An 88,231-nucleotide genomic window follows, 5' to 3' on the forward strand; every position below is an offset into this window, starting at 1 on the left:
TCGATGCCGAGCACCTCCACGTCCGAGCGCACCCGCGCGAGCCGCGCCCGCAGCTCGTTGCTCGTGGTGGCGGACGCCCCGTAGCCCAGGTCGACGACGAGCGGATCCTCCGCCGCCCTGAGCGCCGGCAGCGCGGCGATCCACCGGTCCACCCGGCGCAGCCGGTTGACCCCGGTGGTGCCGCGCGTGATCCGTCCCTCCGGCCTGCCCGCTCTCGCCATCGCGCCCCACGTTATCGCCGCCTGGGTAGGCTTTCCGCATGACCTCCACGCTCATCCTGCTGCGCCACGGCAACTCCGAATGGAACCAGAAGAACCTCTTCACCGGATGGGTCGACGTGCGGCTCTCGGAGCAGGGCGTCGCCGAGGCGAAGCGCGCCGGCGAGCTGCTCGCCGAGTCCGGGCTGGCGCCCGAGATCCTCTACACGAGCGTGCTCACCCGCGCCATCCAGACCGCGAACCTCGCACTCGAGGTGGCCGACCGGCTGTGGATCCCGGTCAAGCGCAGCTGGCGCCTCAACGAGCGCCACTACGGTGCGCTGCAGGGACTCGACAAGGCCGAGACCCTCGAGAAGTACGGCCCCGAGCAGTTCCAGACCTGGCGCCGCAGCTTCGACACCCCGCCGCCGCCGCTCGACGACGACGCCCCGTACAGCCAGGTGGGCGACGAGCGCTACGCCGACCTCCCCGACGCGGAGCTGCCGCGCACCGAGAGCCTGAAGCTCGTGATCGACCGCATGCTGCCCTATTGGTTCTCGGACATCACGACCGACCTCGCCGCCGGCAGGACGGTGCTCGTCACGGCCCACGGCAACTCGCTGCGCGCGCTCGTGAAGCACCTCGACGGCATCAGCGACGCCGACATCGCCGAGCTCAACATCCCGACCGGCATCCCGCTCGTCTACGAGCTCGACGACGACTTCCGCCCCACCGCCCCCGGCCGCTACCTCGACCCCGAGGCCGCCGAGGCCGGGGCCGCCGCGGTCGCCGCCCAGGGCAAGAAGTAGGGTCCGCGGGGCGCCGGCAGGTCGGTGGCACGATGCTCCCCGAGCCGGACAACGCCGCGTCGATGTGGGTGCTGCTCTTCTGGGGCTTCATCCAGTTCGTCGTCGGCGCAGGGCTCGTCGTGCTGGCGTACGTTGCCATCTCCCGGGCGCTCGGGTACGGCGTGGAAGCCGGGAGGAAGGCTCTCCGGCGGAGCAGACCCGACAGGTCCCCTGCCGAATCCGAGCCCCACAACTGAGTCGAAAGGTCGCCCCATGCTCGTCGCGTTCTCCGTCGCCCCGTCCGGAACGGGGGATGCCGACGGCTCGGTGCACGACGCCGTCGCCGCCGCCGTGCAGATCGTGCGCGAGTCGGGGCTGCCGAACCGCACCACCTCGATGTTCACCGAGCTCGAGGGGGAGTGGGACGAGGTCATGGACGTCGTCAAGCGCGCCACGGATGCGGTGGCCGCCTACGGCTCGCGGGTGTCGCTCGTGCTGAAGGCCGACATCCGCCCCGGGTACTCGGGCGAGCTGGACGGCAAGGTCGAGCGCCTCGAGCGCGCGATCGACGAGCTCGGCTCCTAGCCGTCACTCGGCCGAGCGGCGCGAGACCCAGGCGGCCACCTCGGCGCGTCGCGACATGCCGAGCTTGGCCAGGATGTGCTCGATGTGCGCCGACGCGGTCTTCGGCGAGATCACCAGCCGCTCCGCGATCTCGCGATTCGTCGCGCCCGCCGAGACGAGCGCCGCGACCTCGAACTCGCGGGCCGTGAGCGGTCCGGTCGAGCCGGGCGCGTCGGCGTCCAGCCGCACGGATGCCGCCATCCGCGCCAGCAGGGGAGCGTCGGCCTCCTCGGCGCGGCGCCGCGCCTCCGCGACGAGTCTCGCGGCCTCTCCGAGCCGCCGGGCGCGGGCCGCACAGCGGGCGAGGTCGAGCTGCGCCTGCACGCCCTCCCACATCCGGCCCCGGGCGAGCCACGCCGCGGCCGCGGACTCGAGCAGCGGCCGGGCGGTGTTGGTGCGCCCCTCGGCGAGCTGGAGCACCCCCTCGGCGTGGTCGAGCGCGGGCAGGGTGCCGGGGATGCCGCGGTGCCGCACGAGCGACCCCGCGCGGTCGAGCCACTCGCGGGCCCCCTCGTGGTCGCGGGCGGCGAGACGGGCGCGCACCCCGGTCAGCACGAACGGGAACAGGTAGGCGGCGTCGTCGACGGCCGCGGACTCGCGGTACCCGTCCTCCACGAAACCGATCGCGGCATCCGGATCGCCGCCGTGCAGCGCCGCCTCGGCGAGCCCCCAGAGGGCGGGGCTCACCCGCTGCAGCTCCTCCATCCGCCGTCCGAGTTCGAGGGAACGTCGCAGGTGCTCGCGGGCCAGGTCGAGGCGCCCGCGGGCGAGCTCCACGTAGCCGAGCACCTTGAGGGCCTCGATCTCGGTGGTGATGCCGTGACCATCCGCCAGCGCGCGCTGCGCGTCGCGCTCCGCGCCGGGGGCACCGGTCGCCCAGCGCACGTGACCCCGATGGGCGCGCAGATAGTGGTGGTCGTTCCAGCGCTCGGCCGCCGCGGTGAACTCGAGGCCCTCGTCGAGCCAGCGCGTCGCGATCCCGTACTCGACGAGCACGGATGCGGAGGTCGCGATCATCCGCCGGGCACGCACGGCGGCCGCCTCGTGCTCGGTGCCCGCCTCGCGGATGACGCCCTCGAGTAGCTCCCAGCCCTCGGTCCGACCCGCGAACACCTGGACCGCTCCGAGGGTCGCCTGCACGTCGAGCCTGGCCGCGGGGTCGGCGTCGCGCTCCAGGCGGGTGAGCGCCTGCTGGCCGATGTCGATCGAGGCGTCGAGTCGCCGGGCGAGCATGTAGGCGGCCGCCTCGGCGCCGAGCAGGCGGCCCCACGCCGCGTCGCCGCCACCGCCGGGTGTCGCCTCGAGCCATCCGCGCGCCTCGGCGGCGAGGCCGATCCGCTGGGCGAGGTCGTCGCCGAGCAGGTGCCGCATCGCCATCAGCGGGGCCACGAGGGCCGCCGCACGGTCGACGTCGCCGACCTCCCGCAGCCGACGGATCGCATCCTCGAAGCGTGTCGCGGCGGCGGAGCTGTCGTCGATCGCCGCGAGCTCCGCGGCGCTGCAGGCGGTCAGCCGCGCGAGCTCCGCGGGGTCGACGTCGGCGGGCGCGGTGCGCAGCGCGCGGGAGTAGAGATCGGCGGCCTCGCGGTGCGCGGAGATGCCGGCGGCCGCGTCGGCCGCGCGGACGGCATGGGGGAAGGCCCGCTCGGGGAGTCCCGCGAGCTCGTACTGCTCGGAGAGGTAGGAGGCGCGAAGCCCCGCCCGCTCGGATGCCGCGGCGACCGCTTCGTGCAGGCGCCGTCGCCGCGTCACCGGGATCTCCTCGTAGAGGGCGTCCCGCAGCAGGGCGTGCCGGTAGTCGTACTTCGTCGCCGACAGCCGCTCGAGAAGGTGCTCGTCGCAGAGGTTGCGCAGCCGCTCCTCCAGCTCGTCGTCGCCGCGACCGCCCAGGATGTCGAGCAGCAGCGGGAACTCGAACGAGCATCCGATCACCGCGGCGGCCTCGGCCACGGTCTGCACCTCGGCGGGCAGCCCGGATGCGCGCTGCCGCACCGCCTCGGCGATGGTGTCGGGCACGAGGTGGGCGTCGCCGGCGGCGATGAGCTCCTCCACGTACAACGGGATGCCGTTGCTGCGCGTGAGCAGATCCTCGAGCAGCGCCGCGCTCGGCACCTCGCCGAGCAGCGACTCCGCCAGCCGGGCGGTGCCGTCCGCGTCGAGTGGGGCGAGCGGCGCCTCCTCGGCGAAGCGCTGGGCAAGCAGGTGGCTGCGCCAGACGGCGAGCGACGACCCCGGGCGCACCTCGTCGCTGCGGTAGGTCGCGACGACGAGTGCCGGGGCCCGGCGCACGAGGGGCGCGACGCGCTCCAGCACGTCGAGGCTCAACTCGTCCGCCCAGTGGAGGTCCTCGATGCGCAGCAGCGTCGCCTCCCCGGTCAGCACCTCCAGCACGAGGTCGGCGAGGTCGGCGACCAGGATGCGGTAGCGCCGGGCGGCGTCGCCCGAGGTGTCGTCGGCGCGCACCCGCGTCGCCAGGGCATCCGCCGGCTCGCCGCGCCCCGACTGGCGCAGGGCACGGGCGAGGTCGAACAGCACGGCGCCTGGGAATTCGGTGTCCTTCGGCCAGGCACGTGTCGTCAGGGTGGCGACGTCGGGGAGGCGACTGGCGATCTCGTCGAGCATCCGCGACTTGCCGATCCCCGCCTCGCCCGCGACCAGCAGGAACTGGCCGTCGCCGGCCGCCGCCTCGGCCCAGCGCCGCTCGGCGAGCGCGAGCACGTCGTCGCGGCCGACGAGCTCGGCGCGCACCCGGGCAGGTCGCCGGTCTGCGGTGGGGGATTCCGCGGTCACGACGTGAGCATAGGAGCGCTGACGCGCGGGCGACATAGGTCGATCGACCGATGTTGCGGGGAGGTGCGCACGCGGAGCGTGGGGACACCGAACGGAAGGAGCGTCCCCATGGCGCGATTCATGGATGTCCACGACGGATTCGTGGGCGTGACCAAGCAGCAGCTTGAGGCGGCCCACGAGGCCGACCTGGCGATCGAGGGCGAGGAGGGCGTGCACTTCGAGCGCGCCTGGCTCGACCCCGACTCGGGCAAGGTGTTCTGCCTGTCGACCGGGCCGTCGCGTGAGGCGGTGATGCGCATCCACGAGCGCGCCGGCCACCCCACCGCCCAGGTCTACGAGCTGCCGATCGAGGTATGACCACCTCGGCAGACTGTCGTGCGGAGCGCCGTCGTCGTCGGCGTGCGCTCCGCACGGAGCGGAGGCTGCGGAGGAATGCGCTGCGCGCCCGTCAGGAACGGCAACAGCTCACGACGCTGCGCTGGTTCGCGCGCGGCGGGTGAGTGCGTCTGGCTTGTCGGGCATCGCCGGGGACGTATTGACCCTCAATTCCTTGTCGGGAAAGCTACCCCTGATTGATCTTGACCATCGGCTGGGGGTAATTGGTGACCGAATCGAACTCTGAGACCGGGCCGCAGTTCGAGAAGCGTGTACTGGCACTAGCGCGAGCAATCCATGACCCCCTTGGCACCCAGGGTGCCGAGATCTACGAGGGCCGAGAGCGCGACTCGGTCTTTACCAATGAAAGCCAGGTTCACGTCTACGAAGTGACGACGCTGCGCACCAAGGAGAAGGCCGAATACGACGGCCAGAAACTCGTCGACATGATGAAATCTCTCGCGGCGAAGCCGGAGAATCTCTATCGGTCCGTCAATGGCTGGTTTGTTACTCGCGAGGAACCGACACCTGAGCAGCGGACCGTGATCCAGGCGTTGGCGAAGAAGAATGCCCTACCTCTGAAGGCAATCAGTGCAAGCACGCTATTGCAGAGAATCTGCAACTCCGAGCTCTACCTTCAGCAGCGTGACAGTGCGCCCTTTGGGAGTCTCGCGTACGCGCCGGCGGCCAGCGGCGCGGGATTTCGCGTCGACGTTGACTTCGAGACGATCGGGAATGGTCCGCGAAGCGTGGGCAACGTGTCGGACGCGTTGCTAGGCGGCCGACACATCGTACTAACGGGCGATTTTGGTGTCGGCAAGAGTCACGGACTCCGCGAGATATACCGATCGCTGCGCCGTGATCACTTCCGCGGGAATAAGCTCACGCGCTTCCCCGTCCATATCAACCTTCGCGATTGCGTCGGGCTTCGAACCCCGGCGGAAATATTTCGCCGTCATGCGGAGGACATCGGCTTTGTTGAGGAGCGAAGCCTAATTTCCGCTTGGCGTTCAGGTGGGGTTGTGTTGCTTCTCGACGGATTCGACGAGATCGTCCCGGTTCGTTGGATGGGGAATGCCGCCGATCTCCGGGAGGTCCGCTGGGAGGCGATGGCACCGATACGTCGACTCGTTGAAGAGACCCCAGAAGGTACTGGCATCATCATCTGCGGACGACCCAACTATTTCTCGACGAACGACGAGATGAAAGTTGCTTTGGGGTTCGACTCCCGCGCCGACTCGATCTTCCTCGCGGACTTTGACCACGGCCAGATAGCTGAGTACCTACAGAAGGCAAGCGTGGATTGGCAGGTACCCGACTGGATACCGGGACGTCCACTCCTCCTCGGGTATCTCGCGAGCATGCATGAGGTGAGTGGCGACTCTGAGGAGATGGATCGTTCGGTCGCCTGGCGGCAATTGCTGCAGGCGATATGCCAGCGGGAGTCGCGCATGTTTGCGGCGGTTCGTGCCGAGACCATCGAGGCGATCGTTGCGAGAGTTGCGACTCTGGCGCGGTCTGCCGGAAATGAGATTGGTCCAATCGGGATGGACCTCATGCGGGCAGCATTCATCGCGGTAAACAACAGGCAGCCAGACGAGGAGGGCCTCCAGCTCTTGCTCCGGCTGCCGGGCCTTTCAGTCGACGGTGGAAGTCCAGACGAATCTCGCGTCTTCGTTGACCTAGACCTCGCTGATACGGCGTACGGGATTGATCTCGCCGGATATCTTTCGGCACCACACGCCGAGCACCCGCTCAAGAGCGTGGCGTCCTGGGTTTCCGCTGCAAGCGACCTGGGGGTGGCGGTTGCAAGCGACGTTGCGACGGAGAACGGTGTCACCGGCGCGGCGGTGCTGGCTGTGGCCAAGACGCGCGACAGTTCCGGACAGTTCGATGCGATTCTTGCTGATGTGCTGCGTGTCGCCGAAAAGCAAGGCGTCGACGAAGACCGCCTGAAGCAGGACTACCTCGTAGAGGGCGTCATCTTTGACGAATTGGAGTTGTCCGGTGAGGAACATGTGCTCGGCTATGTTCGCTTTCAGGACTGCATATTTCACAGCGTCGACCTAAGCGCTGTGGAGCAGGGCGGCAGCTATCCGGTATTCAAGCGTGGCTTGATTGGGCTCCTCAATGGAGTCACCGCCGTGCCTTCGTGGCTAGAAGACTCGTTCGTCGACGTTGAAATCGAGCGCTTCAGTAGTAGCTCGCAGACGACATCAGGCATCATGCAACTCAACCTCAGCCCTCTCGACAAGATCGCTCTATCCATCCTCAAAAAAATCTACGGACAAAGAGGCACTGGGCGGAAGGAGGGAGCGCTTTCGAGAGGGCTTGACTTGAGTCTACGAGAGCAAGTTCCTGGCGTGATATCGGAAATGATTTCAGCGGGCTGGATTCAAAAAAATACAGCTGGCAAGAGCATCATCTATGTCCCGGTGAAGTCCAGACGGAGCGAGGCGCTGCAGGCACTTGAGGCTCCGGGAGATTTTCGACTTCGGCGGTAACCGCGTCAGACCCAGTCGCCGGTGGCGAGGTACTGCACCTTCTTGGCGATCGACACGGCGTGGTCGGCGAAGCGCTCGTGGTAGCGCGAGGCGAGGGTCGCGTCGACGGTGTCGACCGTCTCGCCCTTCCAGGTCTCGCCGAGCACCTTGTCGAACACGGCGAGGTGCAGCGCGTCGACCTTGTCGTCCTCGTTGCGGATGTGCTCGGCGATCGCCGTGTCCTCGGTCTCGAGCAGCTCGGTGAGCTTGCGGGCGATCTCGACGTCGAGCGCCCCCATCTCGCGGAAGGTCGAGCGCAGGCCCTTCGGCACGACCTTCTCCGGGAAGCGGTAGCGGGCGAGTTGGGCGATGTGCTCGGCCATGTCGCCCATCCGCTCGAGCGACGCCGAGATCCGCAGGGCGCTCACCACGATGCGCAGGTCGCGGGCGACCGGCTGCTGGCGGGCGAGGATCGTGATGGCCAGCTCGTCGAGCTCGGTCGCGAGCGCGTCGATCTTCTGGTCGTCCTCGATGACCGTCTCGGCGAGCGCGACGTCCGATTCGTTGAACGCGCGCGTGGCGTTGTCGATCGAGTCGGCCACGAGTGTGGAGATCTCGACGAGGCGCTCCTGCACCTCACGCAGTTCCTGCTGGAACACCTCGCGCATCGGATCTGATCCTTTCCCCGCCGGGTTCTGTGCCCGGCATTCGTCGGCATGCGGCGGCCCGGGTCCCCGGGCGACCGCCGTGCAACCGTCCCGCGGGAAGGTTAACGAGCGGTGTCCGGGCCGTGAACTTCCCTGTAAGGGATGTCGAGACCTCCGGCGTCCGACATTCGGTCCTCTTCGGCCCGCCCTAATCTAGTCCCATGGACGCCGCTTGGCTCGTGCCCGCCGCCCTGGGCTTCGGGCTGCTGGTCGGCGTCGGCGGCGCGGCGGCGGTCGTCGCCGCCCATGCGCGCGGCCAGCGCGCCGCCGCGGTCGTCACCCCCTCCGTGCCCGACGGCGTCGAGGAGGTCATCGACGCGCTCGAGACCGCGGGCATCGTGCTCGACTCCTCCAACAACGTCGTCAGCTGCTCGACCGCCGCCGTGGCGCTCGGGCTGGTCTGGAACCACACCCTCGTGCACCAGGAGCTCGTCTCGCTCGTCGACCGCGTGCGCTCCGAGGGCTCGGCCGCGAACGAGGAGATGCAGCTGCCGCGCGGCCCGTTCGGCGACGCCCAGGTGCACCTGCTCGTGCGCGCCGCCCCGCTCGGCGCCCGCTTCGTGCTGGTGCTCGCCGACGACCGCACCGAGGCGTACCGCCTCGAGGACGTGCGGCGCGACTTCGTCGCGAACATCTCGCACGAGCTGAAGACGCCGATCGGGGCCATCGGGCTGCTGGCCGAGGCGCTCGAGTCGGCCGCCGACGAGCCGGATGAGGTGCGCCGCTTCGCGAAGCGCCTCACGATCGAGGCGGAGCGGCTGCGCACGCTGACGCACGAGATCATCGAGTTGAGCCGCCTGCAGGCCGCCGACGCCCTCGAGCACGCGGAGCGGGTGAACGTGGACTCGGTCGTGGCGCAGGCCGTCGACGCCAATCGGGTCGCGGCCGAGTCGCACCGCATCACGATCGTGGCGCAGGCCGACGCGACGGCGGTCGTCTGGGGCGACGAGTCGATGCTCGTGACCGCCGTGCACAACCTCATCGCCAACGCCATCCAGTACTCGCCGGACGGCACCCGCGTCGGCGTCGGCGTCGCCCGTCGCGACGGCGCGATCGAGATCGCGGTCACCGACCAGGGCGTCGGCATCCCCGAGTCCGAGCGCGACCGCGTCTTCGAGCGCTTCTTCCGCGTCGACTCCGCGCGCAGTCGCCAGACCGGCGGCACCGGCCTCGGCCTCGCCATCGTCAAGCACGTGGTGCAGAACCACGGCGGCGACGTGCGCGTGTGGTCGCAGCAGGGCCGCGGCTCGACGTTCACCATCCGTCTACCGGAGGCCGCCCCGGCCGCCGCCGCACCATCCCGTGGAGCCCCCTCGTGACCCGCATCCTCATCGTCGAAGACGAGCCCTCGCTCGCCGAACCCCTCGCCTTCCTGCTCGGCCGCGAGGGCTACGACACGGTCATCGCCGGCGACGGCCGCGCGGCGCTCGCCGAGTTCGACCGCGGCGGAGCCGACCTCGTGCTGCTCGACCTCATGCTGCCGGGCCTCTCCGGCACCGAGGTGTGCCGCGAGCTGCGCAGCCGCTCGAGCGTGCCGATCATCATGCTGACGGCGAAGGACTCCGAAGTCGACATCGTGGTGGGGCTGGAGCTCGGCGCCGACGACTACGTCACGAAGCCCTACTCGAGCCGCGAGCTGCTCGCCCGGATCCGGGCGGTGCTGCGCCGCCGCGTCGAGATCGAGGAGGACCCGATCGAGGCGGTGCTGGAGGCCGGCCCGGTGCGTATGGACATCGAACGGCACGCGGTGTCGGTCGACGGCACCGAGGTCGCGATGCCGCTCAAGGAGTTCGAGCTGCTCGAATTCCTGCTGCGGAATGCCGGACGGGTGCTCACGCGGGGGCAGCTCATCGACCGCATCTGGGGCTCCGACTACTTCGGCGACACCAAGACCCTCGACGTGCACATCAAGCGCATCCGGGCGAAGATCGAGCCCGACCCGTCGAACCCGAAGCTGCTCGTGACGGTGCGCGGACTGGGCTACCGCTTCGAGCACTGAGCGGCGCGGTACGCGCCGCCCGGCTCAGTTCGCGGGCAGCAGGTCGGCGTATTCCGGCAGCGTCGCGTCGAGCACCGGGATCTGCAGCCCGCTCTGGTCCTTGCTGGTGTGGACGACCGCGTCGAGCAGGCCGCCGGGCTGCTCGCCGAGCGGGTCGAGGATCACCTCGTCGTCGTCGGAGCCGAACTGCGTGCTGCCGTGGGCATGCGCGGTGGCGTCGATCTCGTGGTACTCGCCGTCGACCGACCACTGCAGGGTGAAGTCGATGTCGGCGCCGGTCGTGTTGACGGCGGTGCCGATGAGGCTGCCGGTCTCGCCGTCGTCGCTGAGCACGAGCACGTTGCGCAGCTCGAGCTCGCCCATCGTGAGGCTGACGCCGTCGCTCGCGTCGTAGGGGTGGCTCGTCTCCGGCGTCATCCAGAGCGCGCAGCCGGAGAGAGAAAGGACGAGGGCGCCGCTCAGGGCGGTGGCGGCCACGGCACGTGCTCTCACGGGGATCCTCCAGATGTAGACGTCGAGCCCCTCCAGACTAGCGGCAGCCGCGAGGGCCCGACGCCGCCCGGCCCCGGCCGGGGCACCGCCGCTGTGATAAAATGAGAGGTCTGCGGAAGGAACAACTCCATGCTCTTCGAGGTCGGCGAGACGGTCGTTTACCCCCATCACGGTGCGGCAACCATCATCGAGGTGAAGGACAGGGTCATCAAGGGTGAGACCAAGAAGTACCTGAAGCTCAACGTCACCCAGGGTGATCTCATCATCGAGGTGCCCGCCGAGAACGTCGACCTGGTCGGCGTCCGCGACGTGATCGGCAAGGAGGGGCTCGACCGGGTCTTCGAGGTGCTGCGCGCCCCCTTCACGGAAGAGCCCACGAACTGGAGCCGCCGCTACAAGGCGAACCTCGAGAAGCTCGCCTCCGGCGACGTGATCAAGGTCTCCGAGGTCGTGCGCGACCTGTGGCGCCGCGACCAGGATCGCGGTCTCTCGGCCGGTGAGAAGCGCATGCTCGCGAAGGCGCGCCAGATCCTCATCTCCGAGCTCGCCCTCGCCGAGAAGACCGACGAGGAGAAGGCGTCGACCGTCCTCGACGAGGTCCTCGCGTCCTGATCGCCGCTCCTCCTAGGCTCGTGGCATGAGCGGGCTGCCGGATGAGGTGCGCGTCGCCGTCGTGGTCGTCGCCGCAGGCGGCGGTACCCGCCTCGGCCAGGCGCAGCCCAAGGCGTTCGTCGAGCTGCACGGCGCCACGATCCTCGAGCACGCCCTGCGCGGCGTGTTCGCGGCGACGCACCCGGCGCAGGTGATCGTGGTCGCGCCGCACGCGCTCGTCGCGCGGGCGCGCGCGATCGCCGAGCACGTCGCGGGAGTCGCATCCGGGCACCTCTCCGTGGTCGCCGGGGGCGAGACCCGCCAGCTCTCGGTGAGCGCGGGCCTCGCGGTGCTCGCCGACGGCGTGGAGGCGGTGCTCGTGCACGACGCGGCGCGGGCGCTCACGCCGAGTGCGCTCATCGACCGGGTCGCCTCGGTGGTGCTCGAGGGCGGCGGAGCGGGGGTCATCCCGGCGTCTCCTGTGGTCGACACCGTGAAGCGGGTCGACGGGGATCGGGTGGTCGAGGCGGTCGATCGCAGCGATCTCGTGCACGTGCAGACGCCTCAGGGCTTCCCGCGCGACGCCCTCGTCGCGGCCTACGCCGCGGCAGGCGAGGACTACACCGACGACGCCGCGCTGTTCGCGGCGGCGGGCGGCGCCGTCGTCACCGTGCCCGGCGAGCCGCGGGCGTTCAAGATCACCACCCCCTGGGATCTGAACCGGGCGGAGCACCTGCTCGACGCGGGTGCTCGCATCCGCACGGGCGTGGGCGTCGATGCCCACCGCTACGACGACGCGGTGCCGCTGTGGCTCGGCGGGGTCTACTTCCCCGACGAGCCGGGGCTCGACGGGCACTCGGACGGCGACGCCGTCATCCACGCGATCTGCGACGCGCTGCTCTCCGCGGCCGGGCTCGGCGACATCGGCTCGCGGTTCGGCTCGGCCGCGCCGGAGTTCGCGGGTGCGCCGAGCGAGGTGTTCCTGCGCGAGACGCTCGCCCTCGTCGAGGGCGCCGGCTTCCGGGTCGGGAACGTGGTGGTGCAGATCATCGCCAACCGCCCGCGCGTGTCGGCACGACGGCTCGAGATGGAGGCCCGTCTCGGCGAGCTGGTCGGGGCGCCCGTGAGCGTCGCGGGCACCACCTCGGACGGGCTCGGATTCACGGGGCGGGGCGAGGGGCTCGTCGCGATCGCGAACGCGCTGCTCGCACGCTGAGCACGACGGCCACCGCGATCAGGATCACGGCGCCGCCCACGACGACCGCCGTCGCCCAGGCGGGCCAAGCGGCGAGGGCGCCGCCGGCCACCGCGGAGGCGCATCCACCCGCCACGGTCGCCGTGAGGGTCACGGGGTCGAGGGGCTCGCCCGCCGGGTAGGTGCCGAAGGCGGCGGCCCCGTCGGCGGTGAGCGTCGCCGGCGCATCCGTCCACGTCACCGTGTCGCCGTCGCTCGTCGCGTCCGCGAGGTCGAGCTCGGCGAACGCCACCCCGTGCGCGTCGACGGCGTCGCCCGCCTGGGTGGTGCCCGTCACGTCGAGCAGCAGCGTCGCACCCCCCGCGTCGACGACGATCCGGGGGTCGGCGACCGTCGTGTCGAGCACCCCGCCGTGCCCGGTGAACCGCACCGGCCCGTCGAAGGCGAGTTCGAGGGCCCCGTCGTCGCGCGCCGCCCCCGTGCCGTCCGCCCAGGTGAAGAGCGGCGTCGCATAGCTCGCGCCTCCCGCCGTCGTCCACTCGCCGTTGGCGATGGAGCCGTCGATGTAGGCGCGGAAGCTCTCCTTGAAGCCCCAGACGAGGGTCGCGTCCGAGACGGTGCACCCCGCGTCCTCCTCCGCCGCCGCGGGCACGGCGGGGAGGAGCGCGACGCCCAGGGTCAGCAGCGCGAGCCATGCGGCGCGCCAGCGCGCACGCGAGGGCACGGATGGCACGGGCGGCTCCCTCGAGAGGACGGGCGGGGATGAGGCAACCCTAACCTCCGGAGCCGTGCGCATGCCGCCGCGTCATCCGGACCGTCACGCGGGGGCGCGTCGGTAAACTCGGGCCGTGACGATCCGCCTGTACGACAGCCGCGCCCAGGCGCTGCGCGACTTCGCGCCCCTCGACGAGGGCAAGGTCGGCATGTACGTGTGCGGCCCCACCGTGCAGTCGTCGCCGCACGTCGGGCACCTGCGCTCCGCGCTCGCCTACGACCTGTGGCGGCGCTGGTTCGCGTACCGCGGCTACGACGTCACCTTCGTGCGCAACGTCACCGACATCGACGACAAGGTGCTGGCGAACGCATCCCCGCACGAGCCGTGGTGGGCGGTCGCGTACCGTGTCGAGCTGGAGTTCAGCGAGGGCTACCGCGCCATCGGCATCCTGCCGCCGACGTACGAGCCGCGGGCCACGGCGAGCGTGCCGCAGATGCAGGAGATCATCGCCGCGCTCATCGACCGCGGCCACGCCTACGTCGCCGACGACGGCACGGGCGACGTCTACTTCGACGTGCGCACCTGGCCGGCCTACGGCGAGCTCACCCGGCAGAGGGTGGCCGACATGGCCGACTCGCCGGATGCGGCCACCCGCGGCAAGCGCGACCCGCGCGACTTCGCGCTCTGGAAGGGCACCAAGGAGGGCGAGCCGGCGTCCGCGTCGTGGACCTCGCCGTGGGGCGCCGGGCGCCCCGGCTGGCACATCGAGTGCTCCGCCATGTCGAAGCGCTACCTCGGCGGCGAGTTCGACATCCACGGCGGCGGCCTCGACCTGCGCTTCCCGCACCACGAGAACGAGCTCGCCCAGTCGGCCGCGGCCGGCGACGGCTTCGCGCGCTACTGGGTGCACAACGGCATCGTCATGGTCGAGGGCCAGAAGATGTCGAAGTCGCTCGGCAACTCCATCTACGCGGCCGAGTTCCTGGCCCTCGCCCCGCCCGTGGTCGTGCGCTACTACCTGGCGAGCGCCCACTACCGCTCGAGCATCGACTACCACCCGGGTGCCCTCGAGGAGGCCGAGGCCGCGCTCGACCGCATCGCCGGGTTCCTCGAGCGCGCGGAGCGCGCCCTCGAGCCGAGCGGTCTCGCCGGACCGGGCGACGGTCACGTGCCCGAGGCGTTCGGCGCCGCCATGGACGACGACCTCGGGGTGCCGCAGGCTCTCGCGGTGCTGCACGAGACGGTGCGCGCCGGCAACACGGCGCTCGACGCGGGCGACCTCGAGCAGGTCGCCGTGCTGCGCGAGCGCGTGCGGGCGATGGCCGGAGTGCTCGGGGTCGATCCGACGGCACCCGAGTGGGGCGACGACGGGTCGGGTGCGGTCGCCACCGCGCTCGCGGCGCTCGTCGAGAAGCTCATCGCCGACCGCACCGACGCGCGGGCGGCCAAGGATTTCGCCGCGGCCGATCGCATCCGCGACGAGCTCGCGGCGGCCGGGATCGTGATCGACGACACCCCGGCGGGCGCCCGATGGAGCCTCGCATGATCACGACCTCGATCCAGAACACGCAGGGGAGCTGCTGATGGCCAAGCCGGGACGCCCGGGCGCGCGCAAGAACAAGAAGGGCGCGACCGCGGGCACAGGAGGCCACGGGCGCAAGGCGCTCGAGGGCAAGGGACCGACCCCGAAGGCCGAGGACCGCAGCTGGCACGTCGCCGGCAAGCGCAAGGCCGCGAACGACCGCCTCGAGGCCGCGCGGGCGCGCCACGGCAAGCCGGATGCGTCCGGCAAGCGTCCGCCGCGCCCCAAGAAGGCCGACGACGGCGAGCTCGTCACGGGCCGCAACTCGGTCGTCGAGGCGCTCCGCGCCCGCATCCCCGCGTCGACGCTCTACGTGGCGGCGCGCGTCGAGATGGACGACCGGGTCAAGGAGGCCCTGTCGATCGCGACGAAGCGCGGCATCCCGGTGCTCGAGGTCATGCGCCCCGAGCTCGACCGGATGAGCGGACCGGATGCGGTGCACCAGGGGCTCGCCCTCAAGGTGCCTGCGTACGAGTACGCGCATCCGCTCGACCTGCTGGAGGTCGCCCACGGCACGGACCGCCCGCCGCTCCTCGTCGCGCTCGACGGGGTGACCGACCCGCGCAACCTCGGGGCGATCATCCGCTCGGCGGGCGCGTTCGGCGCGCACGGCGTGATCGTGCCGCAGCGCCGCTCGGTGGGCATGACCGCGTCGGCGTGGAAGACCTCGGCGGGCGCCGCCGTGCGCGTGCCGGTGGCGATGGCGGCGAACCTCACGCAGACCCTGCAGTCGCTCAAGAAGGCGGGCGTCTTCGTGCTCGGTCTCGACGGGGGCGGCGACACCCCGCTGCCCGGCATCTCGTTCGCCGACCGGCCGATCGTGATCGTCGTCGGCTCCGAGGGCAAGGGCCTCTCGCGGCTCGTCACCGAGAACTGCGACGCGATCGTGTCGATCCCGATCCAGGCCGACACCGAGTCGCTCAACGCGGGCATCGCCGTCTCGGTCGCCCTCTACGAGGTCGCGAAGCTGCGGGCCTAGCCGCTCAGCGTGACGCGAGGTAGCGCCGCACCGCCTCCGCCGAGGTGGCGTGGTCGACGACGTCGGGCTCACCCGAGGTCGTGATCGATCCGACGACCTCGCCGGCCACCCGCAGCGGGATCGACCCGCCGTGGGCCTTGAACACCTCGTGGTCGACGTCCGCGCGCTCGGCGAAGGGCGTGCCCGCCTCCTCGTGACGGCGGCGCACCAGCAGCGACGGCTCGCCGAAGCGCATGACGACGGCGTGCTTGCCCGCCAGCCACGGGTCGTTGCCGGGACCCGAGGTGCCGAGCTTCGCCTGGAACACCACGTCGCCCCGCAGCGCGATGCGTACGGCGAGGTTCAGCCCGCGCTCGTCGATCACCTCGACCGCCGTGAGGCCGAGGTCGACGGCGTCGTCGTTGTCGAACGACGGCAGGTCGAGCACCTCCTCGCGCTCGAGATCGGCGACCGTGTACTCGGGAAGTCCGCTCATCAGACCTTGGCCCTCCAGTCCTCTTCTCCGTCGTCGACGACGGCGATGGGCAGCGTGATCGCCGAGGTCTGCGGTCCCACCACCGTCACCTCGTCGCGGCGGTGCCGCAGCACGCTGTCGACGTAGGAGGTGAGCGCCTCCGCGAGCGGCACGTTGCGCTGCTGCTCCTGCGAGAGGTACCAGCGGTGGTCGAGCAGCTGGTGGAACACCTCGGCGGGTTCGAGCTTGCTGCGCAGGTCCCTCGGGATCGAGCGGATGACCGGCTCGAACACCGAGACGAGCCACTCGTGCGCCACCATCTCCTCGTCCTCGTCCGACTTGCCCCGCACCGCACGGTAGGCGTCGAGGTCGTTGAGCAGGCGCCGGGCCTGGTTCTCGCCGGCGTCGAGCCCGGTGAGCCGCAGCAGGCGCCGGGAGTGGTGGCCGGCGTCGACCACCTTCGGCTGGATCCGCACGCTCGTGCCGTCGTCGCCCTTGCGGATCGAGAGCTCCTCGATGTCGAAGCCCAGGTCGTTGAGGCGCTCGACGCGCTCGCGGATGCGCCAGCGCTCCGCCTCGGGGAAGGTCTCGGATGCGGTCAGCTCGCGCCAGAGCGATCGGTAGGCCGCGACGATGCCGTCGGCGATGTCGACCGGGTCGACCGCCTCGTCGAGCCGGCCCCCCGACTGCAGGTCGAGCAGCTCGCCCGCGATGTTGATGCGGGCGACCTCGAGGTCGTTCTCGCGCTGCCCGTTCGAGAGCCCGCCCTCGTAGAGTTTGCCGGTCTCGGCGTCGACCAGGTAGGCCGCGAAGGAGCCCGCGTCCCGGCGGAAGAGGGTGTTCGAGAGCGACACGTCGCCCCAGTAGAAGCCGATGAGGTGCAGCCGGGCCAGCAGCAGGGCGAGCGCGTCGACGAGGCGCGTCGCGGTGTCGGGACGCAGCGCCTGCGAGTAGAGGGCGCGGTAGGGCAGCGAGAACTTGAGGTGGCGCGTGACGAGGGCGGGGGCGAGCTCCTCGCCGTCGGCCGAGATGCGGCCCGTGACGACGGCGACCGGTTCGACGCATGGCACGTCGAGGCGCTGCAGCGTGCGCAGCATCTCGTATTCGCGGCGGGCGAGCTCGGCCGTGGTCTCCTTGATCGCCACCACGAAGCCCTCGAGGTGCACGAAGCGCACGAGGTGCCGCGAGATCCCCTTCGGCAGCGCGGCGATTGTCTCCTCCGGCCACGACTCGAGCGGCAGCTGCCACGGCAGGTCGAGCAGCGCCGGATCCGGAACCGCGGAGGTGATGGACAGGGTGGAGCTCACGCTCCGAGCCTAACGACGAAGGCCGCACCCCGGTGGGGGTGCGGCCTTCGCGGATGCGGTGCGTGCTTACGCGGTGGCGCCCGCGGCGATCGCGGCGGCGTTCAGGCGCTCGCCCGACTCCACGTCGAACGCGTGCACGTGCTGCGGCAGCGGGGTCACGACGACCTTCTCGCCGGCGTCCGGGTGGTTGCGGCCGTCGACGCGCGCGATGATGTCGACGCGGTGGCCGTCCAGCTCGGTGTGGCCGTAGAGGTAGCCGTCGGCGCCGAGCTCCTCGACGACGTCGACCTCGACGGTCAGGCCGTCGCCCGACTTCGCGATGGCCACGTCCTCGGGGCGCACGCCCACGATGACCTTGCCGCTCGTGGCGTGGGCGAGCACGTCGCGCTCGACCGGGGTCACGGCGGTGCCGAACTTGACGCCGCCGTCGGTGACGTCGGCCTGGAACAGGTTCATGGCGGGCGAGCCGATGAAGCCGGCGACGAACACGTTGTTCGGCTTCTCGTACAGGTCGCGCGGCGAACCGACCTGCTGCAGCACGCCGTCCTTGAGCACCGCGATGCGGTCGCCCATGGTGAGCGCCTCGGTCTGGTCGTGGGTCACGTAGACGGTGGTGACGCCGAGGCGGCGCTGCAGCGAGGCGATCTGGGTGCGGGTCTGCACGCGCAGCTTCGCGTCGAGGTTCGACAGCGGCTCGTCCATGAGGAACACCTGGGGCTGACGCACGATGGCGCGGCCCATGGCGACGCGCTGACGCTGACCACCGGAGAGCGCCTTCGGCTTGCGGCCGAGGTAGGGCTCCAGGTCGAGCAGCTTCGCGGCCTCGAGCACGCGGGCGGCGCGCTCGTCCTTGCCGACGCCGGCGATCTTGAGCGCGAAGCCCATGTTCTCGGCGACCGTCATGTGCGGGTAGAGGGCGTAGTTCTGGAAGACCATCGCGATGTCGCGGTCCTTCGGCGGCACGTCGGTGACGTCGCGGTCGCCGATCAGGATGCGGCCGTCGTTGACCTCTTCGAGGCCGGCGAGCATGCGCAGGGTCGTGGACTTGCCGCAGCCGGAGGGGCCGACGAGGACCAGGAACTCGCCGTCGTCGACCTCGAGGTCGATCGCGTCGACCGCGGGGCGGGTCGATCCGGGATAGATGCGGGTGGCCTTGTCGAAAGTGACGGATGCCATGGTGATTCGTTCTCCTTCACCGGCAGGTACGTGCCGGACGATCCGTAGTGAATGGAAAGACCGACGGCGTCGGTGCCGACGATCCCGCCCAGTATGTCACAGCGGTTCGGGGCGCCCGTCTTCAGCATCCGTCCGGACGCTTCCCAGATTGGCTCCCTAGCATCGCAGAGCCGCCGGATTGGCGTCCGGTCGCGCGCGCGTCGTATTCTCTCGAACGCGCTCCGCACACCCGAGAACGAGGATCGATGACGTACGGCGAGGCCGATCGCCCGGAGCCCGGGGGCAACGAAGCCCGGGCCGCCGCGAAGGAGCGCGCCCGCGAACTGCGCACCCAGCACCGCAAGCAGGAGCGCCGTCGCCGGGTCGTCCTGCAGCTCAGCGTGCTGGGCGGGGCGCTCGTCGTCATCGCCGTGGTGGTCGTGACGCTCATCACGATGAACCAGTCGCCCGCGCGCGGTCCGCTCAACATGGCGAGCGACGGCATCAAGATCGGCACCGACCTGAAGGCGATGCGCACCACCGCGCTCGCGCCCTCCGCCACGCCCATCCCGTCCGAGACCAACGCGCCCGACGTCATCGACATCCAGCTCTACGTCGATTACCTCTGCGCCAACTGCGGCGCCTTCGAGACCAACAACGACGACCAGCTGCGCAAGTGGGTCAGCACGGGTGCGGCGACGCTCGAGATCCATCCGATCGCCCTGCTCACCACGAAGTCCGCCGGAACCCAGTACTCGCTGCGTGCCGCCAACGCCGCCGCCTGCGTGGCCGAGTACTCGCCCGACCATTTCTTCGACTTCCACGAGTCGCTGTTCGTCGACCAGCCCGAGGAGGGCTCGGAGGGGCTGTCCGACGATGAGCTGCTCGACCGGGCCACCCGGGCGGGCGTCACCAACACCTCCAAGATCGCGAGCTGCATCGAGAAGAAGCGCTTCGCCGCCTGGGTGCAGGCGGCCACCGTGCGGGCCCTCAACGGCCCGATCCCGAACGCCGACATCCCCGCGATCACCACGGCGCCCACGATCATCGTCGACGGCAAGCAGTTCCAGTACACGAAGGACTTCGACCCGAACGAGCTCGCGCAGTTCGTGACGGGAGCGGCGGGTGCCCAGTACACGGCGACGCCGACCCCGACGCCCACACCCACCCCGGCGCCGTAGGTAGGCTTGCTCACCGTGCGCGAAGCGCACGGTGCCTCCTTAGCTCAGTTGGCCAGAGCGTCGCTCTTGTAAAGCGAGGGTCGTCGGTTCGAATCCGACAGGAGGCTCCACCGGACGGAGGGCCATGTCGCACGAGCACGCGCTGCGTCCGTTCGTGACGGTCGCGGCGCTCGCCGCGGCGGTCGTCTCGGGCGGGCTGGTGGCGCTGCAGGCGCGCATCAACGGCCAGCTCGCCGTCGAGCTCGGCCACAGCGTGCTGACGGCGCTCATCTCCTTCGGCGTCGGCACCCTCGCCTGCGCCCTCGCCCTGCTCGCCTGGCCGCGCGGGCGCACCGGCCTCGTACTCATCCGCGACGCCGTCCGCGACCGGCGGATGACGCCGTGGTTCCTGTTCGGAGGCGTCGCGGGCGCCCTCATGGTGACCACCCAGGGGCTCACCGCCCCGGTGCTCGGCGTGGCGCTCTTCACCGTGGCGCTCGTCGGCGGTCAGACGATCGGCTCGCTCGTGATGGACAGGCGGGGTGTCGGCGCGATGGCGGCGACGCCGCTCACCCCGCCGCGGATGGTGGGCGCGGCCCTCGCGGTCGCCGCCGTGATCTGGGCCGTCTCCGACCGGCTCCACGGCGACGTGGCGTGGCTGCTGCTGGTGCTGCCGTTCCTCGCGGGGATCGCCGTGTCGTGGCAGCAGGCGGTGAACGGCCAGCTGCGCCAGCAGGCGCAGTCGGCGCTCAGCGCCACCTTCGTGAGCTTCCTCGCCGGCACGGCCGTGCTGGCGGTCGCCGCGGCGGTCGAGTGGCTCGTGGCGGGACCCGCGCACGCGCTGCCCGCCGAACCCTGGCTCTACCTCGGCGGGCTCATCGGCGTCGTGTTCGTCGCCGGGGCGGCGGCGATCGTGCCGTTCACCGGGGTGCTGCTGTTCGGGCTCGCGACGATCGCGGGCCAGCTCGCCGTCGCGGTGCTGCTCGACGTGCTGTCGCCCGTCTCGGACACCGGGCTCGACCTCGCGACCGTCGGGGGCGCCGCGCTCGCGATCGTCGCGGTCGCCGTGGCGTCGATCCGCCGACCCGGTCACCGCGGGGGCGGGGTCACAGACTCGACAGGTGCTTCTTCGCCGTGATGGGGGAGCGGCGTCCGCTCTTCTTCGCCGGCCTCGACCCGACGTAGAGCCAGCCGAGCAGGCGCTCGTCCGGACCGAGCCCGTGGGCCCGGTGCACCGCTTCGGCGCGCGTGTAGTGGCCGGTGCGCCACATGACGCCCCAGCCGGCCTCGTCGAGCAGCAGGCTGAGCGCGTGGGCGACACCCGAGGCGACGGCCTCCTGCTCCCAGTCGGCGACCTTGCCGCTCGGCTTCGGCGACACGACCACGGCGAGCAGCAGCGGCGCCCGCAGCGGCTTGCGGGCGAGCTTCTCCGCATCCGACCCGCTCGCGCCGCTCGCCTCGGCGATGGCCCGACCCACACGGTCGCGCGCCTCGCCCCGGATGGCGACGATCCGCCACGGCCGCAGGGCCGCGTGGTCGGCGACCGTGCCCGCCACCTCGAGCAGCTTGCGCAGCTGCTTGTCGGTGGGGGCGTCGTCGCCGACGCTGGAGTGGGACCGCCGCCGCAGCATCGCCTCGGCGGCGGGACCCGTCTTCGCCATGCTCAGTGCTCGGCGGTCTCGCCCTCGGCCTGGAAGCCGAGCGAGAGCGAGTTCATGCAGTAGCGCAGTCCCGTCGGCGTGCCGAAGCCGTCGTCGAAGACGTGGCCCAGGTGCCCGCCGCAGTTCGCGCAGCGCACCTCGGTGCGCACCATGCCGAGCGAGCGGTCCTCGATCAGCTCCACCGCATCCGGGTTCACCGAGTCGTAGAAGCTCGGCCACCCGCAGCCCGAGTCGAACTTGGTGCCGCTCTTGAAGAGCTCGGCACCGCACGCCGCACAGGTGTAGAGGCCCGCGCGGTGCTCGTCGAGCAGCTCACCGGTCCATGCGCGCTCGGTTCCGGCCTCCCGCAGCACGCGGTAGCGGTCGTCGCCGAGCTCCTCGCGCCACTGATCGTCCGTCTTGCTGACCTTGTAGCCCATCGCGTTCCCTTTCCTCGCACATCCTAGGTACCCGCACCGGGCACCCGCTCGATACAACGTCGCGGGACGACGCGGAGTTCCCGGATGATGGCTGCATGGCAGAGGGCACCGCCGACTGGTACCGGCGCGCGGCGGGCGAGCTCGCGGCCACCTCCCCGAGGCAGGTGGAGTGGTGCCTCGGGGTCGCCGACGACCGGCGCATGCTCGAGCTGCTCGACGCCCTGCCCCGGCCCGCCCGGCAGCCGTCTCTGCTGTTCGCGGTCGCCGCGTGGCTCGGGGCCCCGGATGCGCCGTACCCGGCGTGGTCGGCGTGGCTGCTCGGGCGCGCCGACGCGCTCGCCGCCGAGCTTCCCGTGCGCCGGGTGCAGACGAACGAGCCGGGCCGCTGCGTGCCGCTCCTCGCGGGACTCGACCGCATCGCCGGCCCGATCGCGCTGCTGGAGCTCGGCGCCTCCGCGGGGCTCTGCCTCGTCCCCGAGCGCTACGGGTACCTGCTGCGCACCTCCGACGGGCCCGTGGCCCTCGGCGCCGGACAGCCGGTGCTGGAGGCCGATCTCGACGGTGGCGCCCTGGCGCCGCGGGCGCTGCCCGACATCCGGTGGCGCCGCGGCGTCGACCTGGATCCGGTGGACGCGACCCGCGACGACGGGCGGCGCTGGCTCGCGGCATCGCTGCCGCCCGACCGGCCGGAACGCCTCGCCCGGCTGCGCGCGGCGCTCGCGGCGGTCGCCCCGGACCCGCCGCTCGTCGTCGCCGGCGACGCCCTCGAGGCGATGCCGGGCGCCGCGGCGGACGCTCCGGGCGGGACGACCCTCGTCGTGGCCTGTCTCGGGACGGCGGTCTACCTGCCCCCCGCGGACCGGGCCCGGCTGCTCTCCGAGATCGCGGGTATCGGCGCCCGCGCCCTCACCTTCGAGGCGCGCACGGCGATCCCGGAGGTCGCCGAGCGCTGGCGGGAGCTGGCCGCGGAGGGACGCGCGGACGCCGGCGCGGCCTTCGTGCTCGCCCTCGACGGCGAGCCGCTCGCCTCCGGTTCGCCGCACGGCGACCGCCTCGTCGGGGTGCGCCCCGCGGGTCGCGACGGCTGACGCGCGCCGCGCTCCTAGGCTGACGGCGACGATCCGTCGGTCGAGGAGGTGAACCGTGCCCGCAGATGCCGGTGCCGCACGCCTGCCGACCGAGGCGACCCAGCTCGGGCTCGACCCCCTGTCGCTGCGCGTGCTCGCGTTCGAGGACGCCTGGAGCGGCCGCGCCGGTGCCAAGGCCTCGGCGATCCGTGCGGAGTTCGACGTGGCGCCCGCACGTTACTATCAGCTTCTGTCGGCGATACTCGATTCGCCGGCAGCGCTGCGCCACGATCCCCTCCTGGTGCGTCGACTGCAGCGCATGCGGGAGGCCCGGGCGGCTGCCCGCGCGTCCCGAACTTTCCGCATCGACACTCAGGACCCGATCGACTAGATGGCCAGCTTCCCCCGCGACCGCTTCGACGACATCCCGTCCGACGTCGACCGCGTCGGCGCGCACCGATCGCCCCGCAAGCGCGGGCGCGGGTGGATCGCCTTCGCGTGGTCGGTCGTGGCGACCGCGGTGCTGGTCGTCGTGGGGTTGTTCGCGCTCTCGTTCTTCGACTCGCGCTTCCAGCTGCCGTTCGCGCAGGAGAGCGCCACCCCGTCCGAGACGCCGACGGTGATCGAGACCGCCGAGCCGGTCACCGACCCCTCGACGCTCGACCCCGCCTACCTCGCGGCCCTCACCCTGTCGGTGCTCAACGGCACGCCGACCCAGGGGCTCTCGAACACCGCCGGCGACCAGATCGCGGCGGCCGGATGGCCGAACCCGAGTCGGGCGGCGGCGTCGAACACGAGCGAGCCGCTGACGATCGTCTACTACTCGAACCCCGACGACGAGGGTGTCGCCCGCGGGATCGCCCAGCTCGTGGGGGCGACCGACGTGCAGCTGTCGGACGCCTTCCCGACGGCCGCCATCACGGTGGTCCTGGGCGCGGACTACGTGCCGCCCGCCGCCGGCTGAGAGGCGCGATCGGGCCCGGAACGGGGCCCGGTGTTACGCCGATGTTTAATCTGCGTTGAATCTTCCGCACGGCGGGCCTTTTGGGGCTCCCGGCGCGATCCGGCTCCCGATCCGCTCGCTAGCATCGCCCCAAGTGCAGCCGCGAGGCGGCTCGCACAGCGACAGGAACACAGCAGGGAGCACGACGATGGCCAACGGAACCGTGAAGTGGTTCAACGCGGAGAAGGGCTTCGGTTTCATCACCGCGGACGGCGGGCAGGACGTCTTCGTCCACTACTCGGCGATCGACATGTCCGGCTACAAGGTGCTCGAGGAGGGCCAGGCCGTGACCTTCGAGATCGGCGCCGGCCCCAAGGGCCCGCAGGCCGAGTCGGTCCGCCCCTCCTGAGCGACCTCCGGACGCGCCGCGGATGGCGGTCGCGGGCTCCGGACCGCGCCCTAGCATGAGCGCATGCTGCTGAGGGGGCGCCGGGCGACGGCGGCCGTCGCGCTCGCCGCGACGGCGGTGCTGCTCGCCGGCTGCACCCCGGCGGCGTCGATGCCGACGCCCACGCCGACCCCGAGCTACACCTCGGACTACGAGACGCCCGCGCCCGTCGTGCTCGCCCCGCTCACCGGGCTGCCCGTCGACGACGCGGCGAGCCTCGCCCATCCGTCCCTGGCCGCGAAGATCGACAACCACTGGGACGCCCGGCCGCAGGTGGGGCTCGAGCAGACGGACCTCGTGTTCGAGGAGCTCGTCGAGGGCGGCCTCACGCGCTACGTCGCCGTGTGGCATTCGCACGTGCCGGCCGAGATCGGGCCGATCCGCTCGATCCGCCCGATGGACCCCGACATCATCTCGCCGTTCGGGGGCATCGTCGCGTACTCCGGCGGCCAGTACCGCTTCGTGCAGCTCATGCGGTCGACGAACGTCTACAACGCCATCCACGGTCAGGCCGACACGGACGCGGTGATGTACCGCACCTCGAGCAAGGCGGCGCCCCACAACGTCATCGTGAAGGCGCCCGAGCTGATCGCGATGCACCCCGACCTCGCCCCGCCGACTCAGCAGTACTCCTTCGCCGACGAGGCGTCCGGGGCGACCGCCGCCCGGGAGGGCACGCCGATCGCGGGCGTCGACCTGGTCTTCGGCGGCTCGTCGCATCCCTCCTGGCGCTGGGACGCCGCGTCGGCCCGATGGCTGCGCTCGCAGGACGCCGTCGCCGACACGGACTCGAACGGCGCCCAGCTGGCAGCCGTGAACGTCGTGGTGGTGCGGGTGGGTGTCTCGAACGACGGCGGCGTGCCGAAGACCGAGCTCGTCGGCGCCGGCGAGGCCTGGGTGCTGTCCGGAGGTGCGATGGTGCACGCCTCGTGGTCGAAGGCCGACCGCACCTCGCCCATCCGCCTCGTCGACGACACGGGCACCGTCATCCGGCTCGCGCCGGGCAACAGCTGGTTCGAGCTCGTGCCCCACTCGGGGTCGATCACCACCGTCCCCGCGGCCTGAGCGGGGGGCGTGCTCGCCGCGCGCGAACGCGCGTCCGCTCGGCTTGCACTCGCTGGGGGCGAGTGCCAGACTGGTCCCTGGCACTCGTCATCTGCGAGTGCCAGTTCACTGTGGATCACGTCCGGGAGGGACGACACAACCAATGGCTAAGATCATCGCTTTCAACGAGGACGCCCGTCGCGGCCTCGAGCGCGGCCTCAACACCCTTGCCGACGCCGTGAAGGTCACGCTCGGACCCCGCGGCCGCAACGTCGTGCTCGAGAAGAAGTGGGGCGCCCCCACCATCACGAACGACGGCGTCTCCATCGCCAAGGAGATCGAGCTCGACGACCCGTACGAGAAGATCGGCGCGGAGCTCGTCAAGGAGGTCGCCAAGAAGACCGACGACGTCGCGGGTGACGGCACCACCACCTCGGTCGTGCTCGCCCAGGCGCTCGTGCGCGAGGGCCTGCGCAACGTCGCGGCCGGCGCCGACCCCATCAGCCTGAAGCGCGGCATCGAGAAGGCCGTCGCGGCCGTCGAGACCGAGCTGCGCGCCAACGCCAAGGAGGTCGAGACCAAGGAGGAGTACGCGGCCACCGCGTCCATCTCCGCCGCCGACCCCGAGATCGGCGCGCTCATCGCCGAGGCCATCGACAAGGTCGGCAAGGAGGGCGTCGTCACCGTCGAGGAGTCGAACACCTTCGGCACCACGCTCGAGCTCACCGAGGGCATGCGCTTCGACAAGGGCTTCCTGTCGGCCTACTTCGTGACCGACCCGGAGCGCCAGGAGGCGGTCTTCGAAGACCCGTACATCCTGATCGTCAACGGCAAGATCTCGAACATCAAGGATCTGCTCCCCATCGTCGACAAGGTCATCCAGGCGGGCAAGCAGCTGCTCATCATCGCCGAGGACGTCGACGGCGAGGCTCTCGCGACGCTCGTCGTGAACAAGATCCGCGGCATCTTCAAGTCGGTCGCCGTCAAGGCTCCCGGCTTCGGCGACCGCCGCAAGGCGCAGCTGCAGGACATCGCGATCCTCACCGGCGGTTCGGTCATCTCGGAGGAGGTCGGTCTCAAGCTCGAGAACGCCACCCTCGACCTGCTCGGCCAGGCCCGCAAGGTCATCGTCACCAAGGACGAGACCACGATCGTCGAGGGATCCGGCTCGGCCGAGCAGATCGCCGGTCGCGTCAAGCAGATCCGCCAGGAGATCGAGAACACCGACTCGGACTACGACCGCGAGAAGCTCCAGGAGCGCCTCGCGAAGCTCGCCGGCGGCGTCGCCGTCATCAAGGCGGGCGCGGCCACCGAGGTCGAGCTCAAGGAGCGCAAGCACCGCATCGAGGACGCCATCCGCAACGCGAAGGCGGCCGGCGAGGAGGGCATCGTCTCCGGCGGTGGCGTCGCCCTCATCCAGGCGGGCAAGACGGCGTTCGAGAAGCTCGAGCTCTCGGGCGACGAGGCCACCGGTGCCAGCATCGTCAAGGTCGCGATCGACGCGCCGCTCAAGCAGATCGCGCTCAACGCGGGTCTGGAGCCCGGTGTCGTGGTCGACAAGGTGCGCAACCTCCCGGTCGGCCAGGGCCTCAACGCCGCGACCGGCGAGTACGTCGACATGCTCGCCGCGGGCATCAGCGACCCGGTGAAGGTGACCCGTTCGGCGCTGCTCAACGCGGCCTCGATCGCGGGCCTGTTCCTCACCACCGAGGCCGTCGTGGCCGACAAGCCCGAGAAGACCCCGGCTCCGGTCGGCGACCCGACGGGCGGCATGGATTTTTGAACTGAGACCCTGAGGTCTCACGACAAACGATCAGCGGGCGGCTCCCACAAGGGGCCGCCCGCTTCGTGTGTCCTCTGGGCTGGTTTCGACACGCCCGCTGCGCGGGCTACTCAACCAGCGGGACCTCCGTCAGCGCGCGAACAGCCTCGTGTTGTGCTGCTCGATCTCCGCGTACTGCTGACCGGCCTGGGCGAGGGCCGAGCCGATGGCGGTGAGCGAGTCCTCGACGTGCCGCTGGGTGACCCGCCACTCGTCGACGACGCCGCGGAACGCGGCGGCTGCGCTGCCCGTCCACGTCGCCTGCAGCTGCTCGAGCTGCGCGTGGAGGGCGCCCACCTCGCCCTGGATGCGTCCGACGGTCTGCCGGGCGGCCGCCGCGTGCGCGAGGACGGCTTCGCTGTCTACCTGGAATGTGCTCATGCCGCACACGCTAGGAGCGGGGCGCCGCCTTCTCGGCGGGTCCGGGTGCCTCCGGGGAGGCCTCCGCGTCGTCCGCCGTGTGCAGGAGCGGGATGCTGACCCGGAAGGTCGCACCCCCGCCGGGGGTCTCGAGCACCTCGACGTGCCCGTCGTGCGCGCGCACGATGCCCGCGACGATCGCGAGACCGAGCCCGGAGCCGCCCGTCTCGCGGGTGCGCGAGGTGTCGGCCCGCCAGAACCGCTGGAAGATCTTCTCCCGCAGCTGCGGGGGGATCCCCTCGCCGTGGTCGACGATCGACACGACCCCGAAGCCGCCCGCGCGGTCGACGCCGACCTCGAGCTCGATGGGGCTGTCGTCGGGCGTGAAGCGCATGGCGTTGCCCATGAGGTTCGTGATCACCTGGCGCAGCTTGTTCTCGTCACCGCAGACGATCGGCCCGACGCTCGGCATCGTGGAGCTCGTCTCGGTGGCGCCCGCGGTGGTCTCGGCCGTCGCCGGGCGCCGCCGCCGCAGGCGGGCGAGAGCCGACCCGGCGAACGAGATCGGACCCGTCGCGGTCGTCGCGGGCGGTGTCGTCGCGGTCGAGCCGGGCTCGGGCGTCGGGTCGGCGGCCGCGAGGTCCACCGCCTGCCGCGGGTCGATCGACTCGGGCACCACGACGGTGATCCGCCGCAGCGGCGCCGAGGCGGATGCGTCGAGGGCGGCGTCCTGGGCGATCGGCAGCAGGTCGACGGGGGCCTGGGGCACCTCCCGCGGCTCGTCGAGGCGGGCGAGCTCGAGCAGGTCCTCGACGAGTCCGCCCATCCGGATCGCCTCGCGCTCGATGCGGTCCATCGCCTGCGCGACGTCGTCGGGGTTCTGCAGCGCCCCCATCCGGTACAGCTCGGCGTAGCCGCGCAGCGACACGAGCGGGGTGCGCAGCTCGTGGCTCGCGTCGCCGACGAAGCGGCGCATCTGCTCGACGGCGCGCTGCCGGTCGGCGAGGGCGAGGTCGATGCGGGCGAGCATCGCGTTGAGCGAGCGGTTGAGGCGACCCACCTCGGTGTTCGGGGTGGCGCCGCCGAGGCGCTGGCTGTAGTCGCCCGCGGCGAAGCGGGCGGCCGTGCGCTCGACGTCACGCAGGGGGGTGAAGGTGCTCGTGACGAGCAGCTGGGTCACGGCCGCGCCGAGCAGCACCACGGCGATCGCGAACAGGAAGAAGATGAGGCTGTAGCGGGTGATGGTCGCGTCGATGTCGGTGAGGTCGATCCCCGACACGAGGGTGAAGAAGCTCCCGTCGTCGCCGACGTAGAAGGTGGTGGTGACCCGCCACTGCCCGGTGCCCGTGGCGTCGCTGACGGTCGTGAGCTGCCCGTCGTGCTGGTAGCTCCACGAGGAGGTCATGAGCGACAGATCCGGCTGCAGGTACTCCTCGGGCACGTTGTCGCAGATGGTGTCGCCCTTGGCGTCGACCAGTGCCACGAGATACCCGGGCGCGTAGCGCACGTTGCACGCGGCGACCTGCGTCGCATCCATGTTCTGCACCTGCTGCGACCACGCGCGCACGGTGGTGTCGCGCTGGTCGAAGAGGTAGGTGCGCAGCACGGTCATGGTGCCCATGCCCGCCACCGCGAGACCGAAGGTCAGCAGCAGCACCGTGACGCCCGTGATCTTGGTGCGCAGCGAGATGCCGTTCCACCAGCGGTCGAACGAGGCGTGCAGCTTCGGCATCAGGCGCCTCGCATCCGTGCGTCCGCGATGGGACGGCGGCTCACGCCTTGGCGGTCTTGAGCATGTAGCCGAAACCGCGCTTCGTCTGGATCATCGGCTCGACCGAGTGCTGGTCGATCTTGCGGCGCAGGTACGAGATGTAGCTCTCGACGATGCCGGCGTCGCCGTTGAAGTCGTACTCCCACACGTGGTCGAGGATCTGCGCCTTCGACAGCACCCGGTTCGGGTTGAGCATGAGGTAGCGCAGCAGCTTGAACTCGGTGGGGGAGAGCTCGACCGAGATGTCGCCCACGGTGACCTCGTGGGTGTCCTGGTCCATGGTGAGCTCGCCGGCGCGGATGATCGCGTCCTCCTCGTCCTGCATGGTGCGGCGGAGGATCGCCTTGATGCGCGCGACGATCTCGTCGAGCGAGAACGGCTTCGTGACGTAGTCGTCGCCGCCGACCGTGAGGCCGGTGATCTTGTCCTCCGTGTCGTCCTTGGCGGTGAGGAACAGGATGGGCGCGGTGTAGCCCGACGCGCGCAGTCGCTTGGTGACGCCGAAGCCGTTCATGTCGGGCAGCATCACGTCGAGGATGATCAGATCGGGCTCCTCGTCGAGGACCGCGGAGATGGCCTGGGCGCCGTTGCCCACCGCGCGCACGGCGAAACCGGCGAAGCGGAGGCTGGTGGTGAGGAGGTCGCGGATGTTGGGCTCGTCGTCGACGATGAGGATCTTGGGTCCGTCGCTCATGGCATCCATTATCCTGCATGTTCGCTGAATGTCACCTGGAACATTTATCCGCCCCCGTGGGCTCCGATCGTCAGCACTGCGGCTTGCCGTCCTTCAGGCGGCAGAAGTCGAGCGTATAGCTGTAGGTCGTCGAGGACAGGCGGCCGGGGGAGGTGTCCGCGCAGCTGTAGGAGCCCTCCACCTGGAAGTGCGTCACGTCCGGATCCGCGATGTCCTTCATCGACGGCATGTCCCCGCCCTCGAACGTCGGGGCGCTGGAGCAGGTGTCGAACCAGGCCGCCACGACCGGCTCGAAGGGGTAGAGCGGGTCGCCGCAGTTCCGCCACAGCGGCTCCGACGACGGGTACTGGTCCCCCGCCGCATAGAGGGTGTGCGGCTTCGGGATCGTCACCTGAAGCGTCGCGTCGTAGTCGCGCGCGCCGCAATCCGGGGCGGGCGTGCCGCCGTCGCTGTAGCCGCCGCCCCCGCCGCCGGCGCAGCCGCCGCCCACGGTGTAGGGATCGGGCATCTGGCCGGTCCCGGGTGACGCGGTCGACTTCGCGACCGTGTAGTGGGCGGGCATCGGGAACATCGAGACCCCGCTCTCGTCGACCTCGCGCCCGACGAATTCGGTGCCCTGCGGCACGAAGACGAACGCCTGGTCGCTGCGGTTGTCGAGGGTGTCGTCGATGAGCTTCGCGGACACCGTGACCGGGTCGGTCGTGAAGGTGCCCTTCTCCTCGGTGGAGTCGTTGCTCGACGGGATGCTCCCGCACGCGTAGATCTTGTTGTGGGCGACCCGACCGCTGATGGTGCCGATCGCCGTCACCTGGAAGTCGGCGTCGAGCTTCCAGTCGCGCACGGCGAGCTGCGAGGGGAAGCCGAGGGTGTAGAAGCGCGCGAGCATGTCCGGCACGAGAGCCAGACCGCCCGTGGTCGAGGCGTCGAGCACATCCCAGGGAAGCGACCGCGCATCAGCGAAGAGGTCGTTGCTCTTGAGGTCGACGCTCGCGTGGACCCCCTCGGTCAGGTCGTTCGGCGTCACCCCGTCGGGGAGCGTCGACGCCTGCGGAGCCCCGGACAGCGCGAACGCGACCTTGCCGTCGTCGTCGGTCCTGCCCTCGGTGACGGCCGAATCCGACGACCCGGTGCCGTCTCCCACCCGCAGGACGCTCGGGTCGTCGGTGATCAGGTGCACGTCGAGCCCCGACGGGGGGTCGGTGTCCACCCCCGGGAAGTCCATCCCCACCCACCCGCTGAAGAGCAGGTTGATGCACTCGCGCATCTTCGCCCAGGTGCCGGGGTGGTAGCTCAGACCGATGTCGAGGGTGCGCACCTGGCCGGGGGTCGTGTCCTTCGTGCGGACCAGCGGAGAGTCCTCCAGCGTGAACGAGGCGCGCATCGACGCCGCCTTGGCGAGGAGGGTGACCAGGGCGAGGATCGGTCGCACCCAGGTGAGGATGAGCCCCGCCTTGCTCGCGACGCCCGTGCCGGTCCAGAGACCCCCGCCCTCGGAGTGCTCGGCGGCCTGCTCGGCCACGTACTCGAGGGTCTTGTCGAGCACGAAGGTCGACTCCGCCTTCTGGCCCGCGTCGAGCACCGCCTTGCTCCACGGGTTCTCGCTGACCTCGCACGGGCGGTGCGAACCCGCCTTCTCCTCCCCCGAGCGGAAGAGCGCGGGGCGGGCGCTCCCGCCGCCGTCCGACAGCGCGAGCTCGGTCGCGTAGTCCTCGCCGTCCGCGGCAGCCGCCACCGTGCCCTCCGACGCGAGCCGGCGCAGCAGCAGTTCGACCTGCGCCCAGTTCAGCGTCGCCTCCTCCGCCGTCAGGAGGACGCCGTCGCGCGAGAAGTCGGGACCGACCGACCAGAACACCTGATCCCAGTCCCGGCTCGTGGGGGTGCGCAGCTCGTCGTAGAGCAGCGAGGTCAGCTGCTCGGCGCTGCCTCCGGATGCGGCGGGGCTGAGCATGTCGGCGATCTCGGGCAGCGGCACCTCGCCGGGGGCCGCGGCGAGCGCCGCGGCGAGGCGGAGCTCGCCGTCGCTCATCAGCATGCCGAGACCCTGGTCGCCGTTGGCGGTGAGGGCGGAGCCGTCGTCGGCTTCGATCGGGATGCCGGCGCGCAGGAAGAGCGCCTCCCACGCGGCGACCCCCTTCTCGCCCCCGGCGTGCGCATCCGGGGCGAGCGCCTGGATGGCGTCGTAGGCGGTCTGCATCGCCGTCGCGTCGTCCGACCCGTCGACCGCCGGGGGCAGCTCGGCCGGGGCGGGGAGGTCGCCCATGTAGAGGTCGGTGTCGCCGCCCCCGCCTCCGGAGTCGCCGCCGGACGGAGGAACGCATCCGCTGAGAAGCAGCGACGACAGCACGACGAGGGCGACCGCGCTCGCGGCTCCCGATCGGCGACGGGTCACGGGAGAACCACCTTCAACGCGAGGACGGGGACAGGCGGGGAGGCTAGCGGGGTACGTTCCGGGCGGTCAAGGGGGACGGATCTGTCTACGGTGTGTCGCGCTCGTGCCGGGGTTTCGTGCGAAATGGTCGCTTCGCGGGCCTGACGCGACCATTTCGCACGAATCCCGCGGCCCCCGCCTAGCATCGAGCGTGTGACCATCGAGAGCTCGCCCGTGCGCCGCATCGGCGCGCGCGAGTTCGACTTCTCGCGGCGGGTCGCCGTGATGGCGATCGTCAACCGCACCCCGGATTCGTTCCACGACAAGGGGGCCACCTTCGCGCTCGAGAAAGCCGTGGATGCGGCGCTCGCGGCGGTCGCCGACGGGGCCGACTGGGTCGACGTGGGCGGGGTCCCGTTCGGGCGCGGGCCGGTCGTCGAGCTCGCCGAGGAGCTCGAGCGCATCGTGCCGCTCGTCGCGCGCATCCGGGCGGCATCCGACGTGGTCATCTCGGTCGACACATTCAGCGGCGCAGTCGCCGCCGCCTCGCTCGCGGCCGGCGCCGATGTCGTCAACGACACCTCCGGGCTGTGGGACCCCGAGATGGCGCCCGCGGTCGCCTCGGCGGGCGGCCACCTCGTGCTGACGCACTCGCTCACGCCGCCGCGCACCCCGCATCCGTCGCCCCGCTACGACGACGTCGTCGACACCGTCGTGGCGCATCTGCACGACCGGATCGAGACGGCGGTCGCGGCCGGGGTGCCGTTCGAGAACCTCATCGTCGACCCCGGGCACGACCTCAACAAGAACACCCTCCACTCGCTCGAGCTCACGCGGCGCCTCGGCGAGATCGCCGCACTCGGGCCGCCGGTGCTGGTGGCGCTCTCGAACAAGGACTTCATCGGCGAGACCCTCGACCGCCCCCAGTACGAGCGGCTCGAGGGCTCGCTCGCCGCCGCGGTCGCGTCGATCCTGAACGGGGCCCGCATCGTGCGGGTGCACGACGTGCGGGCGAGCGTCGCGGCGGTGCGGATGACGGAGGCGATCCTCGGATGGCGGGAGCCCGCGTGGCTGAAGCACAACATGTGACGATCGACCGGCTGTGGCCCGAGGCGGCCGCCGACCTCTCCGACGAGGCGCTCGTCGCGGAGCTGCGCGGCGTCGACCCCGTGCTGCGCGTCAACTTCGTGACCTCGGTCGACGGCGCCGCCACGCGCGACGGTCTCTCGGGCGGGCTCGGCGACGCGGCCGACCGCCGCTACTTCGAGCTGCTGCGTCGCGTCGCCGACGTCGTCGTGGTCGGCGCCGGCACGGTGCGCGCCGAGGGCTACGGCCCGCTGCGGGTGTCGGAGGCGTCGGTCGCCTGGCGCACGGCGAACGGGCTGACCCCGCATCCGGTGTTCGCGATCGTGTCGGGCTCGCTCGACCTCGATCCGGGCGACCGCATCTTCGCGGACGCGCCGACGCGTCCGGTCGTCGTCACCACGGCCGGGCACTCGGTCGAGCGGTTCACCGACGTGGCCGACGTGATCGAGGCGGGCTCGGGCGACCGCATCGATCCGGATGCCGCGGTCGTCGCTCTGCACTCCCGCGGTCTCACGCGCATCCTGTGCGAGGGCGGGCCCAGCCTCTTCGGGGCGCTGCTGGCCGCCGATCTCGTCGACGAGCTGTGCGTGACGGTCGCCCCCACCCTCGAGGCCGGGGACGCGCGGCGCATCTCCGCGGGCGAGCTGCCCGAGCCGCGGTCGATGCGGCTCGCGCATGTGCTGCGCTCCGGCTCGACGCTGTTGCTGCGCTACGGGCGAGGAGGGTGACATGGCCGCCGGGATCATCACGACATCCGATCGGGAGCTCCGCGAGGTGCTCGCGGCGTCGACGCCCGAGGTGCGCGAGCTGACGCTCGCCGCGCGGCGGCTCATCCTCGACGTGCTGCCGCAGACCGTCGAGGTGGTGTGGCCCGCGCAGCGCAGCGCAGGTTACGGCACCGGGCCGAAGAAGAACAGCGAGCAGTTCGTGTGGCTGCTGCCGTTCGCGGCGCATCTCGCGATGGCGTTCCCCTACGGGGTGGAGCTGCCGGACCCGGCGGGGCTGCTCGGCGGCACCGGTGCGCGCATCCGGAACGTGCGGATCGCGACGGCGGAGGACCTCGCCCGGCCCGAGCTGCGGGCTCTGGTGGAGGCGGCGACCCGCCATCGGGTGCCGCCGCCGCCCGCCGAGATCACGGTGCGGTAGGGGGCCTGCTCAGGCGGCCAACTCGTGGGCGTCGAGGATCGTGTAGCTGTAGCCCTGCTCGGCGAGGAACCGCTGGCGGTTCTGGGCGAAGTCCTGGTCGACCGTGTCGCGCGCCACGAGGGTGTAGAAGTTCGCCGGCAGGCCGGACTCCTTCGGGCGCAGCAGGCGGCCGAGGCGCTGCGCCTCCTCCTGGCGCGAGCCGAAGGATCCCGACACCTGGATGGCGACCGTCGCCTCCGGCAGGTCGACCGAGAAGTTCGCCACCTTCGACACCACGAGCACCGGGGTCGTGCCGTCGCGGAACTCCTGGTACAGCCGCTCGCGATCGGCGATCGGGGTCGAGCCGGTCAGCTGCGGGGCGCCGAGCGCGTCGCTCAGCTCCTCGATCTGGTCGAGGTACTGCCCGATCACGAGGATGCGCTCGCCCGCGTGCTTCGCCACCAGCTCCTTCACCACGCCGAGCTTGGCCGGGGCGGTCGCGGCCAGGCGGTAGCGCTCGTCGTCGGCGCTCGCGGCGTACTCCAGCCGCTCCGACTGCGGCAGGTCGATCCGCACCTCGTAGCAGGAGGCGGGGGAGATGAACCCCTGCGCCTCGATCTCCTTCCAGGGGGCGTCGAAGCGCTTCGGCCCGATGAGGCTGAACACGTCCGACTCGCGGCCGTCCTCGCGCACGAGCGTCGCCGTGAGGCCGAGGCGGCGGCGCGCCTGCAGCTCGGCCGTCAGCTTGAAGACCGGCGCGGGAAGCAGGTGCACCTCGTCGTAGACGATGAGGCCCCAGTCGAGGGCGTCGAGCAGCGTCAGGTGCGCGTACTCGCCCTTCCGCTTCGCGGTGAGGATCTGGTAGGTCGCGATCGTGACCGGCTTGATCTCCTTGACCTGGCCGGAGTACTCGCCGATCTCGTCCTCGGTGAGGCTCGTGCGCTTGAGCAGCTCGGCCCGCCACTGCCGGGCCGACACGGTGTTGGTGACGAGGATGAGGGTGGTCGTGTCGGCGGCCGCCATCGCGCCCGCGCCGACGAGCGTCTTGCCGGCGCCGCAGGGCAGCACCACGACGCCCGAGCCGCCCGCGAAGAAGTTGTCGACCGCCTGCTGCTGGTAGGGGCGCAGCGTCCAGCCGTTCTCGACGAGCTCGATCTCGTGCGGGGTGCCGGGCGTGTAGCCGGCCTGGTCTTCGGCGGGCCAGCCGATCTTCAGCAGCTCCTGCTTGACCTGGCCGCGCGCCCACGGCTGCAGGGTCCACTCCGTCGAGCTGCGGCGGATGCCGAGGAACGGCCCCACCTTCGAGTTGCGGGTGATCTCGGCGAGCACCGCCGCATCCGTGGTGCGGATGACGAGGTCTCCACTCTGTCCATCGGGGCTGGCGTCGCGTGCGATCACGAGGCGGCCGTACCGACCGACCGTCTCCTCGATGTCGATCACGACCGACTGCGGCACCGGGAACTTGGCGTAGCGCTCGAGGGTCGCCAGCATCTGCGAGGCCTCGTGCCCGGCGGCGCGCGCGTTCCACAGGCCGAGCCGGGTGATGCGGTACGTGTGCACGTGCTCGGGAGCACGCTCGAGCTCGGCGAAGATCGCGAGCTCGTGCCGCGCCTCCTCGGCCTCCGGGTGTGCCACCTCGAGCAGCACCGTGCGGTCGCTCTGCACGATCAGCGGTCCGTTCATAACCGACCAAGCCTATCCGCGAGGGGCCGTGTATCGCTTGTCGGCCCAACCTCTGATCGAGTAGCCGCGAAGCGGCGTGTCGAAATCAGCCGCGAGTGTGCGGAAGCTGATTTCGACACGCGCCTTCGGCGCTACTCAATCAGCGGGTGCGGCGCCTCAGGCGGGGGTGACGGCGACGATGTGCGAGAGCGGGAGGGTGCGCTCGATGTCGGCGCGGCGGTCGCGGGCGCGCAGCCGGCCGCCCGCGAGCGCGGCGGGCTCGAGCAGGTAGGGCACCTCGCTGCCGTCCGGCATCCGCACGACGACGGTCACCTGCATCTTGCTCTTGATGGCGAGCTCCAGCTGACGCGCGTTCCACGCCGCGCCGCTCTCGACCGGCTGCTCGGCCGCGTTCGCCCGGATGCGCTCCACGATGCGCGCGGCCGGGTCGCCCGCGGCGTCGCGCGGCGCCTCCCGCGGCGGGGTGCGTCGCACGGCGCGGATCGCGCCCCCGGCGTCTTCGTACACCGCGGGATAGCGGGCGTCGACGAGCGACCAGTAGACCATCTCGGCGTCGAAGCGGCTGACCGCCTCGTGCTCGTCGGCGCGGCGCAGGGCCAGGGGCGCGAGGGCCTGATCGATGAGCAGCTGCCCGATGACGGTGGCGTCGTCGGCGCGCACGTAGGCGTGGGCGATCCCCGACGGGCCGCCGGTCGAGCCGTCGAGCGGCCCGACCCGCAGGCTGCCGAAGCGCCCGGCCGTGTCCGACAGCAGGTAGTCGAGCGGCTGCGGGATGCCGGTCAGCGAGATCTCCGAGAGCAGCGCGCGCAGCTGCTCGATCGTGGCGCCGTGGGTGAGCGCACGGGTCACCGACGCCGCCGTCACCCGGAAGCTCGACGCGATCCCGACGGACTCCACATCCGCCACCTCGCGCAGCCGGGCGTCGACGTCGGCCGCGAGCGGTCCGGGCGCGATGATCGACAGATCGTGCTGGATGTAGACCTGACGCACGTCCGGCGGGAACAGCTCGGCGACGGCGGCACCGGCCGCATCCGGGCCCGCGCCCACCAGGGCGACGCCCGCGGTCGAGGGCACCGTGGCCTCGACGATGCCGAGCCGCTCGGCGGCCGCGATGACCGCCCGGGTGCGCTGCGCCAGCCAGTCGCCACCCGCCGGGTACAGCCAGGCGAGGTAGTCGAGCAGGCCCTGACCCCAGTGCGCTCCGGCGCGCGCCCGCAACTGCTCGCGCAGCTCGGCGGGCACGCGCGCGAGCCAGCCCGCGGCGAGCGCCGTCCAGCGCGCGGCGCGCGGCAGCTCCCGCCAGGCGTCGGCCTCCGGGGTCGCCCGCCAGGCGCCGTCGGTGGCGGTCAGGATGCCGGCCCCCTCGCCGATCGCGAGCAGCGTGTCGAGCTCGGCGTCGTCGTGGGCTCCCGTGGCGGCGAGCATGCGCCGCCAGTCGGGCAGGGCGACGCCGCCGCGCTGCAGCAGCCGCGCCGGCTCGCGCTCCACCGCCCCGACGAGCTCGCCGACGGCCGTGACCGCGGCGAAGGCGCGCTCCCCGGCCGCACGGTCGGCGCGCACGCGCGCCTCGCCGGCGACCGCCTCGAGCGCGGCGGGCGGACCGGCGTCGAGCAGCTCGCCCGGTGACGGCAGACCGTGCGCGGGCCAGTCGCGCAGCACATCGCCGACCTGCTCGGGGACGAGGTAGCCGTCGCCGTCCTCGACGAGCAGCGCCAGGTCGACGAGCCGGACGAGGGCGGGATCCCGCACCTCGGGCGCCTGCCCGGTGCGGGCGGCGATCGCCGGGGCGTCCACCTGGCCGACGCCGTCGGCGAGCAGGACGGCTGCCGCGAGGGCCCCGAGCACCGAGCGGTCGAGGTGCACGAGCGCCGCCTGGATCGACGGCGCCTCGAGCAGCGCCTCAGCGAGGTCGAAGACGTCGCGGATGCCGGCCTCGCGCAGCGGACGCGCGCGCAGCAGCTCCGTCAGGGCATCATCCGGCAGCGCCCGCAGCCGAGCCGCGAGCGCCAGGGCCGAACTGCTACCGCTCACCGTCCCGGTCGAGCCGGCGCCGGCGCACGGTGCTCACGACGAGGAAGGCCACGATGAGCAGGAACGCGAGGGGGAGGCCGATGTAGCCGACCAGCACGAGGGCGGGCCAGATGCCGCCCGACATCTCCGCCCCGCTGGATGCCGCGATCATGGTCGCGACGATCGCGATGATCGAGATGCCGACGATGGCGGCGATCATGGCGGCGAGCACGCGTTCGATACGATTGAGCGGGACGGGGGCGTTCTCGGGCACGAGACAACACTATGCCCCGCATCCCCGCCCGAATGATCAGCGAGAGAGGCCCGCGCATGCCGACCGGCAAGGTGAAGTTCTACGACGAGGAGAAGGGCTTCGGCTTCGTCACCTCCGACGACGGCCAGGAGGTCTTCCTGCACGCGTCGGCGCTCCCCGCCGGTGCCGTGGTGCGTGCGGGCACGCGACTCGAGTTCGGCATCGCCGACGGTCGCAAGGGCGCGCAGGCGCTCTCGGTGCGGGTGCTCGACGCCCCGCCGAGCCTCAGCAAGATCAACCGTCGCTCGGCCGACGACATGGCGATCGTCGTCGAGGACCTCGTGAAGCTGCTCGACGGCATCGGCGCCGGCCTTCGTCGGGGGCGCTACCCCGACCGCGCGCACGGGGCCAAGATCGCCGCCGTGCTGCGCAAGGTCGCCGACGACCTGGACGCGTGAGCGCCTCGTGACCGACGAGGAACGCGCCCGCATCGCCCGCGAGGCTCTGGCCGAGATCACCACGGAGGCATCGGTCGGCGAGCTCGTCTCGCAGGTCGCCGAGGGCGAGGGCGTCACCACGCTGTCGTTCGCCGCCACGATGCCCGGCTACCCGGGATGGCACTGGACGGTCAGCGTGGCCGAGCTGCCCGACGAGGGGCCGTCGGTGCTCGAGGCCGAGCTGCTGCCGGGCGACGGCGCCCTGCTCGCGCCCGACTGGGTGCCGTGGTCGGAGCGGCTCGAGGAGTACCGGGCGGCGCAGGCCGCGGCGGCCGCCGCGGGCGAGGAGGTCGACGAGGAGTTCGCCGAGCTCTCCGAGGGCGACGACGACACCGAGGGTGCCGACGCCGATGACGACGAGCTCGACGGGGACGACGACTTCGGGGTCGACCCCGACGACGGGATCGACTTCGAGCACCCCGAGTCAGCGGTGTTTGCGGCGGAAGCGGTGCACGTAGACGAGGGCGATGAGGCCGAGGCCGATGCCGATGAGGCAGGTCCACAGCCACCAGACGCGTCCGGACTCGACGAGGGGTCCGACGACGACGAGCAGCCCGCCTAGCGCGAGCACCCAGAGCACCAAGCCCGCCAGGATCGCCGCGCGGTCGTCCGTGGGGACGGGCGCCGGATCCGGACGCCGCTCCTCATCCTTCAGCCAGAACCGCATGCCGCGAGCCTAGGGGTCAGAGCGCGCCCACGACGAAGTCGATCGCCGAGGTGAGCGCGCGGACGTCGTCGGGGTCGATCGCGGTGAACGTCGCCACGCGCAGCTGGTTGCGGCCGAGCTTGCGGTAGGGCTCGGTGTCGACGATGCCGTTGGCGCGCAGCACCGAGGCCACCGCCGCCGCGTCGACCGCGTCGTCGAAGTCGATCGTCACGACGACCTGCGAGCGGTGCGCCGGCTCGGCCACGAAGGGGGTCGCGAAATCGCGCTGCTCCGCCCACGCGTAGAGGTGCCCCGACGACTCGCGCGTGCGGGCGTCGGCGAACGCCAGCCCGCCGTTGCCGTTGATCCAGTCGAGCTGGGCCTCCATGAGCAGCAGGGTCGCGATCGCGGGGGTGTTGAGCGTCTGGTCGAGACGCGAGTTGTCGACCGCGTTCTTCAGGCTCAGGAACTCGGGGATGTAGCGGTCGGATGCCGCGATCCGTTCGATGCGCTCGATCGCCGCCGGGCTCATGAGCGCGAACCACAGCCCGCCGTCGGCCGCGAAGTTCTTCTGCGGCGCGAAGTAGTAGACGTCCGACTCGGCGACGTCCAGGTCGACGCCGCCCGCCGCGCTCGTCGCGTCGATCACGGTGAGCGCGCCCGGATCGCCCTGCACCCGGGTGACCGGCGCCATGACGCCGGTCGAGGTCTCGTTGTGCGCCCAGGCGTAGACGTCGACGCCGGCGACCACCTCGACATCCGGTCGCGAACCCGCCGGCGCGTCGATCACGAGCGGGGCCTCGAGGTGCGGTGCGGCGGCCGCGGCGGCGAACTTCGCGCCGAACTCGCCCGCGGTCAGGTTCTCGCTGCGGCGCTCGATGAGCGAGAAGGCGGCGGCGTCCCAGAAGGCGGTCGATCCGCCGTCGCCGAGCACCACCTCGTAGCCGTCGGGCAGCCGGAACAGCTCGCCGATCCCCTGACGCACGCGACCCACGAGCTGCTTCACCGGCTTCTGCCGGTGGGAGGTGCCGAGCAGCGCGGCGTTCGCCTGCAGGTGCGCGAGCTGCTCGGGGCGCACCTTGGAGGGGCCGCATCCGAATCGGCCGTCGGCGGGGAGCAGTTCCTGGGGGATCACGATGTCCGGCACGCCACGAGTCTATTGAGCCGCCGGGTAGGCTGAGACCGACGTGCAGGGAGGCCACGATGACCGATCTCGTCGACACGACGGAGATGTACCTTCGGACCATCCTCGACCTCGAGGAGGAGGGGATCACGCCGCTGCGTGCGCGGATCTCGGAGCGCCTCGGGCACTCGGGCCCCACGGTGTCGCAGACCATCGGCCGCATGGAGCGCGACGGCCTCGTGGTCGTCGAAGGCGACCGTCATCTCGCCCTCACCACCGAGGGTCGCAGCCGTGCGATGCACGTCATGCGCAAGCACCGTCTCGCGGAGCGGTTGCTCGCCGACGTGATCGGACTCGACTGGGCGTTCGTCCACGACGAGGCCTGCCGCTGGGAGCACGTGATGAGCGAGCAGGTGGAGCGCCGCCTGCTCGAGCTGCTCGACCATCCGACCGAGTCGCCCTACGGCAACCCGATCCCGGGGCTCGACGAGCTGGGCGACCGCCCGGCGGGCCGCTTCCTCGACGGGGTGGAGAGCATCGTGACGCGGGCGGGCTCCGCCGCGGGCGAGGTGACGGGTGTCATCCGTCGGCTCGGCGAGCCCGTGCAGTTCGAGCCCGAGCTGCTGACCCAGCTGCGCGACGCGGGCGTCGTGCCCGGTGCGACCGTCGCCCTGTCGGCCGCCGGCTCGTACGTCATCGTGCAGGTCGACGGCTTCGGTGAGGGTCTGGAACTGCCCGTCGAGGTCGCGTCGCACATCTACGTCGAGGCCTGATCCGAACCCTCCCGGGGGCACGCGAACAGCGGATGTCCCCCGAACGGGGCACGTCGGTGTGATTTCCCAGGTGACCTCGCCTACACTCGGCAGGTCCTCTCGACCACGCAAGGAAGGTCGGAGGCCGCCAGGCAGGGCGTCTCGTCCACCCATCCTCTGCCCGGCGACGTGACATACGAAAGGGATGGGGCCGTCACCTCGAGCGGCCGGGATGCAGGAGCCCCCCTCTTGTCAGGTAACCCGATGGATCGCCGCACCCGCATCGGTGCGATCCGCAACCTCGCGATCATCGCGCTCGTCGTCCCCGGTCTCTTCGCCACCGTCGCCCTGCCCGCGTACGCGTTCCAGCCCGAGGCGGCCGACGACGCGACGCAGACCGCGGCGCTGCAGCAGCTGCGCGAGACGAACGCCCAGACCGTGCCGATCGCCGACGTGCAGGTGGCCGCCGCGGCGCGCGACAGCTACGACTTCACCTCGGCCGCCGAGCTGCGCCGTGCCGCGCAGCGCGCCGCGCTCGCCTCCTACTCGGGACCGTCGGTGCGCGACTACCTGGCCAACCCGCCCTACCCGAACTTCGACCTGAACCAGGTCGTGCAGGTGGCGCTCCAGTACCAGGGCGTCCCCTATGTGTACGGTGGCGCCTCGCCCGCCGGCTTCGACTGCTCCGGTCTCGTGATGTTCGTCTACGCCCAGTTCGGCGTCGCCCTGCCGCACTCCTCGAGTGCGCAGGGGCGGGGCGTCGGCGGCGGCCACCTCATCGCGCGCGCCGACGCGCGTCCCGGCGACGTGGTCGTGATGGACGGCGGAGGCCACTCCGCGATCTACATGGGCGGCAACACGATGGTGCACGCCCCGAAGCCGGGCGGTGTGGTCGAGGTGCACCCCATCTGGGACCCGAACGCCTGGTTCGTCCGCTACGGCATCTGAGTTGTATTGCGCCGCGGTAATCCGCGGCGCGGGGCGACACGACCCGAATCGTTAGCGGTTCATTCACCCGCACGGGTTACCCTGGCATCCTCAGAGGTCTTCGGATCGGGGAGGGCACCATGCGAGACACGCAGAGCATCCGCACCATGGATGCGCGCGCGCTGTTCCGCATACAGCTCAGCAGCCGGCCCGACGTGCACTGTCACGTCGAGGTCGTCTAAGGCGCTGTCGTTCGCGACGGCGCCTTTTCTGTTCTCTCATCCGCGTTCCGCAGGGCTCCGGGATGTTCGACAGCCTGCACGCCATGCAGGCTCCCTCGAGAGGAGACCCGTTGCGCACCCTGGTGCTGAATGCCGGATACGAACCGCTGGCCGTCGTGTCGTTCAAGAGAGCCCTCGTGCTCGTGCTGTCGGGGAAGGCGGTCGTGGTCGCGAGCGACGACGACCACCCCGTGCACGGCACGACCGGCGAATGGGATCGCCCGTCGGTGATCCTGTTGCGCCGGTACGTGAGGGTGCCGAGCGGCCGGGCCGTGCCGGTTTCGCGGCGGGGCGTGCTGCGGCGCGACGACCAGCGCTGCGCGTACTGCGGCGTCCACGCCTCCACGATCGACCACGTGATGCCGCGCTCGCGGGGCGGGGCCGACAGCTGGGAGAACCTGGTGGCGTGCTGCCTGCGCTGCAACAACATCAAGGGCGACCGCACCCCGCAGGAGATGGGGTGGTCGCTGCGGTTCGCGCCGCGGCCGCCGCACGGCACCGCCTGGCTGGTGCGCGGTGCCGAGCGCACCCAGCCGGAGTGGCGCGAGTACCTCGCGCCGGCCGCGTAGCAGCCGTCGCCGAGCCGCGGATCCGCGACGGAATCCGTCGCGTGAGCCTCTCTCAACATGGGAAAGTGCTGGCAATGGCGCTGTCTACCCCCGAAAAGCGGGCCGTTATCGAGACGTGACATTCGGGGCCATCTCGCGTAACGTCGAATGGTCGTCTCCAACCCGGAAGAGCCTCAACCACGTGACTGACTACGAGACCCTCGCTGCGCTCGGTTTCACCGAACCCGCCGCGAAGACCTCGGAGGCCGGCCCGCTCCCGCAGCAGTCCCGCCCCGAAGGGGTCTCGGGCGCTCGCGAGAATGTCGAGTTCCCCTCGCGTCGCTCGCTCCGCAACGCCGCCCCGGCGCCCGCCGCGGGCGCTGCGGTCCCCACTCCGACCCCGGCCCAGCCGGGGTCGCGTCGTGCGGCCCGCGAGGCGCTCTCGAGCCCCGTTCAGAGCCCGGGTCCGGCGCCGACGTTCACCGAGTCGACGCCGCGGATCCCCGCGTTCACCGCGACGATGCCGCAGGTGGCGGCGCCGTTCGGCACCTTCGACGCCACTCCCGCATCCGGCGACACCGCCGGACGCGAACGCGGTCGGCGCAGCGGGCGCAGCGCGGCCGCCCCGGCCGTGGCGCGCCCCTCGTCGACGCACGGCACCCGCAAGCGCCTCAGCGTCGCGGGCACCATGGTGCTCGTCGGCGGGCTGTTCGTCTCGCTCACCCTGCCCGCGTACGCGTCCACCGAGACCCCGGATGTCATCGCCGACGTCGCCGCGAAGGCCGACGGCCAGGTGCTCGCACTCGACAAGGCCGCGGTCGACACCGCGAGCGTGACGAGCGACACCCGCGACGGCTACGACTCCACGAGCGCCTCGGATCTGAAGCGCCTCTACCGCGACGCGCTGCGCCAGCGGAACATCCAGATGTACCTCGCCTCGGGCGCCAAGGAGCTCGGCGACGACTACCCCTGGGCCACCGAGCTCTCGCGCAGCCAGGGCGGCGGCCTCTCGCCGCTGCGCTACTACGTGCGCGAGTGCGTCGACTTCGTCGCCTGGCGCCTGAACCGCGACGCCGGCTCCACGCACGCCCCGTTCAAGTGGGACTGGTCGTCGCTGACGCCCGGCGGTGGAAGCGCCCACTCGTGGAAGAGCCAGTGGGACAAGCACGGCTGGCCGACCAGCACCACCCCGGCCGCCGGATGGGTCGCCTGGTTCCCGGGAGCCAACCACGTCGCCTACGTCAACAGCGTGCTGCCCGACGGCTCCGTGCTCATCGAGGAGTACAACTGGGGCCCCGAGATCTACGGCCAGCGCATCATCCCCGCGAGCTCCGCGATCTACCTCTCGCCGCCGCCCGCCTGATCCGCTCTCCCGCCGCGCCACCGCCCGGCCGCTGCGCGTCCGCTCGATAGACTCGGGCGGTCAGCCTCTGTAGCTCAATGGAAGAGCAGTTCCGTCCTAAGGAAAGGGTTGGGGGTTCGAGTCCCTCCAGGGGCACCCCTAGGGGCACATTGTCTAGCCCCAACTGGAGATCCCTTTGATTGCGGGGATCTTTCATCATTCGCAGGTTGGGGTTCGTGCCGCTCTCGGCCACCACGTCTGCCGCCTGGTCACACCTGGGCGGACGAAGCTCTGCGCGTGAAACCACATGTGCGATACTCGCACATGTGGCTCAACTGGACCTGGTGGCACTCGGCCAACGCATCCGACAAGCGCGTGAGCGATCTGGGCTCAGCCAGGCGGAACTTGCCGGTGAGATCGGGCTCGACCGTACCGTCGTTACGAAGATCGAGAGCGGCACTCGTGGAGTGAGCGCGATTGAACTCTCCGACATCGCCGCTGCGCTTCAGACCCGAATGTCGTCCTTCTTTGAAGAACCGGTGCCAGCGCTAGTCTCTCACCGCGCTAGCCAAGGGGTTGATGTGGTTGATTCTCGGATCGACCGCTTGATTGCCAAACTTGCGGAGGACGTGGAGTTCCTAATTGAACTGGCGCCGGACGTTCTTCAGGCGACCGCGCAGGAGACCGAGCCGCGACCCAACAACCGCGCCGAAGCCGAACAACTTGCTCATCGAGCGAGAGGCCTGCTTGGCCTCACGCCAACCGAACCGGTGCGTGAGCTCGGCGCGGCGCTCGAGCCCCTTGGCCTCCTCGTCTTCGGGTTCGACCTGGGCCCCGACACGGCCGACGCCGGCACAATCCTCCTGCGTGCAGGAGGAGTCGGTTTGGTAAACAGTCACATGAAGGTCGGTCGACGGAGGCTTGCAGCGGCTCATGAACTTGGCCACTATTTGGTCGCTGACGATTACTCGATCGACTGGCGCGTTTCGACCGAGCATGCTGGCATAGAGGCACTACTTGACGACTTCGCGCGGGAACTCCTGCTCCCGCGCGAGGCATTGAATGACCGATGGTCGTCTCGCGTGGAGCGTCATGGACTACGCGCCGCGACTGTCATGACGGCAAGCGAGTACCGGGTGGATATGGCGACACTTGCCCGAAAGCTTCGGGAGTGCGAACTGATCCAGGGAGACGAGGCAGGTCAGATCCGCGGCACATCCACCACGGCGCTCGACATTGTCGAGCATGGCCTGGTCGTTGCGGAGGAATTTGCCGCCACCACTCTCCCGCGCGTTTACCAGCTAGCGATCTTGCGTCTCGTGCGCGACGAGAAGCTCAGCCGCGAACGCGCTCTGGAGATGCTTCATAACACCCATATGGACGCCGACTTGCCACTACCGCGAGCCCGTCGAGAAGACGAAATCTGGAACTTCGTTTCGTGACCGACTGGGTCGATCCTCTCGTGTTTGACACGGGACCGATGCGACACTTTGCCCTCCAGGGGTGGCTCGGCGTATTGAAGTTTCTCGCGGGCGATCGAACGGTTGTTGTCCCGGAGAGCGTGGAAGTCGAGCTGCGGATGCAGGCACACGAGCGTCCAGCACTACATGCCGTACTGGACGCCGACTGGATCCACGTCGACAGGAGTGCCGACGTGGATGTGTTGGTCGCCTTCAGCAGGTATGAGGGTCGTCTTGCTGTTGGGGAAACGAATCGTGGAGAGTGTGGGGTCCTCGCGTTGGGGGCCGTTCGAGGCTTTGAACTCGTAATCGATGACTCGGTCCCGAGACAGATCGCGATCGACGAAGGCCTTCGAGTCACCGCCACCCTTCCACTTCTTTGTCAGGCTATCCGGGCGGAACAACTCACGGTCCAAGTTGTCGAAAGCATCGCGGACGACCTGCTTTCTGGAAAGTACTACCTTCCTTTCCAGGCTGGAGGGTTTCGAGCCTGGGCGTTGGAGCAGGGACTGGTGGACTACTAGTTGGGCAGCGAGCTAGTTGGGCAACAAGAGAGTCTCGGCGGGATGCCAACGAGCGCTTCGCCGTAGGTGGGCGAAAGTGTCGGCGCAGTCGACCAGGACGTAGCCGTCCCCCCGCCGGAACTCGGAGCGACGGAAGGTCGCTTATCCCAGCATCAGTACCACGGGTGCCGCACGCCCGATCTCCTCACGACGGCCCTTAGCGAAAGACCTCATCCAAGCTGTAGGAGAGGTTGTGAGCGGACCCCCAACCGACGTCCACAAACGTGTCGAGGGTCCCAAGGAAGTGTGCAAGCACGATTGGATCGGTCCGAAGCAGGTCTCGTTGCTCGGCGACAAAGCGTCGTAGGACGGACATCACGAGATCGAGCCCCATTGAGTCGAACTCGTAGCCGCCCACCCGTCCTGCATCTACCGCAGCAGCGACGAGTCGCAACACGGATCGAGGGTCGGACTCGAAGCCGTATGCGAGCACAGCGATCGTGTGGTGGGTGGTGCTCGGGGCGGTAGCGCCTGCTAGAGCCTCGAGCAAGGAGCCGTACAGCCGAAGAACATCGCGCGGATTGGCGCGCGGGCTCGGTTCTTCCTCTTTCCGGTTGTACGCGCCGCATGAGAAATAAAGTTGGTTGCTGACGGCGTCCACGTGCTGAAGTAGCCGACGGTAGCGCTTCCGAGCTGAGTCGGTCGCCAGACGTCCCTCGAACCGTGCCCGCAATCTGGCTAGTTCTGCTGAACTCCGCTCCACCACCGTTGTCGATATTTCTACTGCGCGAGTCAGGGCCGCGACGTTGCGCTCGGTGTGAGGTGCTGGCGTGAGAGGCTCGCGCAGTATGTGGATGACTGCCGTAATCAGGTTGGACCGGGCGGGTATCGCTGAGAGCAGCCTGTCTATATCGGAGCGCGCGCCCGGGTCGCCGTCCCATATGTCGAGGATTGCCAGCTTCCGCACACACGATTCGCGCAGTTGTTTGCCGCGCGACCCCAACTGCTGAGCTCGCACCAGCGTCTCGCGAAGGTTCTGAAGCAAGCCGTTGCGATCGCTGAATCTCTTGGCCCTAAAGACCACTCTCAAGATGGCGTCCAGCACTGCGGCCGAGGGCTCTACTCTCAGTCGTGCCTGCAGGATGGATAGTGCGAGCGGGCGTCGATCCGCGAGTATCCATGGCAGGTACTGGAACGCCTGGCGACGTACCTCGACCTCCGGAGCCGAGCACAGCAGGGTGACTTGTGCTTCAACCTCTGGCGTGGATATGCCGTAGTGAAGCAGTCCGAAGACGGCTTGGACCGCGGTGATCCGAGGGTTCCCGCCTGCCCAGTATTCGGAGTTGTCGAAGGACTCGACTTCGCGAGGGTGAGACACAGGAATTGCGAGAGACTGCAGCACCGCATCCACGAGAAGCCGTTGTGTGTCTGGATCGGTGTCGGCGATCCACTCCGCTCGCGAGGCTGCCGCGGCAAATGCCGCCGCGCTGTTCCACGCCTTCCGTCTGACCTCGTCGGCACCGTTAGTCGTTAGCTGCGATAGGTCTGCAACGAGTCGGTCGAGTGCCTGGATTCTCGAGTCGAACGTTTCGCGGTCAAGAACCGGAGGCAGATCTCGTTCAAGATTGCGTGCCTGTCCGAGCAGCGATCGTATGTGAGGGTCGTCGGTATCGACGCCGGCCTCGCGGAGGTCTGAGTCGGAATCGTCGGGGCTGGGATCGAAATCCCAAGCCCGGACGAATGGCCGTTGCGAGGGCGCTTGTTCGACTTCGGGGCTGAGACGCCGTTCGCGAGCCTCTTCTGTCGCGAACGCTTCCGGTGTGAACCTGGCAAGTAGTTGATCTGCGACACGGGATTGTCTTTCGTCGTTGGTCATCCCGATGATCGTTCGTTCGATCGCGACTCGATCGGCGGTTGTCGCGGAGGCGTGCAACTCGACGAGCGACTCGCCGATCTCGAACGACAACTCTCCGGACCCGAGACAATCGGCGTTGGTCAAGATCGGCATCAGGGCATGGGCAACATCCTGGGTCCGCGGTACCGCTTGGATCAGAGCCATCCACACGCCGGCGTGAACGCTTTGGCCGGTCAGCTCGTCGATCACGCCGACCGCGACGCGGGGGGACTGAGATCGCATCCAGGACCGCAGGTGGGCAAGGATCTGGAAGGGGACCTCGTGCCCGTCGTCCAGGTCGATGAAGTAGCTGCCGTCACGGATCACGGTGCCACCAGCGGTTGAGAGCTCAATGGGGTCTCGAGGGTGGGACTGGCGGCCCTCGGTGCGACTTCGCCAAGTCTCCATAGCGATACGGAGACCCTGCGCGGGCGTACTCGCGAGAAATGTCGGGTAGGCCTCTTCGATGGCGTGAAGGGCACCGTCGTAGTCCTGCCGACGATTCGACGAGAGAGACAGAACGCCGCTGAGCATCACGGTGGACTCGGACGACGATTCGTGGTGGCAGAGAATACTGACGTAGGCATCGGCCACGAAGTCGGCGGCGTAAGACCCTAGCTTGGCGAGTTCGCTCGCTAGCGTGGGCGCCTCCTCGTAGCCGTATTCCGCGAGCCGCTCCTCGCTTGTCAGCGCCCGGAGACATGATTCGCTCGCGGTCGGGTCGAATTCGAACGTCGCCACGATGATCTGAATTGCCTGCCGCAGCCAGAAGGTGCCGTGCTTGCCGACGGCAATCGCCCACATGAAGTAGGTGCGGGCGGCGGTCCCTGCAAGCGCCGCGGTCGAACCCACGAGAGACCCCTTCGCGAGTTCCCAGAACAGTAGTCGTAAGGAGAGCGCAACGGGCTCGTCGAGATGCGTTGCCATGCGATCTGCGATCGCTACCCATATTCCTAGCTGTGACTGCGCTCGAACGAGCTGATCCCCGTCGGCTACCGCTGCCTGGACCAGCGTCCGCAATGCCCTACGTGGCGCATCGTCCGTCGAGTCGGCAATGCGCCGCAGGAGAGGCTCAACCTGGTCGACTGAGGTCAGGCCGTTCACGGCGACCTGGGACGGGATCAGCCGGGCGCTCGCGAAGCCATTGGTGTCGTGCCATTGCAGAGTGATCTGCCAGAAGCCTTCGGGGTTGCGGTTCCAGAGCTTGCGGAACCAGAACTGCAAGCTCGGGCGGATACGGACGATCAGGCCGGGATTGCTTTCGATCAGGTTGTCGATGCCGCGCTCGGGCAGAAGAAGTTCGGACACGGCGAAGTCGAAGAGGACATGGTGCGAAAACCCGATCTGGCTGCGCGGCGCCTCGGGCGGTCCCGCCTCTGTGAGGACGCCGCGGCCGAGCAATTCGGAGAGTATGTGAGCGCCGAGTTCATCGACGGTCAGTTGACTGCGGTTCACCAGCAAACGTCCTCCGGCGATCATTGCGTCGCACGCGCGACGGAGGACCGTTTCGAAGCGATCGGCGTTGTCAGGGCCGTCTGCGTGGATCCGGGTCGCCCAGTAGGTTTCGAGCAGATCGTCCTGGGTGAATCCGGCCTCGACCACGTCGCGCGGGAGGTCCGCGATGATCCTGAGATTGAAGGGATTGAGAAGCAACGGATTAGATCCAAGTTGGTCAAGCGCAAATGCGACCGAAGACGAGGCCGCAGCGAACGCCTCAAGTTCATCGACGGAGAGCGCCGGAACGTTCAGGTGGGCGACAGCGGAGAACTCGGGGAGGGTGTATTCGCCGACCGACGCGGCTTGTGCGCGAAACGCTCTCCTCAGTGGCTGGTTGTACTGAAGGTCGAACTTCCGAATGGACGCAATGATGGTCCAATTGGGCAAGCTCACGGTCGCGCGTTCGATGAAATCTTGAATCACTCTCTGAGACGGACCGCGCGCGGCATCCAGAGCATCAATGATCAATAGTCCAGCGCCCGTGCTCGGCCAGTGCGCGAGCACCTCGTCCGGCGCATGCTGGAGTTCGAGATCCTCCCGCAACTGACGCAACGACTGCGCCGAGACGGTGTCAGCCCGAAGCACGACGACCGGACCCTCGAGCCGCATTGTCTCCGCAAGCGACCAGAGTGTCCCTGACTTTCCGGAGCCAGGCTCGCCCGTGACGAGCAGTGAGCCCTCGCGGGCTCGGTCGACCAGCGCCCGGTCGACCGCCCTTGCCACGTGCAAGCCGTCGATTGTCGAAAGTTCACGAAGGGCCGCGAGCGCCAGGTCGGATTCGCGAGCCAATCGTTGAACGTCTGCTTGATAGGAGGCTGCGGCGCTCGCAGCCCATCCGTGGGAGCGCAGGAAGTCGCGCAGAGAAACGGGAGTATCAGACCCACGCGTACGCATGAGGCGTACGCAATGGGAGATCAGGGCTGACCACACCGACTCCACCGGAACCTCGGGTTGAAGAGACATCCTCAGGTGAAGGAGAGTCTCGCGTTCCCCGACGCCGTCGGCTTCGAGATCGAGCACAAGGATCCTGAAGCAGCGCACGAGATCCAATAGCGTTCGGTCGTCGATTGTCTGATTCGTAACGTCCGTGTAGATGGTCTGGATGTGCTGGACCACCGTGTTCAGGACGGAGTGTTCGCGACTTGAAAGGATGACGTCGTCGAGTGACGCAGCGGCGGAAGCGTCGCGGACCTGTTCGAGGATCCGGGGCAGTTCGACTGTGATCGGGCGACTGGAAAGCGGCGATGTGACCAAGACAAGTCGATCGTCACGCTGCAGGCCCGCGCCCGCGAGATACTGCCGCACGAACTGCGCCAACGTCTTGCCAAGCGCGCTGCTCGCGGAAGTCTCTAGATTCACGCGATGTTTTGCCTGCAGGTATGCGGTCGCCGAACTACTCGCGATGTTGAGGTCGTCCACGTCACTCTGCGACTCGCAGTGCACAGATCGAACAAGAGCTCCAGCTGTCCAGCCCCACGGCGGGACCGTCTCGCTGAGCATCAGAGCGCATGCCCACGCGCATACTCGTGCTTGGTAGTCGGTGCCGGCGGCCGCCGCGGCGCCGCCACTGCTAGAGGGCATGACTGAAACGTACCGGCGCGATCAGACGTAGCGTGGAGCAAGCACCGCGTCTCACCGATCGGTCCTAGCTAGGCGAGATCCCTTACTTCGGATAGTGCTACGTGAGGCGAAGCCGAGCCTGGAGGGCAACTGGCCGAGTTGGGGTTAGGCTCCATGCCCCACCAGGGGCACCGATCCTGCACTCGGCGCCGGCGTCTCAGGCGGATGGATCCGCCCGCACCGCGACGACCACCTTGCCGTTCGCGCGCCCCTCGCCGTGTCGGGTGATTGCCTGCGGCAGCTCCTCCAGCGGGTAGACGCCGTCGATCGGCACGGTCAGCTCGCCGCGCGCCACCTGCTCGGCGATCGGCAGGAACGCCGCGGGCCCCTGATGCACGATCAGCACGCCGAGCCGTGTGCCGCTCACCCGGCCGAGCAGCGCGCCGACCGTCAGCATCCGCAGCACCGCGCGCGTGGTGCCGCCGACCACCAGGGCGCGCCCGCCGGAGGCGAGCGCCCGCCGGTAGGCGAAGATCGAGCGGCGCGCGACGGCGTCGACGATGACGTCGAAGGGCCCGCGGCGGGTGAAGTCGTCGCGGCGGTAGTCGATCACGTCCTCGGCGCCGAGCTGCCGCAGGAAGTCGAGCTTGCCGGCGTTGTCGACGGCGGTCACGTGCACGCCCTTCGCGACCGCGAGCTGGAGCGCGAGGCTGCCGGATCCGCCGCCCGCGCCGTTGAACAGCATCCGCTCGCCGGGGTTCGCGAGGGCGACCGCGTGCACGGCGATCGCGGCCGCCTGGGGGAGCGCGGCCGCCTGCGTGAAGGAGAGTCCCGCGGGGATGGGCACGAGCCGCGCCTCAGGGGCGGCGACGTACTCGGCGAACGCGCCGGAGCGCGGCATGATGTCGCCGAACACGGCGTCGCCGACCGCGAGGCGCGTCACGCCCTCACCGAGCGCCGCGACGCGACCCGCGAGGTCGGTGCCGAGGGTGCGGCGTCCGGGGCTCGGCCGGAACGCCCCGCCCATCCGCGCGTAGGCGGGGGCGCCGTGCAGCGACTCCCAGTCGGACAGGTTGACGGATGCGGCGACCACCTCGACGAGCACCTCGCCCGGTCCGGGCGCCGGCCGGGGCACCTCCCGCAGCTGCAGCCCGTCGGGTGACCCGTATCGCTCGTAGACGACGGCGCGCATGAGGTCGGTCATGCTCTCGACTCCGTCACCCCTCGATCCTGGCCGCAACCGGCGCCGCCGTCGAGGGGCGAGCGGCGCGGGTCGCTACCGTGGAGCGATGGATCTCTCGCCCTCGGGGATCGCCGCACGCGCACTGCGAACGCGGTGGTTCGTGCGCGCCCCGATCGGGCTGTACCGGCGCGGACTCGGCTGGATCATGGGCGACCGCATCCTCATGCTCGAGCACACCGGGCGCACCTCGGGCGAGCCGCGCTTCGTCTGCCTGGAGATCGTCGAACGGTCCGCCGACGACCGCCTGCGGATCGTGTCGGGCTTCGGCGAACGCGCGCAGTGGTACCGCAACCTCCAGGCGGACCCGCACTGCTTCGTGAGCACCGGGCGGATGCGGCGTCGCCCCGCCACGGCGCATCTGCTCCCCGACGAGGAGGCGCGGCGGGCGCTCGGCCGGTACGCCGACGCTCACCCGCGCGACTGGGACGTGCTGCGGGGCGCGATGGAGAAGGCGCTCGGGCATCCCGTGGACACCTTCCCGATGGTCGAACTGCGCCTCGACACCGCCCTCTGATCCCGCCCCCGGACGGGCGGCACGAAATGCGCCCTCCATCCACTATTTTTGAGCCATGGCGACCCGGGCGGAGAAGAAGCGAGCGCGTGATCTCGTCGACACGCTCGTCTGGGACCTTCCCGAGATGAACCCGCGGATGGGTGTCCTCCCCCCGAACCTCGACGGGCTCGAGCACTGCGCCGAGTTCGACGTGCTGCCGGGGCTCAAGGCCCTCTGCTTCCCCGACGGCGACAGCTGGCGGGGTCTGCTCGTGCAGTACGACGGGGCGACGGGCCAGGTCACCGCCACCATGGAGCACCAGATCCGTGCGCAGTCCGACGAGGACGCCCCGCGCTGGGCGCAGCTCGTGATCTACGACGTGCTCGCGAGCGCGGTGAAGAGCGCCCCCTCGGAGGCGGCCGCCGCGCTCCCGCGCGAGCGGCTCAGCAAGGTGTCGCAGCTGCTCGAGCGGCTCTGACGATCACCCCCGTTCGGGGGTCACGTAGACTCCGATGGTGGGGACTCTCTTCTACGGCACCCAGTCCATCGAGATCGAAGACTATGCGCTCGCGCATCTGAAGCTCGCCGTCATCACCAAGCTGAGGCGGGGCGAGAGCTTCACGCTCTCGTGGACGCATCTGCCCGACGACACGGCGGGCAGATCGACTCTCTGGTTCCACGAGTCGATCCCGCTTCGGTTCGTATTCCATGAGCCGGAGCCGCCGTCGATCGACCGCCGGTGGCTGGAGGAGATCCTGCGCTCGGCGAACTCGACCGGCGGCATCCAGTTCTCGGCTGAGACGGTCGCCACCGGCGAGGTGCCCGCGCTTCCGATGCGCTGACCCGAGTCGCCCGTCCCGGCGACGTCAGCGTCACATCGCCTCCTTGACACCTCGGCGCAGCAGCAGGGCGTTCACGGGGAAGCTGCACGCGAAGCCGACCAGCATCGCGAGCTGCATCGCGCACCAGAACTCGGGGCTCGCGACCGAGGCGCGGCCTCCGAAAAGCGCCGGGAGCAGCGCCAACTGTACGAGCGCCATCGTGCCGAACATGCCCACCTGCCACGCGGCGATGGATGCCGAGTCGGCCTTGAGCGCGGCGACGAACCCGGCGCGCACTCCCAGTTCCCGCATGGGCGCGATCGTCGCGTACTGGAAGGCGATCCCGATGAGGAACGCGAGCAGGAAGTCGAGCACCCAGACCGCGAACATCTTGTCGGCGAAGAGCCATCCCCACCCGAAGGCGACGGCGACGGCGGGCACGCCGAAGGCGAGCCATTCGGCGATGAGATCGCCCAGCGCGCATCCGGCACCGCAATGGGTGGTGGAGGTGGCGGTGCGGCTGGTCGCGTCGATCTCGCGTCCGGCGGCCGTGAGGCGGCGACGGTGGGCGAGGAGGCCCAGGGCGAGGGGGCCCGCGAACAGCGACGTCAGGGGCCAGACGGCCATCATGATGCGGTGCTTCGGCGGTGAGCGCACGAGCCAGATGAGGGAGATCACGGCGCACACCCCGCCGAGCAGCAGGAGTGCGGTCGTCAGGGCGTCCAACCAGGCGGGGAAGTCCCCGGGGCCGAGGGTGTCGGGGGTCTGCACCCCGGCCACGTTCGACTCCGAGGGCGGATGTGGCAACACCCTGGTCTGCGCTCCCGAGGAGGTCTACCCTCCCGCCCCGCGCGGAGTCATCGGCGCTCGACGAGCCGCCCCGCCATCCGGGTGAGAGCGTCGGCGGGCATCAGGCGGGTGGCCCAGGCCGCGGCCGCGTTCGCCCGACCCGAGACGACGGTCGAGCGCATGCGGGTACGGTCCAGGGCTCGCAGGGTCGTGCGGATGACGTCCTCGGGCTGCTGGAACCGGCCGACGGCCGCCGACTCGGTGCCGACCACGTCGAAGAACTCCGTGCGGGTGGCGCCGGGGGCCACGGCGAGCACCCGGACACCGTGGGGGCGGGCTTCCGCCCACACCGCGCGCGTGAAGCTCACGACGAACGACTTGGCCGCGCCGTACACCGCCATCCGCGGGATGGGCTGGAACGCGGCGGTGCTCGCGACGTTGACGATCGCACCCCGGCCGGACGCGACCAGCTCCGGCAGGAACGCGCGCGTGATGTCGACGAGGGCGGTGACATCGACCGCGATCTCCCGTTCGAGCAGCTCCGGGTCGGCGTCGACGAGCAGGTCGTGACTGCCGAAGCCGGCATTGTTGATGACGGTGTCGATCTCGCCGCCGATCGCCGCGCGGAGGGCGCGCCCCGCACCCGGCAGCGACAGGTCGGCGGGCAGGACCTCGGCCCGGATGCCGTGGACGGCCTCCAGCTCGGCGGCGAGCGCCTCGAGGCGGTCGGCGCGCCGCGCGACGAGCACGAGGTCGGAGCCGCGGGCCGCGAGCGCGCGGGCGTAGGCGGCGCCGAGGCCGGCGCTCGCGCCGGTGATGAGGCTGCGGGTGGGCTGGTACATGGCGGTCCTTCCTGCGTGAACATGCGTTCACCTATGTCTGTGAACATGTGTACACTGAACCGCGAGATGACGCAAGCCGCCGACGCGCCGACCGCCCGCATCCCGAACCCCCGGGGCGAGGGGGAGAGGCTGCGCGTCGACCTCGTGCTCGCGGCGCGCCACCTGCTCACCGAAGCCCCGGAGGCGGCGCCCTTCTCCCTGCGTGCGGTCGCGAAGCGGGTGGGGGTCGCGCCGTCGGCCGTCTACCGGCACTTCGCCTCGGTCGACGAGCTCGTGCACGCGGTGCTCGTCGACGGCAACGCCGAACTGCGGGAGGCGCTCGAGCTGCCCGACGGGCCCCTCGACCGAAGGCAGCTGATCGCCCTCGGCCACCGCTACCTGCATTGGGGGCTCGCGAACCCCGGCGCATACGGCGTGCTGTTCGAGAGCGCCGACCGACTCGCGCACATCGCGGGCCCCGGTGCACCCGGGTGGGACATGATCGAGCAGCTCACCCGCGGCCTCGAGGCGAGCCACGGCGCCGACGCGCCCGTCGTCGCCATCCGGTTGTGGACGAGCCTGCACGGTCTCACCTCGCTGCGCGTGCACAAAGGCGACGATCCGTGGCCGACGAGCGCCGAGCACGAGATCGAGGTGCTCGTCGACGCCCTGCTGCTCACCCGGTGAGGGCGAGCGCCAGCGTCGCGAGCAGCACCGTGACCGGCGCCGTCACCAGCCCCAGCACGACATAGCGCCTCCACGGCAGCTCCACCTCGAGTGACCGCAGCCGATCGTGCCAGAGCAGCACCGCGAGGGACGCCCAGGGGGTGACGAGCGGTCCGGCGTTCACCCCCACCAGGAGCGCGGCGATCCGCGCGGGGGAGTCGGCCACGGGCTCGAGGGCCAGGTATGCGGGCAGGTTGTCGATCGCGTTCGCGCCGACGAGACCGGATGCCGCCATCCGCAGCAGCGCGAGCGGATCGTCGCCGGAACCGATGGCCCCCGCGAGCACGGCCGACAGGCCGAGCGCGTGACCCGCCTCGACCACCAGGAACAGGCCGCTCGCGAACAGCAGCAGCCCCCAGGGCACGAGCCGCGGGCGAACTACTGCTCGATCGCGCACCACGAACACCGCGAGCAGCACGGCCGCGGCGGCGCTCGCCGGCATCCACACGGGCAGGCCGCTCACGAGGAAGGGGATCAGCACGGCGACCACGGTCGCCGCGGTCCAGAACAGCACGCGATCCCGCGGGGCCTCGGCCGCGAGCGCCGTGTAGCGGGTGCCGAGCTCGCGTCGGAACACGACCCCGATCACGATGCACGGCACGACGACCGCGGCGATCGCGGGTGCCGCCATGAGCGCCGCGAAGCGCGCCGGGTCCGAGTAGCCCAGGGCGTGCTCGGCCAGCAGGTTGGTGAGATTCGAGACCGGGAGCAGCAGCGATGCGGTGTTGGCGAGCCACACCGTCGTGAGCGCGAACGGCAGCGGCGGGTATCCGTGGTGCCGGGCCAGCAGCACCACGACGGGCGTCAGCAGCACGGCGGTCGTGTCGAGTGAGAGGAACACCGTCGCCGCGACCGCGAGCAGCACGACCAGCAGCCACAGGACCCATCCGTGACCTCGCCCGAGCCGGGCGAGCCGCTCGGCGATCGCCGCGAACAGACCCGCGCGGTCCGCCAGCTCCGCCACGACCGTGACCGCGACGGCGAACAGCAGGATCGGCCAGACGCGCGCCGCGACGGCGATCGCGTCGTCGAGCGGGAGGACCCCGGTGGCGACGGCGATCGCGCCGACCACCAGCAGGCCGGCTCCCACGATCGCGAGGCGCACCGGATGAGCGTACGGCTGCGCCAGGATGGTGGGGATGAGCGCCCCCCTGATCGTGCCCGGCGACCTGGGCGACCCGCGTGTGCTGCGCCTGCTCGAGGACCACCTCGCCGACATGTTCGCCACCTCCCCGCCCGAGAGCGTGCACGCCCTCGACGTGTCGGGCCTGCAGCATCCGTCCGTCACCTTCTGGGCGCTCGCCGAGGGCGACGCCCTGCTCGGCTGCGTCGCGCTCAAGCAGCTCGACCCCGCGCACGGCGAGCTCAAGTCGATGCGCACGGATGCCGCGGCGCGCGGGCGCGGCCTCGGCAGGCTGCTGCTCGCCCACGTGCTGGAGGAGTCCCGCTCGCGCGGCTATCGGCGCCTCAGCCTCGAGACCGGCTCCCAGGACTTCTTCCTCCCCGCCCGCACCCTCTACCTGCGCGCGGGCTTCGTCGAGACCGGCCCGTTCGCCGACTACGCGCTCGACCCGAACAGCGTCTTCATGACCCGCGAGCTCTGAAGCCGCTTCGCGACTCACCCGGGCGGGGTGGTGGCCTCCGGCCCGCGGGGGTCCATGATCGGGGCATCGCGCCGACGTGAGGAGATGGCCGTGGATTTCTTCCAGTGGACGTTCACCTGGATCCTGTGGGTCTTCGAGGCCTTCATCTGGGTCGCCACCCTGATGATCCTGTTCATGGTCATCGTCGACCTGTTCCGCGACCACACGCTCCGCGGAGGGTGGAAGGCGGTGTGGCTCATCGCGCTGCTGCTGTTCCCGTTGCTCGGCGCGCTCGTCTACATCATCGCCCGAGGTCGCGGAATGGTGGCCCGCTGGGCGGCGGACCGGGGCGTCGTCCCCGAGCAGGACGACTGGAAGCCCGCGGCGTCCAGCTCGCCCGCCGACGACATCGCGAAGGCGAAGCAGCTGCTCGACGAGGGCACGATCACCCAGGGCGAGTTCGACGCCCTCAAGTCGAAGGCGCTCGGGAAGCAGTTCTTCGGATAGCGCCGTGCGGCGCGTTTCGCTCCCGGGTTCGGGCGGGTGATCGACCTATCGTGGCCGTGTGTGGCCTGCCAATCGACGGGATGACGACTCCGGGGAGATCCCGGTGAGCCCCAACGCGTCCTCGCATCCGGCGACCGCGCCGCTGCTCGTCCCCGCCCCCGTGGCCCGCGACGTGGCGGAGCCGGCCCGGGACGCCTGGCGCGAGGAGATCGCGCAGCTGGGAGGCGCCTCGCCGCTGCTGCACTTCGTCGACGCGCCGACGACACGCATCGAGCTCTCGACCACCCACCCCGGCGGGCTCGCACGCTTCATCACCGGCAAGAGCACGCTGCTCTCGCAGCTGATCCGCGACGACCTCGCCCTGCGCAGCGCGCGCGTGGCCGCCGAGCGCATCACCGCGCGCAGCCTCGACCTCTCGACCACGCGCGGCCTCGACGTCGTGCACCTCGGCGTCGGCATCGTGCACTGGACGCACGAACGCGTCGACTACTGCGCGCCGCTGCTGCTGCGCCCCCTCGCCATCCGCCGCCACGGGCGCGACTTCGAGCTGCGGATGCGCGGCGGCGCCGTGCTGAACCCGGCCCTCGCCCGGGCACTCGAGACCCAGTTCGGCATCTCGCTCGACGCGGCGAGCTTCGTGGCGCTCTCCGACGACGACGGCACCTTCAAGCCGAACGCGGTCATCGACCAGCTGCGCCGTCTGACCGGGCATCTCGGCGAGCTCGTCGTGCAGCCGCGCCTGGTGGTCTCGTGCTTCGCCGAGGTCGCCCCGGCGCTCGTCGCCGACGCGGTCGACCTCGGGCATCCGGTGCTCGACGCGGTGGCGGGCGACGCGACCGCCAAGTGGGCCCTCGAGGAGGGCTTCCAGGCGGTCGAGCCGGTGGACCCGGATCGCCGCGACCCCTCCACCGACGACCTGCTGCTCGACGCGGATGCCGAGCAGGAGCACATCGTCGCCCAGCTCGCCGCCGGCAACTCGCTCGTGGTGCGCACCATGCCGGGTACCGGCGCGACGCAGACGATCGTCAACGCGCTCGGCATGCTCGTGCGTCAGAACAAGCGCGTGCTCGTGGTGAGCCCCCGCCGGGCCAGCCTGCGCGGCATCGCGCAGCGCCTCGGCGACGTGGGGCTCGCCGGCATGGCGGTGACCCCGTCGACGCTGCGCCGCGACGTCGTCCGCGGGATCGCGCGCAACGAGAAGGCCGAACAGCCCCAGCTCGCCGAGGTCGACGAGGCGCTCGTGCGCCTGCGCAGCGTGCTCATCGACTACCGCGAGGCGCTCGCCCACACCGACCAGACGCTCTGGGTCTCGGTCTTCGACTGCGTCGCCGAGCTCTCGCGCCTGGCGCTGCTGCCGCATCCGCCCACCACCTCGGCCCGGCTCTCGCCGCGCGCCGTCGAGGCGCTCGCCGGCGATCGGGCGCGTGTCGCCTCGACCATGGTCGAGGCCGCGCGCCTCGGAGAGTTCCGCTACGGCCCGGGCGACTCGCCCTGGTACGGCGCCCAGTTCGCGACCGGCGACGAGGCGGCGCGCGCCCACGCGATCGCCCAGAAGCTGCACGCCGACTCGCTGCCGCGACTGCTCATCCGCGCCAACGAGCTCATCGGCTCGACCCGGATGCGTCCGTTCACGACGGTCGCCGAGCTCGGTGTCTACCTGCGGCTGCTGAACGACCTGCGCGACACCCTCGACAAGTTCGAGCCCGGTGTCTTCGACCGCTCCCTCGCGGAGCTCATCGTCGCGACCGCCCCGCGGCGCGACGCGCCCGAGATGTCGGGCGCGAACCGCCGCCGCCTCAAGAAGCTCGCGCGCGAGTACGTGCGCCCCGGCATGCACGTCGGCGACCTGCACGAGGCGCTCACGGCGATCCAGCAGCAGCGCATCCTGTGGCAGCGCTACGTCGCGGCGGGCGTCACGCCCGAGGTGCCTACCGGCATCTCGGATGTGGCCTCGGCCTGGCAGCACGTCTCGGCCGACCTGGCCGAGCTCGACGCGCCCCTCGGCCGCACCGACCCCGCGACGCGCCTGGCCGCGATGCCGCTACACCAGCTCTCCGACCTGCTCGAGCAGCTCGCCGCCGAGTCGGACGTGCTCAACAACCTGCAGGAGCGCAGCGCGCTCATGGAGCAGCTGCGCGACCTCGACCTCGACGACTTCATCGCCGACCTCGCCGCGCGGCACGTGCCCGAGGAGCAGGTGCCGGCCGAGCTCGAGCTCGCCTGGTGGCGCTCCGCCCTCGACGGCCTGCTCGCGGGTGACCGCGCGCTGCTCGGCGCCAAGACGGATGTGCTGCAACGCCTCGAAGCCGATTTCCGGCTCGTCGACGAGGCCCACCAGCAGGGCAGTGCCGGGCAGCTGGCCTGGCAGCTCGCCGAGAACTGGCGCATCGGCATCGTCGACTGGCCCGACGAGGCCGCGGCGCTCAAGAAGCTCATCACCGACGGCGCGCTCGACGCGGAGTCGCTGCAGCGCCTCGCGCCGCACCTCTCGCGCACCGTCGCACCGGTCTGGCTCGCCTCGCCGTACGAGATCGCCCAGGTGAGCGACACGATGCCCGTCGACGTCGTCATCCTCGTGGACGCCGGCGCGACCACGATCGCCGAGAACGTCGGGGCCCTGCGTCGCGCGCGCCAGGTGATCGCGTTCGGCGACCCGGTCACGCAGACCCCCGCCCCCTTCCGGATCGGGCTCGACGAGGGCGAGGAGTCGCCGGTCGCGATCGGGTACCCGTCGTCGTTCGCGACGATGCCCGTCCGGGTCGTCGCGGATGCGGATGCGGAGGACGTCGACGCGGAAGGCGAGACGGGCGACGAGGGAGATCTCGATACGCCGGCTACGCCGGCCACTCGATCCGCGGAGGGCGCGGAGGTGGTGGAGGCCGCGGAGGAGGACCTGCACGGCAGGTCGGCGTTCGCCCGCCTCGCATCCGTGCTGCCCGTGCTGAGCCTCACCCGCAGCTACCGCGCGGGCGGCGAGGACCTCGCCGAGCTCGTCAACCGCCGCTTCTACGGCGGCCGCATCGACGCGCTGCCCTGGGCGGGATCCTTCCTCGGTCACGGCAGCCTCTCGCTCGACGTCATCGAGAACGGCACGGGACTGCCCGACCCGGAGACGGGCGCCGTCGAGTCGGTCGACGCCGAGGTCGCGCGCGTCGTCGAGCTCGTGATCGAGCACGCCGAGAACCGGCCGCGCGAGTCGCTCATGGTGGTGAGCGCATCCGACAAGCACACGGTGCGGGTGATGAACGCCGTGCTCGCGAAGATGTCGACCCACACCGCGCTCAGCGACTTCGTGCTCGGCGAGCGCGCCGAGCCGTTCGCCGTGCTGCCGCTCGAGCGGGCCGTGGCGCAGAGCCGCGACCGGGTCGTGTTCTCGCTCGGCTACGGCCGCACCCCGCACGGCCGCGTGCTGAGCGACTTCGGCGCCCTCGGGCGGCCGGGAGGCGAGCGCCTGCTCGCCGTCGCCATGACGCGCGCCCGCCGCTCGCTCGTGATCGTGACGTGCGTCGAGCCCGACGACCTCGACGAGACCCGCATGAAGCACGGCGCCGTCGCCCTCGCCGAGCTGCTCGGCGAGATCGCCACGCGTCGCGCCGAGCCGCCGCTGCCCGACGACTCCGACCCGATGCTCGTCGACCTCTCCCGCCGCCTCGAGGCGCGCGGGCTGCGGGTGGCGCTCGGGCACCGCGGCAAGCTCGGACTGGTCGCCGCCAACGGCGGCATGTGCGTCGTGGTCGACACCGACCAGGTGTTCGTCGACCGGAGTCTCCGCGAGGCGCTGCGCCTGCGGCCGGAGGTGCTGCGTCGCCTCGGCTGGCACTACGCGCGCGTGCACGCCTTCGAGCTGTTCACCGATCCGGATGCCGTCGCCGACCGCATCGCCCGGATGGCGGGCCTCGCCGGCGGACCGGTCACCGAGGAGATCCCGGTCGTTGCCGGATACACCGCCTGACCCCTCGCCGCCCGAGCCGAAGCCGCGGCGCCGTCGTCGCGTGACGACGGAGCCCCCGCCGGGCAGCGACCCGCATCCGGTGCCGGAGCCCCCGCGGCACGCGCCCACCGACAACGACGAGCGGATGCGGCGCGAGAAGCCGCCTCACTGGTGATTTCGGCGCGGCGATAATCCGCCGCGCTGCGCAGGAATCGCGCACGAGCGCGGTCGCGCGCGATTCCCGGTGCGCACCGTTGGGCGGTGCGGGCTATTGCTTCGAGGCCAGGAGGTCGCGGATCTCGGCGAGCAGCTGCGTCTCGGTCGGGCCGGCCTCCTCCTCGGAGATGCCCTTCTTCGCGGCCTGGCGCTCACGCAGCTTGTTCACCGGCAGCACGAGCACGAAGTAGACCACCGCCGCCACGATGAGGAAGTTGATGGCCGCCCCGATGATGGCGCCGAAGTACATCGTCGCCTCGCCGCCCGAGGTGGTGGGGATCGTGACGGGCAGGGCCTCGTTGAGCGACTCGGCCTGGAACAGCGCGCCGATCGCCGGGTTGATGACCGCTGTCACGATCGAGTTCACGATGGCGGTGAACGCGGCGCCGATCACGACCGCGACCGCCAGGTCGATGACATTGCCGCGCAGGATGAAGTCCCTGAAGCCCTTCACGGTTGCTCCCATTCTGTCCGGGGGGTGACTGGACTCCCAGGCTAGGGGCGCGCGGCCGTCGCCGCGAGCGCTCAGGCTGCGGCGAACGACACGATGCCGGCGGGCGTGACCACCCCGTCGACCGGCATGTCGTGGCGCTCCGCGGGCACCTCGTCGACGAGCTCGTCGTCGTAGATGACGGCGTACACCGGCGGGCAACCCTCCATCGAGCCGAGGGTCTTGTCGAAGTAGCCGCGCCCCCAGCCGAGACGCATGCCGTCCTTGGCGACGCAGGCCGCGGGCACGAGGATCAGGTCGACGCCGTTGATCGCGATCGGCCCGAGCAGCTCGCTCGTCGGCGTGGGCATGCCGAGGATGTCCTGCTCCTCGTCCTCGCCGTCGTAGGGCGCCCAGTCGAGCAGCCCGTCCTCGCGCGAGATCGGCAGCAGGATCCGGATGCCGCGCTCGGCCGCCCACCGCAGGAAGTCACGGGTTCCCGGCTCGTCGGGCGTCGAGAGGTAGGCCGCGATGAAGCCCACGTCGAGGTCGCTCGCGAGCTGCACGAGGTGCTGGGTGATGCCGGTCTGGGCGCGCTCGCGCTCGGGTGCCGTCCGGATGCGACGACGCTCCCGGAGCTCGGCGCGCAGGGCGCGCTTGCGGTTCTCGGGTTCATCTGCCACGCCTCCGATTGTAAAAGGCCCGTAACCCGCATGGGGGAGGCGCAGGTTAGCCTGAAACGTATGGCTTCCCCCCTCCCCATCACGAAGGCCGTCATCCCCGTCGCGGGTCTCGGCACCAGATTCCTCCCCGCGACGAAGGCGATGCCGAAGGAGATGCTCCCCGTCGTCGACAAGCCGGCGATCCAATACGTGGTCGAGGAGGCCGTGGCGGCGGGCCTCACCGACGTGCTCATGGTCACCGGCCGCAACAAGAACGCGCTCGAGAACCACTTCGACCGCGCGGGCGAGCTCGAGGCCGTGCTGTCGAGCAAGGGCGACTCCGAGAAGCTGCAGAAGGTCGACTACTCGACCCACCTCGCCGACGTGCACTACGTGCGTCAGGGCGACCCGAAGGGCCTCGGCCACGCAGTGCTCCGCGCCAAGATGCATGTCGGCCGCGAGCCGTTCGCCGTGCTGCTCGGCGACGACATCATCGACTCCCGCGACCCGCTGCTCACCCGCATGCTCGAGGTGCAGCAGCGCGAGCACACCACCGTCGTGGCGCTGCTCGAGGTCGACCCCTCCCAGACCCACCTGTACGGCATCGCGACCGTCGAGGGCACCGACGAGGACGACGTGGTCAAGATCACCGGCCTCGTCGAGAAGCCCCCGCCGGGCGAGTCGCCCTCCAACTACGCGATCATCGGCCGCTACGTGCTGCGTCCCGAGATCTTCGAGGTGCTGGAGCGCACACCCCCCGGCAAGGGCGGCGAGATCCAGCTCACGGATGCGCTGCAGGAGCTCGCCACGGGGCCGAACTGGGCGGGTGGCGTCTACGGCGTCGTGTTCCGCGGGCGCCGCTACGACACCGGCGATCGGCTCGACTACCTGAAGGCCATCGTGCGGCTCGCGAGCGACCGCGACGACCTCGGGGGCGAGTTCCGCCCCTGGCTCAAGGAGTTCGTCGGCACGCTGCCGGACGAGGACGGCGGCTGGCAGGGCGGCGAGGACGGCTGACGCCGCATCCGGGCACTAGTCTGAGGCCGATATGGCCACGCCCACACTGACGGACGGACGCGTCACGCTCCGCCCCATCCGCATCCGCGATGCGCGCGTGCTCGAGAACGAGCTCATGCGCAACCGCTCGTGGCTGCGCCCGTGGGAGGCCACCAACCCGCACGGTCCGGCCGGGTTCGACGTGAAGGCGTCGATCCGGTCGCTGCAGGCGCACGCGCGCTCCGGGGCGGGACTGCCGTTCGCGGTGGAGTTCGACGGCGAGTTCGCCGGGCAGCTGAACGTGTCGGGCATCACCTACGGCTCGCTCTCCTCGGCGACCATCGGCTACTGGGTCGCCGAGCGCTTCGCCGGGCACGGCGTGACCCCCACCGCGGTCGCGCTCGCCACCGACCACTGCTTCTTCGGGGTGGGCCTGCACCGCATGGAGATCTGCATCCGCCCGGAGAACGCGCCGAGCCTGCGGGTGGTGCAGAAGCTCGGCTTCCGGTACGAGGGGCTGCGCCGCCGCTACATCCACATCAACGGCGACTGGCGCGACCACTTCTGCTTCGGCCTCGTCGTCGAGGAGGTGCCGCAGGGCGTGCTGCGGCGCTGGAAGGACGGCCGCGCCCCCGAGAGCGCGGCCCGTGTGCCCGAGGCCGACCTGCTGGCCGCCACCCACCAACTGCGGTACTGAGCGCGCCTCCCCGCCCGGGCCGCCATCGGCTCGTACCCTGACGGCATGGACTTCCAGGGCGCCGGCACCGCGATCATGCTCGCGCTCGCCGCCGTGCTGTGGTTCCTCTACCTGCTGCCGAGCTGGATGCGCCGCCGCGAGTTCCTCGCCACCGAGCGGAACGCGACGCGACTGCAGCGCGCCATCCGCGTGATGGCCGAGTCGGCCGAGGCGCCGCAGGAGCTGCACCTCGAGGCGACGGCCCGCGAGGTGGCGCACCGCGAGCGTCTGCTCGCCCAGGAGCAGCGCCGCGCGGATGCCACGGCCCGCGCCGAGGTGCACGCGGCCGCGCTGCGCGCCCGTGCCGCCGAGGCCCAGGAGGCGCAGCTCGCCCGCGCCAGCCGCGCGCCCGCGCCGACCCCCGCGGTCGCGCACGTCGCCGCCCGCTCCGTCGCGCCCGCCGTCGCCGCGCCCGCTCTCGCCACGACGGTGGCGGCCTTCGCGCGCCTGCGTCGCGCCCGCCGCGTCGCCGGGCTGCTGCTGCTCGCCGCGGCACTCGTCGGGATCGTGCAGATCTGGTTGATCGCCACCACCGGCGTCGCGCTCGGGTCGTGGATCGTGATCGGCGCGTGCGTCGCGACCGTCGCCGTCTCGGTGCGGCTGCAGAACCGCATCGCGGAGCGGGCCCGCGCGCTCGCGGGAACCGCATCCGAGGCGCCCCCGCGTCGAGGCGCCTCGACCCTCGTCGACGTCGAGACCCCGGCCGTGGCCGCTCGGGAGTGGACCCCGGTGCCCGTGCCGAAGCCGCTCTACCTCGAGCGCGCCGAACCGCCGCGGGTGCCCGTCGTGCCGCAGCCGAGCGCCGAGCAGCTGCTGCGCGCCGCGCGCGAGGAGGCCGAGCGCGCGCTCGCCGCGGCGCACGCCGAGCCCGAGGTGGTGCCGTTCCGCCCGCGCGAGGCGGTGCCCGCCGCGCCCGCGGCCGCGCCCAGCCGTTTCGCGTCGATGGGCATCGTCGAGGACGCGGACGCGTCGCTGCCCGACCTCGACGAGGTGCTGCGCCGCCGTCGCCTCGGCTGAGCCGCCGGTCAAGGGGCCCTGCGCCGAGGTGATATCGTGTTCAGGCAGTCCGGGCCCATGGCGCAGTTGGTAGCGCGTCTCGTTCGCAATGAGAAGGTCGGGGGTTCGAATCCCCCTGGGTCCACCACTCGGAAGCCCCGGTTCGTCCGGGGCTTCCTGCTTTTCCGGTGAGCGGCAGAAGTCGCGCCCCGATCCGGTCGGATGGGTGCCCGATTGCTACGGTGGTGACGATGACCGACTTCAATCAGCGCATCGTCGACGAGTTCCGCGCGAACGACGGCACCGTCGAGACGGCGGGCTTCGGACGCCACCTCGTGCTCGTGCACCACGTCGGGGCCAGGTCGGGTGTCGAGCGGGTGGCACCGCTCATGGGCATCCCGAGCGAGCACGGCTGGTTCGTGGCGGCCTCGAAGGGCGGCGCCCCCGACAACCCGGCGTGGTTCCACAACCTGCAGGCGCATCCGGACACCGTGGTCGAGACGCCCGACGAGGGGGAGGTGGCCGTGCGCGCCGTGGTGCTCCCCGCCGCCGAGCGGGATGCCGCGTGGCAGCACTTCCTGCAGCGCGGCCCGGCGTTCGCGCAGTACGAGCAGCGCACCGCGCGCACCATCCCCGTCGTGGAGTTGCGCCGTCGATGAGCGAGGCCCCGGGCGCTCGTCCGCCGTTCAGCCCGGTCATCTCGCTGCTGACCGTCTCGGCGGTGTGGGAGGCGCGGCTCGACGCCGAACTGCGTGAGCTGGGGCTCACGACGCGCAAGTACGGCCTGCTCGCGCACATCCTGGGCATGCCCGGCATCTCGTTCTCGGAGCTCGCCCGGCGCTCGCAGATCACGGTGCAGTCCGCGCACACGGCCGTGCGCTCGCTCGTGGATGCGGGCTACGCGGTGGACGCGACCGCGCACGCCGGGGCGGCATCCGTGCTGCAGGTCACCGCGGCCGGGCACGACGTGCTCGCCCGAGCGCAGCGTGCGGTGGAGCTGCTCGACGCGGAGTTCGTCGCGGGGGCGCCCGCCCTCAGCGTCGCGCTCGAGCGGCCCCACGAGGACGCGCTCCCGGCTGACCTTCAGGCGGACTGAAATCCTTCAGTTAGACTGAAGGAGTGTTCCGAACCCCCTCTACCCTGTTCCGCACGCTCGCGATCGCCGAGGCGATCTCCTGGACCGGCCTGATCGCGGCGCTCGTGGCGCGCGCCGTCGTCGGCGAGTCGCCGGCCGTCACGATCGCGGGCGCGATCCACGGCTTCGTCTTCCTCTCCTACGGGGCCACCGCCGTGCTCGTCGCGCTCAACAACCGCTGGCGCGTGGGGCCCGCGGTCGTGGCGGTCGCGAGCGCGATCGTGCCCTACGCCACGATCCCGACCGAGCTGTGGCTCGCGCGCTCGGGGCGCCTCGCCGGCGTGTGGCGCACCGAGCCCGCCCTCGACCGCGTCGACGCGCGCTGGTACGACGCGCCGCTGCGCTGGTTCCTGCGCCACCCCTGGGTGCTCGGCGCCCTCATCCTGCTGGCCGTCGCGGCGATCTACGTCGTGCTGCTGCTCATCGGCCCGCCCGGGGGGCGCTGAACCTCACCGCGCGGGCACCTCGAGCCGCTCGGCCAGGATCCGCGCCCGCGCCGCCTGCACCTCCGACGCCCGGCGGATGCTGAAGCCGCGCAGGCCGATGGGTGCGGTCACCTCGATCCGGTCGGCGACCACGCTGCCGTCGCCGTCGGGTTCGATCGTGTAGCCGTAGACCAGCTGCACGTTCCCCGGACTGTCGACGTCGCCGCCCACCCAGAACGAGCCGTCGTCCTCCCGGGTGCGGATCGTGACCCGGATCGCGTTGTCGTAGCGCAGGACGCCGAAGAACCGGAAGCGCTCGACCGCGACGTAGTGCACGGTGCCGTCGTCGTCGCGGCGCACGTCGCGCGCCTCGACGACGAGCGGCGACAGGCCCACGTAGCTGCGCGGATCGCGCAGGTGCGCGAAGACCGTGCGCGGCGGCGCTGCGATCCTGAACCGGATCTCCGAGACCTGCTCCATGCGACCCCTTCCGCCGCTCAGGCTAGCGATCCCGCGACCCCCTAGTTCTCCTTTCCGGGGTCGTGGCGGGCGGGTCGGGTGCCTAGCGTGACACCATGCGCACCCGACTCGGCGCGGCCGCGGGCCTCGCCGCGATCGCCCTCCTGCTGTCCGGCTGCACCGCATCCGGGTCGGGCCTCGACGGCGAGCCGGTCGAGGTCGACTTCGCCCTGCCGGACGCCGGTTCGCTCACCTCCCTCGGCGACGCCGGCTGGAGCTCCGGCGTGATGTTCGCCGTCGACGAGCTGATCGGGATGCTCCCCGAGCTGGCACCGCTGAGAGACGAGATCGCGGCCGACGACGCGGCGTTCGGCCAGTCGGTCGTGGAGAGCTTCGGGCTCGACGGTTCGGGGCTCGCCCAGAGCCTCGCCGGCGGAGGCCAGAGCCGGCCCGTGCGGGCGATCAGCGACGGGCAGGTGCTCGGCAACGTGCTGGTCGGAGGGTTCGCACCGGATGTCGTGAGCGCCGCGATGGACCAGGTCGACGAGGGCCAGCTGGGCGACCAGGACTCCGTCAGCGAGAACGGGCAGACGGTGACCCGCGACGAGGACGGCGACGTGAGCGTCGTGCTCGAGCGCGAATCCCAGGCGGGCGGCTCGGGGGGAACCGCCCATGCTGCCGAGAGCGTCCGCTACGACGGCACCTTCTGCCCCGGACCCGACGGCAGGTTCGACGCCATCGTGCAGACCTCGCGGAACGCCACCGGAACGGGTTCCGCGGGCGGGGCGAGCTACCAGCAGGACGTGCGCGTGGAGGCGGTCGGCGTGCTCGGCGAGGACGCCGCCCCCGAGAGCATGGACGTCACCGTCAGCCAGCGCACCACCCGCACCGACGCCGCAGGCTCCACCACCGCCGTCGCCACCGCCCAGCATGCGGACTGGGCCAGCTGGGGCGGGGGATCCGGACTCGCCCCCGGCGGCAACGCACCCCGCAAGACGGAGGACTCGATCGGCTCGTCGGAGGACGTCGCCCAGCTCGTCACCGACGGCCAGTCGCAGGGCGACGCGATCGCGCTCGGGCTCGTCAGCAACCTGATGCGGACGTGGTCCGACGGCGGCTGCGTGCGGATCGACACCGACGCCCCCGCGCGGGTGCAGCCGAAGAGCACGACCGACTTCACCATCCGGGTGCTGCGCAAGGTGACGGACACCGAGGTGACCGGACCGCTGCACCTGACCCTCGCGGGTGAGCACGACGTCGACCCGAAGGAGAGCGTGTCGACCGGCGGGTTCCACTACACCGCGGAAAAGCAGGGCACGACGGGCGAGCTCACGATCGTGGCGACGTCGCGGCAGGGCGGCGCCAAGCTCACCCACACCTTCACGACGCAAGCCGTCTACCGGGTGACGGGCGGATGGACCGGATTCGCCGTCGACACCACCATCTGCGGGGCGGACGTCTTCTCGACGCCGGCGTGGGGCCTCCAGCTCGCCGCCGGGGGCGGCGGCTACGCCTTCAGCGGCTCGACGATCGGGATGTCGTACGACGGGGGCGACGGCCACATCCTGGGTCTGCAGGGCAGCTGGACGCTCGCCGTCGACGAGGACGGCGCCCCGAGCGGCATCGACGCCCAGGTGAGCGGCATGGAGGCGACGGGCGCGGGCACCACGCATCCGAACGTCACCCCGATCGTCATGCAGTCCATCCACTTCGACATCACGCCGAGCGATGACGCCTCGGCGTGCGGATGACGGGAGTCACCATGAGACGTCTGTTCGCGCTCGCGGCGCTCGCCGCCGCCACCCTCGCGCTCACCGGATGCGGCATCGTCGCCCCGGAACCGCATCCGACGACGACAGGGCTCGCGATCGGCGGCGACGGTCAGGTCGACGGCGCGGACGACGGAGGCGACGGAGGCGACGGCGGCGACCCGTTCCCGCCCGAAATCCCGACGACGCTCGACGGCTGGACCGCGCGATACCAGAACCTGCCGTGGCTGGCCGACGACCTCGACAACGACGACTTCTTCATCACGGGCACCGTCGACGGCCACTCGGTGATGGGCTTCCTCTGCGGCTACGACGGCGAACCGCAGGGCTGGGCGCTCGGCACCGACGGCACCTACGTCGAGGTGGAGTTCCAGAGCGACGTCGACATCGACCTCACCGCGATGCGCGCGGAGCCGTACATCACGCTGCAGGCCATCGGCGGCTACGCGATCCCGGCCGAGGCGCAGGGCAGCCACGAGGTCGTCCCCGCGCTCGCCACGAACGAGGTGGACTCCGATCCCACCCACGATGTGCGCTCGACCCCGACGAACGCATCGGTGACGTTCGAGTTCCTCGGGGTTCCGACACCCGATCCCGATGCCTGCGACCGGGAGAGCTCGAGTCTGCAGGGCTGGGTGTACGCCGAGTTCGGCTACTGATCTCTATCCGTTTTGACAATCATTATCAATAACGACTAGCGTCGTGGCGTGCCCCGCCTTCGACCGCTCGCCCCCGTCGCCCTCCTCACCGCCGCCGCGCTCGCCCTCGGGGGGTGCACCGCGGATGATGCGACGGTCGGAGCGGACGGCATCCGCATCGTCGCGTCGACGAACGTCTACGGCGACATCGCCGCCACGATCGCGGGCGACGGCGCCTCGGTGACGTCGATCATCCACGACGCGGCGCAGGACCCGCACGAGTACGAGGCCGACGGACGCGACGCCCTCGCGATCTCACGGGCCGACATCGTGATCGTCAACGGCGGCGGCTACGACGACTTCATGACCGCGCTCCTCGACGCCCACGCCTCGGACGCGGTCACCGTCATCGACGTCGCGCAGCTCTCGGGGCTCGACCCCGAGGCGGAGCTGCACGACCACGGCGACGAGGGCGACGAGCATGACGACGAGGGCGTCGCGCACGACCACGGCGCCTTCAACGAGCACGTCTGGTACCACTTCGGCACCATGGCGACCGTCGGCTACGAGCTCGCGGAGAGCCTCGCCGGACGGGACCCCGCGCGCGCATCGGCGTTCGCGGATCGCGCCACGACCTTCTCGAACGGAATCGACGCGCTGCAGGCGCGTGCCGGCGAGCTGGCGGCGCGCAGCGGCGGGGCGCAGGTGGCGATCACCGAACCGGTGCCCCTCTACCTGCTCGAGGCCGCCGGCCTCGTGAACGCGACGCCCGAGGCCTTCAGCGAGGCGGTCGAGGAGGGGACCGATGCCCCCGCGCTCGTGGTGCAGCAGATGGTCGCGCTCGTGAGCGACGGCTCGGTCGCCCTGCTCGCCTACAACGAGCAGACCGTCGGCCCCCAGACCGAGGTCGTGCTCACCGCGGCGCAGGAGGCGGGCACGCCGGTGGTCTCGTTCAGCGAACTGCTGCCCGCCGGCGCGCACTACCTCGACTGGATGGCCGCGAACCTCGACGCCGTCGACGAGGCGTTGGCCTAGCGACCCCAGGCGGAGGCGGGGGCGACGACGACGGGCACCGCGTTGTAGTGCCAGTGCGAGCCGTTCGCGTAGTGGCCGGACGCCCAGTTCGACGCCCAGATCGCGGACTCGACCGACGCGGAGTCGACGCTCGCCTGGAAGGCGGCGACGATGCCGGCGTAGCTCTTGTGGGTCAGCAGCGCATCCGCGGCGTTGTGCGCCGCCGCCACCAGTGTGGTGTTGCTGCCGGTGCCGCCCGGGCCGTAGCTCGCGCCCCAACCGTTGTTGAGCGGGTTGTTCCGGTTCCACCACGAGTCGGTGTAGTTCTCCTGGCGCATCCAGCGCACGATGACCGTCACGTTGGAATCGCTCACCGGGAATCCGGCGTACAGCAGCACGAGCTTCGCCCAGTCGTAGTTGGTGCCTCCCGCGATGAAGGTCTCCTCGCCGTCGGTCGCGTCGTAGCTGTCGCGGGCGACGGCGCCGCTCGACTCCAGGTGCTCGGCGGTCGCGGCGGTCGAGACGTCGACGTCCTGCGCGTTGTCGTCGGCGTAGGCGGCGAGCAGGGCGGCCTCGGTGGGCGGCCCCGGAGGGGCGAGCGCGAACGCGGCGGTCAGACCGAACGACACCGCGATGGCTCCCGCCGCCAGCGTCCCCCGGGTGCGACGGCTCGCGCGGGAGGCGTCGAGCCGCTCGCGGAGTGTGCGGTAGATCGGGGGGAGCTGCGTCATAGGCGTTCCGGCGTCGCTCGAACGGGGGGAGCGGCGCGCACTCCAGGGTATCAGCGCGGGTGTGAGCCGCCTGGGAGGAATCCTGGCGGCGACCGGGACTCAGTCGGCGAGCACCGGATGCAGCTGGCGGCTCGCGAGGGCGAGCACCGCCTGGCGCGCCCCGGCCCCGAGCGCCTCGCCGACGCCGGCGCCCGCGAGGTGGGCGTCGAGGAATCCGGCGAAGAAGGCGTCACCCGCGCCGTTGGTGTCGACCACGTCGGCCGGCACCGCGGGGGTCGCCCACCGGACGCCGTCGCCGTCGAGCGCGATCGCCCCCTCCGCACCCAGCGTGCAGACGGCGAGCCGCGGTCCCGCCGCGAGGCAGCGTGCGAGCAGTGCCCAGGGGTCGTCCGTGCGGTCGGCGTTCATGAACACCACCTCGGCGGACTCGAGGAAGGGCCGGTGGAACGCGCTCTCGCCGTCGTAGTCGTGCAGGTCGGTCCAGACCGGCACGCCGCGCTCGCGGGCCTCGGGCAGGAGGTCGACGGCGCGGGGCGCGAGGTCGAGCACCGCGAGGTCGGCGTCGTCGAGCGGGGAGGGGGTGCGGCCGAGCGGTTCGGGGGTCGCCAGGTAGAGCGAGAGCCGGGCACCGGCGGGGGTCATGAGGTTGAGGTGCTGCTCGCTGCGCGAGGCGGGCCGGGTCCGGACCGCGACCCCCGCGCGGGCGAGCGCCGCGCGGATGCGCCCCCCGGCCTCGTCGTCGCCGACGAGCGCGTCGAGCACCACCTCCCGCCCGAGCGCGTGCAGGTGCAGGGACTTGCCGGCCGAGGTCCCGCCGAGCGCGTCGAACCAGTCGCGCGCGAACTCCATGTGCGGCACGGGATCGGGCAGCGCGTCGAGCACCACCATGCGGTTCCAGCTCGCGGGTCCGACGACGACGATGCGCGTCATCGGGGCGGCTCCGCCGGATGCGGCGCGCGCAGGCTCCGTCCCCCGAGGAACTCGAGCAGCGCGGCGGCGGTGTCCTCGAGCACGGGGCCGCGCCCGAAACTCCAGTCGGCATCCGTCGCGCGCAGCGCATGCCCGGAGACGACCGCGCGGATCTCGGTCGGCGCCGTCGTCGCGCGGGCGAGGGCGACGGCCCCACCGGCGCGCTCCGGAACCGCGGGCGGGGCGCCGAGGCGGGTGCAGAGGTCGAGGTAGGCGTACACCGCCCGATCGAGTTCGGCGAGCTTCACGCGGCGCGGCCGGCCATCGCGGCGCGGGGGAGCGGGGCGCAACGCCGCCTCGAACGCGGCGGCCGCCGCCTCGTCCGGATGCCGGGCGAGCGCCGCCGCGGCGGCCTCCCGCACGGCCGCGACGTCGCCCTCCCAGCCATCCGGCACGCCCGACTCGTCGACGCGCGGACGCCCGAAGAGGGGGAGCTCGCGCCACAGGTCCGACATGGTGCGCCCAGCATAGGCCGATCGCCGATGTGACTGTCACATCCGCGGCGACGGCTGTGTCATCATGGCCGGACGGCACCCGATCCCTGCGGTGCCGACGCACGCCCGAGGAAGTCACGTGACGATCGATCCGGTCTCCGGCCGCCCGCCGAGCATCCGCGATGTCGCGCGGCTCGCGGGCGTGTCGCACCAGACGGTGTCGCGCGTGCTCAACAACCACCCGAGCATCCGCGACACGACCCGGCAGCGGGTGCTCGACGTCATGGCCGAGCTGCAGTACCGGCCGAACCGGGCCGCCCGGGCGCTCGCCTCGAGCCGCTCGCGCACCATCGGCATCCTCTCGGCGATGAGCACCGACTACGGGCCGGCCTCGATCATGGCGAGCGTCGAGGCGGCGGCGCGGGCCAACGGCTACTGGGTGAGCATCGCCAACATCGACCCGAACGTCGAGGGCTCGATCTCGGACGCGCTCGACCAGCTGCGCGCCCAGGCGGTCGAGGCGATCGTCGTCGTCGCGCCGCAGAAGCGCGTGTTCGAGGCGCTCGCGAACCTCCCGTTCGAGGTGCCGTACGTGACCCTGCAGGCCGTCGGCGACGACGGTCACGCCCTGTTCTTCGACCAGTACGCGGGGGCGCGGCTCGCCACCCGTCACCTGCTCGAGCTCGGGCACCGCGCGATCTACCACCTCACCGGGCCGCAGAACTGGATCGAGGCCGACGCCCGCATGCAGGGATTCCTCGACGAGATGAACGCGTGGGATGCGCCCACGACCGCGCCGATCCTGGGGGACTGGACGGCGGACTTTGGCTACTTCGCCGGCCAGGAGCTGCTGCGGGTGCGCGACTTCACGGCCGTGTTCGCCTCGAACGACCAGATGGCGCTCGGCCTGCTGCACGCCTTCCGCGACGGCGGCGTCGACGTGCCGGGCGAGGTGAGCGTCGTCGGGTTCGACGACATCCCGGAGGCGGCCCACTTCTGGCCGCCGCTCACGACCGTGCGCCAGGACTTCGCGGAGCTCGGGCGCCGCGCGGTCTCGTTCGTGCTCGGCGAGCTCGACACGGAGGCCCACACGATCGATCCGCGGCTCCTGGTGCGCGCGTCTACCGCCGCGCCCGCGCGCTGATCGTCGTTATCCTCTCGAGACCTCGCCGACTTGACACCGCTCGCCGCCCGGGGGTTAGAGTGCTCGATGTGACCGGTAACAGTGACCGGTCACATTCAGGACGACGGAGTCGGGAGGCAGGACGGTGAACCGCTTCGAGCCGCGCATCGAGGTGGCTGTCGCGCGGGTCCGCGCCGACGTCGCCCGACTGCACAAGCTGCTCGTGCGCGGCGGACTCTCCACCTGGACCAGCGGCGTCGTCTCGGGACGGGTGCCCGGCGCCGACCTCTTCGTGATCAAGCCGAGCGGTCTCGACCACTCCGAGCTCGCCCCCGACAACATGGTGCTCGTCGACCTCGACGGCCAGGTCGTCGAAGGCACCCCCGGCGCCGAGCTGCTGCCCTCCCGCGGGGCCGCGATCCACGCCGCCCTCTACCGCCACTCGCCCGAGATCGGCGGCATCGTGCACACCCACTCGCCCTACGCGACCGCGTTCGCGCTGCGGGGCGAGGCCGTGCCGGTGCTCTCGACCACCGTCGCCGACGAGTTCGGCGGACCGGTGCCCGTCGTGCCGTACTCGACCCCGGACGCCGACCTCGCGGCCGACGTCGCCGCCACCCTCGACGCCCAGCCGAGCCGCGCCGTGCTGCTCGAGCGGCACGGCGCCTACACCGTGGGCGCCCGCGCCCGCGACGCCGTCCGAGCCGCCGTGCTGCTCGAAGACGCCGCCCGCGCCGTGCAGCTCGCCCGCGCCGGCGGTGCCGACATCCCCTCCCTCGACGCGCACGACGTCGAGGCGATCCGCGCACGCCGGCTGAGCGCCGACGCCGCGCGCCGCGACGCCGAGCGCGTCGCCGAGCTCGCCACGGCGGGCTCCTATCCGACCTCCCGACCGGGGAACACCCGGCCTGGTGGCGAGACCGGTTCATGGACGACGCCGGACTCGAACGGTTCCACCCCCGACAATGACGTCCGCACCAGAACACAGTGAAAGGAATGACCGTGAAGACGAAGAAGTTCGTTCTCGCCACGATCACGGCCGGCGCGATGCTCGCGCTTGCGGCCTGCTCGGGCACGGGTAACAGCGGCGACGGCGGCTCCGGCGACGGCGGCCTCATCGGCGTCGCCATGCCGACCAAGAGCTCGGAGCGCTGGATCCAGGACGGCAACGCCGTCAAGGCCGCCCTCGAGGCCGAGGGCTACACCGTCGACCTGCAGTACGCAGAGGACGACATCCCCACCCAGGTCTCGCAGGTCGAGAACATGATCACCAAGGGCGCCGAGGCGCTGATCATCGCCTCGATCGACGGCACCACCCTCACCGAGGTGCTGCAGACCGCCGCCGACGCCGACATCCCGGTGATCGCCTACGACCGTCTCATCAAGGGAACCGAGAACGTGGACTACTACGCCACGTTCGACAACTTCCTCGTGGGCCAGCAGCAGGCGTGGACCGTGCTCAACGGCCTCGGACTGACCGAGCTCGACGGCACCCCGATCGACGGTGCGCCCGAGGGTCCGTTCAACATCGAGCTGTTCGCCGGCTCGCTCGACGACAACAACGCGTTCTTCTTCTTCAACGGAGCCATGGACGTGCTGCAGCCCTACATCGACAACGGCACCCTCGTCGTCAAGTCGGGCCAGACCGCGATCGAGCAGGCCGCCACGCTGCGTTGGGACGGCGAGACCGCCCAGAGCCGCATGGAGGACCTCCTCACCGCGAACTACTCGGACGGCTCGAAGGTCGACGCGGTGCTGTCGCCCTACGACGGCATCTCGCGCGGCATCATCTCGGCCCTCACCGACGCCGGCTACACCGTCGGCGACGAGTGGCCGATCATCTCGGGCCAGGACGCCGAGGTCGACTCGGTCAAGGCGATCCTCTCGGGTGAGCAGTACGCGACCATCTTCAAGGACACCCGCGAGCTCGCGAAGGTGGCGGCGGGCATGGCCCTCGCCCTCCTGAACGGCGAGGAGCCCGAGGTCAACGACACCACGACGTACGACAACGACGTGAAGGTCGTGCCCTCGTACCTGCTCGCCCCGGTGCAGGTCGTGAAGGACAACGTCCAGGAAGCGCTCGTCGACACGGGCTACTGGACGGCCGAGGACCTGGGCCTCTAGGCCGGATCCGTTTCGGTCACCATGATGGTGGGGGAGGAGCGATCCTCCCCCACCTTCTCCGGAGTCAACGAGGAAAGTCGGCGAACGTGAGCAACAACATCCTGGAGATGCGCGGCATCACCAAGACCTTCCCGGGCGTCAAGGCGCTGTCGGATGTGACGATCGAGGTCGCCCGCGGCGAGATCCACGCCATCTGCGGCGAGAACGGCGCAGGCAAGTCCACCCTCATGAAGGTGCTGTCGGGCGTGTACCCGCACGGCAGCTACGAGGGCGACATCGTCTTCGAGGGCGAGACCGTGGCGTTCCGCGACCTCTCGGACTCCGAGGCCAAGGGCATCGTCATCATCCACCAGGAGCTCGCCCTCAGCCCCTACCTGTCGATCGCCGAGAACATCTTCCTCAACAACGAGGTCACGTCGCGCACCGGCCTCATCGACTGGAACAAGACCAACCACGAGGCCCGCACGCTGCTCGCGCGCGTCGGCCTGCGCGACAACCCGATGACGCCGATCCGCCAGCTGGGCGTCGGCAAGCAGCAGCTCGTCGAGATCGCCAAGGCGCTCTCCAAGCAGGTCAAGCTGCTCATCCTCGACGAGCCGACCGCGGCGCTCAACGACGAGGACTCGGACCACCTGCTCGATCTGATCCTGCACCTCAAGGGGCAGGGGATCACGTCGATCATCATCAGCCACAAGCTCAACGAGATCAAAAAGATCGCCGACTCGGTGACCGTCATCCGCGACGGCAAGACGATCGAGACGATGCAGCGCCAGGACGTCTCCGAGGAGCGCATCATCAAGGACATGGTCGGCCGCGACCTCGAGCACCGCTACCCCGACCACGAGCCGCACATCGGCGAGGAGCTGCTGCGCGTCGAGGACTGGACCGCCCACCACCCGCAGGACTCGAGCCGCGTCGTCGTCGACAACGTGAGCCTCAACGTGCGCGCCGGCGAGATCGTCGGCATCGCGGGCCTCATGGGCGCCGGCCGCACCGAGTTCGCGATGAGCCTCTTCGGCCACTCCTACGGATCGCGGATCTCGGGCAAGGTCTTCAAGCGCGGCAAGGAGATCAAGACGCGCACGGTCGCCGAGGCGATCCAGAACGGCATCGCCTACGCGACCGAGGACCGCAAGACCTACGGGCTCAACCTCATCGAGGACATCAAGCGCAACATCTCGATGGCCTCGCTGCGCAAGCTCGAGCGCTGGGGCCTCGTGCACGACAACGAGGAGTACAAGGTCGCCGACGACTTCCGGAAGTCGATGAACATCAAGGCGCCCAACGTGCTCGTCAAGACGGGCAAGCTCTCCGGCGGCAACCAACAGAAGGTGGTGCTGTCGAAGTGGATCTACTCCGATCCCGACGTGCTCATCCTCGATGAGCCCACCCGCGGCATCGACGTCGGCGCCAAGTACGAGATCTACACGATCATCAACAGGCTCGCGGCCGAGGGGAAGGGCATCATCGTCATCTCCTCCGAGCTGCCGGAGCTGCTCGGGATCTCGGATCGCATCTACGCGATCTCCGAGGGCCGGATCACCGGCGAGCTGCCCATCGAGGAGGCCACCCCGGAGGCCGTCCTCACCCTCATGACCATGGAACGCCCCCGCTGACCCGCGGACGACACGAAGGAACCGCAATGTCCGAACCCACTACCCCGACCCCGACGGAGTCGCAGGCGGTCGGCGGGAACGTCAACCCGGCAGACAACAAGTTCACCGCCTGGCTGAGCCACGTGCTCGCCGACCTCGGCAAGAACGGCATCTTCATCGCGCTCATCGCGGTGGTCGTGCTGTTCTCGTTCACGACGAACGGCATCCTGCTGCGCCCGCAGAACATCTCGAACCTCATCGTGCAGAACGGGTACATCCTCGTGCTCGCGATCGGCATGGTGATGGTCATCATCGCCGGCCACATCGACCTCTCGGTCGGATCGGTCGCCGCGTTCGTCGGCGCGTGCTCGGGCGTCTTCGCGGTGCACTGGGGCCTGCCCTGGTGGCTCTCGATCGCCCTGTCGCTGCTGATCGGCGCCCTCGTCGGCGTCTGGCAGGGCTTCTGGATCGCCTTCGTCGGCATCCCGGCGTTCATCGTGACGCTGGCGGGCATGCTCATCTTCCGCGGACTCGCGCTCGTGGTGCTCGGCAACGCCAACATCGGCTCCTTCCCCGCGGAGTACCGGGCGCTCGGCAACGGCTTCCTCACGAACGTGTTCGGCGAGTTCGAGATCGACCCGCTGACGCTCGCGATCGGCGGTCTCGCGATCGTGCTGCTCGTGATCCAGCAGCTGCGCTCGCGCCGGGGTCGCGTCAAGTACGGCCAGGAGGTCGAGCCGGCCGCGTGGTTCATCGTCAAGCTCGTACTCGTCTCGGCGGCGATCGCGTTCTTCGCGTACTCGCTCGCCTCGTACAAGGGCATCCCGGTCACCCTCATCGTGCTGGCGGCGCTCGTGCTCATCTACGGCATCGTCATGAGCCGCACGGTGTTCGGCCGCCACATCTACGCGATCGGCGGCAACCGCCACGCGGCCGAGCTCTCGGGCATCAAGACCCGTCGCGTCGACTTCTGGCTGTTCGTGAACATGGGCACGCTGGCGGCGCTCGCCGGCCTCATCTTCACGGCGCGACTCAACCTCGCCGGCCCGAAGGCCGGTGACGGTTTCGAGCTCGAGGCGATCTCGGCGGCCTTCATCGGCGGTGCGGCGGTGCAGGGCGGCGTCGGCACCATCGGCGGCGCGATCATCGGTGGTCTCATCATCGGCGTGCTCAACAACGGCATGTCGATCATGGGCATCGGCATCGAGTGGCAGCAGGCCGTCAAGGGCCTCGTGCTGCTGCTCGCGGTCGCCTTCGACGTCTACAACAAGCGGCGGTCCGGGCGCTCGTAGCCCGCATCATCCTGAGGCGTCACGTCGTGTCGCTTGCGCGTCGCGCAAGACGACACGACGTGACGCCTCGGTTGTCTTTCGGCGGGTCTTGCGTCGGGCTTGCGGGCGTCGCGACGCGGATGCTGCAAGAAGTCGACAGTTTCGCGGCAATTCACATGCAGGTCTTGTGAATCTCTGACGGCGAGACCTACAGTCGGGCTCGATTCTCGTCGCACGACGTCGTGCGGCCCCCACACGAGAGAAACGAGTCGACGATGACCCGTCCCCCCACCACCCTCGCCGTGCTGCTCGCCACGGCCCTCGCGGCGACCGGCGTGCTCGCCGGAACCGCATCCGCCTCCGCGTCGCCGGCGGCGCCCGTCGTGACGCGCGCCGCGATCGACCCCGCCCTCGTCGCCGGCCGAGGTGCCGAGCTGGGCGTCGTCCAGCAGGAGGCCGAGAACGCGACCCACACCGGCACCGTCATCGGACCGGACCGCACGGCCTACACGCTCGCCGCCGAGGCCTCGGGCCGGAGCGCGGTGCGACTCACCGCCGGGCAGTACGTCGAGTTCACCCTGCCCGCCGCGGCGAACGCGATCACGGTGCGCTACAGCATCCCGGACGCGCCGACCGGCGGCGGGATCACGGCGCCCCTCGGCGTCAAGGTCGGCAGCGGCCCGACCCGCACCATGACGCTGACCTCCCAGTACTCCTGGCTCTACAACCAGTACCCGTTCACGAACGACCCGAACGCGCAGCTGCTGCACCCCGACTGGTGGATCACCGAGTGCGGCTGCGTGCCGAGCCCGGACTACCAGGTGCAGACGCCGTTCCGTCCGATGCACTTCTACGACGAGCAGCGCATGCTGCTGGGGCGCAGCTACCCGGCCGGGACCGTCATCCGGCTCACCATGCCCGCCGGATCGAGCGCGGCATGGACGATCATCGACCTGCTCGACTCGCAGGCGGTCGGCGCGCCGCACGTGCGGCTGAAGGCCGCCAACGCGCTGCTGTTCGGCGCCGACCCCACCGGTCGGCGCGACTCCGCCCCCGCGATCGAGAAGGCCATCCGGTGGGCGAAGAAGCTGCACCTGCCGGTGTACGTGCCGCCGGGGGTCTACCGGGTCGACCGGCACATCGTCGTCGACGACGTCACGATCGAGGGTGCCGGCAGCTGGTACACGATCTTCCGCGGCTCGGAGGTCGCGCTCGCGGAGCCCGCCCCCGACGGCTCGGTGCACACGGGCGTCGGCTTCTCCGGCAGGGATGCCGCAGACGGCGGCAGCACGGACGTGCACCTGTCGGGCTTCGCGATCCAGGGCGACGTGCGCGAGCGCATCGACACCGACCAGGTCAACGGCATCGGGGGAGCGCTCAGCGACTCGACGGTCGACGACCTCTACATCCAGCACACCAAGGTGGGCATCTGGCTCGACGGCCCGATGTCGAACGTGACCATCAGCGACACCGTGATCGTCGACCAGATCGCCGACGGCGTGAACTTCCACCGGGGCGTGACCGATTCCACCGTGCGCAACTCCTCGATCCGCAACACGGGCGACGACGCGCTGGCCATGTGGGCCGAGGACGACCAGAACGCGCGCAACTCGTTCGTCGGCAACACGGTGCAGACGCCGACCCTCGCGAACGGCATCGCGCTCTACGGCGGCACCGACCTCACGGTGCAGGGCAACCTGGTGGCGGATCCCGTCCGCGAGGGCTCGGGCATCCACCTCGGTGCGCGTTTCGGGGCGGAGCCGTTCGCCGGCACGATCCGCGTGCAGGACAACACGACCGTGCGCGCCGGAACCTACGAGCTCAACTGGAACATCGGTCTGGGTGCGATCTGGCTGATGGCCCTCGACCGCTCGATCGACGCGGATGTGCAGGTGAGCGGCGACCACTTCCTCGACAGCACCTACAACGCGATCATGGTCGTCTCCGACTGGCCCGTGAAGGACCTCTACGAGATCCGCGGGGTGCACTTCGCGGACATCCGCGTCGACGGCACCGGCACCTCGGTGCTGAGCGCCCGCGCCGCGGGATCCGCCGACTTCCGGAACGTGGATGCGCGGAACGTCGGGGCGGTGGGCATCAACAACTGCGGCAGCTTCCATTTCACCCCCGCGGGCAGCGAGTTCGCGGTGACCGACCTCGGCGGCAACGACGGCGGCGGCACGACGGGGCCGTGGATGGCGGCGTGGGAGCTGCCGAACACGATCACCTGCGACGACCGCCCGCCGGTCGTGGTGCCGCCCGCCCCGTCGCCCTGGGTGCAGCCGTAGGCGCGGCTCAGCTCCGGGCGGCGATCTCGGCGCGGGCGTCGCGGTGGGCGCGGAGGACGGCCGCGCCCACCCACTCGCTGCCGCGGTAGATGTTGCCGCGGCCGAGCTCCGCAGCCAGCTGCGTCGCCCGCAGCTGGGTGATGACGCGCTGCTCGCTCGCCACGACCTTGAGCGTCGACCCGGCCTCGCGCAACCGTGCCGCATAGCGGCGCAGCACCTCGATGTGGGCGAGCCCGATCTGGTCGGTGCCGCGCAACCGCACGATCACCACCGAGTTGCGCGAGGAGGCGTCGACCTTGGGCAGCTGGGTCTCGAAGGTGGGCGCGCTCGCGAAGAACAGGCTGCCGTAGGGCTGCAGCACGACGATCTCGCCCGCTCCGACGTGCGGGCGCGGGCCGACCTCGCGCATCCGCCCGTCGTCGGTCAGCTCCACCTCGCGCACCCGCACGCGATTGGACTGCTGGGCGACGAAGAGGATGATGCCGAGTCCCACGCCGACGAGCTCCGCGAACTGCAGCGGGATGAGCAGGGTGAGCACGAAGGTCACCGCCATCACCGTGGTCTGGAGCGGGCCGGTCTTGATCACCGACATGACCCGTGTCGGCTTGATCGAGGTGACCCCGACGACGATGAGGAGTCCCGCGAGGGCCGGCATCGCGGTGAAGGAGACGAGCGGCGACGCGACGAGCACGACGAGGGCCATCACGGCGCCCGCGACGAAGAGCGCGAGCCGCGTGCGCCCGCCCGCCTGGATGACGAGGGAGGACGCCGACATCGAGCCGCCGACCGGCATGCCCTGGAAGACTCCCGCCACGATGTTGCCGACCCCCTGACCGACGATGTCGCGCGACGCGTTCGGCGTCCTGCCGTCGGGGGTGGGGAGCCCCGCCGAGACCCCGGCGCCCTGCACGATGCAGACGAAGGCGAGCGAGAACGCGGGCACGACGAGGTAGGCGATGTCGCCCCAGCTCGGCAGCACCGGCGCCGGCAGGCCGTGCGGCACCGTGACGAGGTCGCCGATGGTCGCGACGTGGGCGAGCGGCCCGAGGTCGACCGCCCAGGCCACGAGCGACCCGACGACCACGGCGATGACGAGGCCCAGGCTGCCGACGGGGGTCTGCGCGAAGAGCACGATGAGCAGCACCGTGAGCACGCCCACGAATACCGTGGACGGCTTCCAGTCGGCGACGTGCAGCATCGTGTCGACGGTGCGGATGACGCGGTTGTCGCCGCGGGCGTCGTAGCCGGTGAAGTTCGAGAGCTGGCCGAGCACGATGTTCACGCCGACCGCCGTGAGGAATCCCGTCATGACGGCCGTGGGGGCGAAGCGCACGAGCGTGCCGACCCGCAGCAGCCCGCCGACGACGAGCAGCACCCCCGCGATCATGCTCAGGGTGAACAGCGCCGCCTCCGGGTCGGGGCGGGACGCGAGGCCGGCGTCGGCGACGACGAGCGCCATCGCGCCCGTGGCCTGCACCGCGAGGAAGGCGCTCGACGTGACGAAGGCGGCGCCCACCATGCCGAACAGGTAGGCGTAGAGTCCGGCGATCGGGTTGACGCCCGCGAGCAGCCCGGATGCCAGACCGTCGGGCACGCTCTCGACGCCGAGCACGACTCCGGCGACGACGTCCTTGCCGAGGGTGCGCCGCGAGAACGCCGAAGCCACCCGGCCGCGCACCGCGGCGATCCCGGATGGGGGAGTCGCGGCAGCCATCCGGACCTCGCGCCTAGCTCGCGAGCGAGGTGAGCCGGCGCCCGGCGGTGAGCATGTGGGCGGCCATCGCCGAGGCCGCGGCGTCGCCGTCGCCGGCGCGGATCGCCTCCATGACCGCGCTGTGCTCGGCGAGCGCCGTGCGGGCGTGCTCGACGTCTTCGACCGCGCGATCCACCCACACCCGCAGCAGCGAGCGGATGATCTGCAGCAGGTCGACGAGCACGCTGTTGCCGGTCGTGTGCGCGAGCTCGAGGTGGAACTGGAGGTCGGATTCGACGAAGGTCGGCAGGTCGTCGAGGCTCGCCCGCATGCTGCCCAGGTGCGCCTCGAGGCGGGCGGCGCCGTCGGCGGTGATCCGCTCGGCGGCGAGCCGCGCGGCGTAGATCTCGAGGGCGCCGCGCACCTCGGCGAGCTCCTCGGTCGACCGGTGCCCGATCAGGATCCCCCAGCTGAGGCTCTGCGGCAGCAGCTCGCTCGTGGCCGAGCGCAGGTAGGTGCCGGATCCGGGTCGCACGTCGACGACGCCGAGCACCTCGAGTGCGGCGAGCGCCTCGCGGACGGCCGAGCGGCCGACCTCGAGGGTGGCGGCGAGCTGGCGCTCCGGTGGCAGGCGCGTGCCGGGCGCGATCTCCCCGCTCGTGAAGAGCTCCAGCAGCCTCGTGGTGACCGCGGAGACGGGGCTGCCGGACGGAAGACGACCGAGCGACGCCGAGATGACGTCCGATTCGTCCTTGGGGTATGCCGGCATGCGGGTAACGCTAGCAAGGAGGATCCGCCGCGTGAGGCGCCGAACGGAGGGGGCGCGAGAGATTTACCGGGAATCCGGTCAACCGGTTGACATTGGCGAACCGGTTGACCAATAATGATCCTCGAACGCGCGAACCCAGCGCGGGACAACGACGTCATCAGTAAGAAGGAGTCGACGTGGACACCACATCCACCGCATCGCCGCTCGAGAAGTCGGCAATCAGGAAGGTCGCGGTACGGCTCGTGCCGTTCGTGGCCCTGATGTTCTTCATCAACTACCTCGATCGCACCGCGATCGGGTTCGCCGCACCGAACGGGATGAACGACGACCTCGCCCTCTCGGCGGCTCAGTTCGGGTTCGCCTCGGGCGTGTTCTTCATCGGCTACATCCTGCTCGAGGTGCCGTCGAACCTGGCCCTGCACCGCTTCGGCGCCCGTCGCTGGCTGTCGCGCATCATGGTCAGCTGGGGCATCGTCGCGCTGCTCTTCACCTGGGTGCAGAACTTCGAGCAGCTGACGATCCTGCGCTTCATCCTCGGCGTCGCGGAGGCCGGCTTCTTCCCCGGCGCGATCCTCTTCCTCTCGCTGTGGGTGCCGTCGAAGCACCGCAGCAAGATCCTCGCCCTCTTCTACCTGGCTCAGCCGCTGACCACCGTGATCGGCGCCCCGCTCGCCGGCCTCCTCATCCAGCAGCACGGGGTCTTCTTCGGCCTCGAGGGATGGCGCTTCATGTACTTCGGCGTCGCGATCCCGGCGATCATCATCGGCGTCATCGCGTGGTTCTACCTGAAGGACAAGCCCGCCGACGCCAAGTGGCTCACGACCGAGGAGCAGGAGTGGCTGACCGCCGCCCTCGCCTCCGAGAAGGCGGCGACCGAGAAGGTCGAGGCCAAGCACGACTGGAAGTCCGCGTTCCGCAGCGGACGCGTCTGGATGCTCGCCTTCGTCTACTTCGGCTTCATCTACGGCCTCTACGCCCTGGCGTTCTTCCTCCCGACGATCATCGAGGGCTTCCAGTCGCAGTTCGACGTGACCTTCGACGTGTTCCAGAAGGGCCTCATCACGGCGATCCCGTACGTGCCCGCCGCCATCGCGCTCTGGCTGTGGTCGCGTGACGCCTCGCGTCGGGGCCTCAAGACCTGGCACATCGTGATCCCCGCGGTGGCGGGTGCCGTCGCGATCCCGCTCGCCCTGTTCGCCGGCAGCCCGGCGGCGACGATCGCCCTCATCGCGGTCACCGCGATGGCGATCTTCTCGGCCCTGCCGAACTTCTGGACGCTGCCCACCCGGTTCCTGACGGGGGCGGCCGCCGCAGCGGGCGTCGCGCTCATCAACACGATCGGCAACCTCGCCGGCTTCAGCGCCCCGTACATCACGGGCGCCGTGCACGACTGGACCGGCGGCTACCAGGTGCCGATGTTCATCGTGGGCGGGTTCATGCTGCTCTCGGCCGTGCTCATGGTGCTGCTCGCACGGCGGGGGGCGACCGCCGTCCCGACGGCGCAGTCCGACGTGCCGGTGACGGCCACCGCGCAGGACCCCGGCAAGTAACGATCCGGACCCGGGCGGCGGTCGACTCGACCGGCCGCCGCCCGGCCCACGTGAGGAGCACTCCCATGACCCGCCTGTTCAACGAACCCGCAGCCTTCGCGGATGAGCTCGTCGCCGGGTTCGTGGCCGCGAACCGCGGCCGCGTGCGCGCGGTGCACGGGGGTGTGGCGCGGGCGACCCGCTCGGAGCCGGGCACGGTGGCTCTCGTCGTGGGCGGCGGGTCGGGGCACTATCCGGCGTTCGGCGGGCTGGTCGGTGCGGGACTGGCCCACGGGGCGGCGATGGGCAATCTGTTCGCCTCGCCGTCGACGCAGCAGGTGCTCTCGGTGGCGCGGGCGGCGGAGCACGGCGGGGGTGTGCTGCTGTCCTACGGCAACTACGCGGGTGATGTGCTGAACTTCGACGCCGCCGAGGCGCAGTTGATCGCGGAGGGCATCCCGACGCGGACGGTGCGGGTGACCGACGACATCTCCTCGGCTTCGGTGGCGGAGAAGCACAGGCGTCGTGGGATCGCGGGTGACCTGGTGGTGTTCAAGGTCGCGGGTGCGGCGGCGGAGGCCGGGTACGAGCTGGACGAGGTGGTGCGGGTCGCGACCCTCGCGAACGAGCGCACCCGCAGTTTCGGGGTGGCGTTCACGGGTTGCACGTTGCCGGGTGCGGCGGAGCCGTTGTTCACGGTGCCGGAGGGGCGGATGGCGCTCGGGCTCGGCATCCACGGCGAGCCGGGGATCGGGGAGACCGACATCCCGACCGCGGACGGGTTGGCGGAGATCTTCGTCGAGGCGCTGCTCGGGGAGCTGCCGGACGGGGTGGACGCTCCTGCGGGTCAGCGGGTGGTGGTGGTCTTGAACGGTCTCGGCTCGGTGAAGTACGAGGAGCTGTACGTGGTGTACGGGGGCATCGCCCGCCGTCTGGAGGAGGCGGGGGTCGAGATCGTCGAGCCCGAGGTGGGCGAGTTCTGCACCTCGTTCGACATGGCGGGCGCCTCGCTGACCCTGGTCTGGCTCGACGAGGAACTCGAGACCCTGTGGGCGGCACCCGCTGACGCCCCCGGCTACCGCAAGGGATCCGTCCCGCCGCGCGAGGCGGTCGAGGCCGATCCCGAACCGCAGACCTCCTCGGAGGCCGTGATGGCGCCGGCCTCCGAGGGCTCCCGCCGTGCCGCGGCACGCGTCACCGCTGCGCTCGACGCGACCGCCGCCGTGATCGACGCGCACGTCGACGAGCTCGGACGCATCGACGCGGTCGCCGGCGACGGAGACCACGGCATCGGCATGCAACGCGGAGCCACCGCGGCCGCCGTCGCCGCACGCGACGCGCACGACGCCGGTGCGGGCGCGGGCACGGTACTCGTCCGGGCGGCCGACGCCTGGTCGGACCGCGCGGGCGGCACCTCCGGTGCGCTGTGGGGCGTGATGCTGCGCGCCCTCGGCACGCGTATCGGTGACGAGGTCGCGCCCGACGCCGCGACCCTCGCCCTCGGCGCCCGCGAGGCGCTCGACGGCATCCGCGCCTACGGCAAGGCGGAGGTCGGCGACAAGACCATGGTCGACGCCATCGTGCCGTTCGTCGAGGTGCTCGAGACGCGCGTCGCCGCCGGCGACGAGCTCGCCGACGCCTGGGATGCCGCATCGGCGGCCGCGACCGAGGCGGCCGCGGCGACCGCCGAGCTGCTGCCGCGGATGGGTCGCGCCCGTCCCCACGCCGAGCGCAGCCTCGGCACGCCCGACGCGGGCGCCCACTCCTTCGGCCTCGTGGTGACCGCCGCGGCCGCCGCCCTCTCGCGAAAGGACACCGTTCGATGACCGCCCTGCAGCCCCTGCGGATCGTGGTCGGCGCCGACGACGCCGGCTACCAGTACAAGGAAGCCCTCAAAGCCGACCTCGAGACCAGCGACCTCGTCGCCTCCGTCATCGA

At 70.8% G+C, this 88,231-nt stretch carries 85 protein-coding genes, 3 tRNA genes and 1 pseudogene (1 of these 89 only partly in view); 57 read left to right on the plus strand and 32 right to left on the minus strand.

Annotation, left to right across the window (positions count from 1 at the left end; translation table 11 throughout):
* Positions 1-221 carry the start of a class I SAM-dependent methyltransferase gene (locus NUH29_RS04375; RefSeq protein ID WP_258797790.1) on the minus strand. Its footprint begins 583 nt before the window's first position, so only the first 221 of its 804 coding nucleotides appear in the window; it begins with the start codon at positions 219-221; the stop codon falls past the left edge of the window.
* A gap of 38 nt (positions 222-259) precedes the next feature.
* Here NUH29_RS04375 and NUH29_RS04380 point away from each other — a divergent pair, with 38 nt between their 5' ends.
* Genes NUH29_RS04380 through NUH29_RS04390 form a run of 3 tightly spaced genes read left to right on the plus strand, consistent with a single transcriptional unit; the run spans position 260 to position 1,570 of the window.
* Positions 260-1,006, plus strand: coding sequence for a phosphoglyceromutase (locus NUH29_RS04380; RefSeq protein ID WP_258797791.1), 747 nt, complete (start codon positions 260-262; stop codon positions 1,004-1,006).
* Between the two features lie 32 nt (positions 1,007-1,038).
* Entirely contained in the window at positions 1,039-1,242 is a 204-nt protein-coding gene (locus tag NUH29_RS04385; protein WP_258797792.1) for a hypothetical protein, read from the plus strand.
* 16 nt (positions 1,243-1,258) lie between these two features.
* Positions 1,259-1,570: a thiamine-binding protein gene (locus tag NUH29_RS04390; RefSeq protein WP_258797793.1), complete on the plus strand. Its 312-nt coding sequence runs from the start codon at positions 1,259-1,261 to the stop codon at positions 1,568-1,570.
* A gap of 3 nt (positions 1,571-1,573) precedes the next feature.
* Here NUH29_RS04390 and NUH29_RS04395 read toward each other — a convergent pair whose 3' ends face one another.
* Positions 1,574-4,399, minus strand: a complete 2,826-nt coding sequence (locus NUH29_RS04395; RefSeq protein ID WP_258797794.1) for an ATP-binding protein — start codon at positions 4,397-4,399, stop codon at positions 1,574-1,576.
* A gap of 108 nt (positions 4,400-4,507) precedes the next feature.
* On the opposite strand from NUH29_RS04395, the gene NUH29_RS04400 reads away from it, so the two are divergent.
* A complete protein-coding gene (locus NUH29_RS04400; protein ID WP_258797795.1) occupies positions 4,508-4,756 on the plus strand; it encodes an SCO4226 family nickel-binding protein in 249 nt (82 codons plus the stop codon).
* 245 nt (positions 4,757-5,001) lie between these two features.
* Positions 5,002-7,278: an NACHT domain-containing protein gene (locus NUH29_RS04405; RefSeq protein WP_258797796.1), complete on the plus strand. Its 2,277-nt coding sequence runs from the start codon at positions 5,002-5,004 to the stop codon at positions 7,276-7,278.
* 5 nt (positions 7,279-7,283) lie between these two features.
* Here NUH29_RS04405 and phoU read toward each other — a convergent pair whose 3' ends face one another.
* Positions 7,284-7,925: a phosphate signaling complex protein PhoU gene (gene phoU, locus NUH29_RS04410; protein WP_258797797.1), complete on the minus strand. Its 642-nt coding sequence runs from the start codon at positions 7,923-7,925 to the stop codon at positions 7,284-7,286.
* A 200-nt stretch (positions 7,926-8,125) separates the two neighbouring features.
* Here phoU and NUH29_RS04415 point away from each other — a divergent pair, with 200 nt between their 5' ends.
* Together NUH29_RS04415 and NUH29_RS04420 are read left to right on the plus strand one after the other, a co-directional pair.
* Positions 8,126-9,283, plus strand: coding sequence for a sensor histidine kinase (locus tag NUH29_RS04415; RefSeq protein WP_258797798.1), 1,158 nt, complete (start codon positions 8,126-8,128; stop codon positions 9,281-9,283).
* Complete coding sequence (locus NUH29_RS04420) at positions 9,280-9,963, plus strand: winged helix-turn-helix domain-containing protein (protein ID WP_258797799.1); 684 nt, start codon at positions 9,280-9,282, stop codon at positions 9,961-9,963. Before NUH29_RS04415 ends, NUH29_RS04420 begins: the two co-directional genes overlap by 4 nt.
* A gap of 24 nt (positions 9,964-9,987) precedes the next feature.
* Here the strand turns inward: NUH29_RS04420 and NUH29_RS04425 are convergent, their stop codons facing one another.
* Positions 9,988-10,455: a hypothetical protein gene (locus NUH29_RS04425; RefSeq protein ID WP_258797800.1), complete on the minus strand. Its 468-nt coding sequence runs from the start codon at positions 10,453-10,455 to the stop codon at positions 9,988-9,990.
* 129 nt (positions 10,456-10,584) lie between these two features.
* Here NUH29_RS04425 and NUH29_RS04430 point away from each other — a divergent pair, with 129 nt between their 5' ends.
* Positions 10,585-11,067, plus strand: a complete 483-nt coding sequence (locus NUH29_RS04430) for a CarD family transcriptional regulator (RefSeq protein WP_258797801.1) — start codon at positions 10,585-10,587, stop codon at positions 11,065-11,067.
* A gap of 25 nt (positions 11,068-11,092) precedes the next feature.
* Positions 11,093-12,262: a 2-C-methyl-D-erythritol 4-phosphate cytidylyltransferase gene (gene ispD / locus NUH29_RS04435; protein WP_258797802.1), complete on the plus strand. Its 1,170-nt coding sequence runs from the start codon at positions 11,093-11,095 to the stop codon at positions 12,260-12,262.
* Here the strand turns inward: ispD and NUH29_RS04440 are convergent.
* On the minus strand, positions 12,207-12,974 hold the full coding sequence (locus NUH29_RS04440) for an HtaA domain-containing protein (protein WP_258797803.1): 768 nt from the start codon (positions 12,972-12,974) through the stop codon (positions 12,207-12,209). The two genes, ispD and NUH29_RS04440, sit on opposite strands and share 56 nt — an antisense overlap.
* A 115-nt stretch (positions 12,975-13,089) precedes the next feature.
* On the opposite strand from NUH29_RS04440, the gene cysS reads away from it, so the two are divergent.
* Positions 13,090-14,502, plus strand: a complete 1,413-nt coding sequence (gene cysS / locus NUH29_RS04445; RefSeq protein ID WP_258797804.1) for a cysteine--tRNA ligase — start codon at positions 13,090-13,092, stop codon at positions 14,500-14,502.
* Positions 14,503-14,539: 37 nt separating this feature from the next.
* Positions 14,540-15,517: a 23S rRNA (guanosine(2251)-2'-O)-methyltransferase RlmB gene (gene rlmB, locus NUH29_RS04450; protein WP_258797805.1), complete on the plus strand. Its 978-nt coding sequence runs from the start codon at positions 14,540-14,542 to the stop codon at positions 15,515-15,517.
* 4 nt (positions 15,518-15,521) lie between these two features.
* Here rlmB and NUH29_RS04455 read toward each other — a convergent pair whose 3' ends face one another.
* The 3 genes from NUH29_RS04455 to NUH29_RS04465 all read right to left on the minus strand — a co-directional run bounded on the left by NUH29_RS04455 (position 15,522) and on the right by NUH29_RS04465 (position 18,454).
* Complete coding sequence (locus NUH29_RS04455) at positions 15,522-15,992, minus strand: heme-degrading domain-containing protein (RefSeq protein WP_258797806.1); 471 nt, start codon at positions 15,990-15,992, stop codon at positions 15,522-15,524.
* A complete protein-coding gene (locus NUH29_RS04460) occupies positions 15,992-17,278 on the minus strand; it encodes a DUF4032 domain-containing protein (RefSeq protein WP_258797807.1) in 1,287 nt (428 codons plus the stop codon). The genes NUH29_RS04455 and NUH29_RS04460 overlap by 1 nt, the downstream gene beginning before the upstream one ends.
* A 66-nt stretch (positions 17,279-17,344) precedes the next feature.
* Positions 17,345-18,454 (minus strand): ABC transporter ATP-binding protein, encoded by a 1,110-nt coding sequence (locus tag NUH29_RS04465; protein WP_258797808.1) that lies wholly within the window; start codon positions 18,452-18,454, stop codon positions 17,345-17,347.
* 245 nt (positions 18,455-18,699) lie between these two features.
* Between NUH29_RS04465 and NUH29_RS04470 the strand changes: the two genes are divergently transcribed.
* From NUH29_RS04470 to NUH29_RS04480, 3 genes are all read left to right on the plus strand, one after another.
* Entirely contained in the window at positions 18,700-19,614 is a 915-nt protein-coding gene (locus NUH29_RS04470; RefSeq protein WP_258797809.1) for a DsbA family protein, read from the plus strand.
* Positions 19,615-19,647: 33 nt separating this feature from the next.
* Positions 19,648-19,724 (plus strand) — tRNA-Thr (locus NUH29_RS04475).
* Positions 19,725-19,738: 14 nt separating this feature from the next.
* Positions 19,739-20,731 carry a DMT family transporter gene (locus NUH29_RS04480; protein WP_258797810.1) on the plus strand — a complete coding sequence of 331 codons (993 nt, stop codon included), beginning with the start codon at positions 19,739-19,741 and terminating at the stop codon, positions 20,729-20,731.
* Here NUH29_RS04480 and NUH29_RS04485 read toward each other — a convergent pair.
* Together NUH29_RS04485 and msrB are read right to left on the minus strand one after the other, a co-directional pair.
* Positions 20,700-21,254: a nitroreductase family protein gene (locus tag NUH29_RS04485; protein ID WP_258797811.1), complete on the minus strand. Its 555-nt coding sequence runs from the start codon at positions 21,252-21,254 to the stop codon at positions 20,700-20,702. The two genes, NUH29_RS04480 and NUH29_RS04485, sit on opposite strands and share 32 nt — an antisense overlap.
* 2 nt (positions 21,255-21,256) lie before the next feature.
* A complete protein-coding gene (gene msrB / locus NUH29_RS04490) occupies positions 21,257-21,673 on the minus strand; it encodes a peptide-methionine (R)-S-oxide reductase MsrB (protein WP_258797812.1) in 417 nt (138 codons plus the stop codon).
* 95 nt (positions 21,674-21,768) lie between these two features.
* Here msrB and NUH29_RS04495 point away from each other — a divergent pair, with 95 nt between their 5' ends.
* The 6 genes from NUH29_RS04495 to groL all read left to right on the plus strand — a co-directional run bounded on the left by NUH29_RS04495 (position 21,769) and on the right by groL (position 26,958).
* Positions 21,769-22,761, plus strand: coding sequence for a DUF2332 family protein (locus NUH29_RS04495; RefSeq protein ID WP_258797813.1), 993 nt, complete (start codon positions 21,769-21,771; stop codon positions 22,759-22,761).
* A gap of 55 nt (positions 22,762-22,816) precedes the next feature.
* On the plus strand, positions 22,817-23,131 hold the full coding sequence (locus NUH29_RS04500) for a DUF3263 domain-containing protein (protein ID WP_258797814.1): 315 nt from the start codon (positions 22,817-22,819) through the stop codon (positions 23,129-23,131).
* On the plus strand, positions 23,132-23,704 hold the full coding sequence (locus NUH29_RS04505; protein WP_258797815.1) for a LytR C-terminal domain-containing protein: 573 nt from the start codon (positions 23,132-23,134) through the stop codon (positions 23,702-23,704).
* 187 nt (positions 23,705-23,891) lie between these two features.
* Entirely contained in the window at positions 23,892-24,092 is a 201-nt protein-coding gene (locus tag NUH29_RS04510; protein ID WP_258797816.1) for a cold-shock protein, read from the plus strand.
* Positions 24,093-24,155: 63 nt separating this feature from the next.
* Complete coding sequence (locus NUH29_RS04515; RefSeq protein ID WP_258797817.1) at positions 24,156-25,196, plus strand: DUF3048 domain-containing protein; 1,041 nt, start codon at positions 24,156-24,158, stop codon at positions 25,194-25,196.
* Positions 25,197-25,338: 142 nt separating this feature from the next.
* Positions 25,339-26,958, plus strand: coding sequence for a chaperonin GroEL (groL, locus tag NUH29_RS04520; RefSeq protein WP_258797818.1), 1,620 nt, complete (start codon positions 25,339-25,341; stop codon positions 26,956-26,958).
* A 129-nt stretch (positions 26,959-27,087) separates the two neighbouring features.
* Here groL and NUH29_RS04525 read toward each other — a convergent pair whose 3' ends face one another.
* From NUH29_RS04525 to NUH29_RS04540, 4 genes are all read right to left on the minus strand, one after another.
* Entirely contained in the window at positions 27,088-27,378 is a 291-nt protein-coding gene (locus tag NUH29_RS04525) for a WXG100 family type VII secretion target (RefSeq protein ID WP_258797819.1), read from the minus strand.
* 10 nt (positions 27,379-27,388) lie between these two features.
* Positions 27,389-29,089 (minus strand): sensor histidine kinase, encoded by a 1,701-nt coding sequence (locus NUH29_RS04530; protein WP_258797820.1) that lies wholly within the window; start codon positions 29,087-29,089, stop codon positions 27,389-27,391.
* Between the two features lie 40 nt (positions 29,090-29,129).
* Positions 29,130-29,822 (minus strand): response regulator transcription factor, encoded by a 693-nt coding sequence (locus NUH29_RS04535; RefSeq protein WP_258797822.1) that lies wholly within the window; start codon positions 29,820-29,822, stop codon positions 29,130-29,132.
* 70 nt (positions 29,823-29,892) lie between these two features.
* Positions 29,893-32,211 (minus strand): hypothetical protein, encoded by a 2,319-nt coding sequence (locus NUH29_RS04540; RefSeq protein ID WP_258797823.1) that lies wholly within the window; start codon positions 32,209-32,211, stop codon positions 29,893-29,895.
* Positions 32,212-32,403: 192 nt separating this feature from the next.
* Between NUH29_RS04540 and folP the strand changes: the two genes are divergently transcribed.
* The 3 genes from folP to NUH29_RS04555 are packed head-to-tail and all read left to right on the plus strand — an operon-like array spanning position 32,404 to position 34,422.
* Positions 32,404-33,279 (plus strand): dihydropteroate synthase, encoded by an 876-nt coding sequence (gene folP / locus NUH29_RS04545; RefSeq protein WP_373317432.1) that lies wholly within the window; start codon positions 32,404-32,406, stop codon positions 33,277-33,279.
* Positions 33,276-34,004, plus strand: a complete 729-nt coding sequence (locus NUH29_RS04550; RefSeq protein WP_258797824.1) for a pyrimidine reductase family protein — start codon at positions 33,276-33,278, stop codon at positions 34,002-34,004. Before folP ends, NUH29_RS04550 begins: the two co-directional genes overlap by 4 nt.
* A 1-nt stretch (position 34,005) precedes the next feature.
* Positions 34,006-34,422 carry a DUF1801 domain-containing protein gene (locus tag NUH29_RS04555; protein ID WP_258797825.1) on the plus strand — a complete coding sequence of 139 codons (417 nt, stop codon included), beginning with the start codon at positions 34,006-34,008 and terminating at the stop codon, positions 34,420-34,422.
* A gap of 9 nt (positions 34,423-34,431) precedes the next feature.
* On the opposite strand, the gene NUH29_RS04560 is transcribed toward NUH29_RS04555, so the two are convergent.
* The 3 genes from NUH29_RS04560 to NUH29_RS04570 all read right to left on the minus strand — a co-directional run bounded on the left by NUH29_RS04560 (position 34,432) and on the right by NUH29_RS04570 (position 38,368).
* The gene (locus tag NUH29_RS04560) at positions 34,432-36,084 is read right to left on the minus strand and encodes a DNA repair helicase XPB (RefSeq protein WP_258797826.1); all 1,653 of its coding nucleotides are present in this window, start codon (positions 36,082-36,084) and stop codon (positions 34,432-34,434) included.
* Positions 36,085-36,240: 156 nt separating this feature from the next.
* Positions 36,241-38,115: a helicase-associated domain-containing protein gene (locus NUH29_RS04565; protein WP_258797827.1), complete on the minus strand. Its 1,875-nt coding sequence runs from the start codon at positions 38,113-38,115 to the stop codon at positions 36,241-36,243.
* The gene (locus NUH29_RS04570; protein WP_258797828.1) at positions 38,105-38,368 is read right to left on the minus strand and encodes a multidrug ABC transporter ATPase; all 264 of its coding nucleotides are present in this window, start codon (positions 38,366-38,368) and stop codon (positions 38,105-38,107) included. Before NUH29_RS04570 ends, NUH29_RS04565 begins: the two co-directional genes overlap by 11 nt.
* A gap of 56 nt (positions 38,369-38,424) precedes the next feature.
* On the opposite strand from NUH29_RS04570, the gene NUH29_RS04575 reads away from it, so the two are divergent.
* Together NUH29_RS04575 and NUH29_RS04580 are read left to right on the plus strand one after the other, a co-directional pair.
* Positions 38,425-38,805 carry a cold-shock protein gene (locus tag NUH29_RS04575; protein ID WP_258797829.1) on the plus strand — a complete coding sequence of 127 codons (381 nt, stop codon included), beginning with the start codon at positions 38,425-38,427 and terminating at the stop codon, positions 38,803-38,805.
* Positions 38,806-38,812: 7 nt separating this feature from the next.
* Positions 38,813-39,406: a DUF3027 domain-containing protein gene (locus NUH29_RS04580; RefSeq protein ID WP_258797830.1), complete on the plus strand. Its 594-nt coding sequence runs from the start codon at positions 38,813-38,815 to the stop codon at positions 39,404-39,406.
* On the opposite strand, the pseudogene NUH29_RS04585 reads toward NUH29_RS04580, so the two are convergent.
* Together NUH29_RS04585 and serC are read right to left on the minus strand one after the other, a co-directional pair.
* Positions 39,362-39,511: pseudogene (locus NUH29_RS04585) on the minus strand (DUF2530 domain-containing protein); the annotation flags it as partial. The gene NUH29_RS04580 and the pseudogene NUH29_RS04585 overlap by 45 nt on opposite strands.
* A gap of 16 nt (positions 39,512-39,527) precedes the next feature.
* Positions 39,528-40,637, minus strand: coding sequence for a phosphoserine transaminase (gene serC, locus NUH29_RS04590; protein WP_258797831.1), 1,110 nt, complete (start codon positions 40,635-40,637; stop codon positions 39,528-39,530).
* Between the two features lie 56 nt (positions 40,638-40,693).
* Between serC and NUH29_RS04595 the strand changes: the two genes are divergently transcribed.
* The 7 genes from NUH29_RS04595 to NUH29_RS04625 all read left to right on the plus strand — a co-directional run bounded on the left by NUH29_RS04595 (position 40,694) and on the right by NUH29_RS04625 (position 46,447).
* A complete protein-coding gene (locus tag NUH29_RS04595) occupies positions 40,694-41,386 on the plus strand; it encodes an iron-dependent transcriptional repressor DtxR (RefSeq protein WP_258797832.1) in 693 nt (230 codons plus the stop codon).
* Between the two features lie 243 nt (positions 41,387-41,629).
* A complete protein-coding gene (locus NUH29_RS14565; RefSeq protein WP_308445744.1) occupies positions 41,630-42,313 on the plus strand; it encodes a C40 family peptidase in 684 nt (227 codons plus the stop codon).
* Between the two features lie 331 nt (positions 42,314-42,644).
* The gene (locus NUH29_RS04605; RefSeq protein ID WP_258797883.1) at positions 42,645-43,142 is read left to right on the plus strand and encodes an HNH endonuclease; all 498 of its coding nucleotides are present in this window, start codon (positions 42,645-42,647) and stop codon (positions 43,140-43,142) included.
* A 181-nt stretch (positions 43,143-43,323) separates the two neighbouring features.
* Complete coding sequence (locus NUH29_RS04610; protein WP_258797833.1) at positions 43,324-44,484, plus strand: CHAP domain-containing protein; 1,161 nt, start codon at positions 43,324-43,326, stop codon at positions 44,482-44,484.
* Positions 44,485-44,547: 63 nt separating this feature from the next.
* Positions 44,548-44,619 (plus strand) — tRNA-Arg (locus NUH29_RS04615).
* 170 nt (positions 44,620-44,789) lie between these two features.
* The gene (locus NUH29_RS04620; RefSeq protein ID WP_258797834.1) at positions 44,790-45,905 is read left to right on the plus strand and encodes a helix-turn-helix domain-containing protein; all 1,116 of its coding nucleotides are present in this window, start codon (positions 44,790-44,792) and stop codon (positions 45,903-45,905) included.
* Positions 45,902-46,447: a PIN domain-containing protein gene (locus NUH29_RS04625; RefSeq protein WP_258797836.1), complete on the plus strand. Its 546-nt coding sequence runs from the start codon at positions 45,902-45,904 to the stop codon at positions 46,445-46,447. Before NUH29_RS04620 ends, NUH29_RS04625 begins: the two co-directional genes overlap by 4 nt.
* Before the next feature lie 196 nt (positions 46,448-46,643).
* Here the strand turns inward: NUH29_RS04625 and NUH29_RS04630 are convergent, their stop codons facing one another.
* Complete coding sequence (locus NUH29_RS04630; RefSeq protein ID WP_258797837.1) at positions 46,644-51,236, minus strand: NACHT domain-containing protein; 4,593 nt, start codon at positions 51,234-51,236, stop codon at positions 46,644-46,646.
* Positions 51,237-51,594: 358 nt separating this feature from the next.
* A complete protein-coding gene (locus NUH29_RS04635) occupies positions 51,595-52,581 on the minus strand; it encodes an NAD(P)-dependent alcohol dehydrogenase (RefSeq protein ID WP_258797838.1) in 987 nt (328 codons plus the stop codon).
* Positions 52,582-52,666: 85 nt separating this feature from the next.
* Between NUH29_RS04635 and NUH29_RS04640 the strand changes: the two genes are divergently transcribed.
* From NUH29_RS04640 to NUH29_RS04650, 3 genes are read left to right on the plus strand one after another with little or no spacing between them, the layout of a single operon-like run.
* Positions 52,667-53,134 (plus strand): nitroreductase family deazaflavin-dependent oxidoreductase, encoded by a 468-nt coding sequence (locus NUH29_RS04640; protein ID WP_258797839.1) that lies wholly within the window; start codon positions 52,667-52,669, stop codon positions 53,132-53,134.
* 55 nt (positions 53,135-53,189) lie between these two features.
* A complete protein-coding gene (locus tag NUH29_RS04645; protein ID WP_258797840.1) occupies positions 53,190-53,591 on the plus strand; it encodes a hypothetical protein in 402 nt (133 codons plus the stop codon).
* A gap of 37 nt (positions 53,592-53,628) precedes the next feature.
* Positions 53,629-53,955 carry a DUF7882 family protein gene (locus tag NUH29_RS04650; RefSeq protein WP_258797841.1) on the plus strand — a complete coding sequence of 109 codons (327 nt, stop codon included), beginning with the start codon at positions 53,629-53,631 and terminating at the stop codon, positions 53,953-53,955.
* A gap of 30 nt (positions 53,956-53,985) precedes the next feature.
* Here NUH29_RS04650 and NUH29_RS04655 read toward each other — a convergent pair whose 3' ends face one another.
* Entirely contained in the window at positions 53,986-54,714 is a 729-nt protein-coding gene (locus NUH29_RS04655; RefSeq protein ID WP_258797842.1) for a DUF4396 domain-containing protein, read from the minus strand.
* 77 nt (positions 54,715-54,791) lie between these two features.
* The gene (locus NUH29_RS04660; protein WP_258797843.1) at positions 54,792-55,565 is read right to left on the minus strand and encodes an SDR family NAD(P)-dependent oxidoreductase; all 774 of its coding nucleotides are present in this window, start codon (positions 55,563-55,565) and stop codon (positions 54,792-54,794) included.
* Between the two features lie 66 nt (positions 55,566-55,631).
* On the opposite strand from NUH29_RS04660, the gene NUH29_RS04665 reads away from it, so the two are divergent.
* Positions 55,632-56,231, plus strand: a complete 600-nt coding sequence (locus NUH29_RS04665) for a TetR/AcrR family transcriptional regulator (protein ID WP_258797844.1) — start codon at positions 55,632-55,634, stop codon at positions 56,229-56,231.
* Here NUH29_RS04665 and NUH29_RS04670 read toward each other — a convergent pair.
* On the minus strand, positions 56,221-57,375 hold the full coding sequence (locus tag NUH29_RS04670) for an SLC13 family permease (RefSeq protein WP_258797845.1): 1,155 nt from the start codon (positions 57,373-57,375) through the stop codon (positions 56,221-56,223). The two genes, NUH29_RS04665 and NUH29_RS04670, sit on opposite strands and share 11 nt — an antisense overlap.
* Before the next feature lie 34 nt (positions 57,376-57,409).
* On the opposite strand from NUH29_RS04670, the gene NUH29_RS04675 reads away from it, so the two are divergent.
* The 3 genes from NUH29_RS04675 (at position 57,410) to NUH29_RS04685 (ending at position 62,312) form a co-directional block, all read left to right on the plus strand.
* On the plus strand, positions 57,410-57,874 hold the full coding sequence (locus NUH29_RS04675) for a GNAT family N-acetyltransferase (protein ID WP_258797846.1): 465 nt from the start codon (positions 57,410-57,412) through the stop codon (positions 57,872-57,874).
* Positions 57,875-57,964: 90 nt separating this feature from the next.
* The gene (locus tag NUH29_RS04680) at positions 57,965-58,360 is read left to right on the plus strand and encodes an SHOCT domain-containing protein (protein WP_258797848.1); all 396 of its coding nucleotides are present in this window, start codon (positions 57,965-57,967) and stop codon (positions 58,358-58,360) included.
* A gap of 103 nt (positions 58,361-58,463) precedes the next feature.
* Complete coding sequence (locus tag NUH29_RS04685) at positions 58,464-62,312, plus strand: AAA family ATPase (RefSeq protein ID WP_258797849.1); 3,849 nt, start codon at positions 58,464-58,466, stop codon at positions 62,310-62,312.
* A gap of 247 nt (positions 62,313-62,559) precedes the next feature.
* On the opposite strand, the gene mscL is transcribed toward NUH29_RS04685, so the two are convergent.
* Both mscL and NUH29_RS04695 read right to left on the minus strand, forming a co-directional pair.
* Entirely contained in the window at positions 62,560-62,961 is a 402-nt protein-coding gene (mscL, locus tag NUH29_RS04690; RefSeq protein ID WP_258797850.1) for a large conductance mechanosensitive channel protein MscL, read from the minus strand.
* 71 nt (positions 62,962-63,032) lie between these two features.
* Entirely contained in the window at positions 63,033-63,620 is a 588-nt protein-coding gene (locus NUH29_RS04695; protein ID WP_258797851.1) for a 5-formyltetrahydrofolate cyclo-ligase, read from the minus strand.
* 60 nt (positions 63,621-63,680) lie between these two features.
* Here NUH29_RS04695 and galU point away from each other — a divergent pair, with 60 nt between their 5' ends.
* The 7 genes from galU (at position 63,681) to NUH29_RS04730 (ending at position 67,908) form a co-directional block, all read left to right on the plus strand.
* Positions 63,681-64,616, plus strand: coding sequence for a UTP--glucose-1-phosphate uridylyltransferase GalU (gene galU / locus NUH29_RS04700; RefSeq protein ID WP_258797852.1), 936 nt, complete (start codon positions 63,681-63,683; stop codon positions 64,614-64,616).
* Positions 64,617-64,647: 31 nt separating this feature from the next.
* Positions 64,648-65,292, plus strand: coding sequence for a GNAT family N-acetyltransferase (locus NUH29_RS04705; RefSeq protein ID WP_258797853.1), 645 nt, complete (start codon positions 64,648-64,650; stop codon positions 65,290-65,292).
* 45 nt (positions 65,293-65,337) lie between these two features.
* Positions 65,338-66,348, plus strand: a complete 1,011-nt coding sequence (locus tag NUH29_RS04710) for a hypothetical protein (RefSeq protein WP_258797854.1) — start codon at positions 65,338-65,340, stop codon at positions 66,346-66,348.
* 51 nt (positions 66,349-66,399) lie between these two features.
* Positions 66,400-66,475, plus strand: a tRNA-Ala gene (locus NUH29_RS04715).
* Positions 66,476-66,578: 103 nt separating this feature from the next.
* Positions 66,579-66,986 (plus strand): nitroreductase family deazaflavin-dependent oxidoreductase, encoded by a 408-nt coding sequence (locus NUH29_RS04720; protein WP_258797855.1) that lies wholly within the window; start codon positions 66,579-66,581, stop codon positions 66,984-66,986.
* A complete protein-coding gene (locus tag NUH29_RS04725) occupies positions 66,983-67,423 on the plus strand; it encodes a MarR family winged helix-turn-helix transcriptional regulator (RefSeq protein ID WP_258797856.1) in 441 nt (146 codons plus the stop codon). Before NUH29_RS04720 ends, NUH29_RS04725 begins: the two co-directional genes overlap by 4 nt.
* A 23-nt stretch (positions 67,424-67,446) precedes the next feature.
* Positions 67,447-67,908 (plus strand): DUF3817 domain-containing protein, encoded by a 462-nt coding sequence (locus NUH29_RS04730; RefSeq protein ID WP_258797857.1) that lies wholly within the window; start codon positions 67,447-67,449, stop codon positions 67,906-67,908.
* 3 nt (positions 67,909-67,911) lie between these two features.
* Here NUH29_RS04730 and NUH29_RS04735 read toward each other — a convergent pair whose 3' ends face one another.
* Positions 67,912-68,367, minus strand: coding sequence for an SRPBCC family protein (locus NUH29_RS04735; RefSeq protein ID WP_258797858.1), 456 nt, complete (start codon positions 68,365-68,367; stop codon positions 67,912-67,914).
* 95 nt (positions 68,368-68,462) lie between these two features.
* Here NUH29_RS04735 and NUH29_RS04740 point away from each other — a divergent pair, with 95 nt between their 5' ends.
* The 3 genes from NUH29_RS04740 to NUH29_RS04750 are packed head-to-tail and all read left to right on the plus strand — an operon-like array spanning position 68,463 to position 71,788.
* Positions 68,463-70,097: a hypothetical protein gene (locus NUH29_RS04740; RefSeq protein WP_258797859.1), complete on the plus strand. Its 1,635-nt coding sequence runs from the start codon at positions 68,463-68,465 to the stop codon at positions 70,095-70,097.
* An 11-nt stretch (positions 70,098-70,108) separates the two neighbouring features.
* The gene (locus tag NUH29_RS04745; protein ID WP_258797860.1) at positions 70,109-70,774 is read left to right on the plus strand and encodes a hypothetical protein; all 666 of its coding nucleotides are present in this window, start codon (positions 70,109-70,111) and stop codon (positions 70,772-70,774) included.
* A 48-nt stretch (positions 70,775-70,822) separates the two neighbouring features.
* Complete coding sequence (locus tag NUH29_RS04750; protein WP_258797861.1) at positions 70,823-71,788, plus strand: metal ABC transporter solute-binding protein, Zn/Mn family; 966 nt, start codon at positions 70,823-70,825, stop codon at positions 71,786-71,788.
* Here NUH29_RS04750 and NUH29_RS04755 read toward each other — a convergent pair.
* From NUH29_RS04755 to NUH29_RS04765, 3 genes are all read right to left on the minus strand, one after another.
* Positions 71,785-72,498, minus strand: a complete 714-nt coding sequence (locus tag NUH29_RS04755; protein WP_258797862.1) for a hypothetical protein — start codon at positions 72,496-72,498, stop codon at positions 71,785-71,787. The two genes, NUH29_RS04750 and NUH29_RS04755, sit on opposite strands and share 4 nt — an antisense overlap.
* 99 nt (positions 72,499-72,597) lie before the next feature.
* On the minus strand, positions 72,598-73,428 hold the full coding sequence (locus NUH29_RS04760; RefSeq protein WP_258797863.1) for a carbohydrate kinase family protein: 831 nt from the start codon (positions 73,426-73,428) through the stop codon (positions 72,598-72,600).
* Entirely contained in the window at positions 73,425-73,922 is a 498-nt protein-coding gene (locus NUH29_RS04765; protein WP_258797864.1) for a hypothetical protein, read from the minus strand. The genes NUH29_RS04760 and NUH29_RS04765 overlap by 4 nt, the downstream gene beginning before the upstream one ends.
* Before the next feature lie 118 nt (positions 73,923-74,040).
* Between NUH29_RS04765 and NUH29_RS04770 the strand changes: the two genes are divergently transcribed.
* From NUH29_RS04770 to NUH29_RS04795, 6 genes are all read left to right on the plus strand, one after another.
* A complete protein-coding gene (locus NUH29_RS04770; RefSeq protein WP_258797865.1) occupies positions 74,041-75,045 on the plus strand; it encodes a LacI family DNA-binding transcriptional regulator in 1,005 nt (334 codons plus the stop codon).
* Between the two features lie 124 nt (positions 75,046-75,169).
* On the plus strand, positions 75,170-76,015 hold the full coding sequence (locus NUH29_RS04775) for a class II aldolase/adducin family protein (protein ID WP_258797866.1): 846 nt from the start codon (positions 75,170-75,172) through the stop codon (positions 76,013-76,015).
* Between the two features lie 5 nt (positions 76,016-76,020).
* The gene (gene chvE / locus NUH29_RS04780) at positions 76,021-77,148 is read left to right on the plus strand and encodes a multiple monosaccharide ABC transporter substrate-binding protein (RefSeq protein ID WP_373317433.1); all 1,128 of its coding nucleotides are present in this window, start codon (positions 76,021-76,023) and stop codon (positions 77,146-77,148) included.
* Positions 77,149-77,234: 86 nt separating this feature from the next.
* Positions 77,235-78,764, plus strand: coding sequence for a multiple monosaccharide ABC transporter ATP-binding protein (gene mmsA / locus NUH29_RS04785; RefSeq protein ID WP_258797867.1), 1,530 nt, complete (start codon positions 77,235-77,237; stop codon positions 78,762-78,764).
* A 26-nt stretch (positions 78,765-78,790) separates the two neighbouring features.
* The gene (gene mmsB, locus NUH29_RS04790) at positions 78,791-80,035 is read left to right on the plus strand and encodes a multiple monosaccharide ABC transporter permease (protein WP_258797868.1); all 1,245 of its coding nucleotides are present in this window, start codon (positions 78,791-78,793) and stop codon (positions 80,033-80,035) included.
* A 254-nt stretch (positions 80,036-80,289) separates the two neighbouring features.
* Positions 80,290-82,302, plus strand: a complete 2,013-nt coding sequence (locus NUH29_RS04795; RefSeq protein ID WP_258797869.1) for a glycosyl hydrolase family 28-related protein — start codon at positions 80,290-80,292, stop codon at positions 82,300-82,302.
* A gap of 7 nt (positions 82,303-82,309) precedes the next feature.
* Here the strand turns inward: NUH29_RS04795 and NUH29_RS04800 are convergent, their stop codons facing one another.
* The gene (locus NUH29_RS04800; protein ID WP_258797870.1) at positions 82,310-84,016 is read right to left on the minus strand and encodes a SulP family inorganic anion transporter; all 1,707 of its coding nucleotides are present in this window, start codon (positions 84,014-84,016) and stop codon (positions 82,310-82,312) included.
* 13 nt (positions 84,017-84,029) lie between these two features.
* A complete protein-coding gene (locus tag NUH29_RS04805; RefSeq protein ID WP_258797871.1) occupies positions 84,030-84,764 on the minus strand; it encodes a FadR/GntR family transcriptional regulator in 735 nt (244 codons plus the stop codon).
* A gap of 260 nt (positions 84,765-85,024) precedes the next feature.
* Between NUH29_RS04805 and NUH29_RS04810 the strand changes: the two genes are divergently transcribed.
* On the plus strand, positions 85,025-86,314 hold the full coding sequence (locus NUH29_RS04810; RefSeq protein ID WP_373317435.1) for an MFS transporter: 1,290 nt from the start codon (positions 85,025-85,027) through the stop codon (positions 86,312-86,314).
* 65 nt (positions 86,315-86,379) lie between these two features.
* The gene (locus NUH29_RS04815) at positions 86,380-88,119 is read left to right on the plus strand and encodes a dihydroxyacetone kinase family protein (protein WP_258797873.1); all 1,740 of its coding nucleotides are present in this window, start codon (positions 86,380-86,382) and stop codon (positions 88,117-88,119) included.
* Positions 88,120-88,231: the final 112 nt, after the last annotated feature.

The sequence above is a fragment of the Protaetiibacter mangrovi genome, from assembly GCF_024752305.1.
Taxonomy (GTDB): domain Bacteria; phylum Actinomycetota; class Actinomycetes; order Actinomycetales; family Microbacteriaceae; genus Homoserinibacter; species Homoserinibacter mangrovi.

Coding starts and splice junctions, on each gene's coding strand:
- NUH29_RS14565 (WP_308445744.1), top strand. CDS start 41,630: ATGGATCGCCGCACCCGCATCGGTGCGATCCGCAACCTCGCGATCATC.
- NUH29_RS04430 (WP_258797801.1), top strand. CDS start 10,585: ATGCTCTTCGAGGTCGGCGAGACGGTCGTTTACCCCCATCACGGTGCG.
- NUH29_RS04765 (WP_258797864.1), bottom strand. CDS start 73,922: ATGTCGGACCTGTGGCGCGAGCTCCCCCTCTTCGGGCGTCCGCGCGTC.
- NUH29_RS04745 (WP_258797860.1), top strand. CDS start 70,109: ATGAGACGTCTGTTCGCGCTCGCGGCGCTCGCCGCCGCCACCCTCGCG.
- msrB (WP_258797812.1), bottom strand. CDS start 21,673: ATGGGCTACAAGGTCAGCAAGACGGACGATCAGTGGCGCGAGGAGCTC.
- groL (WP_258797818.1), top strand. CDS start 25,339: ATGGCTAAGATCATCGCTTTCAACGAGGACGCCCGTCGCGGCCTCGAG.
- rlmB (WP_258797805.1), top strand. CDS start 14,540: ATGGCCAAGCCGGGACGCCCGGGCGCGCGCAAGAACAAGAAGGGCGCG.
- NUH29_RS04535 (WP_258797822.1), bottom strand. CDS start 29,822: ATGAGCGACGGACCCAAGATCCTCATCGTCGACGACGAGCCCAACATC.
- NUH29_RS04380 (WP_258797791.1), top strand. CDS start 260: ATGACCTCCACGCTCATCCTGCTGCGCCACGGCAACTCCGAATGGAAC.
- NUH29_RS04465 (WP_258797808.1), bottom strand. CDS start 18,454: ATGGCATCCGTCACTTTCGACAAGGCCACCCGCATCTATCCCGGATCG.
- NUH29_RS04720 (WP_258797855.1), top strand. CDS start 66,579: ATGACCGACTTCAATCAGCGCATCGTCGACGAGTTCCGCGCGAACGAC.
- NUH29_RS04485 (WP_258797811.1), bottom strand. CDS start 21,254: ATGGCGAAGACGGGTCCCGCCGCCGAGGCGATGCTGCGGCGGCGGTCC.
- NUH29_RS04515 (WP_258797817.1), top strand. CDS start 24,156: ATGCTGCTGAGGGGGCGCCGGGCGACGGCGGCCGTCGCGCTCGCCGCG.
- NUH29_RS04640 (WP_258797839.1), top strand. CDS start 52,667: ATGGATCTCTCGCCCTCGGGGATCGCCGCACGCGCACTGCGAACGCGG.
- NUH29_RS04510 (WP_258797816.1), top strand. CDS start 23,892: ATGGCCAACGGAACCGTGAAGTGGTTCAACGCGGAGAAGGGCTTCGGT.
- NUH29_RS04560 (WP_258797826.1), bottom strand. CDS start 36,084: ATGAACGGACCGCTGATCGTGCAGAGCGACCGCACGGTGCTGCTCGAG.
- NUH29_RS04705 (WP_258797853.1), top strand. CDS start 64,648: ATGGCCACGCCCACACTGACGGACGGACGCGTCACGCTCCGCCCCATC.
- NUH29_RS04480 (WP_258797810.1), top strand. CDS start 19,739: ATGTCGCACGAGCACGCGCTGCGTCCGTTCGTGACGGTCGCGGCGCTC.
- phoU (WP_258797797.1), bottom strand. CDS start 7,925: ATGCGCGAGGTGTTCCAGCAGGAACTGCGTGAGGTGCAGGAGCGCCTC.
- NUH29_RS04385 (WP_258797792.1), top strand. CDS start 1,039: ATGCTCCCCGAGCCGGACAACGCCGCGTCGATGTGGGTGCTGCTCTTC.
- NUH29_RS04400 (WP_258797795.1), top strand. CDS start 4,508: ATGGCGCGATTCATGGATGTCCACGACGGATTCGTGGGCGTGACCAAG.
- NUH29_RS04455 (WP_258797806.1), bottom strand. CDS start 15,992: ATGAGCGGACTTCCCGAGTACACGGTCGCCGATCTCGAGCGCGAGGAG.
- NUH29_RS04595 (WP_258797832.1), top strand. CDS start 40,694: ATGACCGATCTCGTCGACACGACGGAGATGTACCTTCGGACCATCCTC.
- NUH29_RS04525 (WP_258797819.1), bottom strand. CDS start 27,378: ATGAGCACATTCCAGGTAGACAGCGAAGCCGTCCTCGCGCACGCGGCG.
- NUH29_RS04415 (WP_258797798.1), top strand. CDS start 8,126: ATGGACGCCGCTTGGCTCGTGCCCGCCGCCCTGGGCTTCGGGCTGCTG.
- NUH29_RS04795 (WP_258797869.1), top strand. CDS start 80,290: ATGACCCGTCCCCCCACCACCCTCGCCGTGCTGCTCGCCACGGCCCTC.
- NUH29_RS04530 (WP_258797820.1), bottom strand. CDS start 29,089: ATGCCGAAGCTGCACGCCTCGTTCGACCGCTGGTGGAACGGCATCTCG.
- NUH29_RS04760 (WP_258797863.1), bottom strand. CDS start 73,428: ATGACGCGCATCGTCGTCGTCGGACCCGCGAGCTGGAACCGCATGGTG.
- mmsB (WP_258797868.1), top strand. CDS start 78,791: ATGTCCGAACCCACTACCCCGACCCCGACGGAGTCGCAGGCGGTCGGC.
- NUH29_RS04725 (WP_258797856.1), top strand. CDS start 66,983: ATGAGCGAGGCCCCGGGCGCTCGTCCGCCGTTCAGCCCGGTCATCTCG.
- NUH29_RS04635 (WP_258797838.1), bottom strand. CDS start 52,581: ATGACCGACCTCATGCGCGCCGTCGTCTACGAGCGATACGGGTCACCC.
- NUH29_RS04665 (WP_258797844.1), top strand. CDS start 55,632: ATGACGCAAGCCGCCGACGCGCCGACCGCCCGCATCCCGAACCCCCGG.
- NUH29_RS04390 (WP_258797793.1), top strand. CDS start 1,259: ATGCTCGTCGCGTTCTCCGTCGCCCCGTCCGGAACGGGGGATGCCGAC.
- NUH29_RS04735 (WP_258797858.1), bottom strand. CDS start 68,367: ATGGAGCAGGTCTCGGAGATCCGGTTCAGGATCGCAGCGCCGCCGCGC.
- NUH29_RS04755 (WP_258797862.1), bottom strand. CDS start 72,498: ATGACGCAGCTCCCCCCGATCTACCGCACACTCCGCGAGCGGCTCGAC.
- NUH29_RS04805 (WP_258797871.1), bottom strand. CDS start 84,764: ATGCCGGCATACCCCAAGGACGAATCGGACGTCATCTCGGCGTCGCTC.
- chvE (WP_373317433.1), top strand. CDS start 76,021: ATGACCGTGAAGACGAAGAAGTTCGTTCTCGCCACGATCACGGCCGGC.
- NUH29_RS04645 (WP_258797840.1), top strand. CDS start 53,190: ATGGCGACCCGGGCGGAGAAGAAGCGAGCGCGTGATCTCGTCGACACG.
- NUH29_RS04575 (WP_258797829.1), top strand. CDS start 38,425: ATGCCGACCGGCAAGGTGAAGTTCTACGACGAGGAGAAGGGCTTCGGC.
- NUH29_RS04505 (WP_258797815.1), top strand. CDS start 23,132: ATGGCCAGCTTCCCCCGCGACCGCTTCGACGACATCCCGTCCGACGTC.
- NUH29_RS04740 (WP_258797859.1), top strand. CDS start 68,463: ATGCGCACCCGACTCGGCGCGGCCGCGGGCCTCGCCGCGATCGCCCTC.
- galU (WP_258797852.1), top strand. CDS start 63,681: ATGGCTTCCCCCCTCCCCATCACGAAGGCCGTCATCCCCGTCGCGGGT.
- NUH29_RS04815 (WP_258797873.1), top strand. CDS start 86,380: ATGACCCGCCTGTTCAACGAACCCGCAGCCTTCGCGGATGAGCTCGTC.
- NUH29_RS04470 (WP_258797809.1), top strand. CDS start 18,700: ATGACGTACGGCGAGGCCGATCGCCCGGAGCCCGGGGGCAACGAAGCC.
- ispD (WP_258797802.1), top strand. CDS start 11,093: ATGAGCGGGCTGCCGGATGAGGTGCGCGTCGCCGTCGTGGTCGTCGCC.
- NUH29_RS04810 (WP_373317435.1), top strand. CDS start 85,025: ATGTTCTTCATCAACTACCTCGATCGCACCGCGATCGGGTTCGCCGCA.
- NUH29_RS04675 (WP_258797846.1), top strand. CDS start 57,410: ATGAGCGCCCCCCTGATCGTGCCCGGCGACCTGGGCGACCCGCGTGTG.
- NUH29_RS04660 (WP_258797843.1), bottom strand. CDS start 55,565: ATGTACCAGCCCACCCGCAGCCTCATCACCGGCGCGAGCGCCGGCCTC.
- NUH29_RS04555 (WP_258797825.1), top strand. CDS start 34,006: ATGGCCGCCGGGATCATCACGACATCCGATCGGGAGCTCCGCGAGGTG.
- NUH29_RS04710 (WP_258797854.1), top strand. CDS start 65,338: ATGGACTTCCAGGGCGCCGGCACCGCGATCATGCTCGCGCTCGCCGCC.
- NUH29_RS04800 (WP_258797870.1), bottom strand. CDS start 84,016: ATGGCTGCCGCGACTCCCCCATCCGGGATCGCCGCGGTGCGCGGCCGG.
- NUH29_RS04495 (WP_258797813.1), top strand. CDS start 21,769: ATGGCAGAGGGCACCGCCGACTGGTACCGGCGCGCGGCGGGCGAGCTC.